The sequence below is a fragment of the Pseudomonas sp. BR20 genome, from assembly GCF_050780135.1.
Classification (GTDB): Bacteria; Pseudomonadota; Gammaproteobacteria; order Pseudomonadales; family Pseudomonadaceae; genus Aquipseudomonas.
This window is the reverse complement of sequence record NZ_CP172012.1, coordinates 2829007-2943608: the sequence shown is the minus strand read 5'-3', so window position 1 is coordinate 2943608 and position 114602 is coordinate 2829007. Positions and strand designations below refer to the sequence as shown.

Annotated in this window: 100 protein-coding genes and 1 pseudogene (1 of these 101 running past the window's edge); 45 read left to right on the top strand and 56 right to left on the bottom strand. The window is 62.4% G+C overall.

Annotated elements, in window-relative coordinates; translation table 11 throughout:
• Positions 1–191: 191 nt before the first annotated feature.
• From ACHPFG_RS13605 to ACHPFG_RS13555, 11 genes are all read left to right on the top strand, one after another.
• Complete coding sequence (locus ACHPFG_RS13605; RefSeq protein WP_044274278.1) at positions 192–473, top strand: peptidylprolyl isomerase; 282 nt, start codon at positions 192–194, stop codon at positions 471–473.
• A gap of 130 nt (positions 474–603) precedes the next feature.
• Positions 604–2463, top strand: coding sequence for an extracellular solute-binding protein (locus ACHPFG_RS13600; protein ID WP_431703037.1), 1860 nt, complete (start codon positions 604–606; stop codon positions 2461–2463).
• A complete protein-coding gene (locus ACHPFG_RS13595) occupies positions 2463–3524 on the top strand; it encodes a microcin C ABC transporter permease YejB (protein ID WP_027608619.1) in 1062 nt (353 codons plus the stop codon). Before ACHPFG_RS13600 ends, ACHPFG_RS13595 begins: the two co-directional genes overlap by 1 nt.
• Positions 3524–4546, top strand: a complete 1023-nt coding sequence (locus ACHPFG_RS13590; protein WP_184742545.1) for an ABC transporter permease — start codon at positions 3524–3526, stop codon at positions 4544–4546. Before ACHPFG_RS13595 ends, ACHPFG_RS13590 begins: the two co-directional genes overlap by 1 nt.
• 10 nt (positions 4547–4556) lie before the next feature.
• Complete coding sequence (locus ACHPFG_RS13585; RefSeq protein ID WP_431703034.1) at positions 4557–6131, top strand: ABC transporter ATP-binding protein; 1575 nt, start codon at positions 4557–4559, stop codon at positions 6129–6131.
• Positions 6128–7519, top strand: a complete 1392-nt coding sequence (locus tag ACHPFG_RS13580; RefSeq protein WP_431703032.1) for a sigma-54 interaction domain-containing protein — start codon at positions 6128–6130, stop codon at positions 7517–7519. Before ACHPFG_RS13585 ends, ACHPFG_RS13580 begins: the two co-directional genes overlap by 4 nt.
• 293 nt (positions 7520–7812) lie before the next feature.
• Positions 7813–9204 carry a GntP family permease gene (locus ACHPFG_RS13575; RefSeq protein WP_131699298.1) on the top strand — a complete coding sequence of 464 codons (1392 nt, stop codon included), beginning with the start codon at positions 7813–7815 and terminating at the stop codon, positions 9202–9204.
• Between the two features lie 7 nt (positions 9205–9211).
• Entirely contained in the window at positions 9212–9985 is a 774-nt protein-coding gene (locus tag ACHPFG_RS13570; protein ID WP_131699297.1) for a 3-hydroxybutyrate dehydrogenase, read from the top strand.
• A gap of 162 nt (positions 9986–10147) precedes the next feature.
• Complete coding sequence (locus ACHPFG_RS13565; protein ID WP_431703030.1) at positions 10148–12100, top strand: acetoacetate--CoA ligase; 1953 nt, start codon at positions 10148–10150, stop codon at positions 12098–12100.
• Positions 12101–12240: 140 nt separating this feature from the next.
• Positions 12241–14748: a PAS domain-containing protein gene (locus ACHPFG_RS13560; RefSeq protein ID WP_431703028.1), complete on the top strand. Its 2508-nt coding sequence runs from the start codon at positions 12241–12243 to the stop codon at positions 14746–14748.
• 31 nt (positions 14749–14779) lie between these two features.
• The gene (locus tag ACHPFG_RS13555) at positions 14780–15055 is read left to right on the top strand and encodes a peptidylprolyl isomerase (RefSeq protein ID WP_010564624.1); all 276 of its coding nucleotides are present in this window, start codon (positions 14780–14782) and stop codon (positions 15053–15055) included.
• A gap of 124 nt (positions 15056–15179) precedes the next feature.
• Here ACHPFG_RS13555 and ACHPFG_RS13550 read toward each other — a convergent pair whose 3' ends face one another.
• The 8 genes from ACHPFG_RS13550 to ACHPFG_RS13515 form a co-directional block, all read right to left on the bottom strand.
• Positions 15180–16091, bottom strand: a complete 912-nt coding sequence (locus tag ACHPFG_RS13550; RefSeq protein WP_431703025.1) for a sugar kinase — start codon at positions 16089–16091, stop codon at positions 15180–15182.
• Between the two features lie 10 nt (positions 16092–16101).
• Positions 16102–17310 (bottom strand): amino acid deaminase, encoded by a 1209-nt coding sequence (locus ACHPFG_RS13545; protein WP_431703023.1) that lies wholly within the window; start codon positions 17308–17310, stop codon positions 16102–16104.
• Between the two features lie 9 nt (positions 17311–17319).
• Positions 17320–18084 carry an IclR family transcriptional regulator gene (locus ACHPFG_RS13540; protein ID WP_053128357.1) on the bottom strand — a complete coding sequence of 255 codons (765 nt, stop codon included), beginning with the start codon at positions 18082–18084 and terminating at the stop codon, positions 17320–17322.
• A 107-nt stretch (positions 18085–18191) separates the two neighbouring features.
• A complete protein-coding gene (locus ACHPFG_RS13535; RefSeq protein WP_010210958.1) occupies positions 18192–18581 on the bottom strand; it encodes a RidA family protein in 390 nt (129 codons plus the stop codon).
• A gap of 16 nt (positions 18582–18597) precedes the next feature.
• On the bottom strand, positions 18598–19380 hold the full coding sequence (locus ACHPFG_RS13530) for an amino acid ABC transporter ATP-binding protein (protein WP_131699291.1): 783 nt from the start codon (positions 19378–19380) through the stop codon (positions 18598–18600).
• On the bottom strand, positions 19377–20039 hold the full coding sequence (locus ACHPFG_RS13525; RefSeq protein ID WP_145337515.1) for an amino acid ABC transporter permease: 663 nt from the start codon (positions 20037–20039) through the stop codon (positions 19377–19379). Before ACHPFG_RS13525 ends, ACHPFG_RS13530 begins: the two co-directional genes overlap by 4 nt.
• A gap of 11 nt (positions 20040–20050) precedes the next feature.
• Positions 20051–20713, bottom strand: a complete 663-nt coding sequence (locus ACHPFG_RS13520; protein ID WP_431703020.1) for an amino acid ABC transporter permease — start codon at positions 20711–20713, stop codon at positions 20051–20053.
• A gap of 52 nt (positions 20714–20765) precedes the next feature.
• The gene (locus tag ACHPFG_RS13515) at positions 20766–21614 is read right to left on the bottom strand and encodes a transporter substrate-binding domain-containing protein (RefSeq protein ID WP_027608633.1); all 849 of its coding nucleotides are present in this window, start codon (positions 21612–21614) and stop codon (positions 20766–20768) included.
• A gap of 332 nt (positions 21615–21946) precedes the next feature.
• Between ACHPFG_RS13515 and ACHPFG_RS13510 the strand changes: the two genes are divergently transcribed.
• Together ACHPFG_RS13510 and ACHPFG_RS13505 are read left to right on the top strand one after the other, a co-directional pair.
• Complete coding sequence (locus ACHPFG_RS13510) at positions 21947–22195, top strand: hypothetical protein (protein ID WP_431703018.1); 249 nt, start codon at positions 21947–21949, stop codon at positions 22193–22195.
• Between the two features lie 75 nt (positions 22196–22270).
• Positions 22271–22546, top strand: a pseudogene (locus ACHPFG_RS13505) (thioredoxin family protein); the annotation flags it as partial.
• A 34-nt stretch (positions 22547–22580) separates the two neighbouring features.
• Here ACHPFG_RS13505 and ACHPFG_RS13500 read toward each other — a convergent pair.
• The 3 genes from ACHPFG_RS13500 to rpiB form a co-directional block, all read right to left on the bottom strand.
• Positions 22581–24149: a TerC family protein gene (locus tag ACHPFG_RS13500; RefSeq protein ID WP_431703016.1), complete on the bottom strand. Its 1569-nt coding sequence runs from the start codon at positions 24147–24149 to the stop codon at positions 22581–22583.
• Between the two features lie 309 nt (positions 24150–24458).
• A complete protein-coding gene (locus ACHPFG_RS13495; RefSeq protein WP_027608636.1) occupies positions 24459–25439 on the bottom strand; it encodes a sugar-binding transcriptional regulator in 981 nt (326 codons plus the stop codon).
• Between the two features lie 63 nt (positions 25440–25502).
• Positions 25503–25964 carry a ribose 5-phosphate isomerase B gene (gene rpiB, locus ACHPFG_RS13490; RefSeq protein WP_431703014.1) on the bottom strand — a complete coding sequence of 154 codons (462 nt, stop codon included), beginning with the start codon at positions 25962–25964 and terminating at the stop codon, positions 25503–25505.
• A 283-nt stretch (positions 25965–26247) separates the two neighbouring features.
• On the opposite strand from rpiB, the gene ACHPFG_RS13485 reads away from it, so the two are divergent.
• From ACHPFG_RS13485 to dhaL, 7 genes are all read left to right on the top strand, one after another.
• The gene (locus ACHPFG_RS13485; RefSeq protein ID WP_431703012.1) at positions 26248–27735 is read left to right on the top strand and encodes a sugar ABC transporter ATP-binding protein; all 1488 of its coding nucleotides are present in this window, start codon (positions 26248–26250) and stop codon (positions 27733–27735) included.
• A complete protein-coding gene (locus tag ACHPFG_RS13480; RefSeq protein WP_431703010.1) occupies positions 27732–28709 on the top strand; it encodes an ABC transporter permease in 978 nt (325 codons plus the stop codon). The genes ACHPFG_RS13485 and ACHPFG_RS13480 overlap by 4 nt, the downstream gene beginning before the upstream one ends.
• Positions 28710–28745: 36 nt before the next feature.
• The gene (locus tag ACHPFG_RS13475) at positions 28746–29753 is read left to right on the top strand and encodes a substrate-binding domain-containing protein (protein ID WP_431703008.1); all 1008 of its coding nucleotides are present in this window, start codon (positions 28746–28748) and stop codon (positions 29751–29753) included.
• 89 nt (positions 29754–29842) lie between these two features.
• Complete coding sequence (locus tag ACHPFG_RS13470; RefSeq protein WP_431703006.1) at positions 29843–30598, top strand: SDR family oxidoreductase; 756 nt, start codon at positions 29843–29845, stop codon at positions 30596–30598.
• Between the two features lie 27 nt (positions 30599–30625).
• Positions 30626–31741, top strand: coding sequence for an MDR/zinc-dependent alcohol dehydrogenase-like family protein (locus ACHPFG_RS13465; RefSeq protein WP_167655803.1), 1116 nt, complete (start codon positions 30626–30628; stop codon positions 31739–31741).
• Between the two features lie 146 nt (positions 31742–31887).
• Positions 31888–32889, top strand: a complete 1002-nt coding sequence (locus ACHPFG_RS13460; RefSeq protein ID WP_431703004.1) for a dihydroxyacetone kinase subunit DhaK — start codon at positions 31888–31890, stop codon at positions 32887–32889.
• Between the two features lie 3 nt (positions 32890–32892).
• The gene (gene dhaL, locus ACHPFG_RS13455) at positions 32893–33540 is read left to right on the top strand and encodes a dihydroxyacetone kinase subunit DhaL (protein ID WP_431703002.1); all 648 of its coding nucleotides are present in this window, start codon (positions 32893–32895) and stop codon (positions 33538–33540) included.
• Here the strand turns inward: dhaL and ACHPFG_RS13450 are convergent.
• The gene (locus ACHPFG_RS13450; RefSeq protein ID WP_339452727.1) at positions 33497–34393 is read right to left on the bottom strand and encodes a LysR family transcriptional regulator; all 897 of its coding nucleotides are present in this window, start codon (positions 34391–34393) and stop codon (positions 33497–33499) included. The two genes, dhaL and ACHPFG_RS13450, sit on opposite strands and share 44 nt — an antisense overlap.
• A 150-nt stretch (positions 34394–34543) precedes the next feature.
• Here ACHPFG_RS13450 and ACHPFG_RS13445 point away from each other — a divergent pair, with 150 nt between their 5' ends.
• Positions 34544–36052 (top strand): MFS transporter, encoded by a 1509-nt coding sequence (locus ACHPFG_RS13445; RefSeq protein ID WP_431703000.1) that lies wholly within the window; start codon positions 34544–34546, stop codon positions 36050–36052.
• Between the two features lie 52 nt (positions 36053–36104).
• On the opposite strand, the gene sohB is transcribed toward ACHPFG_RS13445, so the two are convergent.
• Positions 36105–37130 carry a protease SohB gene (gene sohB / locus ACHPFG_RS13440; protein ID WP_065927176.1) on the bottom strand — a complete coding sequence of 342 codons (1026 nt, stop codon included), beginning with the start codon at positions 37128–37130 and terminating at the stop codon, positions 36105–36107.
• Between the two features lie 195 nt (positions 37131–37325).
• Here sohB and ACHPFG_RS13435 point away from each other — a divergent pair, with 195 nt between their 5' ends.
• Together ACHPFG_RS13435 and ACHPFG_RS13430 are read left to right on the top strand one after the other, a co-directional pair.
• Complete coding sequence (locus ACHPFG_RS13435; RefSeq protein ID WP_431702998.1) at positions 37326–38036, top strand: histidine phosphatase family protein; 711 nt, start codon at positions 37326–37328, stop codon at positions 38034–38036.
• A gap of 56 nt (positions 38037–38092) precedes the next feature.
• Positions 38093–38407, top strand: a complete 315-nt coding sequence (locus ACHPFG_RS13430; RefSeq protein ID WP_005788868.1) for an SCP2 sterol-binding domain-containing protein — start codon at positions 38093–38095, stop codon at positions 38405–38407.
• A 67-nt stretch (positions 38408–38474) separates the two neighbouring features.
• Here the strand turns inward: ACHPFG_RS13430 and ACHPFG_RS13425 are convergent, their stop codons facing one another.
• Together ACHPFG_RS13425 and ACHPFG_RS13420 are read right to left on the bottom strand one after the other, a co-directional pair.
• The gene (locus ACHPFG_RS13425) at positions 38475–41150 is read right to left on the bottom strand and encodes an MGH1-like glycoside hydrolase domain-containing protein (protein ID WP_431702996.1); all 2676 of its coding nucleotides are present in this window, start codon (positions 41148–41150) and stop codon (positions 38475–38477) included.
• A gap of 69 nt (positions 41151–41219) precedes the next feature.
• Positions 41220–42629: an OprD family outer membrane porin gene (locus tag ACHPFG_RS13420; protein WP_145337503.1), complete on the bottom strand. Its 1410-nt coding sequence runs from the start codon at positions 42627–42629 to the stop codon at positions 41220–41222.
• Between the two features lie 298 nt (positions 42630–42927).
• Here ACHPFG_RS13420 and hglS point away from each other — a divergent pair, with 298 nt between their 5' ends.
• Entirely contained in the window at positions 42928–44304 is a 1377-nt protein-coding gene (gene hglS / locus ACHPFG_RS13415; protein ID WP_431702993.1) for a 2-oxoadipate dioxygenase/decarboxylase HglS, read from the top strand.
• 258 nt (positions 44305–44562) lie between these two features.
• Here the strand turns inward: hglS and ACHPFG_RS13410 are convergent, their stop codons facing one another.
• On the bottom strand, positions 44563–44787 hold the full coding sequence (locus ACHPFG_RS13410; protein ID WP_053128262.1) for a DUF465 domain-containing protein: 225 nt from the start codon (positions 44785–44787) through the stop codon (positions 44563–44565).
• 175 nt (positions 44788–44962) lie between these two features.
• On the opposite strand from ACHPFG_RS13410, the gene tkt reads away from it, so the two are divergent.
• Complete coding sequence (tkt, locus tag ACHPFG_RS13405) at positions 44963–47026, top strand: transketolase (RefSeq protein ID WP_431702991.1); 2064 nt, start codon at positions 44963–44965, stop codon at positions 47024–47026.
• A 67-nt stretch (positions 47027–47093) separates the two neighbouring features.
• Here the strand turns inward: tkt and uvrA are convergent, their stop codons facing one another.
• The 7 genes from uvrA to ACHPFG_RS13370 form a co-directional block, all read right to left on the bottom strand.
• Entirely contained in the window at positions 47094–49613 is a 2520-nt protein-coding gene (gene uvrA, locus ACHPFG_RS13400; RefSeq protein ID WP_431702989.1) for an excinuclease ABC subunit UvrA, read from the bottom strand.
• Positions 49610–51322 (bottom strand): ATP-binding protein, encoded by a 1713-nt coding sequence (locus ACHPFG_RS13395; protein WP_431702987.1) that lies wholly within the window; start codon positions 51320–51322, stop codon positions 49610–49612. Before ACHPFG_RS13395 ends, uvrA begins: the two co-directional genes overlap by 4 nt.
• A gap of 109 nt (positions 51323–51431) precedes the next feature.
• Positions 51432–54503, bottom strand: a complete 3072-nt coding sequence (locus ACHPFG_RS13390; RefSeq protein ID WP_431702985.1) for an error-prone DNA polymerase — start codon at positions 54501–54503, stop codon at positions 51432–51434.
• Between the two features lie 43 nt (positions 54504–54546).
• Positions 54547–55962 carry a Y-family DNA polymerase gene (locus ACHPFG_RS13385; protein ID WP_431702983.1) on the bottom strand — a complete coding sequence of 472 codons (1416 nt, stop codon included), beginning with the start codon at positions 55960–55962 and terminating at the stop codon, positions 54547–54549.
• A gap of 7 nt (positions 55963–55969) precedes the next feature.
• A complete protein-coding gene (imuA, locus tag ACHPFG_RS13380) occupies positions 55970–56584 on the bottom strand; it encodes a translesion DNA synthesis-associated protein ImuA (RefSeq protein ID WP_145337499.1) in 615 nt (204 codons plus the stop codon).
• Positions 56584–57201 (bottom strand): transcriptional repressor LexA, encoded by a 618-nt coding sequence (gene lexA / locus ACHPFG_RS13375; protein WP_131699268.1) that lies wholly within the window; start codon positions 57199–57201, stop codon positions 56584–56586. Before lexA ends, imuA begins: the two co-directional genes overlap by 1 nt.
• Positions 57202–57314: 113 nt before the next feature.
• Positions 57315–58223 carry a LysR family transcriptional regulator gene (locus ACHPFG_RS13370; protein ID WP_131699267.1) on the bottom strand — a complete coding sequence of 303 codons (909 nt, stop codon included), beginning with the start codon at positions 58221–58223 and terminating at the stop codon, positions 57315–57317.
• Between the two features lie 204 nt (positions 58224–58427).
• Between ACHPFG_RS13370 and ACHPFG_RS13365 the strand changes: the two genes are divergently transcribed.
• Together ACHPFG_RS13365 and ACHPFG_RS13360 are read left to right on the top strand one after the other, a co-directional pair.
• A complete protein-coding gene (locus ACHPFG_RS13365; RefSeq protein ID WP_090403294.1) occupies positions 58428–58826 on the top strand; it encodes a helix-turn-helix domain-containing protein in 399 nt (132 codons plus the stop codon).
• 58 nt (positions 58827–58884) lie between these two features.
• Positions 58885–61647 (top strand): ATP-binding protein, encoded by a 2763-nt coding sequence (locus ACHPFG_RS13360; RefSeq protein WP_431702979.1) that lies wholly within the window; start codon positions 58885–58887, stop codon positions 61645–61647.
• Here ACHPFG_RS13360 and ACHPFG_RS13355 read toward each other — a convergent pair.
• Both ACHPFG_RS13355 and ACHPFG_RS13350 read right to left on the bottom strand, forming a co-directional pair.
• Positions 61594–63117: a winged helix-turn-helix domain-containing protein gene (locus ACHPFG_RS13355; RefSeq protein WP_431702977.1), complete on the bottom strand. Its 1524-nt coding sequence runs from the start codon at positions 63115–63117 to the stop codon at positions 61594–61596. The two genes, ACHPFG_RS13360 and ACHPFG_RS13355, sit on opposite strands and share 54 nt — an antisense overlap.
• Before the next feature lie 95 nt (positions 63118–63212).
• A complete protein-coding gene (locus ACHPFG_RS13350; RefSeq protein ID WP_431702975.1) occupies positions 63213–64163 on the bottom strand; it encodes a GlxA family transcriptional regulator in 951 nt (316 codons plus the stop codon).
• 181 nt (positions 64164–64344) lie between these two features.
• On the opposite strand from ACHPFG_RS13350, the gene ACHPFG_RS13345 reads away from it, so the two are divergent.
• A complete protein-coding gene (locus ACHPFG_RS13345) occupies positions 64345–65067 on the top strand; it encodes a pirin family protein (RefSeq protein WP_431702973.1) in 723 nt (240 codons plus the stop codon).
• 145 nt (positions 65068–65212) lie between these two features.
• Entirely contained in the window at positions 65213–65716 is a 504-nt protein-coding gene (locus ACHPFG_RS13340) for a phage infection protein (RefSeq protein WP_431702971.1), read from the top strand.
• 62 nt (positions 65717–65778) lie between these two features.
• Here ACHPFG_RS13340 and ACHPFG_RS13335 read toward each other — a convergent pair whose 3' ends face one another.
• Complete coding sequence (locus tag ACHPFG_RS13335) at positions 65779–66783, bottom strand: quinone oxidoreductase family protein (RefSeq protein ID WP_431702969.1); 1005 nt, start codon at positions 66781–66783, stop codon at positions 65779–65781.
• Between the two features lie 100 nt (positions 66784–66883).
• Between ACHPFG_RS13335 and ACHPFG_RS13330 the strand changes: the two genes are divergently transcribed.
• The 5 genes from ACHPFG_RS13330 to ACHPFG_RS13310 all read left to right on the top strand — a co-directional run bounded on the left by ACHPFG_RS13330 (position 66884) and on the right by ACHPFG_RS13310 (position 71804).
• Positions 66884–67747, top strand: coding sequence for a LysR family transcriptional regulator (locus ACHPFG_RS13330; RefSeq protein WP_431702967.1), 864 nt, complete (start codon positions 66884–66886; stop codon positions 67745–67747).
• A gap of 318 nt (positions 67748–68065) precedes the next feature.
• Positions 68066–68797: a winged helix-turn-helix domain-containing protein gene (locus ACHPFG_RS13325; RefSeq protein WP_184742594.1), complete on the top strand. Its 732-nt coding sequence runs from the start codon at positions 68066–68068 to the stop codon at positions 68795–68797.
• Positions 68787–69491, top strand: a complete 705-nt coding sequence (locus tag ACHPFG_RS13320; RefSeq protein ID WP_431702965.1) for a hypothetical protein — start codon at positions 68787–68789, stop codon at positions 69489–69491. Before ACHPFG_RS13325 ends, ACHPFG_RS13320 begins: the two co-directional genes overlap by 11 nt.
• 38 nt (positions 69492–69529) lie before the next feature.
• A complete protein-coding gene (locus tag ACHPFG_RS13315) occupies positions 69530–70177 on the top strand; it encodes a winged helix-turn-helix domain-containing protein (protein ID WP_431702963.1) in 648 nt (215 codons plus the stop codon).
• A gap of 235 nt (positions 70178–70412) precedes the next feature.
• Entirely contained in the window at positions 70413–71804 is a 1392-nt protein-coding gene (locus tag ACHPFG_RS13310; protein ID WP_339543083.1) for an undecaprenyl-phosphate glucose phosphotransferase, read from the top strand.
• Between the two features lie 144 nt (positions 71805–71948).
• Here the strand turns inward: ACHPFG_RS13310 and ACHPFG_RS13305 are convergent, their stop codons facing one another.
• From ACHPFG_RS13305 to ACHPFG_RS13220, 18 genes are all read right to left on the bottom strand, one after another.
• The gene (locus tag ACHPFG_RS13305; RefSeq protein ID WP_431702961.1) at positions 71949–74024 is read right to left on the bottom strand and encodes a YjbH domain-containing protein; all 2076 of its coding nucleotides are present in this window, start codon (positions 74022–74024) and stop codon (positions 71949–71951) included.
• A complete protein-coding gene (locus tag ACHPFG_RS13300; RefSeq protein ID WP_431702959.1) occupies positions 74021–74788 on the bottom strand; it encodes a capsule biosynthesis GfcC family protein in 768 nt (255 codons plus the stop codon). Before ACHPFG_RS13300 ends, ACHPFG_RS13305 begins: the two co-directional genes overlap by 4 nt.
• Positions 74785–75444, bottom strand: a complete 660-nt coding sequence (locus tag ACHPFG_RS13295; RefSeq protein WP_306100597.1) for a YjbF family lipoprotein — start codon at positions 75442–75444, stop codon at positions 74785–74787. Before ACHPFG_RS13295 ends, ACHPFG_RS13300 begins: the two co-directional genes overlap by 4 nt.
• A 12-nt stretch (positions 75445–75456) precedes the next feature.
• Entirely contained in the window at positions 75457–76569 is a 1113-nt protein-coding gene (locus ACHPFG_RS13290) for a polysaccharide biosynthesis/export family protein (protein ID WP_145337487.1), read from the bottom strand.
• Positions 76570–76656: 87 nt separating this feature from the next.
• A complete protein-coding gene (locus tag ACHPFG_RS13285) occupies positions 76657–76896 on the bottom strand; it encodes a hypothetical protein (protein ID WP_184742602.1) in 240 nt (79 codons plus the stop codon).
• Between the two features lie 180 nt (positions 76897–77076).
• Complete coding sequence (locus ACHPFG_RS13280; RefSeq protein ID WP_431702957.1) at positions 77077–78486, bottom strand: mannose-1-phosphate guanylyltransferase/mannose-6-phosphate isomerase; 1410 nt, start codon at positions 78484–78486, stop codon at positions 77077–77079.
• 23 nt (positions 78487–78509) lie between these two features.
• Positions 78510–78968 carry a GDP-mannose mannosyl hydrolase gene (locus ACHPFG_RS13275; RefSeq protein ID WP_431702955.1) on the bottom strand — a complete coding sequence of 153 codons (459 nt, stop codon included), beginning with the start codon at positions 78966–78968 and terminating at the stop codon, positions 78510–78512.
• Between the two features lie 5 nt (positions 78969–78973).
• Positions 78974–80182: a glycosyltransferase WbuB gene (locus tag ACHPFG_RS13270; protein WP_431702953.1), complete on the bottom strand. Its 1209-nt coding sequence runs from the start codon at positions 80180–80182 to the stop codon at positions 78974–78976.
• On the bottom strand, positions 80182–81159 hold the full coding sequence (gene fcl / locus ACHPFG_RS13265) for a GDP-L-fucose synthase (protein ID WP_131699250.1): 978 nt from the start codon (positions 81157–81159) through the stop codon (positions 80182–80184). The genes ACHPFG_RS13270 and fcl overlap by 1 nt, the downstream gene beginning before the upstream one ends.
• 2 nt (positions 81160–81161) lie before the next feature.
• Entirely contained in the window at positions 81162–82283 is a 1122-nt protein-coding gene (gene gmd / locus ACHPFG_RS13260; protein ID WP_431702951.1) for a GDP-mannose 4,6-dehydratase, read from the bottom strand.
• A 69-nt stretch (positions 82284–82352) separates the two neighbouring features.
• Positions 82353–83288, bottom strand: a complete 936-nt coding sequence (locus ACHPFG_RS13255) for a glycosyltransferase family 2 protein (RefSeq protein ID WP_431702949.1) — start codon at positions 83286–83288, stop codon at positions 82353–82355.
• A 1-nt stretch (position 83289) separates the two neighbouring features.
• The gene (locus ACHPFG_RS13250) at positions 83290–84249 is read right to left on the bottom strand and encodes a nitroreductase family protein (protein ID WP_178116772.1); all 960 of its coding nucleotides are present in this window, start codon (positions 84247–84249) and stop codon (positions 83290–83292) included.
• Between the two features lie 14 nt (positions 84250–84263).
• Positions 84264–84815 carry a putative colanic acid biosynthesis acetyltransferase gene (locus tag ACHPFG_RS13245; RefSeq protein WP_145337479.1) on the bottom strand — a complete coding sequence of 184 codons (552 nt, stop codon included), beginning with the start codon at positions 84813–84815 and terminating at the stop codon, positions 84264–84266.
• On the bottom strand, positions 84812–85975 hold the full coding sequence (locus ACHPFG_RS13240; RefSeq protein ID WP_431702946.1) for a polysaccharide pyruvyl transferase family protein: 1164 nt from the start codon (positions 85973–85975) through the stop codon (positions 84812–84814). The genes ACHPFG_RS13245 and ACHPFG_RS13240 overlap by 4 nt, the downstream gene beginning before the upstream one ends.
• Positions 85972–87147: an O-antigen ligase family protein gene (locus ACHPFG_RS13235; protein ID WP_431702944.1), complete on the bottom strand. Its 1176-nt coding sequence runs from the start codon at positions 87145–87147 to the stop codon at positions 85972–85974. The genes ACHPFG_RS13240 and ACHPFG_RS13235 overlap by 4 nt, the downstream gene beginning before the upstream one ends.
• Complete coding sequence (locus ACHPFG_RS13230; RefSeq protein WP_431702942.1) at positions 87144–88457, bottom strand: lipopolysaccharide biosynthesis protein; 1314 nt, start codon at positions 88455–88457, stop codon at positions 87144–87146. The genes ACHPFG_RS13235 and ACHPFG_RS13230 overlap by 4 nt, the downstream gene beginning before the upstream one ends.
• 5 nt (positions 88458–88462) lie before the next feature.
• A complete protein-coding gene (locus tag ACHPFG_RS13225) occupies positions 88463–90682 on the bottom strand; it encodes a polysaccharide biosynthesis tyrosine autokinase (protein WP_431702940.1) in 2220 nt (739 codons plus the stop codon).
• 41 nt (positions 90683–90723) lie between these two features.
• A complete protein-coding gene (locus ACHPFG_RS13220; protein ID WP_339543076.1) occupies positions 90724–91164 on the bottom strand; it encodes a low molecular weight protein-tyrosine-phosphatase in 441 nt (146 codons plus the stop codon).
• 230 nt (positions 91165–91394) lie between these two features.
• Between ACHPFG_RS13220 and ACHPFG_RS13215 the strand changes: the two genes are divergently transcribed.
• The gene (locus ACHPFG_RS13215; protein ID WP_256663551.1) at positions 91395–91703 is read left to right on the top strand and encodes a phosphomannomutase; all 309 of its coding nucleotides are present in this window, start codon (positions 91395–91397) and stop codon (positions 91701–91703) included.
• Positions 91700–92032, top strand: coding sequence for a hypothetical protein (locus ACHPFG_RS13210; RefSeq protein WP_431702938.1), 333 nt, complete (start codon positions 91700–91702; stop codon positions 92030–92032). Before ACHPFG_RS13215 ends, ACHPFG_RS13210 begins: the two co-directional genes overlap by 4 nt.
• Here ACHPFG_RS13210 and ACHPFG_RS13205 read toward each other — a convergent pair.
• Positions 91984–92604 carry a hypothetical protein gene (locus ACHPFG_RS13205; protein WP_431702936.1) on the bottom strand — a complete coding sequence of 207 codons (621 nt, stop codon included), beginning with the start codon at positions 92602–92604 and terminating at the stop codon, positions 91984–91986. The two genes, ACHPFG_RS13210 and ACHPFG_RS13205, sit on opposite strands and share 49 nt — an antisense overlap.
• Before the next feature lie 257 nt (positions 92605–92861).
• On the opposite strand from ACHPFG_RS13205, the gene ACHPFG_RS13200 reads away from it, so the two are divergent.
• Complete coding sequence (locus tag ACHPFG_RS13200) at positions 92862–93938, top strand: LLM class flavin-dependent oxidoreductase (RefSeq protein ID WP_431702934.1); 1077 nt, start codon at positions 92862–92864, stop codon at positions 93936–93938.
• A 72-nt stretch (positions 93939–94010) separates the two neighbouring features.
• Here ACHPFG_RS13200 and ACHPFG_RS13195 read toward each other — a convergent pair whose 3' ends face one another.
• Together ACHPFG_RS13195 and ACHPFG_RS13190 are read right to left on the bottom strand one after the other, a co-directional pair.
• The gene (locus ACHPFG_RS13195) at positions 94011–94805 is read right to left on the bottom strand and encodes a class II aldolase/adducin family protein (RefSeq protein WP_431702932.1); all 795 of its coding nucleotides are present in this window, start codon (positions 94803–94805) and stop codon (positions 94011–94013) included.
• 165 nt (positions 94806–94970) lie between these two features.
• Entirely contained in the window at positions 94971–95876 is a 906-nt protein-coding gene (locus ACHPFG_RS13190) for a LysR family transcriptional regulator (RefSeq protein WP_223016071.1), read from the bottom strand.
• 216 nt (positions 95877–96092) lie between these two features.
• Between ACHPFG_RS13190 and ACHPFG_RS13185 the strand changes: the two genes are divergently transcribed.
• Both ACHPFG_RS13185 and ACHPFG_RS13180 read left to right on the top strand, forming a co-directional pair.
• Complete coding sequence (locus tag ACHPFG_RS13185) at positions 96093–96704, top strand: cysteine dioxygenase (protein WP_431702930.1); 612 nt, start codon at positions 96093–96095, stop codon at positions 96702–96704.
• Positions 96701–98284: a rhodanese homology domain-containing protein gene (locus ACHPFG_RS13180; RefSeq protein WP_431702928.1), complete on the top strand. Its 1584-nt coding sequence runs from the start codon at positions 96701–96703 to the stop codon at positions 98282–98284. Before ACHPFG_RS13185 ends, ACHPFG_RS13180 begins: the two co-directional genes overlap by 4 nt.
• Before the next feature lie 69 nt (positions 98285–98353).
• On the opposite strand, the gene ACHPFG_RS13175 is transcribed toward ACHPFG_RS13180, so the two are convergent.
• Positions 98354–98515, bottom strand: coding sequence for a hypothetical protein (locus ACHPFG_RS13175; protein WP_431702926.1), 162 nt, complete (start codon positions 98513–98515; stop codon positions 98354–98356).
• Between the two features lie 395 nt (positions 98516–98910).
• On the opposite strand from ACHPFG_RS13175, the gene ACHPFG_RS13170 reads away from it, so the two are divergent.
• The 4 genes from ACHPFG_RS13170 (at position 98911) to ACHPFG_RS13155 (ending at position 103498) form a co-directional block, all read left to right on the top strand.
• Complete coding sequence (locus ACHPFG_RS13170) at positions 98911–99885, top strand: ABC transporter substrate-binding protein (RefSeq protein ID WP_431702925.1); 975 nt, start codon at positions 98911–98913, stop codon at positions 99883–99885.
• A gap of 10 nt (positions 99886–99895) precedes the next feature.
• Entirely contained in the window at positions 99896–101251 is a 1356-nt protein-coding gene (locus ACHPFG_RS13165; RefSeq protein ID WP_431702923.1) for an LLM class flavin-dependent oxidoreductase, read from the top strand.
• A gap of 136 nt (positions 101252–101387) precedes the next feature.
• Positions 101388–102557 (top strand): acyl-CoA dehydrogenase family protein, encoded by a 1170-nt coding sequence (locus ACHPFG_RS13160; RefSeq protein WP_431702921.1) that lies wholly within the window; start codon positions 101388–101390, stop codon positions 102555–102557.
• On the top strand, positions 102554–103498 hold the full coding sequence (locus tag ACHPFG_RS13155; RefSeq protein ID WP_431702919.1) for a D-isomer specific 2-hydroxyacid dehydrogenase family protein: 945 nt from the start codon (positions 102554–102556) through the stop codon (positions 103496–103498). The genes ACHPFG_RS13160 and ACHPFG_RS13155 overlap by 4 nt, the downstream gene beginning before the upstream one ends.
• A 155-nt stretch (positions 103499–103653) precedes the next feature.
• Here ACHPFG_RS13155 and ACHPFG_RS13150 read toward each other — a convergent pair whose 3' ends face one another.
• The 5 genes from ACHPFG_RS13150 to ACHPFG_RS13130 form a co-directional block, all read right to left on the bottom strand.
• Complete coding sequence (locus ACHPFG_RS13150; RefSeq protein ID WP_431702917.1) at positions 103654–104427, bottom strand: energy transducer TonB; 774 nt, start codon at positions 104425–104427, stop codon at positions 103654–103656.
• Positions 104424–104870: a protein TolR gene (gene tolR, locus ACHPFG_RS13145; protein ID WP_431702915.1), complete on the bottom strand. Its 447-nt coding sequence runs from the start codon at positions 104868–104870 to the stop codon at positions 104424–104426. The genes ACHPFG_RS13150 and tolR overlap by 4 nt, the downstream gene beginning before the upstream one ends.
• Positions 104871–104884: 14 nt before the next feature.
• Positions 104885–105577 (bottom strand): protein TolQ, encoded by a 693-nt coding sequence (gene tolQ, locus ACHPFG_RS13140; RefSeq protein WP_431702913.1) that lies wholly within the window; start codon positions 105575–105577, stop codon positions 104885–104887.
• A gap of 47 nt (positions 105578–105624) precedes the next feature.
• Complete coding sequence (locus tag ACHPFG_RS13135) at positions 105625–107490, bottom strand: phytase (RefSeq protein WP_431702911.1); 1866 nt, start codon at positions 107488–107490, stop codon at positions 105625–105627.
• A 157-nt stretch (positions 107491–107647) separates the two neighbouring features.
• Entirely contained in the window at positions 107648–110161 is a 2514-nt protein-coding gene (locus tag ACHPFG_RS13130; RefSeq protein ID WP_431702909.1) for a TonB-dependent receptor, read from the bottom strand.
• 382 nt (positions 110162–110543) lie between these two features.
• On the opposite strand from ACHPFG_RS13130, the gene ACHPFG_RS13125 reads away from it, so the two are divergent.
• Both ACHPFG_RS13125 and ACHPFG_RS13120 read left to right on the top strand, forming a co-directional pair.
• A complete protein-coding gene (locus ACHPFG_RS13125) occupies positions 110544–111458 on the top strand; it encodes a GGDEF domain-containing protein (RefSeq protein ID WP_024074876.1) in 915 nt (304 codons plus the stop codon).
• 1 nt (position 111459) lies between these two features.
• Positions 111460–112497, top strand: coding sequence for an AraC family transcriptional regulator (locus tag ACHPFG_RS13120; protein ID WP_184742626.1), 1038 nt, complete (start codon positions 111460–111462; stop codon positions 112495–112497).
• Here the strand turns inward: ACHPFG_RS13120 and ACHPFG_RS13115 are convergent.
• From ACHPFG_RS13115 to ACHPFG_RS13105, 3 genes are all read right to left on the bottom strand, one after another.
• Positions 112484–113365: a LysR family transcriptional regulator gene (locus ACHPFG_RS13115; RefSeq protein WP_184742628.1), complete on the bottom strand. Its 882-nt coding sequence runs from the start codon at positions 113363–113365 to the stop codon at positions 112484–112486. The two genes, ACHPFG_RS13120 and ACHPFG_RS13115, sit on opposite strands and share 14 nt — an antisense overlap.
• A gap of 179 nt (positions 113366–113544) precedes the next feature.
• Complete coding sequence (ycaC, locus tag ACHPFG_RS13110) at positions 113545–114162, bottom strand: isochorismate family cysteine hydrolase YcaC (RefSeq protein ID WP_131699228.1); 618 nt, start codon at positions 114160–114162, stop codon at positions 113545–113547.
• A 25-nt stretch (positions 114163–114187) separates the two neighbouring features.
• Positions 114188–114602, bottom strand: the end of a protein-coding gene (locus ACHPFG_RS13105) for an amidohydrolase (protein WP_131699227.1). The gene runs 1424 nt beyond the window's last position; only the last 415 of its 1839 coding nucleotides appear in the window; its start codon lies beyond the right edge, outside the window; the stop codon is at positions 114188–114190.

The following is a 114602-nucleotide window of genomic DNA, read 5'->3' as shown; positions in this document are numbered from 1 at the left end:
CCCGGTCCAATCCAAAAAAATAAGGGCCCAGAGGCCGCCATTGGGGGCAAGCCCCCCTCCCACACTTGATCTCTATGCATCAGGCCAATATCCAAGCCCATAGCCCCAACCTGACCCCCAGCGGAACTTTGCCAGGAAATAACCGCCTGAATCCGGTACGCTCACCGTTTTTACTCAAGGAGTTAATCCCCATGGCCAAAGCCACCGCCCGTCACATCCTTGTTGCCACTGAAGACAAGTGCAACGAACTCAAGGCCCAAATCGAAGGCGGCGCCGATTTCGCAGAAATCGCCAAAGCCAACTCCAGCTGCCCATCCAGCCGCCAGGGCGGTGACCTGGGTTCGTTCGGTCCAGGCCAGATGGTTAAAGAATTCGACACCGTCGTCTTCAGCGCCCCGGTCAACACCGTGCAAGGCCCGGTGAAAACCCAGTTCGGCTACCACCTGCTGGAAGTCACCAGCCGCCAGGACTGATCCCGTCCGCGCTGCTGCTTGAAACAACGGCCCGCCTTTTGGTGGGCCGTTGTGCATGTGACGACTGGCGACGCTGATGCTGTTAGCGTACAAATCCTTATTCTTCTTCACCCGGCGTTCAAGGCTGACAATGCGATTGGCTTTTTCCAGACTGCTCAGTACCTCCCTGGCCCTGCTGCTGGCCAGCACCGCCGTGATCGCGGCGCCCCAACCGTCAATGACCGTGTACGGCGAGCCCGCCAAGTATCCCGCCGGTTTCAGCCATTTCGACTACGCCAACCCCAACGCCCCCAAGGGTGGCAGCCTGCGGCGCTCGGCGATTGAAATCGGACGTTTCGACCATGTGCTGCCGTATATCGACAAAGGCATCGGCGTCTCCCAGGTCGACGGCTGGCTGTATGCGCCCCTGGCCCTGCGTTCCCTGGACGAACCCTATACGGTGTATGGCCTGGTTGCAGAGAAGATGGACCGCGCGGAAGACGGCCTGTCCCTGCGTTTCTTCCTCAACCCCAAGGCGCGTTTTGCCGATGGCAAGCCGATCACCGCCGAGGATGTGCGCTACAGCTTCAACCTGCTGATGACCCAAGGCAGCCTGCGCTTTCGCACGTTGTTCGCTGACGTCGAGCACGTCGAAGTCGAAGGCCCGCGCCAGGTCCGTTTTGATTTTTCCAGCAACGAAAACCGCACCCTGCCCCTGGATATCGCCACCCTGCCGGTGTTCCCCGAGCACTGGTGGAAGACCCGCGACTTCGCCAACGGCGGTGGCTACGAAGCCCCCCTGGGCAGCGGCCCGTACAAGGTCGGCAAGATCGACTCGGGCAGCACCATCACCTTTACCCGCGACCCCGACTGGTGGGGCAAGGACCTGCCCGTCAGCCGTGGCCTGTACAACTTCGATCACCTGAGCCTGGAGTACTTCGGCGACACCGAAGTGGCCCGCCAGGTATTGCGCGGTGGCGCCTACGACTTCAACCGTGAGTTTTCCGCCACCGGCTATTCCATCGGCTACAACGGCCCGGCCCTGGACGATGGCCGCTTGCAACGCGCGCACTTGGCCAAGGACATGCCGCAACCGGCCCAGGGTTATGTGTTCAATGTGCAAAAACCAATGTTCAAGGACCGTCGCGTGCGCCAGGCCCTGGCGATGCTGTGGGACTTCGAATGGGCCAACCGGCAGATGATGCGCAACGTGTACATCCGCCAGCAAAGCTACTTCTCCAATAGCCCGTTGGCCGCCACCCAGCTGCCCACCCCGGAAGAACTGGCGATTCTCGAACCCTTGCGCGGGCAGATTCCCGACGAAGTGTTCACCCAGGTGTTCAAGGCGCCGGTCACCGATGGCAGCGGCATGATCCGTGACAAGCAGCTGCAAGCCCTGGCGCTGCTGGAAGAAGCTGGCTGGAAGCCAGACGGCGACAAACTGGTCAACGCCGAGGGCGAGCCGCTGGCGTTCACCTTCCTCAATGCCCAGAACGGGCTGGAACGCCTGCTGTTGCCGTACAAACGCAACCTGGCGCAGATCGGCATCACCCTGAATATCCGCCGCATCGATTCTTCGCAATACGTCAACCGCTTGATGGCCCGCGACTACGACATGATCGTCACCGGCTTCCCGGTGACCACGTCGCCCGGCATGGAGCTGTACAACTACTTCGGCTCGACCGCCGCGTTCGATCCGGGCGCCAACAACTACATGGTGCTCAAGGACCCGGCCGTCGACAGCCTGATCAAGGGCCTGGTCAAGGCCGACACCCAGGCACAGATGCTTACCTATGCCCATGCCCTGGACCGGGTGCTGCAATGGAATTACCTGTGGATCCCCAATTACTACCCGCCCGGTACATCCGCCGCCTGGTGGAACCGCTTCGGCCGCCCGGCCATCGAGGCCAGGAATGATGAAGCCTTGGAAACCTGGTGGGAAATCAGCCCTACCCCGCTGACAAATGAACAAATGAATGCCGAATTGAAAAAACGCGCAGGAGCTCGCTGATGTTTGCCTATATCGTGCGGCGCCTGCTGCTGATCATCCCGACGCTGGTGATCATCCTGCTGGTCAACTTCGTGATCGTCCAGGCCGCCCCCGGCGGGCCGGTGGAACAAGCCATCGCTCACTTGCAGGGCATCGGCGGCGGCGCGGTCGGCGGCTCATCCGGCGACGGTGTCAGCAGCGGCTCCCGCGCCAGCCGTGGCCTGGACCCGAAACTGATCAAGGACATCGAAAAACAATACGGCTTCGACAAGCCCGCGCCGGAACGCCTGTGGCTGATGCTCAAGAGCTACGCCCAGCTGGATTTCGGCAACAGCTTCTTTCGCGGCGCCACCGTGATCGACCTGATCCTGGAAAAGATGCCGGTCACCATTTCCCTCGGCCTCTGGGCTACGCTGATCACCTACCTGGTGTCGATCCCCCTGGGCATTCGCAAGGCGGTGCGCCATGGCAGCAGTTTTGATGTGTGGAGCAGCACCGCCATTGTGATTGGCTACGCGATGCCGGCGTTCCTGTTCGCGATGTTCCTGATCGTGGTGTTCGCCGGAGGCACGTCATTGAACTGGTTCCCGGTGCGCGGGCTGGTCTCGGAAAACTTCGCCGAGCTGAGCACCGTGGGCAAGATCGCCGACTACTTCTGGCACCTGGTACTGCCGGTCAGTGCGCTGGTGATCGGCGGGTTCGCCACCCTGACCATCCTGACCAAAAACTCGTTCCTCAATGAAATCACGCGCCAGTACGTCGTGACCGCCCGCGCCAAAGGCTTGAGCGAACGGCGGGTGCTGTACGGCCATGTGTTTCGCAACGCCATGCTGCTGGTGATCTCGGGGATTCCCCAGGCGTTTATCAGCGTGTTCTTTGCCGGCTCGCTGTTGATCGAGGTGATCTTTTCCCTCGATGGCCTCGGCCGCATGAGCTACGAAGCCGCCGTGTCCCGGGATTACCCGGTGGTGTTTGGCTCGCTGTTTATCTTCACGTTGTTCGGCCTGCTGATAAAACTGATCGGCGACCTCTGCTACACCCTGGTGGACCCGCGTATCGACTTCGCCGCGAGGAACGCCTGATGCTTAACCTGTCTCCCGTGGCCCGTCGACGTTTCGAACGGTTCAAGAAAAACCGTCGCGGCTGGTGGTCGCTGTGGCTGTTTATCGGCCTGTTTATCCTGACACTGGGCGGCGAGTTGATCGCCAACGACAAACCCTTGGTGCTCAGCTACAAGCACGAGCTGTATTTCCCGGCGTTCAAGCGCTACACCGAGCAGCAGTTCGGCGGGCAACTGCCGTTCCAGGCCGATTACCGCAGTGACTACGTGCAAAAGCTGATCAAGCAGGACGGCGGCTGGATGCTGTTCCCGCCGATTCCGTTCAGCGACGACACGCCCAACTACGAATTGACCCGCCCGGCCCCCAGCCCGCCCTCGACGGTGAACTGGCTGGGCACCGATGACCAGTCGCGGGATGTGTTGGCGCGGGTGATCTTCGGCGCGCGGGTGTCGATCCTGTTTGCCCTGGCGCTCACCACCATCAGCGCCGCCATCGGCATCGCCGCCGGGGCCTTGCAAGGCTATTACGGCGGCTGGGTGGATCTGCTCGGCCAACGCATCCTTGAAGTGTGGTCCGGGCTGCCGGTGCTGTACCTGCTGATCATCCTGTCGGGGTTTGTCGAGCCGAACTTCTGGTGGTTGCTGGGGATCATGGCGCTGTTTTCCTGGCTGGCCCTGGTGGATGTGGTGCGCGCCGAGTTCCTGCGTGGGCGCAACCTGGAGTACGTCAAGGCCGCACGGGCGCTGGGCCTGGGCGACGGCAAGATCATTCGTCGGCACATCCTGCCCAACGCCATGACCGCCACCTTGAGCTACCTGCCGTTTATCCTCACCGGGGCGATTTCCACCCTGAGCGCCCTGGATTTCCTTGGTTTCGGCATGCCTGCGGGCAGTGCTTCACTGGGCGAGTTGATTGCCCAGGGCAAGCAGAACCTGCAAGCGCCGTGGCTGGGCTTGACGGCGTTTTTTACCTTGGCGCTGATCCTGTCGCTGCTGGTCTTTATCGGCGAGGCATTACGCGATGCCTTCGACCCACGCTCATGAGTGATTGCGTATGAACCTGATCGAAATCCGCGACCTCAGCGTCGCGTTCAGCGGCCAGACCGTGGTGCGCAACCTGAGCCTGGACGTCCGCCCCGGCGAGTGCCTGGCGCTGGTGGGCGAATCCGGCTCCGGCAAGTCGGTGACGGCGCACTCGATCTTGCAACTGCTGCCCGAGGCCGGTACCGACACCCGCGGCTCCGTGAAGTATCGCGGCCAGGAACTGATCGGCGCCTCGGCGTCGACCTTGCAGAAACTGCGCGGCAACCGCATTGCGATGATCTTCCAGGAGCCGATGACCTCCCTCAACCCGCTGCACAGCATCGAAAAACAGATCGGCGAAACCTTGCTGCTGCATAAGGGCATGGGCGGCAAGGCGGCGCAGGCACGCATCCTTGAATTACTCGAACTGGTGGGTATCCAGAAACCCCAGGAACGCCTCAAGGCCTATCCGCACCAACTCTCCGGAGGCCAGCGCCAGCGGGTGATGATCGCCATGGCCCTGGCCTGTGAGCCGGAGCTGTTGATTGCCGACGAGCCCACCACCGCCCTCGACGTGACCGTGCAACGCAAGATCCTGCTGCTGCTCAAATCCCTGCAACACCGCCTCGGCATGTCGCTGCTGCTGATCAGCCATGACCTCAACCTGGTGCGCAGCATTGCCCAGCGCGTGTGCGTGATGCATGCCGGCGAGATCGTCGAGCAGGCCGGCTGCGAGACCTTGTTCACGACACCACAACATCCCTACAGCCGCCTGTTACTGGACGCCGAGCCGTCCGGCGATGTGCTGTGCAGCGACCCACGGGAGACCGTGCTGGAGGTGGACGACCTGAGCGTGCAATTCCCCCTTGGCGGCGGCCTGTTCCGGCGCAAGACCTACCTGCGCGCGGTGGATGGCATCAGCCTCAGCGTGCAGCGCGGCAAGACCCTGGGGATTGTCGGCGAGTCCGGTTCGGGCAAGTCCACTCTCGGCCAGGCGATCCTGCGCCTGCTGGACTCCACCGGCAGCATCCGCTTCCAGGGCGAGGCCCTCGACCCGCTCAACCACAAGCAGATGCGCCCGTGGCGCAAACAGATGCAGGTGGTGTTCCAGGACCCGTATGGCAGCCTCAGCCCGCGCATGTCGGTGCAGCAGATCATCAGCGAAGGCCTGGAGGTGCATGCGCCGTGCAGCCTGGCCGACCGCGATGCGCAAGTGATCCAGGTGCTCAAGGACGTGGGCCTCGACCCCGCCAGCCGCCATCGCTTCCCCCATGAATTCTCCGGCGGCCAGCGCCAACGCATCGCCATCGCCCGCGCGCTGGTACTCAAGCCGGCGTTGATGCTGTTGGACGAACCCACCTCCGCCCTCGACCGCACCGTGCAGAAGCAGGTCGTCGCGTTGCTGCGTGAGTTGCAGGAGAAGTACGGCCTGACCTACCTGTTTATCAGCCATGACCTCGCCGTGGTGCGCGCCATGGCCCATGACATGATCGTGATCAAGGACGGCAAGGTAGTGGAGCGCGGGCCGAGCCATGCAGTTTTCGACGCGCCGCAGCACCCGTATACCAAAGAACTCCTGGCGGCGGCCGGCGGGCTGTCGTCATGAGTACCAGCCTGACGGATTACCAACAGGTTCGCGGCCTGGCGATCCAGTCGCTGTTCGAGATCATTGAGCAGTCCAGCGAAGGCACGGTGATTGTCGACCGCGACGCCAATATCGTCTGGATGAACGAGCGCTACGCCAAGCGCTTCGGCCTCAAGAGTGCCGATGAGGCCATCGGCCAGCCGTGCGAGCGGGTGATTTCCAACAGCCTGTTGCGCCAGGTGGTGCGCACCGACCGGCCGATTCTGCTGGACATCCAGGACACCCCCAAAGGCCCGTTGGTGGTGATGCGCCTGCCGATCCACAACGATGCCGGGGCGGTGATCGGGGCGATTGGTTTTGCCTTGTTCGATGAGCTGCGTAACCTGTCGCCGCTGATCGAACGCTACCTGAGCATGCAGCAGGAACTGGCCTCCACCCGCTCGTTGCTGCGCTCACGCCAGAGCAAGTACAACTTCGCGCATTTTATCGGCACCAGCGCCGCCAGCCTGGAAGTCAAACGCCGTGCACGGCGCAGTGCAAGCGCCGAATCGCCGGTGCTGCTGCTCGGCGAAACCGGCACCGGCAAAGAGCTGTTGGCCCAGGCGATCCACGGCGCCTCACCGCGTGCGCACAAGGCCTTTGTCAGCATCAACAGCGCGGCGATTCCCCATGACCTGCTGGAAGCAGAATTCTTCGGCACCGCGCCGGGCGCCTTTACCGGCGCCGATCGCAAGGGCCGTCCGGGTAAATTCCAGATTGCCCAGGGCGGCACGCTGTTCCTCGATGAAATCGGCGATATGCCGCTGCCGCTGCAAAGCAAACTGCTGCGGGTGTTGCAGGAAAAGGAATTCGAACCGGTGGGTTCCAACGAGATGCTGCACAGCGATGTGCGGGTGATCGCGGCCACCTCCATGGACCTGGAAGCGGCGATCAAGCGCGGCGAGTTTCGTGCGGATTTGTATTACCGCCTGAATGTGCTGCCGATCCAGGTGCCGCCGCTGCGTGAGCGGCTGGAGGATATTCCGGCGTTGAGCGAAGCGATCCTCGAAGACCTGCGCAGCCAGCATGAGCTGGACCGCGAAGCCCTGGCGCTGTTGGCGCAGCATGCGTGGCCGGGGAATATCCGCGAGCTGCGCAACGTGCTGGAGCGCGCGGCGTTGCTGAGCGATGACCTGGTGCTGGACGCCAGGGAAATTCGTGCGGCGATCGGCACGTTCAGCCCGGTGGAACGCGGGGCGGTGGACACGGTTGAGGGTGAGACGTTCGCAGCGGCGCGGGAGCGCTTTGATCGTCAGGTAATTACGGCGGCGCTCGAGGCGTGTGGTGGGAATGTGGTGGAGGCGGCCAGGCGATTGGGGCTGGGGCGGTCGACGCTGTACAAGAAGATGGTGGCACTGGAAATCGCCTGATCTCAAAACAGAGATAAAATTCTCCATACAAAGACACTCCCTGTGGGAGGGGGCTTGCTCCCGATAGCATCAGGTCAGTCAATACATGTGCTGGCTGATGCACCGCTATCGGGGGCAAGCCCCCTCCCACATTTGATTCTCAACTGTCTCCAAATTGAGACAAAGTTCAAAACCCATCAAAAGAAAATCTAAAATATCTATATATTTCAATAACTTGAAAATATGGCACACATCTCGCTATAGCCCTCCCCACCGCTTCACCCACAACAATAACAATCCGATGGAGACACACCATGAGTGTGATCATTGCCCTGGCAGCGCTCGCGTTGCTGATGCTGGCTGCCTACCGTGGCTATAGCGTTATCCTGTTTGCCCCCATCGCCGCCCTCGGCGCCGTGCTGCTCACCGACCCGTCCGCCGTCGCCCCTGCCTTTACCGGGGTGTTCATGGAGAAAATGGTCGGCTTTATCAAACTGTATTTCCCGGTGTTCCTGCTCGGTGCGGTGTTCGGCAAGCTGATCGAGCTGTCGGGCTTCTCGCGCTCTATCGTGGCTGCGGCGATCCGCCTGCTCGGCACCCGCCAGGCGATGCTGGTGATCGTGCTGGTCTGCGCCCTGCTCACCTACGGCGGCGTGTCGCTGTTTGTGGTGGTGTTCGCGGTGTACCCGTTCGCGGCGGAGATGTTCCGCCAGAGCAATATCCCCAAGCGCCTGATCCCGGCGACCATTGCCCTCGGTGCGTTTTCGTTCACCATGGACGCCCTGCCCGGCACGCCGCAGATCCAGAACATCATCCCCAGCACCTTTTTCAACACCACCGCCTGGGCGGCGCCGTGGCTGGGGCTGATCGGCACGATCTTCGTGTTCTGCGCCGGCATGCTTTACCTGGCGCGCCAGCGCAACAAGGCACAACGCGCCGGTGAAGGCTACGGCACCGAACTGCGCAACGAGCCTGAGACCGCCGAGAACATTGCCCTGCCCAACCCCTGGATCGCGCTGTCGCCGCTGATCCTGGTGGGCGTGATGAACCTGCTGTTCACCCACTGGATTCCGCAGTGGTACGGCAAGACCCACAGCCTCAGCCTGCCGGGCATGAGCGCGCCGGTGACCACTGAAATCGCCAAGCTCACCGCGATCTGGGCGGTGCAGGCGGCGTTGCTGGTGGGGATCCTGATGGTGCTGGCATTCGGGTGGTCGGCGATCAAAAGTAAGCTCGCCGAGGGCAGCAAAAGCGCGGTCAGCGGCGCGTTGCTGGCGGCGATGAACACCGCTTCCGAATACGGCTTTGGTGCAGTGATTGCCTCGCTGCCGGGCTTTCTGGTACTGGCGGATTGGCTGAAAGGCATCCCCAACCCGCTGGTCAACGAAGCGATTACCGTGACCCTGCTGGCCGGTATCACCGGCTCTGCGTCCGGTGGCATGAGCATCGCCCTGGCGGCCATGTCCGAGAGCTTTATTTCGGCGGCCCATGCGGCCAATATTCCCCTTGAAGTGCTGCACCGGGTCGCAGCCATGGCCAGCGGCGGCATGGACACCCTGCCCCACAACGGCGCGGTGATCACGCTGCTGGCGGTGACCGGCCTGACCCACCGCGAAGCCTACAAGGACATTTTCGGCATCACGATTATCAAGACCCTCGCGGTGTTCGTGGTGATCGGTACTTTCTACGCCACCGGCATTGTGTGAGGTTTTCATGACGACATTGAACGGCAAGACCGCCCTGGTTACCGGTTCCACCAGCGGCATCGGCCTGGGCATCGCACTGAGCCTGGCCAAGGCCGGCGCCAACCTGATCCTCAACGGCTTCGGCGACGCCAGCGCGGTGGTCGCCCAGGTGCAGGCGTTTGGCGGCAAGGTCGGCCATCACCCGGCCGACGTCAGCGACCCGGCGCAGATTGCCGACATGCTCGCGTACGCCGAGCGTGAGTTCGGCGGTGTCGACATCCTGGTCAACAACGCCGGCATCCAGCATGTGGCGGCGGTGGAGGACTTCCCGGTGGAGCGCTGGGACGCGATCATCGCGATCAACCTGTCGTCGGTGTTCCACAGCACACGCTTGAGCTTGCCAGGCATGAAAGCCAAGGGGTGGGGGCGTATCGTCAACATCGCCTCGGTGCACGGCCAGGTCGGCTCGGTGGGCAAGGCCGCGTATGTGGCAGCCAAGCACGGCGTGATCGGCTTGACCAAGGTGGTGGGCCTGGAGACCGCCACCAGCAACGTGACCTGCAATGCAATCTGCCCCGGCTGGGTGTTGACGCCGCTGGTGCAGAAGCAGATTGATGATCGCGTGGCCAATGGCGTCGACCCGCAACAGGCGCAGCATGATCTGCTGGCGGAGAAACAGCCGTCCCTGGAGTTTGTGACACCGTCGCAGTTGGGTGAGCTGGTGTTGTTTTTGTGCAGCGAGGCCGGTGCGCAGGTACGTGGCGCGGCGTGGAACATTGATGGCGGCTGGCTGGCCCAATAAAACCAGACACTGGAGTTCTAAATTATGGGAGGGGACTTGCTCCCGATGGCGGTGGGTCAGTACCACACGGGCTAGCTGATACTCCGCTATCGGGAGCAAGCCCCCTCCCACAGTAGAATTCTATTGTTTTGAAGACCTGCATAAAAACAAGAGACCGTGCTGATGTCCGAAATCCTCTGGCAACCCTCCCTGGAACGCATCCGCACCACGCGGATGGACCAGTTCCGACGCTTTATCAATGATCGCCACGGCGTGCAGCTAAACGACTACCCGGCCCTGCACCAGTGGAGCATCGACCAGCGCCCGGACTTCTGGCAGGCAATCGTCACGTTTTTCGAGGTGCAGTTTCGCAGCCCGCCCAGCACGGTGTTGATCGAAGACGCCGAGATGCCCAGCGCCCAGTGGTTTCCGGGCGCGAGCCTCAATTTTGCCGAACACCTGCTGCGTCGACGCGACGATCACCCGGCCGTAGTCGCGATCAGTGAAGACGGCCAACGCGAACAACTCACCTATGCCGAACTGGCCGCCCACGTCGCCGGCCTGCAAGACAGTCTGCGGGCGGCCGGTGTCGGCAGCGGTGACCGGGTGGCCGCGTGCATGCCCAACACCTGGCAAACCCTGGTCGGCATGCTCGCCACCACCAGCCTGGGCGCGATCTGGTCGTGCTCCTCGCCAGACTTCGGCACCCAAGGCGTGATCGACCGCTTCGGCCAGATCGAGCCCAAGGTGCTGATCACCTGCGCCGGCTACCGCTATGCCGGCAAAACCATCGACCAAAGCGCCAAGCTCAATGAAATCCTCGAACGCCTGCCGTCCCTGGAACAATTGATCATCGTCCCGTATGCGCGACCCCAGGCCTGCGTCGAGGACTATCAGACCCAGGCCCGCGTCGCGCTGTGGAGCGACTTCTACCAACCCGGCGGCGAGCCTGAGTTCGTCGCGGTGCCGTTCGATCACCCGCTGTATATCCTCTATTCCAGCGGCACCACCGGCGTGCCCAAATGCATCATCCACGGCACCGGCGGCGTGCTGCTTACCCACCTCAAGGAACACGGCCTGCACGCGGACATATCCCGCGAGGACTGCCTGTTCTACTACACCACCTGCGGCTGGATGATGTGGAACTGGCTGGTCTCGGTGCTGGCGATCGGGGCCACGGCGGTGCTGTATGACGGCTCGCCATTTCATCCCGGCCCGGAACGCTTGATCGACCTGATCGACGCGGAAAAGATCAGTGTGTTCGGCACCAGCCCCAAGTTCCTCGCCACCCTGGAAAAGGCCGGGCTGCAACCGCGCCTGAGCCACGACCTGGGCAGCCTCAAGGGCCTGATTTCGACCGGCTCGCCCTTGTCGCCCCAGAGCTACGACTACGTCTACCGCGAGATCAAGGCCGAGCTGTGCCTGTCCTCAATGTCCGGCGGCACCGATATCGTCTCCTGCTTTGTGATCGGCAACCCGGTGTTGCCGGTACGGCGCGGTGAAATGCAATGCAAGAGCCTGGCGATGGCCATCGAGGTGTGGGACGACCAGGGCCAACCGCTGCTCGAGGAAAAAGGCGAACTGGTGTGCACCCGGCACTTTCCGGCGATGCCCATCGGCTTGTGGAACGACCCGGACCAGAAGAAGCTGCGCGCCTCGTATTTCAGTCAGTTCCCCGGCGTATGGGCCCAGGGCGACTACGCCGAACAACGCGCCAACGGCAGCCTGCTGATTCACGGCCGCTCCGACGCGGTGCTCAACCCGGGCGGCGTGCGCATCGGCACTGCGGAGATTTATCGCCAGGTGGAAAAAGTCCCGCAGGTGCTGGAAAGCCTGGCCATCGGTCAGCGCTGGCAGGACGATGTGCGCGTGGTGCTGTTTGTGCGCCTCGATGACGGGATCGAACTGGATGAGGCCCTGGAGCAGCAGATCCGCCAGGTAATACGCGCCAACACCACGCCGCGCCATGTGCCGGCGAAGATCCTCGCCGTCAGCGATATTCCCCGCACCATCAGCGGCAAGATCGTCGAACTCGCAGTGCGCAACGTGGTGCACGGCGAGCCGGTGAAAAACACCGACGCCCTGGCCAATCCGGAGGCCCTGGCGCAGTTTCGCGACCGCCCTGAGCTGGCGTAAAGGTGAAAGGTTTCAGCCTTAAAGCACTCATTTGAAGACAAACCCTCAATGCATGCTATTTTTCGAGGGTAGTCACCCATAGGTTTCCCACGGGATAATGGGTGTTGTCATTTTTCAAAGCGTTACGCTCAGGGCTTTTTATGAAGGGAACAACCACCGGTAGCGAAGCCGCTGCATTGATTGCGCGGCTGGACTGGGCACACAGCCCCCTCGGTGAGGCCAATGATTGGCCGCAAAGCCTGCGCACAGCCGTGGACATCGTCATCCACTCACCGATGCCGATGCTCCTGCTGTGGGGCAGCGAACTCACCCAACTCTACAACGACGGCTTCGCCCTGCTGGCGGGCAACAAGCACCCCGACGCCATGGGCCAGCCGGCGCACCAGACCTGGCCGGAACTCGAAAGCTTCACCGCACCGATCTACGACGCCGTACTGACCGGCCAGGTGCGTACCTTCAGCGAGCAGCGGTTCGTCCTGCAACGCAACAATCGCGACACCGAAATCTGGCTGGACCTGACCTACAGCCCGGTCCGCGATGAAAGCGCCAGCGTGGCCGGCATCCTGGTCACGGCCATCGAAACCAACGAACGTCGCAGGGCCCAGCACAACACCGAGCAGCGCCTGCAACTGGCCCTCGCCGCCACCGACGCAGTGGGCACCTGGGATTGGGACATTGGCGAAGACCGCTTTATCGCCGATGCCCACTTCGCCTACCTGCACGGGGTGGACCCGAGCAACGCCAGCCTGTTGCCCATCAGCGACTACCTGCACGGCGTACACCCCGAAGACCGGGGCACCGTGACGCGCAGCATCAAGCACTGCATCACCCACGGCACCGAATACGCCGAGGAATACCGCCTGCAACAAGCCGACGGCCAGGTGCGCTGGGTGTTTGCCCGCGGGCGTTGCTACAAGGATCACCAGGGCCGCCCCGCGCGCTTCCTCGGCGCGGCACTCGACCTCACCGAGCGCAAGCACACCGAGCAGGCCCTGCGCCAGAGCCAGACCGAGCTGCAGTTGATCATCAACGCCATGCCGGTGCTGATCGGCTACGTCGACCACGAGCAGCGCTTTCGCCTGAACAACAGCGCCTACCTCGAGTGGTACGGCATGACGCCCCAGGAGCTGTACGGCAAGACCATCCGCGAGGTGCTCGGCGACGAGGTGTACGCCGGGCGCGAAGACAAGATCGCCGCTGCGCTCAAGGGCAAGGCCTGCAGTTTCATGACCATCACCCCCCATCGCGATGGCCGCCCGCGTCATGCGTTGATGAAATACCTGCCGCGCTTCAGCAATGACGGTTCGGTGAACGGTTTCTACATCTTTGTGATCGACGAAACCGAACGCAAACTCACCGAAGAAGCCCTGCGCCACCTCAACGAGAACCTCGAGGAACGTGTGGCCCAGCGTACCCAGGCGCTGGCCGAAGCCAACGAACGCCTGAAAACCGAGATGTTCGAGCGTGAGCGCGCCGAAGACGCCCTGCGCCATGCGCAGAAGATGGAAGCGGTGGGCCAGCTCACCGGCGGTATCGCCCACGACTTCAACAATATGCTCACCGGTATCATCGGCAGCCTGGACCTGATGCAGCGCTACATCGCCGCCGGGCGCAGCGAGGAAATCGGCCGCTTTACCGAAACCGCCGTATCCTCGGCCCATCGCGCGGCCGCCCTCACCCATCGCCTGCTGGCTTTCTCGCGACGCCAGTCGCTGGACCTTCGCCCACTGGACCCCAACCAGTTGGTGGCGTCCCTGGAGGAGCTGTTCCAGCGCACCAAGGGCGCCCATATCACGCTCAAGGTGCAATTGGGCCGCGATATCTGGCCGGTCAACACCGACGCCAGCCAACTGGAAAATGCCCTGCTCAACCTGGTGATCAACGCGCGCGACGCCATGCCCGACGGCGGCGAACTGCTGATCGAAACCGCCAACAGTTACCTCGACGGCACCGATATCACCACCCTCGAACCGGTCAGGGCCGGCGACTATGTGATGCTTGGCGTGTGCGACAACGGCAGCGGCATGGCACCGAAGATTCTCGCCAAGGCGTTCGACCCGTTCTTCACCACCAAACCCATCGGCCAGGGCACCGGCCTGGGGCTGTCGATGATCTACGGGTTTGCCCAGCAGTCCGGTGGTCACGTGACCATCCAGAGCGAACCGGGCCAGGGCACCTGCGTGCGCTTGTACCTGCCGCGCCTGCACGGCACCTCCCTGGAAAGCAGCCTGCCCGCTCATTTGGGCGAAGTCCCGGTAGCCCTTGCCGGCGAAGCGGTGGTGGTGGTCGAGGATGACCCGGCGGTGCGCATGCTGGTGGTCAATGTACTCGACGAGTTGGGCTATACCGCGCACCAGGCGGCGGATGCGCGTGCGGCGCTGCCGTTGCTGGAGTCGGACCTGCGCGTGGACCTGCTGGTGACCGATGTCGGCCTGCCCGGCATGAACGGCCGCCAACTGGCGGAGATCGCCCGCCAGCATCGGCCGGGCCTCAAGGTGCTGTTCATGACCGGCTACGCGGAGAAAGCCGCCGAGCGCCAGGGCTTCCTGGAGGACGGCATGGACATGGTCGCCAAGCCTTTTTCCATCGACCTGCTGGCGACCAAAATCCGCAGCATGATCAGCGTCGATGATTCAGTTCAGGCATAATCGCGCGCCGTCGCACACCTGGTAGAGATCAATGAAAGCCCAAGCCCGCCATATCCTGGTGAAAACCAGCGAAGAAGCCGAACAACTCAAGCAGCGCATTGCCAAGGGCGAAGCCTTCGATGTGCTGGCCAAGAAGTACTCCACTTGCCCCTCCGGCAAGCGCGGCGGCGATTTGGGTGAAGTGCGGCCTGGGCAGATGGTCGGGGTGATTGATGCGGTGATCTTCAAGAAGCCGGTGAAGGTGGTTCACGGGCCGATCAAGAGCAAGTTCGGGTATCACCTGGTGCAGGTGTTTTACCGCGATTGAGGCGTTGACTTAAGGCCGCTATCGGGGGCAAGCCCCCTCCCACACTTGACCGCATTTCATCTGGACGAATGCGGTCAACTGTGGGAGGGGGCTTGCTCCCGATCCGCCGCAGGCGGCCATTCACCTACTCCCTGGGGATCAGCGCACCAGACACCTGAATGACACGGCTCGCCAACCGATGTCCAGCCAACGCCGCCTCCTGCGGCGAACCACCCTTGAGCCGACTGGCCAGGTACGCAGCACTGAACGAATCCCCCGCCGCCGTGGTGTCCACCACCTTCTCCACCTTCAATGCCGGCACACCAAAGCGCTCGCCGTCGCAACGAATAAAGCACGTATCCGCACCGCGCTTGAGCACCACCTCCGCAATCGCCGGGTACGCCGCGAACACTTGTTCGCTGTCGGCATAACCAAACAGCGCGCGCTCGTCATCTTCAGTCAGCAAGGCGATATCCACCTCGGCCAGTACGGTGCGATAAGCCTCACGGGCAACGTCCACCGTGGCCCACAGCCGTGGCCGGTAGTTGTTGTCGAATACCACTTTGCCGCCACGTCGGCGGGTTTCGATCAGGACTTCGAGCAAGCGCTGCCGCCCGACTTCACCCAGCACCGCCAGGGTAATGCCGCTGAAATACACCACGTCGTACCCCGGCAATACCGCCAGGATCGGTTCGGCGGCGGGCGTGGTAAAGCAGTCGCGCACCGCCGCTTCGTTGCGCCAGTAGAGGAATTTGCGCTCGCCGGCGGCATCGGTCTGGATGCAGTACAAGCCGGGCAAACGTCCAGGCAAGCGCTGGACCCTCTCCAGCCCAAGCCCCTCTTCCTGCCATTGCCGGCACATGGCATCGCTGAAGCTGTCATCGCCCAGGGCGGTGACGTAGTCGACACTGCCGACATCGCCCAGCTCACGGCGCAGGTACACCGCCGCGTTCAGGGTGTCGCCGCCGAAGCTCTGTTGCAGGCTGCCGTCGGCGCGGTGTTGCAGTTCGATCATGCATTCGCCGATCAGGGCAATGCGTGGAGAGGCGGTGGTCATGGTTTTACACTCAGAAACGGGTTTCCAGGGACTCGATCACCTGCAACTGCTCATCCACCAGGCAACCGACCTGCCACTTGTCGAAGGTCAGGCAAGGGTGCGAGGTGCCGAAGGAAATAATGTCGCCGATGCGCAGCTCGACACCTGCCGCCACGGTCATGAAGGCGTGCTGGTCCATCACGGCGGTGACGGTGCAGGCGCCCACATCATCGCCTTCAGCCGGGAGAATCCCGGCCCGATAGCGTTTGAGCGGCACCGGCAAACCGGCGTCGTAGGCCACGTCGCGCTTGCCCAGGGCGATCACCGCAAACCCCGGCTCAGGCAACGATTGCACATGGGCCCAGACTTCGAGGGCCGGGCGCAGGCCTTCATGAAGGTCGCTGCGGCGGTCGAGCACGCAGCACTGCGCCGCTTTGTAGATACCGTGGTCGTGGGCCACATAACTGCCGGGGCGCAGCACACTGAGGAAACGGCCGGCGGCGTTTTGCGCTTCGAAGGACTCGGCGATCAGGTCATACCAGGCCGAACCCGACGCCGTGATAATGGGCTTGGGCAGGTCGAAGGAACCGTTGTTTTGCAGGTCCACGGCCAGGCGCACCAGGCTCGCGGCGAAGTCGCGGATGCCACTGATGGCGTGCTCGCCGTGGATCACCCCTTCATAGCCTTCGATACCGGTGAGGGCCAGGGCCGGTTGGGCCTTGATCGCCTTGGCCAGGTCGCGCACTTCCTGCTCGCTGCGGCAACCGCAACGGCCGCCGACCACGCCGTATTCGATCATCACGTTCAAGCGCAGGCCACGGGCGGCGAAGAACAGGCCCAGGTCGGCGACGTTGTCCGGGTGATCGACCATGCAGTGAAAGTCGAAATCCGGATCAGCCAGCAAGTCGGCGATCAACGCCATGTTCGGCGCGCCCACCAACTGGTTGGCCATCAGCACACGGCGCACACCGCCGGCATAGGCGGCGCGGGTCTGCACGGCGTTGGCCAGGGTGATGCCCCAGGCGCCTTGGGCGATCTGGCGCTGGAACAACGCGGGCATCATGCTGGTTTTGCCATGGGGCGCGAGTTCGGCGCCGCTGTTGCTGACGAAATCCTGCATCCAGCGAATGTTGTGTTCCAGGGCGTCGCGGTGCAGCACCAGGGCGGGCAGGCTGACGTCACGGACCAAATGGGCACCGACGGCGGCGGCACCCTTTTCAACGGCGTTGATGGCAGACATGGAAAACTCCTATTCGTTGATGCGACGGGCCAGGTTGTTGGCGCTGTCGATCAACACCCGGCGATAGTCGTTGTAGTTTTTGCTCGCATCGGCGCGAGGGGCGACGATGCACAGGGTCGCAATGCTGACGCCCTGCGCGTCCCGGACCGGGGCGGCAAAGCAGTGGGTAAAGGTGTCGGCCACGCTGTCGAAGGAAAAGAACCCATCGAGGGTGGCCTGGCGGATTTGCGCGAGGAAGGTCTCCAGCGGCAGGCGCTGGCCATCCGGCAGGATAAAGTCGTCGTGGTCGATCAGGTCGATGATCTGCTGGTCGCTCAAGTGCCCCAGCAACAGGCGCCCGGAGGCCGTCCACGGGATCGGCGCGTTTTCACCGATGTCCGAGGAAATGCGGAAATGCCGCTCGCCTTCGCGCATCAGCGCCACCGTGTATTTGCGCCCGTTGAGCAGGCACATCTGTGCGGTTTCGTGGGTTTGGCTGACAATCTCCTGCAAGGCGTGGTCGGCCTCGCGGGTCAGGTCGAAATGACGCAGGTGCGCCTGCCCGAGGAAGTACAGCTGGCGGCCGAGATAGACGTGACCGTCCTTGCCCACGGTTTCGAGGATGCGCCGCTCCAACAAGGAGGCGACCAGCTCGTAGACCGTGGATTTGGGGCTGCCGATGCCGCTGGCAATATCATTCGGGCGCAGGGGCTGGCCGATCTCCTTGAGAAAATCGAGGATATCGAATGCACGGTCCAGGCCTTTGGCGCGGCGTTTGATGGTGTCTTCGGTCATGGCAATTTCGGTCCGGTCGAAATGGTAGGGCTGGCGCAGGTCCACTGTGGGAGGGGGCAAGCCTCCTCCCACATTTGATCTCTGGTGGGCTTAAGAGTGGGGGCAATTTAGCCCTTTTTCTTGTAGGCCACGCAATCAATCTCGACTTTGCAGTCCACCATCATGTTGGCCTGCACACAGGCCCGCGCCGGGGCGTGTTCCGGGGTGAAGTACTCGCCGAAGACCTTGTTGAAACTCCAGAAGTCCCGTGGGTCTTCCAGCCACACACCCACCCGCACCACGTCTTTTAACTCGTAGCCGGCTTCTTCGAGGATCGCCACCACGTTGCGCATGGTCTGTCGGGTTTGCTCGATGATCCCGCCAGTGATGATTTCGCCATCCACCGCAGGCACTTGGCCCGAGACGTACAGCCAACCGTCCGCTTCCACCGCGCGGGCGAAGGGACGAGGCTGGCCACCGCCGGCAGTGCTGCCGGCTCCGTAACGAGTGATGCTCATAAAACGATGCTCCTGATTAAAAACGAATGTTCTTGAGAAATTCCGCAAGGCGCGGCGATTGCGGCCGCTCGAAGATATCCTTCGACGAGCCCTGCTCTTCAATCCGGCCCTGGTTCATGAAGACGATCTTGTCCGAGACTTCATAGGCAAAGCGCATTTCGTGGGTGACCAGCAACATGGTCATGCCCTCTTCCGCCAGCCCCTTGATCACACTGAGCACCTCGCCCACCAGTTCCGGGTCAAGGGCCGAGGTAACTTCGTCGAACAGCATCAGGCTCGGGTTCATGGCAATGGCGCGGGCAATCGCCACACGCTGTTGCTGCCCCCCGGACAACTGGCCCGGGAAGTGATTGCGGCGCTCCAAAAGTCCTACACGGTCCAACCATTTTTCCGCGAGTGCCACCGCCTCGTCCTTAGGCATTTTCTTAACTTTCAACAGGCCGAGGGTGACGTTCTGCAACGCGGTCAGATGGGGAAACAGGTTGAACTGCTGGAATGCCATGCCGGTCATCGCCCGGTGCTGGGCGATCACGCGCTCGGGGTGACGCACGCGCTTGCCGCCGATGTCGCTGTAGCCGATGGACTCGCCATCCAGGGTGATCTGCCCGCCCTGGAATTCTTCCAGCAAGTTGACACAACGCAGCAACGTGGTCTTGCCCGAGCCGCTGGAGCCGATCAACGTCACCACGTTGCCGCGCTGCATGGACAGGTCGACGCCCTTGAGCACTTCGACCTCGCCGTATTGTTTACGCAGGCCGCAGATATTCAGCAGCGGTTGGTTGGTTTGAGGTTGGTTCATGGCAAGGCCACCCGCTTTTCAATGTAGCGCCCGAATAACTCGATGGCGTAGTTGATGACAAAGAACAGAAACCCGGCGAACAGATAAAACTCCAGGGTCATGAAGGTACGTGCGATCACCTGCTGGGTACTCAGCAGCAATTCAGCGACGCCGATCACCGAGAGCAACGTCGAGGCCTTGACGATTTCCGTCGAGGAATTGACCCAGGTCGGCAGGATCTGCCGCAGCGCCTGGGGCAACAGCACGTAGGCCAGGGACTGCCGGAACGTCAGGCCTATCGCCTTGCCGGCTTCCAGTTGACCACGGGGAATGGCTTGCAGCGCACCTCGCACGATTTCCGCGACGTGGGAGCCGCAGAACAGCGTGAGCCCGACGGCGCCGGCCTGGAACGCGCTGATTTTCCAGCCGAGCGCCGGCAGCATGTAGAAACACGCCAGCACCAGCACAAACACCGGAGTGCCACGGATCAGGTCGACATACAGGCGAAACGGTGCGCGCATCCAGAATCTGCCGTAGGTCAACACCAGCCCGGCGAATATGCCAATCAGGGTGCCAAAGATAATCGCCAGCGCCGAGCAATAAATGCTGGTTTGAAACCCCGCCCAGAGGGTATCCCGGGCGATCCACAACTCATGCAGCCAACTGGGGGACTCGTACATGGAAACCCTCCTTAACGACGGATCGCCAGACGCTGTTCCAGGTAACGGAGCAGCATGGCGATGAGATAACAGGCCGCCACGTAGAGCGCGGTCGTGACCAGCCAGGTTTCAATCACCCGGTAGCTTTCGACGTTGATCTTGCGCGCGTAATAGGTCAGCTCGGGCACCGCGATGGCGGCGGCCAGGGAGGTGTCCTTGAACAGCGAGATAAAGTTGTTCGACAGCGCAGGCAGTACGTTGCGCAGCATCACCGGCACGGTGATATACGCGCGGATCCGCCATTCGCCGAGGCCGATGGCCAAGCCGGCTTCGCGCAAGCCCTTGGGAATATTCAACAGCCCGGCGCGGAACACTTCGGTCAGGTAGGCGCCGGCGTACAACGACAAGGTGATGATGAACGAGGGGATCTTGTCCAGGCGGATGCCGATGCTGGGCAACGCAAAGTAGATCAACAGGATCAGCACCAGGATCGGCGTATTGCGGATCACCGTCACATACACCGAGGCCAGGATGCGCAACGCGCGGTGTTTGGACAGCATGGCAAACGCCATCAACAGGCCGATCACGCAACCGATGGCGATCGACAGCAATGCCAGTTGCAGGCCCAGGCCGAGCCCCGCCAGCAAGGTGTCGAAATCACGCCATACGGCGGCAAAGTTCAACTGATAGTTCATGGTCAGCAGTACCTGATGGGGGCGCCGTTGGCGGCGCCCCGGTTTTCACGAATCACTTGAACTCGACGGGGAAACCAATCGCAGGTTCCGGCAGGTCCACACCGAACCACTGCTTGAACGACGCCTTGTAGGTGGGGAACTCCACACCGGTCATGGCTTCATGCAGTGCGGTGTTGACGAAGTTCAGCCAGTCCTGGTCGCCACGCTTGACCGCACACGCGTAGGTCTGCGGGCTCCAGGCATAGGCCGGGCTGCGGTAGCGGCCGGGGTTCTGCACCATCAGGTACTTGACCGAGGACTGGTCGGTGGCGGCGGCATCGGCGCGACCGGAGTTCACGGCCTGGTACATCAAGTCGACGCTGTCGTACTGGTCGACCTTGGCCTTGGGCAGTGCCTGGTGCACCAGTTCTTCGGCATACACGTTCTGCAGCACGGCCACGGTGACGCCATCGCCCGCCGCCTGCAGGTCTTCGATTTCCTTGTATTTGCTGTTATTCGGCAGCAGCAGGCCCACGCCTTCGCGGTAGTACGGCAGCGTGAACGCCACTTGCTGCGCACGGCTGGCGGTGACGGTGATGAACTGGCAGCTCATGTCGACCTTGTCGGTCAGCAGGTTGGGAATGCGGGCGTCGGAGGACTGCACCACAAACTCGACCTTGCTCGGGTCGTTGAACAAGCCCTTGGCCACAATGCGGCCGATGTCGATATCAAACCCCTGCAACTTGCCATCCGCTCCCTGGAAGTGCCACGGCGCATTGGTACTGCCTGTACCCACGATCAGGTGCCCACGCTTGAGCACATCATCGAGCTTGCTGTCCGCCGCCTGCACGATGCCTGCGAGGGAAGCCGATGCGGCGAAGAGAAAAACACACGCTTTAAACACGGAAGGTCGGTGATGCATGACAAGCACTCCAGGAGTTGTGTATTCCGCTATACCGGAACTTAGTATGTAACAACGGAATAGACAGCAGAAAGTGTGCCACACGCACTCACAGAAAAACATGCCAGGAATAAAGGCTTGTTAAATCAGTTAGATAAATCCCTCTGCGAGACAAGGCGTTAAGCCAGCATCTGCAATCACATTGCTACCCAGGGCCTCATATGGCGGTGACAGGTCCGATTGGACGCACTGCAACAGCGTTACCGCGCACCGTTGCAGTGCGCGCGCAGCGTGGAAGAATCCCCACGCTGAACTAGCCTTGGCACATCCCTGCCGACAAGGACCCTGCCCTGATGAAGTCATGTCTTACCCTGGTTGTGCTCACCTTGCTGGCAGCCGGCAACGCCTCGGCCAGCAACGAGCGTCGCGAATGCAAGGAGGAACTGCAGAAGCTCAAGGAAGCCTTCGACACCAACTACACCAGCCAGAACCACCACGACTATCGCCGGGCCAAGGCCTCCCGGGACAATGAGGAATACCGCAAGTGCGCGAACCAGGCGCGCAAGGCCCGGGAACGTGCGGAGCGTGAGGCAGACCTGTGAAGGTTGACAGTAGACGAAGGTGATCCTCCGGCTTAGCGTTGGCAAAAAGCCGCAGCGTCCAGGAGGAATATTGTCATGGGGTATGCCACCGCAACCATCGCCAACGCCGAGGAGTATCGACGCGTGCTGAGCACATCACGCCCGGTATTCCTGCTGTTTGTCTCGCAGCATTGCGCCGCCTGTGCAAGCTCGGCACCCTTGTTTGAACTGATAGCGGGCAAATACCCCGCAGTGACAAGCCTGGTACTGGATTGTGCCCATACGCCAAGGCACCCGGAGGTCACGGGCACCCCAACGCTGTTGATCTACCTCAACGGCAACCTGGTCGAGAAACTCAAAGGTTTCGGCCCCGAGGATCAACAAACACAACGGGTAGAAGCGTTATTCAAGCGCTATGCGCTTCTTCAGGATGCAGCAGCACCTGCGTCACCCGCCGCTCCTCCACCGCTGCCACCGTCAGGCGCCAGCCCTCATGCTCCAGGCTATCGCCCACCACCGGCAGGCGGTCGAGCAGACTCATTACCAGACCGGCCAGGGTCTGGTAATCCTCGGTCGCGACAGCCTTGAAGCCGGTGCGCTGACGAATCTGGGTGAGGTTCAAGCCGCCATTGGCACGGAAGCCGGCGCCTTCCTCGACAATATCCGGCCCTTCGATCTCACTGGCATCCGGCAATTCACCGGCGATGGATTCAAGAATGTCGGTCATGCTCAATACCCCCATGAAGTCACCGAACTCGTTGATCACGAAGGCGATATGGGTCGATTCCTGGCGCATCTGCTCCAGGGCATTGAGGATCGAAAAGCTCTCCAGCAGGTTGATCGCTCGACGCGCGAGGTGCTCCAGGTTCGGCTCGTTGCCGGCCAGGTATTCCTTGAGCAGTTCTTTCTTGTGCACAAAGCCCAGCGGCTCATCCACCGCGCCATTGCGGATCAACGGCAGGCGCGAATAGGACGAATGCATCAGCTTCAGGCGAATCGTGTCAGGATCGTCAGCCAGGTCGATAAAGTCGACGTTGGCCCGCGGCGTCATCAAGGTGCGAATCGGCCGCTCGGCCAGTTGCAGCACACCGCTGATCATCACCCGTTCACGTCGGTCGAATAGCGGCCCTTGCGCAGCATCCGTCTCGCCCAACAGGTCAGCCACGTCTTCGCCCACCTCTTCCACCGCCAGGCTGCGGCCGCCGAGCAGGCGCATCACCGCATGGGCCGTCCGCTCACGTACCGGCAACACCCCCTGCGCAGATTTCTTGCGACGCGCGCGGGCAATCTGGTTGAACACTTCAATCAGGATCGAGAAACCAATCGCCGCGTACAGGTAGCCCTTCGGAATATGGAAACCCAGGCCCTCGGCGGTCAGGGCAAAACCGATCATCATCAGGAAGCCCAGGCACAGCATGATCACCGTCGGGTGGGCGTTAACGAAGCGCGTAAGCGGCTTGCTCGCCACGATCATCAGACCGATGGAAATGATCACGGCGATCATCATCACCGCCAACTCATCGACCATGCCCACGGCAGTGATCACCGCATCCAGGGAGAACACCGCGTCGAGCACCACGATCTGCGCCACGATCGGCCAGAACATGGCGTACGCCACATTGCCGGTGCGCTGGGCCACATGACCTTCCAGGCGTTCGTGCAGTTCCATGGTGGCCTTGAACAACAGGAATACACCGCCGAACAGCATGATCAGGTCACGCCCGGAGAAGCTCTTGTCGAACACCTCGAACAGCGGCTGAGTGAGGGTCACCAACCAGGAAATACTCGCCAGCAGGCCCAGGCGCATCAGCAGCGCCAGGGACAAACCGATCAACCGCGCACGGTCACGCTGCTCCGGCGGCAGCTTGTCCGCCAGGATCGCAATAAACACCAGGTTGTCGATGCCCAGCACCAGTTCCAGCACAATCAAGGTCAACAGGCCGAGCCAGGCCGTTGGATCCGCTAACCATTCCATTTATATAAGTCTCTTTACAGGTTTCAGAATGCCGGGCACGGCAACGCACGATCGGTGGACCGGGACAAGGCTGGCAGTCGGAATACGGGATGTTTCAGCGGGAACAGCGGCAGCAAATGTCTTGGGGAAAGACGACCGGGAGGCTCCGAGAGGATGTTCATGCACGTCCTGAAATAACAAAAGGACTTGAATCGTACAGGCGAAATACAAATCTCCTACAATGCAAAACTATTACAAAACCTGTCTTCGAACCCCACACACAATCATGTGGGAGGGGGCTTGCCCCTCCCACACTTGAGCACTGGCGTGTCAGGTTTTACGGGTTGCATCATCCAACGCCAGGATGGTGTGGGCATTAGTGACGGTGGTTGCGAGGGTATTGATCACCCCCGACCGCAACGCCCCCAACGTCGCTGCCGCCTTGGTGTTCTCACTGGCAATCGCCACCACGTCCGGGATGCGAAACAACTCCTGCACCGTCAACCCGATCACCCGCCCCTGAATCGCGTTGACCGCCGGCTGGCCGTGAATATCGATGAAGTCATAGCCCATCATGTCGCCCACGGTGCCGGACAGGCGCGCTTGGGCAATCTCCTGGGGCGAGAACCAGCCCATGCGCACCATGTTGCTGTTTTCGCTCATGTCACCGATGCCGATCAGCGCCATGTCTGCCCGCCGCGCGCGGTCGAGGGTGGAGCGCACCGTGTCGTTATTGATCAACACCCCGCGCAGCTCCGGGTTGGCCACCAGGGCCGGGGCGTACAGGCTTTCACTCTCGCCGCCAAAACGCAGGGCCAGGCGCCGGCAGATGTGATCGGGGTTCATGTATTCGCCGGCCTTGAGCGAACCGCCAATGGCGCAGACAAATGTGCAGTTGCGCGTCACCGGCAGGAACACGTTATCGGCCACGGCACCGACGTTGCGGCCCATGCCGACGGCGACGATCATGCCGTCGCTCAAGGTCTTGTTCAGGTAGTTGGCCACCAGGCTGGCGACGGCCGAGCGCTGGGTATCGGGATCACTGTGATCGACTGCGATCAACGCGCGATCCAGCTTGAAGCGCGCCACCAGCGCCTGTTCCAGCTCGTTATTCATCGCCGGATGCTGCAAAACGCGCACCTCGACAATGCCTTCATCCCGCGCGCGCTTGAGCAATCGGCTGACTTTTGCCCGCGACAGGTCGAAGCGCTTGGCGATGGCTTCCTGAGTGACGTTCTCGAGGTAATAGAGCATCGCCACTTCAGTCATCTGATCAATATCGCTGGCCATGCGCTGGGTACTGTCACTCATGGGGACGGGCTTCCGTTTCGGCGTCAAAGGCGCATTCTCCCGACTCTTGCCCTGCTACGTCCACTATTGATGCCCATCGCGCTCGATCGCATTGATGCGCTCGACCTTGGCCCCGGAACGGGCCGCCTCGAACTCCGACTCCAGGAACGACTTGACGATGCTTTTCGCCAGTTCGGCGCCGATCACCCGCGCGCCGATCGACAGGATCTGCGCATCGTTACTCTTGCGCGCCCGCTCTGCCGAGTAAGTGTCATGGGCCTGGGCCGCACGGATCCCCAGCACCTTGTTGGCCGAAATCGCCATGCCAATCCCCGTGCCGCACACCAGCACGCCCAGGCGCTGCTGCCCGGCATTGATGGCGGTGGACACGGCCAGGGCGATGTCCGGGTACAACACCGGCGCGGTGGAATGGGTGCCGAAGTCGGTCACCGGATAGCCCAGCGCCTCGATATGGCGCTTTAACAGCTCCTTGAGCTCAAAACCCGCTTCATCGCATCCGATAGCCACCGGGAAAGGTGTGTTCATGGCGTCTGGCTCCGTTGCCGTGGTGGTGCTTACGACTGATCAATTGATCAATCAATGAAATTTCTCTCATTCATTTCACGGACTTTCCCCCCTTCATGTCAAGCATGATTTAACTGACCTGCCAGTCAAAGCCGTCTAAAAAAGGCTAATTGGCGTAAAAGATCAGAATCACGCCATTTACATCAAAGAGATTGACTGATCAGAATTTCATTTGATACACATATGATCACAGCGAAACATGACTGTGCGACCTAATAAGAATTCACAGCACGAGGACACGCCGATGGCCACGCCATTACTGCTCCAGGCTGAACACGTCGCCAAGGCTTACGCCGGGATCCCTGCCCTGCGTGACGGGCGTCTCTCTCTGCGGGCCGGCAGCGTCCACGCCCTGTGCGGCGGCAATGGCGCAGGCAAGTCGACTTTTCTGAGCATCCTGATGGGCATTACCCCGCGTGATGCCGGCAGCATTCTGCTCAACGGCGCCCCCGTACAGTTCAACCGTCCCAGCGAAGCCCTCGCGGCGGGGATCGCGATGATCACCCAGGAACTGGAACCGATCCCCTACATGACCGTCGCCGAAAACATCTGGCTGGGCCGCGAACCGCGCCGCGCCGGCTGCATCGTCGACAACAAGGCCTTGAACCGACGCACCCGCGAGCTGCTGGAAAGCCTGGAATTCGAGGTCGACGCCAGCAGCCCCATGCACCGCCTGAGCGTGGCGCAGATCCAATTGGTGGAAATCGCCAAGGCGTTCAGCCATGACTGCCAGGTGATGATCATGGACGAGCCCACCTCGGCCATTGGCGAGCGCGAAGCCGAAACCCTGTTCAAGGCGATCCGCCGTCTCACCGCGCGCGGCGCCGGCATCGTGTATGTGTCGCACCGCTTGAGCGAACTGGCGCAGATCGCCGACGACTACAGCATCTTCCGCGACGGTGCCTTTGTGGAAAGCGGACGCATGGCCGATATCGACCGTGACCATCTGGTGCGCGGCATCGTCGGCCAGGAACTGACCCGTATCGACCACAAGGTCGGCCGTGAATGCGCCGCCGACACCTGCCTGCAAGTCGACAGCCTCAGCCGCGCCGGCGAGTTCCACGACATCAGCCTGCAACTGCGCCAGGGTGAAATCCTCGGTATTTACGGCCTGATGGGCTCGGGCCGCAGTGAATTCCTCAACTGCCTCTATGGCCTGACCGTGGCGGACTCCGGCAGCGTCACCCTGCAAGGCAAGCCCATGCCCATCGGCCTGCCCAAGGCGAGCATCAATGCCGGCATGTCACTGGTCACCGAAGACCGTAAGGACAGCGGCCTGGTGCTGACCGGCAGCATTCTTTCCAACATTGCGCTGTCGGCCTACAAGCGCCTGTCGAGCTGGTCATTGATCAATGCGCGCAAGGAAACCCAGCTGGCCCAGGACATGGTCAAGCGCCTGCAGATCAAAACCACCTCACTGGAACTGCCGGTGGCGTCCATGAGCGGCGGCAACCAACAGAAAGTGGTGCTCGCCAAATGCCTGTCGACCGAACCGGTGTGCCTGCTCTGCGATGAGCCGACCCGGGGGATCGATGAGGGCGCCAAGCAGGAGATCTACCACCTGCTGGATCAATTCGTGCGCGCCGGTGGCGCGGCCATCGTGGTGTCATCCGAAGCCCCGGAACTGTTGCACCTGAGTGATCGCATCGCCGTATTCAAGGGCGGCCGCCTGGTGACCATCAGCACCGACACCGCCCTTTCCCAGGAAGCCTTGTTGAGTCTTGCCTCATGAATGCCAAAACCATTGCCGCCCCTATCACAACAGCGCCACGCAACCGCCTGCGCCTGTCCCTCGACCGTTTCGGCCTGCCGCTGGTGTTTATCCTGCTGTGCCTGGTGATGGCGTTTTCCAGCGAGTACTTCATGACCTGGCGCAACTGGATGGACATCCTGCGCCAGACCTCCATCAACGGCATCCTCGCGGTGGGCATGACCTACGTGATCCTGACCAAGGGCATCGACCTCTCCGTCGGCTCGATCCTGGCCTTTGCCGGGTTGTGCAGCGCCATGGTCGCGACCCAGGGCTACGGGCTGCTGGCGGCGGTGAGTGCGGGGATGTTTGCCGGGGCGATGCTCGGCGTGGTCAACGGCTTTATGGTCGCCAACCTGTCGATCCCACCGTTCGTGGCCACCCTTGGCATGCTCAGCATTGCGCGCGGCATGACCTTCATCCTCAACGACGGCAGCCCGATCACCGACCTGCCCGACGCCTACCTGGCCCTGGGCATCGGCAAGATCGGCCCGATTGGCGTGCCGATCATCATCTTCGCCGTGGTCGCGCTGATCTTCTGGATGGTGCTGCGCTACACCACCTACGGTCGCTACGTGTACGCGGTGGGCGGCAATGAAAAAAGCGCGCGCACCTCCGGGATCGGCGTGCGCAAGGTGATGTTTTCGGTGTACGTGGTGTCCGGCCTGCTCGCCGGGCTGGCGGGCGTGGTGTTGTCGGCACGCACCACCTCCGCCCTGCCTCAGGCCGGGGTGTCCTATGAGCTGGACGCGATTGCCGCCGTGGTCATCGGCGGCACCAGCCTGTCGGGAGGCACCGGCAGCATTGTCGGCACGCTGTTCGGCGCGCTGTTGATCGGCGTGATCAACAACGGCCTGAACCTGCTCGGCGTGTCCTCCTATTACCAGCAGGTCGCCAAGGGCCTGATCATCGTGTTTGCAGTACTGATCGACGTGTGGCGCAAGAAAAAACGCTAGAGAACGACCACTACAACAATAACCGGAGTTCCCCCCATGAAACTTGGTACCACCCTGGCCGCCGCGGCGGCTCTCTCCCTGCTCGCCGGCAGTATCGCAATGGCAGCCGATGGCAAGACCTACAAAGTCGGCGCGGCCGTCTACGGCCTCAAGGGCCAGTTCATGCAGAACTGGGTCCGCGAACTCAAGGAACACCCGGCGGTCAAGGACGGCACCGTGCAGTTGACGGTGTTCGATGGCAACTACGACGCCCTGACCCAGAACAACCAGATCGAAAACATGGTGACCCAGCACTACGACGCGATCCTGTTCGTGCCGATCGATACCAAGGCCGGCGTCGGCACGGTCAAGCAAGCCATGAGCAACGACGTGGTGGTTATCGCCTCCAACACCAAAGTCGCCGACGCCTCGGTGCCCTACGTCGGTAACGATGACGTCGAAGGCGGCCGCCTGCAGGCCCAGGCCATGGTCGACAAGCTCAACGGCAAGGGCAATGTGGTGATCATCCAGGGCCCGATTGGCCAGTCGGCGCAGATCGACCGCGAAAAAGGCGAGCTGGAAGTGCTGGGCAAGCACCCGGACATCAAGATCATCGAGAAGAAGACCGCCAACTGGGACCGCGCCCAGGCCCTGGCGCTGACCGAAGACTGGCTGAACGCCCACCCCAAAGGCATCAACGGCGTGATCGCACAGAACGACGACATGGCCCTCGGCGCCGTGCAGGCCCTCAAATCCCACGGCCTGACGTCCAAGGATGTGCCTGTCACTTCCATTGACGGCATGCCGGACGCGATCCAGGCGGCGAAAAAAGACGAAGTCACCACCTTCCTCCAGGACGCCCAGGCTCAGTCCCAAGGTGCGCTGGACGTGGCCCTTCGCGCACTGGCCGGCAAGGACTACACGCCGCAGTCGGTGATCTGGGAGCGCTATGCCAAGAACGTGAAATGGGGTGATGGCACGGCCAAGACCTACATCCTGCCGTGGGTGCCCGTGACTAACGCCAACGCCGATGCGCTGTACAAACAGGTCAGTGGCGGTAAGTAATCATTGGCTTGAAATACAGGCAAGTGTGGGAGGGGGCAAGCCCCCTCCCACATGAGATCTTCACTGTTTTCGAAAATGGAGTCATGTAAATGTCTGGATTCTGGAACCAAGCCTTCGACCTCAGCGGCCGTTGCGCGGTGATCACCGGTGGTGCCGCCGGTATCGGCCTGGCCTGCGCCAGCCTGCTGGTGCAGCGCGGCGCCCGCGTGGCCTTGCTCGACCGCGACCCGGCGGTGGTTGAAGTGGCAGCAAGCCTGGGTGCCGGGCATCTGGGCATTGCCGTCGACCTCAGCCAGATCAACCAGGTGCAACACACCATCGATCAGGTATTGGAACACTTCCAACGCCTGGACTACCTGATCAACAGCGCCGGCGTGGCCCTGCTGGACAAGGCCGTCGATGTCAGCGAAAGCGCCTGGGACACCACACTGGACATCAACCTCAAGGCCAGCTTTTTCGTGGCCCAGGCCTGCGCGCGGCACATGCTGGCCCAGGGCAGCGGGCGCATAGTCAACCTCGCCTCCCAGGCCGCGGTGATCGGCCTCGACCGCCACGTCGCCTACTGCGCGAGCAAGGCGGCCATCGTCGGCATGACCAAGGTGCTGGCCATGGAATGGGCGCCGCACATCAACGTCAATGCCATCTCCCCCACCATCGTCGAGACCGCGCTGGGCAAGAACGCCTGGGCCGGTGAAGTCGGCGAGCGGGCCAAATTGCAGATCCCGGCTGGCCGCTTTGCGCAGCCGGAGGAAATCGCCGGGCTGGCGCTGTACCTGCTCAGCGATGCCGCGCAGATGATCACCGGCGCCAACATGGTGATCGACGGCGGCTACAGCATTCAGTAATTCATTTATCTGTCGTGAGGTTTTGTCATGTCCACCGTCACCGAACGCACACCCGAACAACTCTTCCCGGTTATCCCGAAAACCATGCAGGCCGTGGTCTGCCACGGCCCGGAAGACTATCGCCTGGAAACCGTCGACGTGCCCACGCCCGGCCCCGATGAAATCCTCACCAAGGTCGAGTTGTGCGGCATTTGCATGGGCGACATCAAGACCTATCGCGGCGCACCGTCGTTCTGGGGCGATGCCGAGCAACCGCGCTACGTCAAGCCGCCGATGATCCCCGGCCATGAGTTCGTCTGTCGTGTGGTTGCCCTGGGGCCAGGCGCGGAAAAGCGCGGCGTGAAGGTCGGTGACCGGGTGATCTCGGAGCAGATCGTGCCGTGCTGGGGCTGCCGCTTCTGCAACCACGGCCAGTACTGGATGTGCCAGAAACACGACCTGTATGGCTTCCAGAACAATGTGCAGGGCGCCATGGCCCAGTACATGATCTTCACCAAGGAAGGCATCATTCACACAGTGCCGGAATCCATCGCCCCCGACGAAGCGATCCTGATCGAACCCCTGGCCTGCTCACTGCATGCAGCGGAGCGCGCCAACGTCGACCATGACGACGTCGTGGTGGTCGCCGGCGCCGGCACCCTGGGCCTGGGCATCATCGGTGCCGTGCGTTTGCGCAACCCGAAAAAACTCATCGTGCTCGACATGAAACCCGAACGCGCCGCCCTCGCCCTGCGCATGGGCGCCGACGAAGTGTGGAACCCGGCCGAAGTGGACGTCATGGCCAACATCCGCGCGATCACCGACGGCTACGGCTGCGACATCTATATCGAAGCCACGGGGCACCACAAGGCGGTGAACCAGGGCCTGGCGATGCTGCGAAAGCTGGGGCGCTTCGTGGAGTTCAGCGTATTCAACGACGAGGCGACGGTGGACTGGTCGATCATCGGCGACCGCAAGGAACTGGACATCCTCGGCTCGCACCTGGGGCCCTACATGTACCCGAGGGCCATCGACTTTATCGGCAACCGCAAGATTGATATGCGCGATGTGGTGACTCACAAGTTCGCCCTGGCGGACTTCAAGGAAGCGTTTGCGGTGATGGAACGTGGCGACAAGTCGCTCAAGGTCGTACTCGAACCCTAGGAACACACACAACCGCTTTTACTGTAGGAGCCGAGCTTGCTCGCGAAGGTCGACAACGATAACGCGGGGCTTCTGAGTAAACGCGGTGTCTTCACGTTTTTCGCGAGCAAGCTCGCGCCTACAAAAAGAACACAGGAACCCGCGTTATGAATCGAGTCATCAACGATCCGGACCAAGTGGTCGAGGACATGCTGCGCGGCATCCTGGTCGCGCACCCCGAACTGCGCCAGTACGAAAGCAACCCACGGGTGATCGTCAAGACCAGGCCTTCCGGGCCAGGCCGAGTCGGCATTGTCACGGGCGGAGGTTCCGGCCATGAGCCGGCGTTTCTCGGCTATGTCGGCCCCGGCCTGGTCGATGCCGTGGCCGTCGGCGAAGTGTTTTCCTCGCCCACCGCCAAGAGCTTTTTCGACGCCTTCCGCGCCGTCGACCATGGCGCCGGCGTGGCCTGCCTGTACGGCAACTATGCCGGCGACAATATGAATGTAAAGCTGGCGATGAAAATGGCCGCCAGCAAAGACATGCGTATCCGCACCGTGGTCGCCAACGACGACGTGGCTTCCGCTCCCAAGGCCGAGATCGCCAAGCGCCGTGGCGTGGCCGGGGAAATCTTCATGTGGAAGATCGGCGGTGCCGCGGCCGCCCAGCACTACGACCTGGACGGCGTGATTCGCGTCGCGCAGAAAACCGTCGACCACTGCCGCTCGATTGGCATCGGCCTCACGCCCTGCACTATTGCCGCCGTGGGCAAGCCGAACTTCCAGATCGCCGACGGCCAGATGGAATTGGGCATCGGCCATCACGGCGAACCGGGCATTGAGGTTGTCCCGATCGAATCCGCCGCCGCCATGGCCGAGCGCATGCTCGCGCCGATCCTCGCCGACCGCGACTTCAGCCAGGACGACAGCGTGGTGGTGCTGGTCTCCGGTCTCGGCGCCACGCCGGTGATGGAGCTGTATATTTTCTACGCCGAGGTGGAACGCCAACTCAACGCCAAGGGCTTGAAGATTCACCGTTGCTACGTTGGCAACTACTTCACCTCTCTGGAAATGATGGGCGTGACCCTGACCCTGCTCGGCCTCGACGCGGAGCTCAAATCCCTGATCGACCAACCCTGCCGCTCCATCGGCATGACCCAGGCGGACTGAACCATGAGCCAACATTTTTCCAGCCACGACGGCAGCGCCATCATCACCGACCTGGTCAGCGTGATCGTGGCCAACCGTGAATACCTCAGCGAAGTCGACGGCGCGATTGGCGACGGCGACCATGGCATCAACATGGCCAAGGGCTTTGCCCATTGCGGGCGCACTATCGAAGGCCGCCAACTGACCCTCGCCGAGGCCCTGGATGAACTGACCCTGAGCCTGATGGAAGGCATCGGCGGCTCCATGGGGCCGCTGTATGGCAGTCTGTTTATCGGCATGGCCGACGAAGTGCGCGGCCGTGACGACATCGACGCGGCCACCTTCGCCCATCTGCTTCGGGGCGGCTTGACCTCGTTGCAGGACATCACCGAAGCGGGCGTGGGCGACAAGTGCCTGATGGATACGTTGATCCCGGCGGTGGAAGCGTTTGAACGCGCGCACGCCTCAGGGGCGTCGTTCAACGATGCACTGGACGCGATGAAAACCGCCGCCTCCCAGGGACGCGACTCCACCAAGGACCTGGTGGCGAAGATCGGCCGCGCCAGTCGCCTGGGCGAGCGCTCACTGGGCGTGCTGGATGCTGGGGCGGTGTCGTGCTGCCTGATCCTTACGCGCCTGGCGGATTCGGTGCAGCCACGCCTGAGTGCTTGACCTGCTGGATATACCGCGCCACCGCCGGCGCTTTCTCGAAGCGCCGGTGAATCAGCGACAACCACGACGATGCATCGCTGCCCTGAATGCTGCGGTACACCACGCCCGGCAACTGCACATGCCCGACCATTGACGCGGGCACTACCGCCACGCCCTGCCCCATCGACACCAGCGCCACCACCGCGACCAGCCCGCCCGGCTGTGGCCCCAGGCGCGGGGCATAACCGCCTTGCGCGGCGACATGCAGGGTGCCGCTGATTTGCTCCGGCAAAATAAATGTCTCGTTTTGCAGGTGTTCGCAGCCAATGGCCGCGAGCCCCAACAACCAGGAATCCTGGGGCAGCGCCAAGACAAAACCTTCGCTGTCCAGACGCACCGCCTCCAGGCCCTCGGGCAAGGTCATCGGCGAGCGGATGTAGCCGATGTCGTAGCGTCCATCCGCCACCGCGCTCGGCAACGTGGCCATGGCGCATTCGCGCACAGTCACGCTCACGTCAGGAAACGCCTGGCTGAACCCCTGCATCTGCCGTTGCAACAGCCCGGAGTACACCGCCGAGGCCACATAACCCAATTCGATATGGCCGATCTCGCCACGCCCGGCACGCTGGGCATGGCGTTGCGCGAATTCGAACTGGCGCACGGTAGCTTCGGCTTCGATCAGCAAGGCCGCGCCGGCTTCGGTGAGGCTGACTTCGCGTTGCCGGCGGATAAACAGGCGAGTGCCCAGGCTGGTTTCCATGTCCTGGATCTGCCGGCTCAGGGTCGGCGGCGCGATCCCCAACTGCTCGGCGGCGCGGGTGAAGTTGCGCTGCCGGGCCACTGCAAGGAAGTAGCGAAAATGGCGGATGTCCATAACAGGATTAGCTCAAAGGTAATGAAGTGCTCCACACGGGCTAACAATCTCAGCAGCAGCCGGGGATAAGCTCGAAGCACTTCAACACTAGAGAGCCTTTACGATGTCCGTCAACCGTATTCCTCCTATTGCCTGCAAGGTAATCCAATCATGAGTCGGGTCAGCCCACGCCTGACGTTGCTGACCGCGTCCGGCGTTTGCTCGCTGATCGTGCTCGACACCAATATCGTCGCCGTGACGCTGCCTAGCATCGCTCGCGACCTGGGGGCTAACTTTGCCGATATCGAATGGGTGGTCAGCGCCTATATGCTGGCGTTTGCCGCCTTGTTGCTGCCGGCCGGGAGCGTTGCCGACCGGTTCGGGCGCAAGAAATCCCTGGTCTGGGGCCTGAGTATTTTTATCCTCGCCTCCCTCGGCTGCGGGGCGGCGCCGAGTGCGTTGTGGCTGGATATCGCCCGCGCGGTAAAGGGCGTCGGCGCAGCGCTATTGCTCACGTCAGCCCTGGCCTCCATTGGCCACACCTTCCACGATGAGGTGGAGCGGGCCAAGGCCTGGGCGTTCTGGGGTGCCTGCATGGGCGTGGCGATGACGGCCGCGCCGACCCTGGGCGGGTTGATCACCGAGTATCTGGGTTGGCGCTGGATTTTCTACCTCAACCTGCCCGTGGGCCTGGCGCTGATGGCCTTGGTACTGCGCGCGATTCCGGAATCCCGCGATACCCAATCCGCCCGCCTCGACCCGTGGGGCAGCCTGGCCTTCAGCGCGAGCCTGTTGTGCTTGATCTGGGGCCTGATCGAGGCCAACCGCATCGGTTGGGATAACCCGCTGACCTATGTGCGCCTGATCGGCGGTGCGGTGTTGCTGGCTGTATTCATAGGGGTCGAACGTGTGCAGCAACGGCCCATGGTGGACCTGCAACTGTTTCGCCACCCGCGCTTTATCGGCGCCTTGCTCGGGATGTTTGCCTATGCCGGCTGCGCCCAAGTGATGATGACGTTGCTGCCGTTCTATCTGCAGAACGGCCTGGGCTTCTCCGCGATTATCTCGGGCCTGGGCATGCTGCCGTTCGCGTTGACCATGCTGGTATGCCCACGAATCGGCGCACGCCTGTCGGCTCGCTTCGCGCCGGCAACGATGATGGCAACCGGCTTGGCCCTCGTAGGCGGCGGCAACCTTTTGAGCGCCTGGGCCGTGAATATCGGTGGTTACCTGCCCTTTGCATTGGCTATTGCGGTCACCGGGGCCGGTGCGGGTTTACTCAACGGCGATACGCAGAAAAACATCATGGCCTGCGTGCCACGGGACCGTGCAGGGATGGCCTCGGGCATGAGCACCACCATGCGGTTCAGCGCGATCATGCTGGCGATTGGTGTGTATGGGGCACTGCTGAGCAGCCACAGCGAGCAATTGTTGCGCGCAAGTATCGACCCGCAATGGCAGGCGCAGGTGGCGGGCATTGCCTCACGGGTGGTGGCCGGGGATATGCCGGCGGCAATGGGCTTGTTGCCGGAACCCGCACGGGCTGTGGTGCAACCGCTGGCGCAGCAGGCGTTTGTGGATGGGTTCAGCAGGGTGTTGTGGGTGGCAGGGTTATTGGGATTGCTCGGAGCGCTGGTGGTGGGGAGGCTGATGCGCAAGCCGATACCCACACCGAACTAATGTGGGAGGGGCTTGCCCCCTCCCACAGGTATTACCTATACCCCATGGAGGCTTACCAGAACCGTTGCTGGGTCAGGCGGCTCCACCAGGTCAGCAGCACCCGGTCTACAGAGCCGCTGGCCGCCAGGCCCACCCGCTCCTGCAGGCTTTTACGCTCGGCATAGTGCAGGTGGAAGACCTCGGCGGTCTTGGCCTTGGTGGCCAGGTATTCGTCACTGGTTTGCAGTTCGTCGACCAGTTGCTTATCCAGCGCGGCAACACCCAGCCACACTTCTCCGGTCGCTACGTCGTCAATCGCCAGCTGTGGGCGATAACGCGAGACGAAGTTCTTGAACAGCTGATGGGTAATGTCCAGGTCTTCCTGGAACTTCTCGCGGCCCTTTTCGGTGTTTTCGCCAAAGACCGTGAGGGTGCGTTTGTACTCGCCGGCGGTCAGCACTTCAAAGTCGATGTCGTGCTTTTTCAGCAGGCGGTTGACGTTGGGCAACTGCGCCACCACGCCTATGGAGCCGAGGATGGCAAACGGTGCGCTGATGATCTTCTCGCCGATGCACGCCATCATGTAGCCGCCGCTGGCCGCGACCTTGTCGATGCACACGGTCAGCGGTACGCCCGCTTGGCGGATACGCGCCAGTTGCGACGATGCCAGGCCGTAGCTGTGCACCATGCCACCGCCGCTTTCCAGGCGCAGCACCACTTCATCCTTGGGCGTGGCCAGGCTCAGCAGTGCGGTGATTTCATGGCGCAGGCTCTCGGTGGCCGAGGCCTTGATGTCGCCGTCGAAATCCAGCACGAACACCCGTGGCTTGACCTCGGGTTTCTTCTTGCCGTTCTTCTTTTCGGCTTTGCTTTCGGACTTGCGCAGGGCCTTGAGTTGCTCCTTGTCGAGCAAGCTCGACTCAAGACGCTCGCGCAGGCCTTTATAGAAGTCATTGAGCTTGCTGACCTGCAGTTGGCCGGCGGCTTTGCGGCGACCTTTACTGCGCAGTGCCGCGAAGCTGATCAAGACCACCAGAATAGCGACCACCAGGGTGACGGTCTTCGCCAGAAAGCTCGCGTATTCAGCCAAAAAATCCATGTGTCTCCTTAAAAATGCACGGCGCCAGGCGCGGATTGGCCAAGCATACCGACGGGATCGCCGGGCGACCAGTGCTCAAACCGCCAGCAGGTGCGCGCTCTAACGAGGTTTTAAAACAAGCGTATGTTTTTTCATTGACAGCTCCCTGGCATCCTCATAACCTCGCCAGACTTTCAACGTACCGGGAAAACGGACGTGGGCAGCATCTATTTGATTCGACATGGCCAGGCCTCCTTCGGTGCAGACGACTATGACGTGCTGTCGCCCGTCGGCGTGGAACAAGCGCAAGTGCTCGGCCGCCACCTGGCGGATATGGGCCTGGTGTTCGACCGCTGCATAGCCGGCGACCTGCGCCGCCAGCAACACACGGCCACTGCCGCCTTCGATCAATACAACACCCTCGGCCTGCCTGTTCCTGCATTGGAAACCGACAGCGCGTTCAACGAATTCGACGCCGACGCGATCATCCGCGCCCTGCTCCCCGACCTGCTCACCACCGAGCCCGAAGCCCTGGACATCCTGCGCAACGCCGCGCAAAACCGCAGCGAGTTCCAACGCATCTTCGCTCTGATCATCGAGCGCTGGCTGGCCGGCACCTATGACACGCCAGGGCTGGAAAGCTGGCTGGGCTTCGTGGAGCGCGTCCAGGGTGGCCTGCAACGCATTCTTGACGCGGCAGACAACACGCAGAAGATCGCCGTGTTCACCTCCGGCGGCACCATCACTGCCCTGCTCCACCTGATTACCCGGATGCCTGCCGCCCAGGCCTTCGAACTGAACTGGCAAATTGTTAACACCTCGCTCAACCAGCTGAAATTCCGCGGTCGCGAGGTGGCACTGGCTTCCTTCAACAGTCACACCCACTTGCAACTGTTGAAGGCGCCGCAACTCATCACCTTCCGATGAAGTGCGGCCAACCGTGACCCCAAGGTCACTGGACTCACCATAAAAGGATCGAAACCATGACTGACGTAGCCAAAGCTGTAGAAGCAATGAAAGCCAAATTCAACCCAAGCGCTGCTGAAGGCTTGGACCTGGTGTTCGGTTTCCGTATCGACGACACCAAGAACTTTTCCCTGGTGGTCAAAGACAAGACCTGCGAACTGCAAGAAGGCGAAAACCCGGACGCCCAGGTAACTCTGGTCATGGACAGCGAGACCCTGGAAGGCATCGTCGACGGCTCCACTGACGGCATGCAGGCCTTCATGGGCGGCAAGCTGCGCACCGAAGGTGACATGATGCTGGCCATGAAGCTGAGCGAACTGTTCCCTTCCTGATTCACGGGCAACCCTGAATCTCTGTGGGAGGGGGCTTGCCCCCGATGGCGGTTTGTCAGTCGCGTCATCAGTTGACTGGCCCACCGCTATCGGGGGCAAGCCCCCTCCCACATTTGGGCTGTAGCAGCAACGCCACCAACGCACTCCACCCTGTCTGGTGTGATGCCCCCAACCCCCGCCCCGTCTCGCCATGAAAATACTCATGGAACAACACCAAATCCCGACTGGCCGGGTCCGCCTCCAACTGCGCATACCCCGCCATCGACGGTCGTGAACCGTTTTCATCCCGCAGAAACAAGCGGGTCAACCGCTGGCTGAGGCTGTCGGCCACGTCCTCCAGCGATGCCAGATACCCGCTGCCCGTCGGGTATTCCACCGAGAAGTTGTCCGCGTAATAGCGGTGAAATTCCCGCAGCGATTCAATCAGCATGTAGTTCACCGGCATCCACAACGGCCCGCGCCAGTTGGAGTTGCCGCCGTACAAGCGCGAGTCGGATTCCCCCGGCTGGTAACGGGCGCACAGGGTGTCGCCATTCATCTTCAGCGCCAGGGGCTGCTCGGCGAACGCCTTGGACAGGGAACGCACGCCAAAGGCCGAGAGAAACTCGTCATCATCGAGCATGCGCCGCAGCAGATCCTTGGTGCGCTCGCCACGCAACAGCGCGAGTAACAGGCGATTGCCCTGCCCCGGTTCGTTCCAGCGCGACACCAGCTTGGCCAGGTCCGGCCGGTGATGCATGAAACCCAACAGCCGTTCACGCAACCCCGCCAGCCCTTCGTGTTCGCGCTGTTCCAGCACCAGCACGGCAAACAACGGCATCAGGCCGACGATGGAGCGCAGGCGCACCGGCTCGTTCTGGCCGTCGGGACGGTGCAGTACGTCATAGAAGAACAGGTCCTGCTCGTCCCACAGGCCTTCGGCGCTGTCGTCGACACGGTTGATGGCGCCGGCGATGTACAGGAAGTGCTCGAAAAACTTCACCGCAATATCGACGTACACGGCATTGCGCTTGGCCAGCTCCAGGCCGATGCGCATCAAGTCCAGCGCATACGCCGCCACCCAGGCGGTGCCGTCGGCCTGATCGAGCTGATAACCCGGCGGCAAGGCGGCCGAACGGTCGAACAAGGCGATATTGTCCAGCCCCAGGAAACCGCCCTGGAACAGGTTGCGGCCTTCAGCGTCCTTGCGGTTGACCCACCAGGAAAAATTCAGCAGCAGCTTATGGAAGATCCGCTCAAGGAAATCCAGATCGCCCACACCGGTCAGCGCCTTGTCCTGCTGATACACGCGCCAGGTTGCCCAGGCATGCACCGGTGGGTTGGCGTCGTCGAAACGCCACTCGTAGGCCGGCAGTTGGCCGTTGGGGTGCATGAAGCGGTCCTTCACCAGCAACAACAACTGTTGCTTGGCATACCCAGGATCCATCAGTGCAAACGCCACCGCCTGGAAACCCTGGTCCCAGGAGGCGTACCACGGGTATTCCCAGGTGTCGGGCATGGAGAGGATGTCGAAGTTGGACAGGTGTCGCCAGTGGGTATTGCGGATATGCAGGCGCTCGGGCGGTGGCGCGGGCTGGGCCGGGTCGCCGTCGAGCCACTGGTTCACATCGAAATAATACAACTGCTTGGACCACAGCAAGCCGGCCAGGGCCTGGCGCTGCACATTGCGCGCGTCGTCATCGGCGAGGCCTTGCTGCAAGGCGGCGTAGAAGTCATCGGTTTCCTGGCGACGCTGTTCAAACAGTTTGCGCGCACTGACCTCGGGCGCATCAACGGGCGCAAAGCGCAGGTAAAGGCTTTTGCTTTGCAGCCCCGCCAGCTCAAGGATAAAGCGCGCGGCCACCTTGGTACCGGTGTCGCGACGAATCGCAGCGTCCAGCCCTTCGACCACGTAATCGTTGATCCCGTCCTTGAACGGCCCCGCCGCCGGTTGCCCGTCGAGCAACGGGAAGTTGCTTTCGTTCTCACAGAACAGCCATTCCAGGCCCTCCTGGCCCCAGGCGCTGAGCTGCCGATCGGGCAGTTCATGATGACGGGCCAGCACGTGTTCGCCCTCCAGCCTCAACTGCGGCTTGGGCGCAGCAAAGGTCCAGCTCCAGTCATTGCGCGCCCACAGCTGCGGCAACACCTGCAGGCGCGTCGGCTGCTGCGAACGGTTGTGCACGGTGACGCGCATGAAAATATCGTCAGGCTGGTGCTTGGCGTATTCGACGCTGATATCGCAGTAGCGGTTGTCTTCGAATACGCCGGTATCGAGGATCTCGTACTCGGCATCGCCCAGCCCGCGACGGGCGTTCTCGGCGATCAGGTCGGCGTAGGGAAAGGCGGCATGGGGGTATTTGTAGAGCATGCGCATGTAGGCATGGCTGGGCACACCGTCGACGAAAAAGTACAGTTCCTTGACGTCTTCACCGTGGTTGCCCTCGGCGTTATTCAGGCCGAACAGGCGCTCCTTGAGGATCGCGTCGCGCTCGTTCCACAGGGCCAGGCCCAGGCACCAGCGTTGCGCTTTGTCGCTGAAACCGGCCAGGCCATCCTCGCCCCATCGATAGGCGCGGCTGCGCGCATGCTCATGGGGGAAGTAAGCCCAGGCGTCGCCGTCGGCGCTGTAGTCTTCGCGCACCGTGCCCCATTGGCGTTCGCTCAGGTAGGGGCCCCACTCGCGCCAACGCTCGGCATCCTGCGTCGCCAGGCGTTGGCCTTCAATCGTGTCCAGTATTCGGGTGTCGGGGGTGGCCGTCATCGGGTCCTCCATCGCCTACCAGGTGAGGAGCAGTGTAGAGCCCAATGACGCCCGGGTGCACATGAAGACTTAGAAGATGGCATACGTGTAGTTGAAGATCAGGCGGGTCTGGTCCTGGTCGGCGGTGCCGGTGTTTTTGCCGTGATAGGTACCGGTACGCAAGGTGGTACCGAAGCCTTTCAGAGGACCGGCCTGGACCACGTAGTCGAGGCGGAAGTCGGTTTCGTTTTCTTTCTGGTCAGGGCCACCGGCGACCTTCGACTTGATATCCGAACCGTCCAGGTACGCCACGGACGCTTTCAAACCCGGCACGTAGGCCTTGAAGTCATACGAGTACTGCCCGAAGTTGACCTGCTCGCCCGCCCGGGAGAATTGGCCCACCACCGCGTCGGTGAACAGGTAGAAATCGCTGCCGCCGGCACCTTGGGCGTGCGGATCGGCAAGGCTGCCCTGGTTGACCCAGACAAAGCCGCCATCGTCACCCACGCCAATGTGGCCGAGCATCAAGCTGCTGCCGCCCAGTTGGTAGGTGAACGCGGCACTGTAGGTTTTGTTGTCCACTTCGTTCGCGTGCTTGGCGTAGCCGCCGTTGTTGTTGAACTGGTAGCCACTCTCGCCATTCTTGCCGTCGCTGCTGCTGTCGAAGTAACGCAGGTCGGTCTTGAACGACTGGTCATTGCCCAGCGGCAGCACGTGGACCAGGCCGAAGTAGTTCTGTTTGTAGAAGTCCTGCAACTGAGCGTAGTAGTACTGCAACGTCAGGTTTTTCGCGATGGCGTTGTCGGACGAACCAAACGGCTTATAGTCCACCCCACCGAACTTGAAACTGTCGCTGTCGCGCGTACCGCCGGCCACGCTCAAGCCCGTGGAGTTGCTGGAGGCACGGCCTTCGACGCGGTTCAGCTCGCCGCCGGTGAAGGTGACGTTGGGAATATCGCTGGAGGTAAGGATGCCGCCATCAAAGGTTTGCGGCGCCACGCGGCTGTCGTTGGAGACCAGGATCGGCAGCACCGGCGCCAAACCACCCCCGACATGCAACTCGGTCTGGGAAATACGGAACTTCACGTTGCCGGCCGCGCGACCGAAGGCATCCGCCGGCTCGGTGCCGTTGTTCCTGGTCGGGAAGAAGCTGTTGCCATTACCCGCCAGGCCAGGGCCTGCGGCGTGACCATCGCCACCGTCCAGGCGCAGGGCGCCGAAGGCCATGACGTCGAAACCCAGGCCAACGGTGCCTTGGGTGAAACCGGATTTGTAGTCGAAACGCAGCGCGGTTGCCGCTTCGCGCAAGTCGTTGTTGGTCCCCGAGCGGTTATCCGCGCTGTAGTACATGGTCCGCGAACTGACGGACGCATGGCTGTCTTCGAGAAAGCCGCTGTGGCCATTGCCCGTGCCCAGCGAGCCGAGCCCGAAGTCATCAGCGTAAGCCTGTTGCGCAAGAACGGCGGCCGTGATCGACAACGCCAGTGTAGAAATTTTCATTAACTGCGGCCCCTGAATGTTTTTTTATCGTGCTTGGCGTGCAAACCCATTGTGGGCTCTGCAAACGTGACGATTCTTTCATGCCGGCCTGGGCGGACCTCGTGAAGCTTTCTTTAGAAAAGTGCCTGGAAAATGAAATTTCCCTGCCGCCGTTTTTTGTCATATTCACGTCATTTCATTCATTTGCAGAATGAAGTCCAGAGGATTCTTCGTTTGCACGCCCGCCCACAGCCCAACAAAATCCAGGCATAGGCCACGCCCATCTCCACCCATCTCCATCGCCATCAGGAATTTTTCTATGCACACCACCGCACATGTCAGCCCCGACGAGATCCGCAAGGGTTTTTCCAAGGCCATGTCCGACATGTACCGAGATGAAGTTCCCCTGTATGGCGCGCTGATGGAGCTGGTCGCCGAGACCAACACCCATGTACTCGACACCGAACCGGGCCTGGCGCACCAGCTGCAGCGCACCGGCGAGATCCAGCGCCTGGACATGGAACGCCATGGCGCCATCCGCCTGGGCACTGCGGCGGAACTGGCGACCATCAGCCGCCTGTTCGCGGTGATGGGCATGCAGCCGGTGGGCTACTACGACCTGACCCCCGCCGGCGTACCGGTGCACTCCACCGCCTTCCGCGCCGTGCATGAAAGCGCGCTGCAAACCAGCCCGTTTCGCGTGTTCACCTCGCTGCTGCGCCTGGAGCTGATCGAAAATCCCGAGCTGCGTGCGTTTGCCGAAACCGCCCTGGCCAAGCGTTCGATCTTCACCCCCCGCGCCCTGGCGCTGATCGAGCAATCGGAGAAAGACGGCGGCCTCACTGCTGAGGATGCCGATGAGTTTGTGCGCCAGGCCCTGGAAACCTTCCGCTGGCACCACACCGCGACCGTGACCGCCGCGCAGTACCAGCAACTCAGCGACCAGCACCGCCTGATCGCCGACGTGGTGGCCTTCAAGGGCCCGCACATCAACCATCTGACCCCGCGCACCCTGGACATCGATCAGGTCCAGGCCGCCATGCCCGGCAAGGGCATCACCCCCAAGGCCGTGATCGAAGGCCCACCCCGCCGCCAGTGCCCGATCCTGTTGCGCCAGACCAGCTTCAAGGCCCTCGACGAACCCATCGCCTTCACCGATGCCCAGGGCAGCCATAGCGCGCGCTTCGGTGAAATCGAACAGCGTGGCGTGGCGCTGACGCCCAAAGGCCGCGCGCTGTACGACCACCTGCTGAATGCTGCGCGGGACGAACTGGGCGCGTTCCCCAACGAGGGCAATGCCGCGCGTTACATGCAATTGATGGAGCAGCACTTCCAGGCCTTCCCGGATAACCACGCGCAGATGCGTGAACAGGGCCTCGCCTACTTCCGCTACTTCGCCACGGAAAAAGGCCTGGCAGCACGCGGCCAGGCCGATCAACCGCGCACGCTGGAGGCACTGGTCGCCGCCGGCCATGTGGATGTCGAACCGTTGGTGTATGAAGATTTCCTGCCGGTGAGTGCGGCGGGGATTTTCCAGTCGAACCTGGGGGACGCAGCGCAGAGTCACTACGCGGCCAATGCGAACCAGGCCGAATTCGAGAAGGCCCTGGGGCGTCAGACGATTGATGAATTGAAGTTGTATGGCGAGACGCAGCAGCGTTCGATGGATGAATGCACCCGGACACTGCTGGCGTAAAAACAGCAGGTGCCCACCCGGCTCACCGGCGCAATCCTTGCGCCGCAACAGTCCCCTGAGCCGGGTGGGCGAGCGGCATCATAGACAGTGGCGTGAATGATGCCCCTAAGACAATTCTGAATAAATACGCTGTGCTTTTTGTAGGAGCGAGCTTGCTCGCGAAAAACTTGAGAACGCCGCGTTAAATCAGAAGAGCTGCGTAATCGTTGACGTTCTTCGCGAGCAAGCTCGCTCCTACCGGTGGGTCAAGATTTTCATTTAACCCAATCGCCCCACGATCTCGTCTTTGACCAACAGCCGTTTCTTCTTCAGCTTCTCCACATCCTCATCGCTGGCTTTGGCCGATTCCGCCTTCAGCACCTCCCCGTCAGCAGCGTCGTATTGAGTGAGCAGCGAGTCCAGGCGTTTGTCGCTCGCCCTGCGTTCGTGAACGGCTTCCTTGCTCAACCCCAAATCCTGATACAGGTCGTGTTTCACTGGCATGGCGTACCTCCGCAAGTTGATCAATGGCCTACACCCTTGAAGCTAGCCCATTCCAACCGGTCTTGTCATGTTTAGGCTCAATCCATCCCCGTTCGTCGCGGCGCAGGCAATGGGATCAAACCTTTGCCACACCCTGCCCTCAACTGTAGATCGCCACCCGAGGGAGAACGGTTTCATGACTCACGCTGCCACTGCTGTCGACACCCAATGCATCAACACCCTGCGCACCCTGGCCATGGACGCCGTGCAGAAGGCCAACTCCGGCCACCCCGGCACGCCTATGGGCCTGGCGCCGGTGGGCTATACGCTGTGGAGTCGCTTCCTGCGTTACCACCCCGAGCATCCCGATTGGCCCAACCGTGATCGCTTTGTGTTGTCGGTGGGGCATGCGTCAATGCTGTTGTATTCGCTGTTGCACCTGGCCGGCGTGGTCGAGATCGATGCCCATGGCAAACGTTCGGGGCAACCGGCGATCAGCCTGGACGACATCAAGCAGTTCCGGCAGATGAGTTCCAAGACCCCCGGGCACCCCGAGTACCGCATGACCACCGGCGTAGAAACCACCACCGGGCCGCTCGGCCAGGGCTGCGCCAATAGCGTCGGCATGGCCATGGCCGAGCGTTGGCTGGGCAAGCGCTTCAACCGCGACGGCCGGGTGCTGTTCGACTACAACGTCTACACCCTGTGCGGTGACGGCGACATGATGGAGGGCATCAGCAGCGAAGCGGCGTCGATGGCCGGGCACTTGAAGCTGGATAACCTGTGCTGGATCTACGACAACAACACCATCAGCATCGAAGGCCACACCGAGTTGGCCTTCAGCGAGGACGTGATCAAGCGCTTCCAGGCCTATGGCTGGCACACCTTGCACGTCACCGATGCCAATGATCTGCAGGCCTTGAGCGAGGCGCTGAACACCTTCAAGCGCAACACCGGCGCGCCGACCCTGATCGTGGTTGACAGCGTGATCGGCTATGGCTCGCCGCACAAACACAACACCGCCGCCGCCCATGGCGAGCCGTTGGGCGACGATGAAATTCGCCTGACCAAGACCGCATATGGCTGGCCCGAAGACTCCAGTTTCCTGGTACCGGACGAAGCCCGCAGTGTGTTGCGTGATGCGCTGCTGGAGCGCAGCCGGCCGCTCTATGAAGCATGGAACCAGCACCTGGCGCAGCTTGAGCAAGCCGAGCCGACATTGGCCGACGAGTTGCGCCGCATGCGCGCAGGCGAAATGCCGGAGCACTGGCAGGATGACCTGCCCCGCTTCGACACCGACGCCAAGGGCGTCGCCAGCCGCGCCGCCGGTGGCGAAGTGCTGAATGCGTTTGCCCAGCACATCCCCTGGTTGCTCGGCGGCTCGGCGGATTTGTCGCCGTCGACCAAGACCAACCTCACCTTCGACGATGCCGGGCGCTTCAGTGCCGACGACTACAGCGGGCGCAACCTGCACTTCGGTATCCGCGAACACGCCATGGGCGCGATTGCCAATGGCATGGCGCTGTCCTACCTGCGGCCGTACACCTCGACGTTCCTGGTGTTCAGCGACTACATGAAGCCGCCGATCCGCCTGGCCGCAATCATGGAGTTGCCGGTGGTGTTCGTGTTCACCCATGACTCGATTGGCGTGGGCGAAGATGGGCCAACCCACCAGCCCATCGAACACCTGACCCAACTGCGGGCCACGCCGGGGTTGCTGACCCTGCGCCCCGGCGACGCGAATGAAACCCTGGAACTGTGGAAGGTTGCGCTGGCGCAAACCCACCGGCCAAGTTGCGTGGTGCTGTCCCGCCAGCCGCTGCCGACGCTGGATCGTACGCAGTATGCGGCGGCGTCGGGTGCGGCCAAGGGCGCGTATGTGTTGGCGGGGGCTGATGATCCTAAGGTGATTCTGTTGGCGACGGGCAGTGAAGTCAGCCTGGCGGTTGCAGCTTATGAGCAGTTGAAAAGCGAAGGGATTGCCGCGCAGGTGGTCTCAATGCCCAGCTGGGAACTGTTCGAAGACCAGGACCAGGCCTACCGCGAAAGCGTCTTGCCGCCGGCAGTGACGGCACGGGTGGTGGTGGAACAGGCCGGGCCACTGGGCTGGGACCGCTACGTCGGCCAGACCGGTGCCAAGGTGGTGATGAACAGCTTCGGCGCGTCGGCGCCGCTGGCGAAGTTGCAGGAGAAGTTCGGGTTTACGGTTGAGAACGTGGTGAAGCAGGCCAAGGCACAGATCCAACTGACCCAACGCTGAGCAAAATGTGGGAGGGGCGGTGCGACGATTCGACTTGCCCCCTCCCACATTTGGACTACATCGCTTGTTAGAGCAGCTCTCGAGCCAGGAACGGTGCGGTACGGCTGGTTTTGTTTTTGGCCACCTTCTGCGGCGTCCCACTGGCAACCACCTTGCCGCCCAAATCCCCTGCCCCCGGCCCGATGTCGATCACCCAGTCGCTCTGGGCCACCACGCGCATTTCATGCTCCACCACGACCACCGTATGCCCCGCCTCCACCAGATGATTGAGCTGGCTGAGCAAGCGGTCGACATCCCGTGGGTGCAGCCCGGTGGTGGGTTCGTCCAATACGTACAACGTCGCGCCGCGGGCGTTGCGTTGCAGCTCGGTGGCCAGTTTGATCCGCTGCGCTTCGCCGCCGGACAGTTCCGTCGCCGGCTGCCCCAGGCGCAGGTAACCCAGGCCGATATCCCGCAGTACTTGCAGCGAGCGCAGTACCCCCGGCTGCTCGGCAAACACCTCCACCGCTTGTTCCACGGTCAGCCCCAGCACCTGGGCGATGTTCAAGCCTTGCCATTTGACGGCCAGGGTTTCGGGGTTGTAGCGCGCGCCGTGGCAGGTCGGGCACGGGGCGTACACGCTGGGCATGAACAGCAATTCGACGCTGACAAAACCCTCGCCCTCGCAGTTCGGGCAACGGCCCTTGGCGACGTTAAAGGAGAACTGCCCGGCGTCGTAATCGCGCTTCTTCGCCGCAGGCGTCGCGGCGAACAACTTGCGCACGTTGTCGAACAAACCGGTGTAGGTCGCCAGGTTGGAACGCGGGGTGCGGCCGATGGGTTTCTGGTCCACCTGCACCAGGCGACGGATATGCTCCAAGCCGGCGCCGATGCGTCCGCCGCTGGTTTGCGGGGCGTCGTCTTCCAGGCTCGGTTCTTCGTCGCTGTCCACCCGGCTGCCGAGGCCGCTGCCGACCAACTCCAGCAGCGCCTGGCTGACCAGGCTGGACTTGCCCGAGCCGGAAATACCGGTGACCGCCGTAAAGCAGCCCAACGGAAAATCCACGCTCAGGTCCTTGAGATTATTGCGCGTGACGCCTTCCAGGCTCAGCCAGCCGGTGGGTTCACGGCGCGCCTGATTCGCAGGGCGCTTGTCGGCAAACAGATATTCCCGGGTCTGCGAGGCTTCGACGTCCGCCAGGCCGGCAGGCGGCCCGCTATAGAGCACTTGCCCGCCATGTTCACCCGCGGCCGGGCCCACATCGATCAGCCAGTCGGCGCGGCGCATGGTTTCCAGATCATGTTCGACCACAAACAACGAATTGCCCGCCGCTTTCAAGCGTTCGAGCGCGGTGAACAACGCTTCGCCATCCGCCGGGTGCAGACCTGCCGAGGGCTCATCCAGCACATAGATCACCCCGAACAACTGCGAGCCCAATTGCGTGGCCAGCCGCAAGCGCTGCAACTCCCCGGACGACAGGGTCGGCGTGCTGCGCTCCAGGGACAGATAGCCCAACCCCAACTCGATCAAGGTACTGACCCGCTCCAGCAGATCCTCGGCGATGCGCTGGGCCGCGAGGCGTTTTTCCACCGACAGTTTCATCTTGTCCTGCCCCGCCGCCACCGGTCGCAACAACGCGGCCAGTTGCGTCAATGACAGTTGCGACAACTCACCAATGTCCACCCCGGCAAACTTCACCGACAGCGCCGCCTTGGTCAACCGCTTGCCCTCGCACAACGGGCAGGCGCTGCCTTGCATGAACTGCGAGACACGCTTCTTCATCAAGGCGCTTTGAGTGTGGCTGAAGGTGTGCAGGATGTAGCGCCGCGCACCGCTGAAGGTGCCCTGGTAGCTCGGCTCCAGTTTGCGTTTCAACGCTTCGCGGGTCTGCTCGGGGGTGAAGCCGGCATACACAGGCACGGTCGGGGTTTCTTCGGTGAACAGGATCCAGTCGCGCTGCTTTTTCGGCAGGTCGCGCCATGGAACATCCACGTCATAGCCCAGGGTCACGAGGATGTCGCGCAGGTTCTGGCCCTGCCAGGCCAAGGGCCAGGACGCCACTGCGCGCTGGCGGATGGTCAGGGACGGATCGGGCACCATCAGCGCCTCGGTCACTTCATACACGCGCCCCAGGCCATGGCACTGCGGGCACGCGCCTTGGGGCAGGTTCGGCGAAAAGTCCTCGGCGTACAGCATCGCCTGTCCCGGCGGGTAGCTGCCGGCACGCGAATACAACATGCGGATCAGGCTCGACAAGGTGGTGACACTGCCCACCGAGGAACGCGCACTCGGCGTACCGCGCTGCTGTTGCAAAGCCACGGCGGGGGGCAGTCCTTCGATACTGTCCACATCGGGCACGCCCACCTGATCGATCAGCCGCCGTGCATAGGGCGCCACCGATTCGAAATAGCGGCGCTGGGCTTCGGCATACACCGTGGAGAACGCCAGGGACGACTTGCCCGAGCCCGAGACGCCGGTAAACACCACCAGGGCATCCCTGGGAATATCCACGTCGACGTTCTTCAGGTTGTGTTCGCGGGCGCCGCGCACCCGTACAAATCCAAGGTGCTGGGCGGTAATCGGAGGGAGGGTGCGCTGTGAAGTCATGAACAACCTTGTCTGGCGGTGAGCACGCTGCGCAGCCGTTGCGTCAGGGCCTCGGGGCTGTAGGGTTTGCTCAGCAGGTGAATGTCAGCGCTGAGCAGGTGATTGCTGGAGAGAATGTCCCGCGTGTGCCCGGAGGTGAACAGCACCGCCACCGGTGGCGACTGGGCGCGGGCCCAGTCGGCCAGGTCGGTGCTTTTGACCCGGCCGGGCATCACCACGTCGGTGAAGATCAGGTCGGGCCGCGCCCCGTCCTGCAAGGCTTGCATCGCGCGGTCGCCGTCCTCGGCGGTCAGCACGGTGTAGCCCGCCTGTTCGAGCAGATCCACCACGATCACCCGTACGTCCTCGTTGTCCTCGACCACCAGGATGGTCTCCTGGCCCACGTCGTGCGGCATGGGTTCAGGGTGAGTCTCCTGGACTTCTTCGCCCAGGCTGCGCGGGAAGTACATTTGCACCACGGTGCCCTTGCCCTCCTCACTCCACACGTCCACATGCCCACCGCTTTGGCGGACAAAGCCAAACACCATGCTCAAGCCAAGACCGGTGCCGTGGCCGTTGCGCTTGGTGGTGAAAAACGGCTCGAACACCCGCGCCAGGATCGTCGCCGGCATGCCCACGCCAATGTCCGTGACGGCCAGGCGCACATACTCGCCCGGCTTGATGCTTTTGCCGATGCAATCCCTGGGGTTGAGGATGATGTTTTCGCCGGTGATGCGAATCACGCCCTCGCCTTTCATGGCATCGCGGGCATTGATCGCCAGGTTGAGCAGCGCATTTTCCAGTTGGTTGCGGTCGACGTTGATGCACCAGGAGTCCTGCGGCAACTGCACATCGATATGAATGGTTTCGCCGAGTGCGCGTTGCAGCAACTCGCCCAGCCCGGCATAGATGCGCTGCGGGTTATACACGGCCGGTGACAACGGTTGGCGACGGGCAAAGGCCAACAGTTGCGACGACAGTTTGGCGCCACGCTCCACCGCCGCGATGGCCGCCGTGACGCGCCGCTGTACCTGGGCATTCTCTGGTTCATGGCGGGCCAGTAAATGCAGGTTGCCGGCGATCACTTGCAGCAGGTTATTGAAGTCATGGGCCACGCCACCGGTCAGGCCGCCGATGGCCTCGAGCTTTTGCGCCTGGCGCAGTTGGTCTTCGGCGGCGGAACGCGCCTGGACTTCAGCGGCCACCCGCTGCTCCAGGTTATGGGTCAGCTCCCGGCGCAAGCGTTCGGAATGCACATGGGCGGTGGTCTCCACCACAATCGCCAGCACACCGGCCGGTTGCTGGTCGTCGCCAGGGACGGGACTGTAGTAGAGATCCAGCCACACCGTTTCCGGCTGGCCGTTGCGCAGCAGCACCAAGTCCTTGTTGTTGAACGACAAGGTGCCGCCGGCCAGGCAGGTGTCCACCACATGGCGGTTGAAGTCGGCCACTTCCGGCCAACCCAGCTCCACCGGCGAGCCGAGCAAATACGGATGGCGGCCACCGGCGAACACCGAATAGCTGTCGTTGTAGATCATGTACCCGGCCCGGCCCCACAGCATCACCATGGGCACGGGGGACGCCAGCATCATCTGCACGGTACAGGCGAGGCTGGTGGACCAGCGGTCAAGCGGTCCCAGGTCGGTGGTTGACCAGTCAAATGCGCGAATTCGCTGGGCCATTTCGCCGGCCCAACCTTCACAGCCGTGGGGATTGGATAAGAATTGCATCGTTCGGCTCTGCGCAGAGAAAGGACAGTCGCAATTTTTTGAGCGCATCAAGGGTCGATGGTTTCATTTTGTATAAATTAGGGGTTAATCACCGCAAGCGCTACCGGCCTCAGTGAAAATCCCGGCTGCGCACCGTGATGCCTTCCAGCAGCGGCGTCAGGTCGGTCAGGCGCCCGGCGATCAGGTGCCGCACCTCGCCCACCGCCTCCCAGCGCCCGTCCACCTTGAGCAGGCGCGAACCCACCAAGGCCTGGCGTTGACGTTCGGCCAGGTCGCGCCAGACCACCACGTTGAGGTTGCCGAATTCATCTTCGAGGGTGACAAAGGTCACGCCACTGGCAGTGCCGGGACGCTGGCGTCCGGTCACCAGCCCGGCAACGCTGACAGTGCGACCATGTTCCACCGCCATCAGTTCGTTCGAGCTGCGGCAGCGCCGTTTACGCAGCTCGGCGCGCAACAGCGCCAACGGATGCGGGCCAAGGGTGGTGCCGAGCAGGGCGTAATCGGCATGCAGGTCCTCGCCCTCCGTCGGTATTGGCAGTTCCACCCGTGCTTCATCGGGGCTGGGAAGGCCAGCAAATAACCCTAGCTGCTTATGCACCCCAGCCACGGCCCAGCGCGCCGTATGCCGATTGCCGGCCAGCGCGCGCAAAGCCCCGGCATCCGCCAGCAACGCCTGGGCACGCGCCTCCAGGTCGGCGCGCTGGTCCAGGTCGGCAATGTCGCTGAACGCCCGGCGCTGACGTGCGGCTTCGATACGCCGCCCATCCTCTTCGCGAAACCCCGAGATCATGCGCAAGCCCATGCGAATCGCCGGTTGCTGGCCGTCGATGGGTTCCAGGCTGCAATCCCAGTCGCTGGCCTGCACATCCACCGGACGGATCTGCAAACCATGGCGCCGCGCATCCTGCAGGATCTGGTCCGGGCTATAGAAACCCATGGGCCAGCTGTTGATCAGCGCACAGGCGAAGGCCGCCGGCTCATGGCACTTGAGCCAGCAACTGGCGTAGGTCAGCAAGGCGAAACTGGCGGCGTGGGACTCGGGGAAACCATAGCTGCCAAAGCCCTTGATCTGTTCGAAGATCTGCGCGGCAAAAGCCTCGGTGTAGCCGTTTTTCAACATGCCGGTGCGCAGGCGTGCTTGATGCGGTTCCAGGCCACCATGGCGTTTCCAGGCGGCCATGGAACGGCGCAACTGGTCGGCCTCGCCGGGGCTGTAATCGGCGGCGACCATGGCGATCTGCATCACCTGCTCCTGGAACAGCGGGATGCCCAGGGTGCGCTTGAGCACCGCCTCGAGCTCCGGCGACGGATAGGTGGTGGGCTCCTCTTCGTTACGTCGGCGCAGGTACGGATGCACCATGCCGCCCTGGATCGGCCCGGGGCGCACGATGGCCACCTCGATCACCAGGTCGTAGAATTTTTGCGGCCGTAACCTGGGCAACATCGACATCTGCGCCCGCGACTCGATCTGGAACACGCCGATGGTGTCGGCCTTGCTGATCATCGCGTAGGTGGCCGGGTCTTCCTTGGGCACCGTCGCCAACGACAGATCACGGCCACGATGGCGACGCAGCAGATCGAAACAGCGGCGGATCGCGCTGAGCATGCCGAGGGCGAGGATATCCACCTTGAGCAGGCCGACCGCATCGAGGTCATCCTTGTCCCACTGGATGATGGTGCGCTCGGCCATGGCGGCGTTTTCCACCGGCACCAGGGTGTCCAGCGGGTACTCGGAAATCACGAAGCCACCGGGGTGCTGGGACAGGTGCCGGGGAAAACCGATCAGTTGCTGGGTGAGCGTCAGTACGCGGCGCAGGATCGGGCTGTCCGGGTCGAAGCCGCCTTCGCGCAAGCGTTCCAGGGGCGGCGCATCGTCACTCCAGCGTCCGCAGCATTCGGCCAGCGCGTTGATCTGGTCCGGCGGCAAGCCCAGGGCCTTGGCCACATCGCGCACCGCACCGGCTGCGTGGTAACTGCTGACCACCGCCGTCAGCGCCGCGCGCGTGCGGCCATAGCGCTGGAACACGTACTGCAGCACTTCTTCGCGGCGTTCGTGTTCGAAGTCGACGTCGATGTCCGGCGGCTCGTTGCGCTCGCGCGACAGGAAACGCTCGAACAGCATGTTCATCAGGCTCGGGTTGATCTCGGTGATCCCCAAGGCAAAACACACCGCCGAGTTGGCCGCCGAGCCGCGCCCCTGGCACAGGATCGAACGGCTGCGCGCGAAGCGCACGATGTCGTGCACGGTGAGAAAGTAGCTTTCGTAGCCCAGCTCGCTGATCAGTTCCAGTTCGTTGTTGATCTGCTGCAAGGTCTTGGCGTCGACCCCTTGCGGCCAGCGCTGGGCGATGCCTTCTTCGGTGACGGCGCGCAGCCAGGATTTGGCGTCATGGCCCTCGGGCACCAGCTCGCGCGGGTAGTGATAGCGCAACTGGCCAAGGTCGAAGGTGCAACGGCGCGCGATGTTAAGGGTCTCGTCGAGCAAGGCTTGCGGGTACAGCGCGTCCAGCGCCTCGATGCTGCGCAGGTGGCGCTCGCCATTGGGGTGCAGGCGCGTGCCGGCTTCGGCCACCGGCACGTGATGGCGGATCGCGGTCATGGTGTCTTGCAGGGCGCGGCGGCCGCGCGCATGCATATGCACATCGCCGCAGGCCACCGCCGGGATATGCAGGCTGGCGGCCAGTTGCAGGCGTTGCTCCAGATGCCGCGCATCGTCCTGGCCGCAGTGCAGGTGCACCGCCAGCCACAGGCGTTCGGCGAAGGTACGGCACAACCACTGGATGGAGGCCTGGGTGTCGCTGTCTTCGGCAATCCATAGCGCCAAAAGGCCGTTGAGAGGTCGGTCGAAGTCTTCTTGCAGCAGGCGATAACGGCCCTTTTCAGCGCGGCGGCGGGCCAGGGTAATCAGGCGGCACAGGGACTGGTAGCCGCTGAGGTCCTGCACCAGCAGCACCAGTTTCGGGCCGTTCTCGATGCGCACTTCGCTGCCGATAACCAGCGGCAAGCCCACCGCCTTCGATGCCTGCCAGGCCCGCACAATGCCCGACAAAGTGCATTCATCGGTGATCGCCAGGGCGCTGTAGCCCTGGCGTTTGGCCCGTTCGAACAACTCCAGCGCGCTGGAGGCACCGCGTTGGAAGCTGAAATTGGACAGGCAATGCAGCTCGGCGTAACTCATGGCCACCGCCTCCTACAGAAGGCCGGTTGCAGCCTATGGGGACTCATGCAAACCAGCCTTGCAGCCACAGCCCATCGCTTTGCCCCACGCTGCGATAGGCCCAGCCTTGCTGGCCGGCGCGGGTACGGATCAGGTAGTAGTCGCGGCGAATATCGGCGCCGTCCCACCAGCCGGATTCGATGCGCTCCGGCCCCATGAGGATCTGCACGCCCTGCTCGGCCAGCAAGGTCGGTTCGTTAAGCAGCCAGCCGGGACGCTGGACCTTGTTCAAGGTGACGCACGGGCTTTTATCCGCCGCCATTTGCCAGGCGCATTCGGGGCGATGGTCGGCATGGAAGCGCAGGCCTTGCACCGCCTCATCCCCCAAGCGGGCCCGCAGGCGTTCGCGCAGTTGCTCCCACGGCAAGGTCTGTTGCGGGCGATCGTCGAACAGGTCCTGGCGTTGCGGCACGAACACCGGCAGGTCCTGGGCCACCAGGCGAAAGCCGCGCACCGGTGAAGTGACCTGTACCTGCTCCAGGCGCCCACGGGCCAGTTCGAACAGCATCGCCGGTTCGCGCTCGGCGCTGAGCAGGCCGACCGTGATCACGCTGTCCGGCGCCTGGGCATGTTCCAGATGCAGGTCGAAGCGTTGCACGCCACTGTCGCGACCGCAGAGGAAGGCCGAGAGGTCGCCGGTCAAACGGCGCAGGGGGAATAACAAGGCCTGGTGGGATTGCACATCGAAATTCAACTCGATGCGCACATCGAACTGGTCCGGCGGCTGATAGAACGCCAGAGCCAATGGTCGTTGTCCGGTCAACGCATCCAAGTGCTTGAGCAGGCCGGCGTCAAAGCGCCGCGCCAGGGTGTGCCGGGGCAACGCCTGTACCTGGGCCAGGGTACGCAGGCCCATGCGCGACAACGCGGTGGCCGCTTGCGGGTCGAAGCCGGCGCGGTCGATGGGCAATGGCGCCAGGGCCTGGAGCAACCCATCCTCATCGGCCACGGCCAAGCCATCGTAGAGATTGGCCAGCACCCGCGCCGCCGCCGGGTTGGGCGCGGCGACGATACGGTGACGAAAGCCCAGCTCGGTCAGTTCCTGGCGCAAGCGTGCCTCGAACCGAGGCCAGGGCCCGAACAGGCCCAGGCTCGATTCGATCTCGAACAGCAAGGCGCGCGGGTAATACACACTGACCTGGGAGCTGAAGCGGTAGGCCCAGGCCGCCAGGAACTGCTGCCAGCGTTCGATTTGCGCGGGGTCGTATTCGGCGCTGGCAAAGGTCTTGGCCAGGGCATGGGCGGCCGTCAGCGATTGACCGGGACGCAGGCCCACTGCGCGGGCGGCGTCATTGACGGTTTGCAGCACGCGCCGCTGCGGCGTGCCGGCCAGCAGCGCCAGGGGTTGGTCGGGCTCGGGATGCAGGCGCTGCACCCCGTCCAGCGTCAATTGCGGGAAAACAATACACACCCAGCGCATGGCAACCTCAGTGCCCCGCCAGTGCAATCGGCGCCGGGTGAGCCAAACCGCCCCGGCATTTGAGCACCCGCACCTGGGCAGGTTTTGCCTCGACGGCCAGGCGCAGGGCGGCGGGTGAAGCGTTGATCGCTTCACTCAAGGCGCGCCAGGCAAACGCCAGGGTCTGCCCGGTTTCCGCGGCCACCTGCAAGCGACGCAAGGCGCGGTCATCCGCCTTGCGTGGCCAGCACAGCACCGCGCCGCAACTGCCGGAGCGCAGGCACTGCTCCACCGCCCACAACACATCACGCGCCTCGGCCTGGACCACCGACAACTGGCGCAAATCCACCCCGGCGTTCTGCCAGGCGTGGGGGTACGGGGTGTAAGGCGGCGCCACCAGCACAATGCGCTCCCCCGCCGCCGATAATCGCGCGAGGGTCGGCAGCACCAGTTGCAGTTCGCCCACGCCTTCCTTGGCCATGAGGATTTCGCTCAAGGCCGACTCCGGCCAGCCGCCCGTGGGCAGCACCGCATCCAGCGCCGCCAGCCCCGTGGGGTGTACGCTGGCCGGGGGCGCGGCAGGCCGGCCTTTCCAGACGCGACCGCCATTGAACAGCGTGTCCAGTGCAATCACGGCGCCCATCAGCCTTGCCTCACCAGGCCGCAGAACACCCCTTCGATGGCCAGGTCCTGGTCGGGGCCTACCACGATAGGTTCGTACGCGGGGTTACGCGGCAGCAGGCGCACACGCTCGCCACTGCGTTCGAAACGCTTGATGGTGACTTCGCCGTCCAGGCGCGCCACCACAATCTGCCCGTTCACGGCTTCGGCACTGCGGCGGACGCCCACCAGGTCGCCGTCGAGGATGCCGTCTTCGATCATCGAATCGCCTTGCACCCGCAACAGGTAATCCGGGGTTTTCGCGAAAGTAGCGGGGTCGAGTTGCAGGCGGCTGTGCACTTCGGCATCCGCGCCGATGGGCAGGCCTGCTGCCACTCGGCCGAGCACCGGGACATCCAGCCACTCCGGGCGCATGGGCTGGTTGAGCAAACGGATACCACGCGCCTGGTTGGGGTTGACCTCGATGAAGCCGGCCTCGGTCAGGGCCACTACGTGTTTACGCGCGACGCTGCGGGAGGCAAAGCCGAACGCCTCGGCGATCTCGGCGAGGCTGGGGGGTTGGCCTTGCTGCGCGATACGGTCGCGGATGAAGGTCAGGATGGCGGTGCGGCGGGGGGTCAGGGTTGTCATGGAGTACATTTGTACTCTTTTGGGTAATTTCTTACAAGGACCGGTAGTCGGGGTTGGGGGTTATGCACATTTAACCGAGTACACCAGGCTCACAACTCCGGTCGGCCCAAAGGCCGCCAAGCTCACCCCCCTCCCGCCATATGCTGCGCAATCCTGCCCCTCAACCACCGCTCCGCCGGGTCATTGTCATGCACCCCACTCCACACCATCGACAACTCCGCCGCATCAATCGCAAACGGCGGATCCTCCGCCCGCAGCGCCGTGCCCTCGGTCAACGCACACGCCGCATAGTCCGGCACCGTCGCAATAATCTGTGTACCGGCCAGCAACGCCCGCAAGCCACTGAATTGCGGCACCGCCAGCACCACCCGGCGGGCACGGCCGATACGCGCCAGGTCCAGGTCGATATTGCCACTCAAGTCTCCCGAGAACGACACCATCGCATGGGGCCGCGCGCAATAGTCGTCGAGGGTCAGCGGTTCAACGCCGTCATCACCGCGCAGCACCTTGCAGGGAATGTCCCGCAGTTTCTTGCGCTTGGCATTCGCCGGCAGTTCGGTGGTGTAGCTCACGCCTACCGAGATCTCGCCACTGGCCAGTAATGCGGACATCAGCAGGTAATTGGCGCGGCGTACCACCACGATGATGCCCGGGGCTTCTTCACGCAGTTGGCTGAGCAACGGCGGGAACAGGCCGAACTCGGCGTCGTCGGACAGGCCGATGCGGAACACCGCACAGCTGGTGGAGGGGTCGAAGTCCTTGGCGCGGCTGACTGCGCCTGAAATGGTGTCCATGGCCGGTTGCAGCTCCTTGAGTATCGCCACGGCGCGTGGCGTGGGCTCCATGCCCCGGCCGTTGCGCAGCAGCAACGGGTCGTCGAACAAATCTCGCAGCCGACCCAAGGCCGCGCTCACCGCCGGTTGGCCCATGAAGAGCTTTTCGGCGACCCGGGTCAGGTTCTTCTCGAACATCAGCGCTTCGAAAATCACCAACAGGTTCATATCGACGCGGCGCAGGTCGTTGCGGTTCATGGCGGTATCCAAACGGTTAGCAGGCTGCCAGCTAAGCAGGCAAAACACTGCCTGGATTGCATGCCTGTGCTGTCTTTTTCGTGACCGAACCTGGCGAAATTAACAACGATTAACTCGCCAGCCAGACGGTGCGGCGCCAAAAATGAGCCGGTCTACACTGCATCCATTCACCGGGAAAGCTCCCATCGACTGCGGATATTCGTCATGGCCCGTCCTGCGTACTGTGCTCCTCGCTTATCCGCTACCGGCGGCCTGTGCCCCCGGCGCGAGCGGATCGCCAAGCAATTGATCCTCGCCAACCTCGGCGAAAGCCTGGCGATTGCCGACCTGGCCCAAGCCTGCGCCCTGTCGCGCAGCCATTTTTCCCGCGCATTCAAGTGCACCACCGGGCTGTCGCCCCAGGAATGGATACGCCAGCAGCGCATCCAGCGGGCCAAGGAACTGATCACCGGTTCCTCCTTGAGCCTCACGCAAATCAGCCTGGAGTGCGGGTTTTGCGACCAGGCGCATTTCTGCCATATGTTCACGCGCAGCGAGGGCGTCAACCCGATGACCTGGCGAAATCACCAACTGCGTCACAAGCCTCAAGAGATCGCTGCCTAGTGGTCTGCATGCACCTGGAATATGCTGGCCGCTTACTTTTCCCGGAGCATGGCCACCCATGAGTGCCCCACGCGACCAGGCCGTGCATTTCGGCCCTTACCGTATCCACCCGCACCAGCGCCTGGTGCTGGAGGCCGGTCGCCCGTTGCGCTTGGGCCGGCGGGCAATGGAGATCCTGCTGATCCTGTTGGAGCAGGCCGGCACTGTGGTGAGCAAGCAGGAACTGATCGCCCGGGTCTGGCCCAAAAGCGTGGTGGAAGACGGCAACCTGCGGGTGCATATGGCAGCGCTGCGCAAGGCCCTGGGCGATGGCCAGGCCGGGCAGCGCTATATCGTCACGGTGGCCCAGCGGGGCTACAGTTTTGTAGCACCACTGAGCATCGAGCCGATGAGCCTACCGACCGAAGGCGCGCCCCCACGCCCGGGCCACAACCTGCCGTTGCGACGCACGCGCATGCTCGGCCGCCAGGCCCTGATCGACAGCCTGGTGCAGCAGCTGCCCGAGCAACGCTTTATCACCCTGACCGGCGCCGGCGGCATCGGCAAGACCACCGTCGCCTTGCGCGTGGCGGAATTGTTGATCGGACATTACCGCGACGGTATTCGCCTGTTGGACCTGGCGCCTCTCAGTGCACCGTCGATGATCCTGCCCAATCTCGCCGCGCTGCTCGACCTCACCCACACTGAGCACGAACCGCTGGCTGTGTTTGCCCGCCGTCTGCAGGAGCACCAATTGCTGCTGGTGATCGACAACTGCGAACACCTGCTGGACGACATCGCGCTGATCAGCGAGACCCTGCTGCGCCACGCGCCCAAATTGCACATCCTCACCACCAGCCGCGAGGCATTGCGCGCCGAGGGCGAGTCGGTGCAACGCCTGGAGCCCCTGGCCTGCCCGCCCGCCACCGGCAACCGCGCCCAGGCCCTGGGCTATCCGGCCCTGCAACTGCTGATCGAGCGGGCCATGTCCCATCAGGACAGCTTCGAACTGAGCGAAGCCGAACTGCCCCTGGCTATCGACATCTGCCAACGCCTGGACGGCATCCCCCTGGCAATCGAGTTGGTGGCCGCGCAGATCGAGCGCTTCGGCCTACCCGGCCTGCTGGTGCAAATGGAAGACAACTTCCGCCTGCTCACCCGTGGCCGGCGCAGCGCCCTGCCCCGCCATCAAACCTTGCGCGCCACCCTGGACTGGAGCTTTGAACTGCTCACCGGCTGCGAGCAAATCTGCCTGCGTCGCCTCGCGGTGTTCCGGGGTGGCTTCAGCCTGGCCAGTGCCGCAGCGGTGATCGCAGGGCAACAGGTTGCGCCGGCCGCGGTACTGGGTTCGATCACCCAACTGGTGGCGAAATCCTTGCTCAATGTGGAGGCTGGGGATGACGAGGTGATCTATCGCCTGCTGGACATCACCCGCACCTACGCCCTGGAAAAACTCAGCGTCGCCAATGAACTCGACGCCACGCGTGAACGCCACGCCAACCGTTGCCTGGTCCTGATGAACCAGGCGCAGGACGATTGGGAACAGACGGCCACCCAAACCTGGATCGACCGCTATGCCCCGCTGCGCGAAGACATTCGTGCCGCCCTCGACTGGGGCCTGGGCGACCAGGGCGTCCACCTGCTGGGCATTCGTCTCACCGTCAGCGCCATGCCGTTGTGGCAGGAGCTATCGCTGCTGCGCGAACACGGCCTGTACGTGAGCAAGGCCCTGGCGCGGCTGGGGCAATCGAGCACGCCGAGCCCGCACTTGAACATGGCCCTGCAGTTGGCCTTCGGCAGTTTTTCCTATCACACCCTGGGCGGTACGCCGCAGACCATCGAAGCCTTTGCCCATGCACGGCGCCTGGCCGAAGCCGACAGCAACCTGGTCGGTCAACTGCGCGCGGTGTCGGGGCAAATGACGGTCAGCCTGTGCGGTGGCAACTACCGCGAGGCCCTGGAGCAAAGCCTGCATTTCGACCGGTTGGGGCCTCAGGCCGAGCCGTTGCTGGCCCTCAGCGCCCAACGCCTGAGGGTGCTGGCGCAGCACTTCGCCGGCCACCAGGCGTTGGCGCAGCAGAATGCCGAACAGGTGATCCAGCGCATGGCCCAGAGCGGCCATCTCAACCGGTTTACCCACGGCTTTGGCGTGCAATACGACCAGAGCGTGGCCTCGTTGACCATCCTCGCACGCATCCTGTGGCTGCGCGGTTTTCCCGAACGCGCGTGGCGCACCGCAAGCCAGGCACTGGCGCTGGCATTGCAGATCAATCACGGCACGTCGATTTGCTACACCCTGGCCCTGGCCGGGGTGGTCATCGCCCAGTACAACGGTGACTCCGTCGCAGCCCGCGACCAGTTGGACCTGCTGCTGCAGCAGGCGCAAAAGCATTCGGTGCAGTTGTTCCACACCTGGGCGCAGTGCTACGAAGGCACGGCGCAGATCGACGATATGCAGGGATTGGGGCTGGTCGAAGACATCCTGGTGACCTTCAACGCCCGGGCAGTGGATGACGCCTTGTTCGAACGCGCCCGGTGCGGTGCGGCCGGCTGGTGCAGCGCGGAAATCCTGCGCGTGCGCGCCGAGTCCATGCCCGACATCCACGGGGCTGAGGCGCTGCTGCTCGAAGCCCTGGGCCTGGCACACCAGCAAGGCGCGCTGGCCTGGGAGCTGCGCTGTGCAGACTCCTTGGCGCGGCTGTGGCAAAAGCAGGGTCGCGTGCAGGCCGCACGCGACCTGCTGGGTTCGGTCTACGCGCGATTTACCGAAGGCTTCGCCACCCAGGACCTAGTCCGCGTACGCTGCCTGCTCGACGAGTTGCAGGACAAACGGCCGGCCTGAAAACGTCCCCAGGTAATGCCCATAACCCTGCTGCAAACGCGCAACCTGCTGCGGGTTGCGCAGGAGTGCCAGGCCATAGCTGCGCACGCTATTGAGCAGGCGATAGCGTGGATAACCCGGACCGGGTTCGAGGCTCAACAGCGAGGTGCCGACCAGGCGCGTGAGCAGGTACGACAAGTCGGCGTGTTCCAGCTCTGTGCCGGCGACCAGCTGACTCAGGGTGGGCGCGGTCACGGCCATCTTGAACAGGCTCAATTGCAGGAACAGCCAGCGCTCCGGCAGGCTCAGACGCTCGTAGGTCCAGTCCAGGGCGGCGGCCAGGGATTGGTGGCGCTCCACCGCCGTGCGGCGGCCCCGGGTCAGTACCTGCAATCCACTGTGCAACTGCGCCTGTAAACCACGTACGCCCAGCGCATCCACCTGGGCGGCCGCCAGTTCAAGGGCCAGGGGAATACCGTCGAGGCGCCGGCAGATGTCCCGCAACGGCGCCAGGTCCTGTTGGCGCAACACAAAGCCCTGTTGACCGGCACACGCCCGTGCGACGAACAGTTGCACCGCGGGGAACGCCATCGCCTGTTCAATACTGCCCACCGCCGACGGCGCCGGCACGGCCAATGGGGGCACGCGCAGCACCCATTCGCCTGGGGCCTGCAACGCTTCGCGACTGCTGACCAGCACGCTGACCTGGGGCGCGTTCTCGCGCAGCACCCGCAAAAGATGTCGACAGGCACCGAGCAACAGGTCGGCGCCGTCGAGTACCAGCAGCAATTGCCGGGACACCAGCTGGCGGCACAACTCAGTGACACTGCCGCTGGGTTCCAGATGCAGGATCGTGGCCAGGTGGCGCAGCATCATCAGCGGCGCCTCCACCGTGGCCAGGTCGACCCACCACACACCGTCGCGGTAACGTGGCAACACGCGCTCGGCCAGGGCCTGGGCCAAGGTGCTCTTGCCCACGCCGGCGCAACCGGTCAGTGTCATCAGGCGCTGCCCGGACACACGCCGAACCAGCACCCCCAGCAGTTCATCGCGACCGATCACCGGGCTGAGCCGGGTGCCGAGGTTATGCCGGGGCAACACCGTGGCGGCCGCAACCTCCACGGGTGCAACAAAACAGTAACCGCGCTGGGGGTCATTGAGGATAAGGCGTTGTCCGTCGAGGGCACGGCGCAGTGCGGCGATGTGCACCCGCAGGTTGTTCTCCTCCACCACGCTGCACGGCCAGACCCGCTCGATCAAGGTAGCCTTGCTGATGAATTGCCCTGGCGACTCCAGCAGCACCGCAAGGACATCCAACGCCCGACCGCCCAACGGCACCGGCCAACCCGCCTTGCTCACCAACCGCTGCTGCCGGTGAAACGCATAGGTGCCGAAGCGCACCGTGCCATCCGCGTCAATCGCCTGAGGCTCATTCATGTCTGCAATCGCGCTGAAACGCCCGGTCTTGGGCATCCGCGCATCCTTTTCCATGGGCTCGACGTTATCTTGCCAGCTACCTGTAACAGGGCAATGCTGGCACAGGGAGCGATACGGACAATCGGGTGCGCGAGACGGACATCCCGTCGTTAACTGAACTGTTGGCGGTATTGGGTAGGGTTCAAGCCGAGTTTTTCACTGAATAGAAAGCGCATGTGCCGCACGCTGCCGAAGCCTGCATGGAACGCCACGGTCTTGAGCGGCAGGTCGGTGGTTTCCAGCAGTTGCCGGGCGCGGTCGATGCGCGCGCCCTGCAGGAAGGCCATGGGCGTCATCTGCACGTCCTTGGCGAACAACCGGGCAAAGTGGCGTGGGCTCATGCCAGCCAGTTCGGCCATGGACTCGATGGTGAAGGGCTGGTCCAGATGGGCGAGCACATGGTTCTGCACGCGGGTGATCGCGGTTTCCTGGGGCGCCACGGACGCCGTCATCGGACTGAACTGGGCCTGGCCGCCCTGGCGTTTCATCACCACCAGCAGCACCTTGGCCACATCCACCGCCACTTGCTTGCCATGGTCCTGGGCGATGATCGACAGCGCCAGGTCGATACCGGCGGTGACCCCGCCCGAGGTAATCAACCGCCCATCCTGCAGGTAGATGCGATCCGTCTCGACGATGGCCTTGGGGAAGGCCTTGATCAGGCGCTCGGTGTAGTGCCAGTGGGTGGTCACGCGGCGTTCGTCGAGCAGCCCGGCGTGGCCCAGCACAAAGGCTCCGGTGCAGATCGAGCCGAAGCGCCGCGCCCGTGGCGCCGCCGCCTTGAGCCAGGGAAGCAGCGACGGGTGGCATTCGTTGTAGGCACCCGGGCCGCCGGGCACCAGCAGCAGGTCATAAGCCGCCTGGGCCTGGTCCAGCAGCAGGTCAGTCTGGACCATCACGCCATTGGAGGCGCGCAACGGACCGGGCTCGGTACCCAGGGTGAGAATCTGGTAATGCTCCGCCGCCGGCAGGTAGCGGTTGGCAATGGAAAACACTTCGAGCGGCCCGGCCATGTCCAGCAGGAGGAAGTCCGGGAACAGCGCCATGGCCACGGTTTTCATACGGGAAGAATCCATCGAGGGAAGAAAGCGGTAGATATTATGACACGCCTTTTTATTGTCAACATATAGGAGACAGTTATTCAGATTACAGCTTCTTAATGAATATCTCAGTTACCAGTAATCTTCTTCTCAACGCAAGCGCCCTGCATCTCGCAGCCCGCGCTCACTTGAGGACAAGACCATGCTGACCCTTCGCAAAGCTTCCGAACGCGGCGCCGCCAATCACGGTTGGTTGAAGTCGTTCCACACCTTCTCGTTCGCCAACTATTGGAACCCCAATGAACAGGGTTTTTCCGACCTGCTGGTGATCAACGACGACCGCGTCGCGGCCGGCAAAGGCTTCGGCCAGCACCCGCACCGCGACATGGAGATTTTCTCCTATGTGCTTGAAGGCGCCCTGGAACACAAGGACACCCTGGGCACCGGCTCGGTGATCCGCCCCGGCGATGTGCAACTGATGAGCGCCGGCAGCGGCGTGGCCCACAGCGAGTTCAACCACAGCCAGACCCGCGGCGTGCACTTCCTGCAAATCTGGATCGTACCCGCCGTGGCCGGTGCCGAGCCGCGCTATCAACAGGAGCACTTCAGCGCGGCGCAGAAACAAGGGCGCCTGCAACTGATCATCTCGCCGGACGGCACCGACGGTTCCCTGACCGTGCGCCAGGACGCCAGGGTGTACGCCGGGCTGTTCAACGGCGACGAAGCCGCGACCCTCGACCTGCCGCCGGATCGCCACGTGTACATCCATGTAGCTCGGGGCAGCGTGGACATCAACGACCAGCGCTTGCAGGAAGGCGACGGTGCCCGAGTGCGCGATGAGCGGCAAATCCGCCTGAGCCAGGGCCAGGATGCCGAGGTGCTGGTGTTCGACCTGCGTCCCCAGGAATTGCCGCAGATGCCGTGACGAGCACGGCGATGGCCCTTTGAAACGGGCCATCGCTGGCATCGATAGTCACCATCAGCCCAATGAAGTTCTCTTAAAAAATGCAACGCGTAACATCAAACCCATACCAGGCAACACCCAACTAAAACACTCGGAGCACACCATCATGAAACGCCAAATCTTGCTTAGCCTCGCTTTCTCGGTACTCGCTGCAAACGCATTTGCCCACCCTGTTGTTGCTGAAGGCGGCGCGGATCGCCTGATCGAAAATCGTGTTGCTGAAGGTGGCTCGGATCGCCTGCTGGAACGTCGTGTTGCCGAAGGTGGCTCGGATCGCTTGCTGGAGCGTCGTGTTGCCGAAGGTGGCTCGGATCGCTTGCTGGAGCGTCGTGTTGCCGAAGGTGGTGCTGATCGCTTGCAGCAACGCGGTATTGCCGAAGGTGGCGCTGATCGCCTGCAAGGCAACCGCGTTGCCGAAGGTGGCGCCGACCGCCTGCAAGGCAACCGCGTTGCCGAAGATGGTGCCGACCGCCTGCAAGGCAACCGCGTTGCCGAAGATGGCGCCGACCGCCTGCAAGGCAACCGCGTTGCCGAAGGTGGCGCTGATCGCTTGCAGGAACGTGGCCTGGCCGAAGGCGGTGCCGACCGCCTGCTGGACAACCACGCTTAATCCCGCACTGTTCGCGGGGCACCCCAAACCGGCCTGATCAGCCGGTTTTTTTTCGCCTTCGATTAATGCAGGTCGCGGTCCACCCACACCACAGCCTTGCCGATCTGTTGCCGCGCTTCGATGCGCTCATGCACCTGCTGCAGCGTTTCCAAGGTGTAATGCCCTTCGATAGCCACCGTCAACGTACCTTCGAGCATCGCCGCAAACACCGCGTTGGCACGCCGTTGTACGGTCGCGCCGTCGGCCATATGGTCGGCCAACCGGGGGCGCGTCAAAAACAGCGAACCCGCTTCCCCCAGCTCCATCGGGTCGAGGTCGGTCGGCGAGCCCGAGACATTGCCATAGTTCACGATCAGGCCGCGTGTGCGGCAGGCGCGGAAGCTGTCACGCAGGGTGCTTTTGCCGAGCGAATCGAAGACCACATCCACGCCCTGCCCGCCCGTGGCTTCCAACACCCGCTCGGCAAATCGGCCGCCGTCATAGACCCAGGCCTGGTGGGCACCGCGCTCGTGGGCAATGGCGCATCGTTCAGCGGTGCTGCCGGTGGCGAACACCGTGGCCCCTGATTGCCTGGCCATCTGCACCAACAGCTGGCCGATGCTGCCGCACGCGGCGTGGACCAGGCAGGAGCTGCCGGCCTGCAACCGGGCGACATCCTCAATCAAGTAGTGGGCGGTACAGCCTTGAAACATCGCCGCAGCCGCCTGATCGAAGGTGATGGCAGCGGGAATCTGCGCCACCTTGGCGGCGGGCACCAGGGCGTACTCGGCAAAGGCGCCCCAGGCGATGCACCACGCCACCCGGTCGCCAACGGCCAAATGGCTGACGCCGGCGCCGACTTCCACGACTGCGCCGGCCCCCTCCATACCCAAGGTGCAGGGCACGCGCACCGGATAGGTCGACGACTGCGCATATTTGCCCTGGCGGGTATGAATATCCATGAAGTTGATCCCGGCGCACGCCACCTTGACCAGCACATGCCCGGCCAACACCTGGGGTTTGGGGATGTCATGGCGCAATTGGGCAACTTCAGGGCCGCCGTAGGTTTGCAAGGTAATGGCTTTCATCGGGACAACTCCGTGTGCACAGGGAAGCGGCCATGGTAAAAGGAAGCTTTCAGTAGGAAAATTCCCCAAACTCTTCCAACCTCTGTGCGGAAATAACCCGATGTTCGATTGGCAGGACCTGTATTACTTCACGGTGCTAGCACGTAGCCAGTCGTTGTCGGCGGCCGCCCGCGAGCTGCAGGTGGAGCACGCCACCGTCGGACGCCGCGTCGATGCGCTGGAAAAAGCCCTCGGCGTCAAGCTGGTGGACCGCCTGCCGCGCAGCCGCCCGCTGACCGCGCAAGGCCTGGCATTGGCGGAGTTGGCGGCGGGCATGGATGAAATGGCCACGCAGGTGATGCGCCTGTCGCGGGTCGCGTCCATCGAAATGGCCGGCACGGTGCGGGTCAGTTGCCCGCCGTCCATCGCCCACTATTGCATCGCACCCCATATAGCGCGCCTGCGCACCCAATACCCGCAGTTGAACCTGGTGCTGATGCCGTCGACCCAACTGGCTGCGCTGGACAAGGGTGAAGCGGATATTGCCCTGCGCACGGTGCGTCCCGATGAGGAGGCCCTGGTGCGCAGGAAGGTCGGCGTAGTGCGCTTCGGGCTATATGGCCCGCCGACGTTCCAGCAATTGCCGGGGGCGCAGTGGACCTTCATCGCTTACGACAGCAGCCGTGATCACCTGCCCCAGCAAGCCTGGATGCACCAACTGCGCGGCGGCCGTGAGATCGCGTTTGCCGCAAGCGACCTGGCCACCCAGCAAATGGCGGCCAGGGCCCAGGTGGGCGCGGTGGTGCTGCCGACCCTGGTGGGCGATCACGACCCGTTGCTGGTCAGGCTACCCACTGCCGTCGAGGGTCCTGTGCGTGATATTTGGCTCACGGTGTACCCCGACATGCGCCGTTCGCCGTCGGTAAAGGTGGTCATGGAGTTTCTGGTGGCGTGCATCGAGGCCGAGGTGCAATTGCGCCGCTGAGTCAAGCCGAGGCGCATCCGCCAACCTTCGGGTCGCCCTGCCGGGCGTTTTTCCGGCCTGAGCAGGCAACGCTTAAACCTGCGCCCGTCAAAAAAATCGTTGGAACAAAAATACTTATCGAGCATTAAGAGTTTGCACTAGCATATGTGTAAGTCCGTACGAGCTCTGTGCAACATCCCCCTACTCCCCCCTGCGAACGTAAAAAACAAGTGGCAAATGTTAAAATTTGTCACGTTTTAGCGTAATCAATTCGATTAGTATCTAAACGCTAGCAGTGATTGAACTGACGGCCTTGCATGCCGGAAAAGGGAGTAGGTTATGCATTTTTCCAACGTCCTCGCTATTGCACGGACTCAATCGAAATCGGAGGACTTTCGGGAGCTTTTAGTTCGCACTGTAGCGAATAATTTAAAAGTCGATACACGTTGCTACGGGCAACTAATTGACCCCCAGGAAAGCCACGTACATTACCGTGCCATCATTATAGAAATTGATACACCCTCCGCCAGCAATCTAAGCCTGGACATAATAAGAAAAGCGCGAACTGAAAACCCTGACTGCACGATATTCGTCGTCGTCACCTTTGCGTCGACCCTCAGCAAAACAAAATACTACCTGGCCGGCGCCGACTACTGCATCAAGGTGGTCGAAACTTCCCCCGAAAAAAAATTGAATCTGTTTGATGCCTTTCTCAGTGAAAGCGCTCGACTCAATCAGTGCGACCTGGTGCTCGACCAAGATCGCATGTGCCTGTATGGCGATGGAAAAAAGTTGGAAATATCCTTCGTCGAAATGAAAGTACTGGAAGCACTTATTCAGAACCGACTGCTCAGCCATAATGAGATCGCCGGTGTCATGGGGCTTAATACCAAGTACTACGACTCCCGCGCACTGGAAAAGTCCATCAGCCGTTTGCGCAGTAAGATCAAGGCGCACTATGGTGAAAACATCATCCAAAACATTCGCGGTTATGGTTACAAACTCAGTCGGGGCCTTATTTGCGCCAGCCATTTCCACCCCACTCAGGAGGGGTTGAGCCGTGAAGAGTGAAAAAGCGCCTTCCCTACATACCCCGCCTGTCAAGATCATCAGGCAAGCTGTCGTTGACCGCAGTCATGCCTGGTGGGGCAGTGAAATCAGCGTAGCGGGTGGCGTGGACCTAGAACAACTTGAAAGTGCCTGCACTGAGGCCTTGCGCTATATCCACCCAGCGCGCACAACGCTTAAGGCGGTCAGTCCGGCGACGGGTCATACGCTTTTGCGCATGGGGCAATCGGCCCTGATGAACGACGACGTTCTCAAGGCGATCATTCAGGTCACGCGGGCATTGGAATACCACAAACAACCTTTCACCCTCAGTCTCGACAACCCCCTGGATGCCCTGCCCGGTCCGGTGGAACGCCGGGCGATGGTGCGCCAGTTGTATAAGTTGAAAGACCAGAGCGGTATCACGTTGGCCTATAACAATTACAGACTCGATACAAAGCCGGCGGACCTGCTGATCGGCCTTGAGCTTTACGACTATATAAAGATGCCGTTTCCGGATTCCGCCCTGCGGCTCAGCCTCAATACCCGCTCGGACCTGTTCGACCGGCTCTACGACCGCATGCTGGAGCTGATGAGTGCAAGCAGAGTGCGCTTTATCGCCGACCAGGTGGAATTTTCCGACAGCGCCACGCTGGCTAAAAACTTGCCGTTCGAATACTTTCAGGGCGGCTATTACTCCCCTGCTGACTGCCTTTAACAACTAACAACTGCATCTTCCTGATATGGGTGGCCCCTATGAGCTCTTTCAAGAAACACACTTTCGCTCCAACACTTGCGTCTATCGCACTGCAGGACTTCACGCCCAACGCAGAGTTCTTCCATTACGACTTAAACGCCCCGGAGGCGACGGACCCCGCCGATACAAACCTGGCGTTTTCTCAAACACGGATCACCTCGCGCTTTAATACCTACATTATTACCCACACCCTCAGCTTGCCCTCGCAATCGTTTAACGCCAAGCGGCAAGAATCCAGAATGCCAACCACCAAGAATCCTGACAGCGCGCCGAATAACCCTACGCGTACTCAGGAGACCAGCGCCGGACGAGCGCCACTGTATCCACAGGATTTCTGGCTGCTCACTCAACATGACCGAGCACTGGTCAAAGGTGGTCTGCGCATTTCATTAACCACTATTGAATCGGCGCTGATTAAAAAGATGCTGCACCATGAAGAACGCGTGGTCAGCAAAGAAGAGTTGATCCGTAATATAGGTCGTGAACCCGATTTATACCGCGGACTGGAAATGTGCCTGAGTCGCCTGCAGGAAAAGTTCAAGCGGGTCAATGACGGTGAACGTCTGTTTCGTGCGGTAAGAAACCGTGGTTATTGCCTGACGCAAAAAATCAAAAAGCCGCTCGAGCTTAGTCAGCCACGCCGTTAAACAATAAAAACAGTCCAGAACTTAGCACGCACCCTGCCTATTACCACACGCTTCTACCTGCCCTTTTATAACATACAATTCGCCTGCCCCCTTCTGACCTTGTTATAAGTCGTCAGCCACTGCCCCATGCCGTTCATTACTATCAACAGGCACGCGCTTGCGCGTGCCTGTTGTTTATAACAGTTAATCCTAAACACCTGCCACCACGTGCGCGCTCATCACCGGGAGCAGAACTATGCTTAATAACACTAGAATGCATCGCAACCTCACCCCCAGGGGGTTGACGTTCTGGGGGCAATGGACACTCGCATCGAGCTTAGTTGTTGCGCTGTTATTCACGCTGGTCATCTTAAAGACTGGCCAACTGGAGTATTACTACCGCGTCCTGGCCGCCTTTACGATATTAGCCTCTCTCCCGGCGTATACCTTGTGCGGTGTCTACAGCAAGAAAGATGATTATGCCGTAGGCCTTGGACGCTTGTTCATGGGCTGGCTGTTAACCATGGGCATATTGTTTGCCGTGGGTGTAGCGTGTAATGCCAACGCCCTGTTCCCTGTAGAAATTTTATTACTTTGGGCGGCGGTCAGTTACCCGTTATTGGCACTGTGTTACATACCGCTGCACAGCCTGTCCCGGTATTACCACCGCCAACTTCACGAGCGCCAAAAGTCATTGATCGTGGGCACCGGCAAGCTTGCCGTGGACCTGGCCAGAACCCTCTCGCGGCAAAAACGCTCGCCCCTGGTAGGTCTGGTCGGCGGCCGTGCCGAGGCGGCCGAGGATGCGCAAGCGCAGATACTCGGCGAGCTGCAGCAATTACCCCAATTGATCCGGCAACACGGCATCCGCCGGCTCTACATCACCCATTCATTGCAGGACGCCACCCACATTGAGGCGTTGTACCTCAACCTGCTGGAGATCAACGTGGATGTGATCTGGGTGCCCGACCTCAATAACATGCTGCTGCTCAACCATTGCGTGGCCGAAGTGGATGGGCTGCCGGCGATCTACCTCAACGAAAGTCCGCTGACCAGCCGCCCCACCGCTGCGCTGAGCAAGTCGCTGCTGGACAAGAGCCTGGCGCTGCTGGCTATCATCGCGCTGAGCCCCCTGCTGTTGCTGGTCGCCCTGCTGATCAAGCTCACCTCCCCCGGCCCGGTGATCTTCAAACAGGACCGCCACGGCTGGAATGGTGAGGTGATCAAGGTGTGGAAATTCCGCTCCATGCGTGTGCATGACGACCATGAGGTACGCCAGGCCAGTCGCAACGATTCGCGCATTACGCCGGTGGGCCGGTTTATCCGGCGTACCTCCATCGATGAATTGCCGCAGCTGTTCAATGTGCTGCAAGGGCACATGGCACTGGTCGGCCCGCGCCCCCATGCGATTGCGCACAACGACTACTACTCGGGAAAAATCCGCGCCTACATGGCGCGCCATCGGATCAAACCCGGCATCACCGGCCTGGCTCAGGTCAATGGCTGCCGGGGCGAGACCGAGACCCTGGAGAAGATGCAACAGCGCGTCGACATCGACCTGCGCTACATCAACACCTGGTCGCTGTGGCTGGACATCAAGATCCTGTTGAAGACGCCATTTACGCTGCTGTCCAAGGACATCTACTGATCCCCTACGGGTAGCAGCTGCCGAGCGCAAGCGAAGCTGCGTCAGCGGTGTGCCTGGCAGGCCGCAAACGCAGCCTCGCCGGGGGCTCGAAAGCTGCTACGGATTTGCGCGGTGTTGGATAAGACAGTATCTACAGGGGTGCATCTATTCGGTGATCTTGTCGATGTTCTTGTAGAACAGCTCACTGTCGCGCCCATCGGTCATCGAATGCAGTGAGTAGGCGCGGTTCAAGCGTGCGCCGCCGTCGCGGGTCAGCGGCGCCCATACCAGGTTGGCGCGGCGCATGGTCGACAGGCTCATCAATTCATCGAAGGGAATGGACAGGTAGAGGCCCTTGTCGAAGCTGCCTTCGCCATATTGCTCTGTCGACGCGGTGGTCCGGGTGACCCATGCCCCTATGCGCACGCCATTGGTGAATTGGCGCGACAGGTCCAGGGTCGCGCCCCAGTCCCTGGCCAGGTAGCGGCCGACACTCAAGGCGCCCTGGATATTGAACGGTAAATCAGTGTAGCCGGTGACATGCCCGGTGACGGTTCGATAATCACGCAGACTGAAGTCCTGCTCGAAATCGCGCTGACGCACGTAGTTGAGGTCGGCCCCCAATGCCCAGCGCTGCCCCATCGGGCGGTACAGCACCTCACTGCCGACACCGGCGTACATCGACTCCAGTAAGCCACCATAGACCATGCCGTAAAGGTCCTGGTCCAACTGCATCGCATGGTTGAGCTGGAAAGTCGGCAGCGTCACATCGGCGCTGGTCATGTACTGACGCAAGTCGGTGCGTACCCGGGGCAGGCCACTGGGCGCATCGTAGGTAAAACCGTCGTAGTTATTCAGCAGGTTGACGCTCAGCAGGCCACTCCACCAGGTATTGCGGGTGAAGCGGTATTCGGCGTCGAGGTCGGCGGAAATCTGGTAGAGCAAGCCATCCGGCCCGCCGACGTTCTGTTTGTAGCCAAGGCCCACACCGTAGCTGAAGGGTTTGGGGGGCTGAGTGTAGAGTACCGTCTGGGTGTTGATGTTGGCGCGATTGACTTCAGCCTGTCGGTGCAGGTTTTGCAGGGATTCGCGGTTGTTGACCACCTCGCGGAAGGTCTTGCGCGGCACACTGGTTTCCTCGATCGGCATGGCGTAGCGCTCGCTCACCAGCGTAAACCAATCGATCTGGTCATTGACGCTGTTATCCAGGATACGACTGGCGCGACCCACCGCCTTGGCGCTGTAGAAATAGCGTTGCTGCTCGCCATACACCAACAGCTCCGGCCCGCGCTGGGCGATGCGCTGCACGTTGTAGCCGGCATTGTCGTGCAGGCGCTGGGATACGGCGGCCCAGTCCACCTGATCCATCGGCGTGGTGGGTGCCTTGGTGGGCAGTTTCGGCGCCGGTGGGTCGTAGGTCTTCGCCGGCGCCTTGCGACTGACGAAATTGGTGTGCAGGGTGATACCGAACATGGCGGTGTTGCCACGCTCCCAGGCGGCACTCACGTCGATGGCGTCGGCCACCTTGTAGACCAGGCCCAGGTTGATCGGCGAGTCCTGGCGAAAGCTGTTGTCCCGAGGCTCGTTCTTGTAGTCGTTACCTTCCACCTCGAGCTTGAGGCTCAGTGGCGCCCAGGGTGTCTGGTAGGCGACACCGCCGAACAAGGAAGGCCGGCCGCGAAAATAACCGTTGGAAAAATTGCCGGAGCCCTCGGCGCTGGGTCGCTCCTTGAAGCGATCATCCAGCGCGCCCAGCGGGTTGTCCAAATCACCGCGACTGCCCAGGTAGCCCCAGGCGATGCCGGCACTGAAATCCAGATCGCCATAGCGTTTGTTAGCCACCAGGTACTCACTGGAAAACAGCCCGGTGCCGCCCAGGTCCATGAACCCCAGCGCCACCTCCGGCAGCCAATGGCTTTCCTGATACAGGCGCACCTTGGCATCGACCGCCTTGTCCTTGTAACTCTGGCCGCCGCTGAACGACTCGGCGCCATACGGGCGGTTGGTAATCGCGGTGTAGCGAAAGGTGCCTTCGAGCCAGTCCAGGGGCTGCGCGGAAAAACTATATCGACTGTAAGGTTCGGTGCGATTGGCATTCACGCTGAGTTCGCCAGTGGGCGCCATGCGCGCGGTAGGGGTTTGCAGCAGCCCGACGCCGCCAAAATCGCTTTGGGTGTAACGGGGATCGCCGTGCGCGACGCCACAGGGCACCAGCAGCACAGCTGCAATACATAATTTCAAGGCGTGACCTCGGCCAGGGGTTGAGTGGCAAGAAACTCGGCCAATTGCGGGTTCAGGTCGGGGGTGGGCGGGTCCAGATCATCACTGCGGATAGGCACCAGCAATGTGCTGCCCGGCGCCGGCGGATCACCCTCCTCGCGGTTCCAGGCGGCAATGCCCAGGCGCGTGATGCGGCCGTCGGGCTGAATCAGCCACAGGTAATCGGCATCCGCCTGCGCCGATGACGGGCAGCTGCGCAGGTAATCGCGGGCCGGCTGTAGTGGCTGGAACGCCAGAGTGCAGACGCCGGCGACGGCGCCGAACACACGCACGCTGTCAGGCCGCGGCGGATAAACCAGGCGGTCGCCGTCGCTGACCAGCGGGTTCGGCGCAAACCCCACCTCCACCGCCACCGGGTCCAGCACCGCCACCTGGCGGCCGGTCACCGGCAACGCCTGCACCTGCTCATACAAGCGCACCGCCACCTGGGCCCGGCTTTCGCGCCCGCCCGCCAATGCCGCACGACGCAACGTGTCCAGGTCAAACAGCACACCGGCCTTGAGCCGTGCCTGGCGCTCCAGCAACGGCTGGTGCAGCCACGCCGCGCCCAGCCAATAGCCCTGGGCATCCGGTTGCGCCGCACCGATCACATCCAACAAGCGGGTCTCGGGGTGCAGCGTGATCGCGCCGGGATTGCGCACCTGGCCGCTGACCGTCATTGCGGCGTGGCACGCACTGGCGCATCCCCACAACAACAGCAGCGCGCCTAATCGTCGGCCAGTCATCGGGCGTCCTTGCGGGTGGGTTGCAGTTGGGTAATGGTCAGGGTCAGGGCGGGCGTGAGGTGCTGCTCGCTCTGCACGACAAAGCCGTTTTCGGGATCGACCCAGTAACGGTTGCGTGCCTGAAAGCCCAGCGCCTCGGACTCGATGTCTTCGTCTACGCGCAGCAAGGCATAGGGTTTATCGAGAATCTCGACGGTCTCGATGCCTTTGCGCCTCATGTGACTGGTGACCACCACGCCCAGGCGATAGCCACCGACCAAGTCGATCTGGCGCGTGCTGCGATAGCCATCCGGCACGTGATGCAGCCCTTGCTGGAACGGCGACTGGCCCTGCCAGCGCGTGCCATCCAGGTCGGCACCCAGACCGACCGTGCGCACCACCAGGCCATCGCGCACCAGCAACACCTGCTTGCCGGAGGCCACCCAGAATTGCAAGTCGCCGCGCTGGCGAATCAGCGCCATCACCCCTTCACTGGACACCGTGGTGACCTTGATCTGGGGAAACGGCACCGCATCCACCTGGGCTTGGCTCAACTGCAACGGTGCAGGCCCGCCCACGGCTGCCTTGAAGGTATCGAGTGAGGCCGTCATCAGCGGATTACAGCCAGCCAACAGCCACGCCAACCCCGCGTACGTACCGATTTTCAGACTGTTCACGCAGGTACCACCCTATCGGCTGCTGGCTTCGCTCAGGTTGTTCTGGGTGGATGCGCCAATGCCGATGATCGACGCGGACGGCACCAGTTGGCTGATAAAGCGGTTCCAGCGCGTGATATTCGCGGGGCCGACAAACACCACATCCTGGGGTTGCACATCAAAGCGCGTGGCCAGGGCCATGGCCGACGGGGATCCGGCTTCCAGCTGGAACACCTTGGCCGGCTCCACATCGATGTTCTGCGCACCACGAATCACATAGATGGCATCGGCGTTGGAAGTGTTCTGGTTGACCCCGCCCACCGAACCCAGCACGTCGGAGAGGTTCATGCTGCGGGTCTTGAAACTCAGTGCGCGCGGCTGCATCACCTCGCCCATCACGTAGATGCGCTTGCGGTCGTTGTAGGCCAGGTACAGCTGGTCGCCGTCTTTGAGGTAGATGTCGTTCAACCGCGATGGCTCGAGGTTGAGCGTATCGAGGTCGAGGGTGTAGCGCTTGTCGCCACGGGTGAGCGTGAGGTTCGACAGGTCGGCATTAATGGGATCGATTCCGGCGGCACCGAGCGCCTCGGTCAGGTTCATTGCGATGGTGGTGATCGGCACAGGCCCGGCCTTGATCACTGCACCGGTGATCACCACTTTCTGGCTGGCGAAACGCAACACGCTGATATCCACCTGGGGGCTATCGATGTACTGACGCAGCTTGTCGGTGATTTCACTGCGCAACGCTTCAATGGATCGGCCCTTGGCAACCACTTCGCCCACATAGGGGTAGAACAGATTGCCTTCGGGGCTGACCAATCGACCGTTGGCATCGATCTGCTGCTGCGGACCCGAGGGTGCGGTTAGTTCAGGATGGTCCCATACGGTGATATACAGCGCATCATTAGCGCCAATCAGGTACGGGCCGGGTTTATAACTCAAGAGTTCCGCCGGTATGGAATAAGGCACGCGAGTCGCTGCGTCCATGGCCAATAACTTCGGGGTGATGGGAATTAAATCCACCCGACTGTTTTGCGCATCGCCCTCCTGGGTCATGGCCGCCGTGTCCATATATTGACCCGGGGAAAACATGCAGCCTTGCAACAATGCAGCGGCCACAGCCGCCATAGAAAAAATACGCATCATAGTGCTAGGACACTCGCGATAAACGACAAGAAAAAAAGACCACTTGGGCGGGGATTCCAAGCGGTCTTAAAAGCGGAAGATTGACAACTAGTTGCCGGTACCGGTGGTACCGGTTGTACCGGTGGTACCCGTGGTGGTGCCGCCATTGGAGCTGCCGCCACTGCTGGAAACAGCGGCAACACCGGCGATAAGGGCGCTGCCGACCAGCAGGGTTTGCCCTACCGTCACAGTCCCCGCCACCGTTGTATCCAGCCCCAAGGGCAACTCGACGGCCGATGCAGCAGTACTCAATACACTGAGTACCATAACAGCCAGTGCTTTTCTCATATCAGACTCCTTATCTTCAGTGAGCAGGCAAACCGATAGTGCCACTCAACTAAACAGCACACCAGACGGACAACTTCCAAGCGGACCAATTGAAAATAACGTTTTTCCGATGAAGTGCCCGGCGTTCAATGCATCAGGGCTATCGACGTTATTTTAAATGTTATTAATTGTCGGAAAACCTCAGACCCTGCCGTACTTATCTTCAAAGCGCACAATATCGTCCTCGCCCAAATAAGAGCCCGACTGCACCTCGATCAACTCCAACGGAATCACCCCCGGGTTTTCCAGAGCGTGCACCTGGCCGATGGGGATATAGGTCGACTGGTTTTCCGACACCAGGTAAGTCTGTTCGCCATTGGTGACCCGCGCCGTACCGCTGACCACGATCCAGTGCTCGGCGCGGTGGTGGTGCATCTGCACCGACAACTTGGCCCCCGGCTTCACCGTGATGCGCTTGACCTGATAGCGCTGGCCGTTGTCCACCGAGTCGTACATGCCCCATGGCCGATACACCTCGCGGTGGTTGAGATGCTCATGGCGCCCGGCCTGTTTGAGCAGGTCGACGATGCCCTTGACCTGCTGCACCTGGTCCTTGTGGGCCACCAGCACCGCGTCCTTGGTCTCGACAATGATCAGGTCCTGCACCCCCACTGTGGCCACCAGCCGACTGTCGGCGTGAACGTACGTGTCACGGGTGTCCAGGCTCAGCCCATCGCCGCGTATCACATTGCCGCTGGCATCTTTTTCGCTGGCCTCCCACAACGCCGACCACGAGCCGATATCACTCCAGCCGGCCTGCAACGGCACCATCACCGCGTCATGAGTGTTTTCCATCACCGCGTAATCGATGGAATCGTCCGGGCAAGCGGCAAAGGTCGCGGCATGCACGCGGGTGAAGGGTTGATCCTGGCTGCCCCCTTCCAGGGCCACGCGACAGGCCTCGAGGATGGCCGGCTGGAAGCGTTCCAGTTCCTCCAGGTAACGGCTGGCGCGGAACATGAACATGCCGCTGTTCCAGTAATACGCACCGCTGGCCACATACGCCGCAGCGGTGGCGGCGTCGGGTTTCTCGACAAAGCGCTTGACCCGATAACCGCCCTCGCCCGCCGCCGTGCCTTGTTCGATATAGCCGTAGCCGGTATGGGCGCTGGTGGGCGCGATACCGAAAGTCACCAGCTTGCCGTCGCGGGCAAGCGGCAACGCCACTTCCAGGCTGGCATGAAACGCGGGGATGTCTTCGATCAAATGGTCCGCCGCCAGCACCAGCAGGATCGGATCCTGGGCCTCGGCCAGCGCTTTGCACGCTGCCAGCGCGATGGCCGGCGCCGTGTTGCGCCCCACCGGCTCCAACAGGATGCTGGCCTCTTCCATGCCCAACTGGCGCAACTGCTCGGCCACCAGGAAGCGGTGCTGTTCATTGCAGATCAACTGCGGCAGCGCGACGTTGGCGCCTTCCAGCCGCGTGATGGTCTGCTGCAGCATCGACAGGTGCGCGTCGGTCAAGCGCAGGAACTGCTTGGGGTTCAGTTGCCGCGAAAGCGGCCACAGGCGCGACCCCGAACCGCCTGCCATGATCACGGGTAATAACATGAGAGCGTCCTCGGGAGAGAGAGTCAGAAATAGGCGCGAGTGTGTTCATGCACCCGCAGGCTGATGCGCAGTTCATCCTCGGACCACCAGCGGTAATGCTGGTGTTGCTCCGTGGGCGGCTGCAGGGTCTGGCCTTGCGCCAGGTCCAGGCAATAGCTGAGCACCACATAATGGGTGTCCGGCCCGGCCCCGGCGTTGGCGAACACGCTGTCGTCGTAGAAGTGCTCGAACACCCCCCGCAGCCGCGCCTCGGCGCGCTCGAAGGTGTGCCCCAGTTCGTCGCGGGTGATGCGCCGGAATGCACTGTCGAGGTTTTCGTTTTTCTGGATACGCCCTCCGGGCACGAACCAGAAGCCGTAGGCCGGCCGATTGACGCGCAAGCCCAGCAGGACCTCGCCACGGGTATTTCTCACCACCAGGTCGATCGCCACCAGCGGCGTCGACGCCACGACCGTATTGAAGGTCGGTAAATCAAGCCACATACCCATCAGACCTGTGCCAGAAAGCGTTGCAGAATGCGTTCCTTGTCGAGGAACTCCTTGGCGTAGTTCAGCGCCACCTCGTTGCGCGCGGGCAATGCCAGTGCCCGCTCGATCCCTGTGTTCAACGCCGCGACGGATTCCGGTTCAGTCAACACCGCAATGCCGGGGTGTTCCTCGCACAGGCGCCCGAGGGTGGTGTCGGGGTCGGCGGTGATGATGGCGTGGCCGCCCACCGCCAGGATATTGGTCAACTTGGAAGGCAGCACCGCGTCCGCCACCCCGCGCTTCTGGATCACCAGGTGCACATCGGCCGAGGCCAGCAGCGCCGGCAAGTCCTCGTAGGGCTGCAACGGCGCAAACAGCACATTGTGCAGGCCATCGCGCTGTACACGCTCGAGCAAGCGTGCCTTGCCGGTGCCCTGGCCGACGATCAGGAACACCAGCTCCGGGCGATCGGCATAGGCCTGGGCCGCGTCGAGGATCAGTTCCAGGCCCTGCTTCTCACCGATATTGCCGGAGTACAACAGCACCTTTTGGCCCGGCGCCACACCCAGGCGTTGCAGCAGCCCGCGGCTGCGGGGCACCTGGCGAAAGCGGGCGGTTTCCGACCAATTGGGAAAGAACAGCAGGCGCTTGCTGCTCACGCCTTTGCCCCGAGCCTTGTCGAGCATGCCGCTGGAAATCGTCGAGACCCGGTCAAAGCGCCGCAACAGCCAGCGTTCAAGCCCAAACGCCAGGCGACGCATAAGGGAGCCGCCACCAATGCCGAGGCCGAACATCGCGTCCACCTCGTAGTCCTGGATGTGCAGCACCGAGCGCGCGCCACTGAGCTTGGCCAGCAACAGTGCCTGGGGCGCACAAAACAGGGTGGGCACTACCAGGATCACCAGGTCCGGTTTCCAGCGCAACTGCCCCATGACCGCCAGAAACGAACTGGCGGAAAAGCTCATCAGGTGCAGCAAGCGCGTCAACGCCGTGGGCTGGCGTGGCACATACAGCGGGCAGCGAATCACCGTCACACCCTCATCCTGCTCGGTGCGAAAGCGCCATGGCGAATACCCATCGCCCACCTGCCACTGCGGGTAATACGGCGGCGCCGTCACCACCCGCACGTCATGCCCCTGGCCCGCCAGCCAGCGTGCCTGTTCACCGCTGTACTTGCCGATGCCGGTGAGCTCCGGGCTGTAGTTGATGCCGTACAGGAGGATCTTCATCAGTGGCCCCGAGGCTGTTCAAGGGCCGCGAGGTAGGCGTTGTAGGCGTCGCGCAGGCCCTCCTCCAGCGGCACATAGGCTTCCCAGCCGAGGGCGTTGATCCGGCTCACATCCAGCAGCTTGCGCGGCGCGCCGTCGGGCTTGCTGGCGTCAAAGCGCAACTGCCCCTTGAAGCCGGTGACCCGCACCAGCGCCTGGGCCAGTTCGGCGATGGTGCAATCCACCCCGGTGCCGACGTTCAAATGCGATCGCATCGGCAGGGTCTGCTCGCGGTAGCGTTCCTGACTGAGTTCCATCACATGCACACTGGCTGCCGCCATGTCATCCACATGCAGGAACTCGCGCCGCGGCTTGCCACTGCCCCAGATCACTACTTCCTCATCGCCGCGCTGGGTCGCTTCATGGAAGCGCCGCAGCAAGGCGGCGATCACATGGCTGTTCTGCGGATGGTAGTTGTCGCCCGGCCCGTACAGGTTGGTCGGCATCACGCTGCGGTAATCGCGGCCATGCTGGCGGTTGTAGCTTTCGCACAACTTGATCCCGGCGATCTTGGCCACCGCGTAGGGTTCGTTGGTGGGTTCCAGCGCGCCGTCCAGCAACACCGCTTCGATCATCGGTTGCGGTGCATGCACCGGGTAGATGCATGACGAGCCCAGGAACAGCAGTTTCTCCACGCCATGGCTGTGGGCGGCGTGGATCACGTTGGCCTGGATCATCAGGTTCTGGTAGATGAAATCGGCCGGGTACGTCGCGTTGGCGTGAATCCCGCCGACCTTGGCGGCCGCCAGGTACACCTGGTCCACACGGTGCCTGGCGAAGTACGCCTGCACCGCCGCCGGGTCGAGCAGGTCCAACTCGTCACGGCCGGCAGTGAGCAACTGCGTGTAGCCCAAGGCCCACAGGCGCCGCACGATGGCCGAGCCGACCATGCCGCGATGGCCGGCCACAAAAATCCGTGCATCAAAGTCACGAGCCATGTTCAGTTCTCCACGGCAATCGGTGCATCGTGACCATGGGAGCGCAACAAGGCGTGGCGCTGGGCGATCTTGAGGTCTTCGCGGACCATCTCGGCGCACATTTCCTGGGCGCTGATTTCCGGCACCCAGCCGAGCAGGCGCTTGGCCTTGGCCGGGTCGCCCAACAGCGTCTCGACTTCCGCCGGACGGAAATAACGCGGGTCGACGCGCACAATCACATCGCCCACCAGGATGCCCGGCGCCAGGTCGCCGTCGATCTGCTCGACCACCGCCACCTCTTCCACGCCCTCGCCGACAAAGCGCAAATGCAGGCCCAGTTCCGCCGCCGACCAGCGAATAAAGTCGCGCACCGAATACTGCACACCAGTGGCGATCACAAAATCCTCGGGGTGTTCCTGCTGCAGCATCATCCACTGCATGCGCACGTAGTCCTTGGCGTGGCCCCAGTCGCGCAGTGCATCCATGTTGCCCATGTACAGGCACTGTTCCAGGCCCAGGGCGATGTTGCTCAGGGCGCGGGTGATCTTGCGCGTCACGAAGGTTTCACCGCGACGCGGCGACTCGTGGTTGAACAGGATGCCGTTGCACGCATACAGCCCATAGGCTTCGCGGAAGTTCACGGTGATCCAGTAGGCGTATAGCTTGGCCACCGCATAGGGCGAACGCGGGTAGAACGGCGTGGTTTCCTTCTGCGGGGTTTCCTGCACCAGCCCGTACAGCTCGGAGGTCGAGGCCTGGTAGAAACGGGTCTTCTTTTCCAGGCCCAGCAGGCGGATCGCTTCAAGGATGCGCAAGGTGCCGAGGGCATCCACATCGGCGGTGTATTCCGGCGAATCGAAGCTCACCGCCACGTGGGATTGGGCGCCGAGGTTGTAGATTTCGTCGGGCTGGATCTGCTGGATGATGCGGGTCAGGTTCGACGAGTCCGCCAGGTCGCCATAGTGCAGGATCAGGTTTTTATGCAGGGCCTGCGGGTCCTGGTAAATATGATCGATGCGCTGGGTATTGAACGACGAAGAACGTCGCTTGAGGCCGTGCACGGTATAGCCTTTTTCCAGCAGCAGCTCTGCCAGGTACGAGCCATCCTGACCGGTGATCCCGGTAATAAGCGCGACTTTATTCATGTCTGTCTCCCAATTGATAGGCGAGCGAAGGCCGACACCCAAACTTGGGTGTTTGTTAAAAACGCTCAGTTACTTCGGTGTGGGCAGGTTCAAGTTATGTCCGGTCAACTTTGAGAGTTCCCGGACAATGGCTTCCTTATCGTTTAAGTGCGCAATCGCGGTTTCCAGTTCGAGCACTTTGGCGCCCACCAGAAAGCGGTACCAATAGCCCTGAAGCAGGTGATAGACCAGGCCACTGCGGCCATCGAGAAACCCCAGCTGGATGATGTAGCGCCACAGGAAATACGCGGTGGAACTGAGGGTGAACGGCACGCGGTTGTACACGCGGTTCTTGACCAGGCGCTTGGCCTTGGCCTGGAACGAACTCTGCCCGGCATGCAGTTCATCGCGTATCGCAAACAGCCCCAGCCGCGCGTTAAGCACTTCAATCGCTTCGCGGGTGGCGTACTGGTTGTGCTTGTGGGTGAAGAAGGTCAAGTCATGCAGGTTATGGTCGGCAAACCCGCCGTCGAGGGTGATGGTGCGGCCCTCGGCGACCGAGATGTGCTCGTCCATCCAACGGTCCTCAACGCGCCCCTGCCCGGTGCGCCACAGCCGCAGCATTTTCAACGGATAGCGGCCGCCATGGCGCACCCAACGGCCCATGAAGATATGCTTGCGCTTGAAGTTGATGCCGGTGATGTCGCGGGCCAGGGTCGGCAGTCGGGTATTGATCGCGGCGGCGAGGTCGGCCTCGATGATTTCGTCGGCATCCAGGCGCATCGTCCAGTTGCCGGTAATCGGCAGGTGATCCAGCGCCCACTGGAACTGCTTGGCCTGGTTGACGAATACATGCTGCACCACCAGCGCGCCATGGCGCCGGGCGATGTCGCAGGTGTCGTCGGTGGAAAACGAATCGACCACCAGCACTTCGTCGCTGAAGGCCCGTACCGACTCGATGGCTCGGGCGATATGCAGGCTTTCGTTGTAGGTAAGGATGATCACACTGACGGTTTCGCGCTTCATATCAGCCACCGTGCATCTGCAGGACTTCGGTGGTGAGCCGGCGCGGTGAACGCGCGGCCCGGAAGTGGCTTTCCAGGGGCAGTCCCACGGCGATCATCATGATCAACCGCTCGCTGGCCGGGATGGCGCCGATGCCACGGATCTTCTTTTCCACCGAATTGAGGATCGCCAGGTTCAGCGGGCACGCGCCCAGGCCATTGGCGTGGCAGGCCAGCAGCAGGCCCATGGAAAACAACGCACCGTCGACGTATAGCTGGTTGCGCTGCCCCGCGCCGCCCCAGGCGGTGACTTCGGACGTGACCACAAACAGGTTGTCCACCGACTGCGCAAACCCGCGCGAGCCGCCTTGCAGTTCAAGCAACTGCGCGATCACCGCGCGGTCCTGATACACATGCACCCGCGATGACTGGCGGTTGCATTGCGAGGGTGACGACTGCGCCAATTCCACCAGGGACGTCAGCAGGCCACTGTCGATCTTGCCGGCCTGGAACATGCGGCAGCTGGAGCGCGATTGCAGGAACGCCTTGGCATCCAGCCCGCCGTTGCCCAGCCACGTCGCCGCGCGCTTGATGCCGCCGCTGCCAGCGGTACCGTCGCGCTTGAGGTGCTCTACATAGGCATCCAGGTAAAACACAAAATCGTCGCTGATACCGAGGGTGCGGTGCAGGTCGAGGTAGCCCTGGAAGGCGCCAAGAGCCATCTCCACCGGCAACGCCGAATACGTGCGGTCGTAGTCGTTGAGCATATGGATGATGCCGTTAATCTTGTCCTTGCCGAACAGCGGCTTGGGTTCCTTGAGGGACAGGCCTTTTTCCACGGTGTGGGTTTCGATGAGGATTTTGTAGAACAGCTTCTTGTTGCGGCTTTCCAGCGGCGAGTAACCGTTGTGGCGAATAAACGTGAGCATGTCGCGAAAAAACTCGCTGACGAAATACATCAACTTCCATGCCTTATCCATCATGCGTTTCACCTGCTTCATAGTGCGATGTCTCTCGTTTTGAGGGGCCGGCACGGCGCACCGACGCAAATCATCCAGGCGGGCAGGCTTGCCGTGACCACCGAGCGCGCGCCGACCACGCAGCCCTCCTCCAGCACACAACCGGGGTGGATAAAGGCCTCGGCGGCGACCCACACGTGGTCCTTGATCACGATCTCGCGGGTCACCAGGGGCCGCAGCAGACTGCGGGTGTCGTGGCTGCCGGTGCACAGAAAGCTGCGCTGGCTGATGGTGACTTTGGAGCCCAACGTGATTTTGGCCATGGCGTACACATCGACCCCATCGCCGATGGCGGTGTAGTCGCCGATCTCCAGGTTCCACGGCGCCCAGATGCTGCACGTGGGCGCGATGCGGCAGCCCACGCCGACCTTGGCGCCAAAGCAGCGCAACAACCAACGCCGCCAGTTGTGCAGCATCCAGCGCGGCGTGGGGCGAAACAGCAGCTGGTAGACGATGCCCCACAACAGGCGCCGCGCCTTGTTGCTGCGCGGCAACGTATCGACGTACTTGAGTTGCGCGAAGTCGCTCATGGCCGGATCGCCGCCAGTTGTTCCAACAGGTAGCGCTCGCCCACCTGTTGCAGGGCCTGGCGCCGGGCCCGCACCGCCACCCAGTCGATGGGCGCCGCGATCAAGGCCTGCACCCGGTCGGCATTGTCTGCCGGCAGGAAGCGTTGCGACAGTTCCAGCTTCTCCAGCAGGTTGCGCACACGGGCATTCAGCGAGGCCTTGTTGCCCGGCAACCCCACGGCGATAAACGGCTTCTCGAAAATGATCGCGAACACCGTGGCGTGGAAGGAGTTGGTCACCACGTAGGCGCTCTCCTTGAGCAACTTGAGCCAATCCTGTGGGCCCATCTGCACGGTCTCGCCGATCTGCCGCCAGCGCCGGTGAGCGTTGTACGGCGAGACAATCGGCCCGGCCACCTGCCGCGACAGCGCCTGGGCCACTTCGCGCACGCCCACGCCGGTGCGCAGCGCATAGCAGAACACGTGGCCGGTGCGGGTCTGGGTGGACGTGGCGAGCAGCGCCGAATAGTCGCGGTGTAACAGCGTCGGGTCCGGCACACACTGGGCAGCCAGCCCCGAGACCTGTTGCACGATGCTGACTCCGCTCTCCTCGCGCACGCTGATCGCCGACAGTTGCTTGAGCAGGCCCTCGGCTTCGGCGTGGTACTGCGGCTCCAGGTACTCCTTGCCGAAACTCGCGGCATAGGAAATGCGCCGGATCGCCTTGTCGCAATCAAAGGCCAGGAAGTACGCCGGATCGAGGCCGGTCTGGCCCGAAGGGTTCCAGATCTGGTCACTGCCGGCCACCAGCAACTGCTGGCCGGCCACCGCCTGGTTGAGCTGGTCGGCATGGACATAGCGCGACGCCTGGATATTCAGGAAGCGCGTCTTGAACGCCTGGAACTGGCGCGACTGGGCATTGGGCCCCAGCACCCGGGTTTTCAACGCCAGGGCCTTAAGGTACAGGGCCTTGAGGTTGGCCTTGAGCTGGCGTGGGTTGAACAGCTGGCGGACCTCGCTGCCATCCTCCACGTAGGCCGGGTGGTAGTTGATCAAGCTCACCTGCAAGCCCTGTTGCTGCAGCCAGCGCTGCAAGGCATAGGCTTGCAGCACCGCGCCGAAGTTTTCGCTGAAGTGGTACGTCAGTATCCCGGCCCTGATAGGGCTTGCAGGTGCGTTCATGATCCAGCCTGTTTCAGTAAGTAATTTGGGTAAACAGCCTGGCGTGCAGGCGCAGCCTTGTTGAGCAGGCCGATAAACATCGACCACACCAGCAAGTAGCTGCCATCGAAGGTGGTGAAGAACTGGTAGCTGGTCTTGAACGAGAAAATCAGCAGGATCGCCACCACGGCCAGCGATACCGGGTTGCGCGGCAGTCTGCTGAACAGCAGGCAAAACAGCGCCACGCCGACCACACCCAGTTTGGCGGTCACGCCCCAGTAGCCGTTCTCGATATCGAACTTGGAGTTCTCGAACCAGCGCTCGTCATTGGTGGGCACGCCGGGAGTCAATTGCTTGGCCAGGCCATTGCCCAGGAACACCGTGGCGGGGTTGTCGAGAAACGATTCCTTGGCATGGGCGATCTCGAACGCTCGGGTCACGTCCTCGCCCTTCTCCTCAAACAGGTAAGTGGCAAAGCGCGACACCGCCAAGGGGCTGGCATAGAACGTCAGCGTGCCCAGCGCAGCGATGGCCACCACCAGCACCGCCAATGACTTGAGCTTGCGCTGGGTAATCGCCGACAACAGGATCATCACCGCCATCGCCGCAAGGATGGTCTTGGAGCCGGCGGCCAGCAGCGTGACCGCGAGGATCAGCATCAAGCCGATCCTGCGATGGCAACAGGCATAGAAAAACAGCAGCACCGCCGAGCTGGTGGGGAACAACATGATCCGTCCGACTTCGTCGCTGGACTTGGACGCGGCGTTGGTCAGGTCGATACCCACGCCGTACAGGCTGACCTGCAGTAACTGGCCAAGGGCGAAGATATAGATGATGCGTTCGAGGATGCGCCGGTAGTTGACGCTATGGGCCAGCGCGATTTTTTCCACATTGGCCAACACATAGCTGTACCCGGCCAACAGCAGCACAAAATAGAAAAACGGAATACCGGAACGCAGGAACTGGTACAGCGAGATCTTCGCCCCACTGCTCAGCAATACCTGCAACACGCTGGACGCGACCACCAGCGCCAGCAATGGCAGCGCCCGGGTAAAACCACGCGCCGCATACACCACGAAGGGCACCAACAGCAGCATCGCCAAGGGTTGCGAGAGGTTGTTGCTCAGCGCCAGGGGCAAGGCGAAGAACGTCAGTGGCAAGTAGAGGGTCAGGCGCGCCTGGGACAGCATCATGGGCCCACCTCCCCCACGCGAATCACCCGCAGGTACACCAACACCACCAGTTCCGGCAGCGACAACAACAGCGACGCGCCCAGCAGCGGATCGATACGTTCCTTGCACGCCAGCCACAGCAGCAAGGCCGCGACGCTGCTCAAGGCGTAGATCACCGAAGTGCGGGTGTGGCGGTTGGTGGAGATCAGCATCGCCGCGAGGATGAACCAGGCCACATTCAAAATCGTATGGGAGCCGATCAGCGCCAATGACAGGCGATCGACCTGCACCAGGCCATGGCTCCACAGCAGGATGATCTGCGGCCCGGCCCAGATCCCGGCGGCATACACCAGCACGCACAGGCCCAGCACCAGGGAACTGGCGCGCTGGGTAAAGCGTCGCGCCTGCTCGAACTCGCCGCGCCCGGCCAGGCGCGAGATCTCCGGGGTCAGGGCGTTGCTGCAGGTAATGCCTAACTGGATGATCAGGCGCATCAAGGTGCGCGCCATGGTGTAACCCACCACCACCGCCGGGCCAGCGATCTGGTTGAGCACTTGCAGGCCGCCTTGCAGGGTGATCGCCTGTGCCAGCGGGATCGCCGCGCTGCCCAGCGCCGGTTTCCAGATACCGCGAAACTCGGCCCAGGACGCCGACGCCAGCCCCAGCAAAGGCCAGGGTGAAATCCGCCGCACAAACAGGGTCACCAGCACCAGGAACAGCACCTGGCTTAGGAACATGCCCTGGGCCAATTGCAGTTCGGAGCCGCCGAGCAGCAGCACGACGATGGACAGCACAATGTCCAGAGTCCTGCGGTTGGCCATGATGAAGACGCCGCCGACCGTTCTGTCGATGGTGCGAAACCAGGCGTCGATCGGCCCACCCAGCAAGCGCGTGCACAGGTAGCCGGACATGAACAGCACCACCAGGCTGGCCTGCTCGGGTGTCAGTGTCTTGAGCCCGAGCAGTGACACCCAGTCGAGCCACTGGCCCAGGGTCAGGGCGAATACCAGCACCAGCGCAACCACCGCCAGGGTAAAGGCCAGCGCGGTCTGCACACTGCGCCGCGCCCCCGGCACATCGCCCTGGCTGGCGCGCAACGTGGCGCTGGTGGCCGACGCCTGGGCCACCCCCAGGTCCAGCAGGCTGAGCATCGACGGGATACCGGTGAGCACCAGCCAATCGGCATAGCGCCCGGTGCCCCAGGCGTGCAGGAAGAACGGCACCAGCACCAGTTGCGCCGCCAGCGTCACCAGTTGGGTGTAGCCGTAGCTCAGCACGTTGAGGCGAAACCGTCGCGACAACGAACGCGGCATTTCAAGCACTTTGCTCATGGTCATCAGGCCTTGTCGGACTGATAGGCGTAGCTGTAGTAGCCGTAGTCGCCATAGCCATAGCTGGCGGACCGGCGTTTTTCCACACCATTGAAGATCGCGCCTTTGAGCTCGATGCCGTTCTGACGGAAGCGGCGCAGGGTCAACTCGATTTCCTTCGCCGAGTTCACCCCAAAACGCGTAACCATCAGGCTGGTGCCGGCCTGGCGCCCGACAATCGCGGCGTCGGTCACCGCCAGCAACGGCGGCGTGTCGATGATCACCAGGTCATAGCGCTCGCTGACTTCGGCCAGCAACGCAGCAAAGTTGGGGTGCATCAACAGTTCCGACGGGTTGGGCGGGATCTGCCCACGGCCAATGAAGTCGAAACGCTCCACTGCCGTGGGGTGAATCGCTTCCTGCAGATCACAGCGCTTGGCGAGCAGGTCGGACAACCCCGCCTCCACCGCCTTGCCAAGCATCTTGTGCAAGTAGCCCTTGCGCATGTCGGCATCGATCAGCAGCACGCGCTGGCCCGACTGCGCGACAATCGCCGCCAGGTTGGCCGAGACAAACGTCTTGCCCACCTCGGGGCTCGGGCCGGTGATCATCAGGCGGTTGTTCTTGGCTTCGAGCATGGCGAAGTGCAGGCTGGTGCGCAGGCTGCGCATGGCTTCCATCACCAGGTCATGGGGATGGTTGAGCGCCAGCAGCGACGGCGCGGCGGAGCGGCCCTTGGCGGCGTTGGTTTCCTCGGCCTTTTGCAAGAGGCTGAAGGGGATCGAGGCGTACACCGGCAGGCCGAGTTTCTCGATGTCATCCGGGCTTTCCAGGCCACGGTTGAGCAGGCTGCGCACCAGCACGATGCCCACCGAAAGCATGCCGCCGAGCAGCATCGCCAGCAGCACCACGATGACCTTGCGCGGCTCCACTGGCTTGGCCAGGTTGACATCGGCACTGTCGATCAGGCGCACGTTGCCCACAGTGCCGGCGCGCATCACGTCCAGCTCCTGGGAGCGGTTGAGCAACTGGGTGTAGATCTCGGTGCCCACTTGCACGTCGCGGGTCAGGCTGAGCAATTCCTGCTGGGTCGTGGGCAAGCCTTCGACGCGCTTGGTCATCTGCGCCTGCTTGGCGTTGAGCTCTGCCAGTTTGGCGATCAAGGCACGATAAGCCGGGTGCTGGGGGGTGAACTTGCGGTCCATCTCGGCCTGTTGCAGCTTGAGCTCGGAGATGCCGGTGTCCAGGGCCACCACCTGGTCGAGCATGGCCTTGGCTTCGAGGCTTATGTCGATGGATTTGCTGCGGGTCTGAAAGCGGTTCAAGGCGTTCTCGGCCTTCTCCAGGTCGCGACGCACCTGGGGCAACTGGTCATTGAGGAACGACAGGCTCTGTGCCGCCTCGGCCGAGGTGCGGTCGACGTTCTGCTTCACATACAGGTTGGAGATTTCATTCAGCGTCCGCACCGCCAGGGCCGGGCGCGTGCTCTCCAGGGACAGGCTGATGATCCCCGACTCCTTGCCGCGCTCGATCACGGTGAGCAGGTCCTGGTAGTCGGCCACCGTATCCAGGCGTGGCTTGCGCACGATCTTGAAATGCGCGCCCGGATTAGCCCGCAGCTCCTTGACCAGCACCTCGACACCTGCGGCGGCAAACGGCACGCCGACGCGCCCCGCAGCGATCTCGACGCCGTCCTCATCAAATAATGTGTAGGCCTGGGCCTCGCCGGCCACCAGCACCAGGGTGGTTCCGAGCAACGCCGTCGGCAGGTTCAAGCTGCTCAGCACCAGGGACTCTCCACCCGCCGAGTAGCGGCTGAAACCGAACAGCGGTGGCGCAATATCGCCCTTGTGTTCAGGCGCATAACGCCGCGCGAGGAAGCCGCCGATCAACGGAAAATGCTGGGGCGTGATGGTGATATCCAGCGCCAGGGTATCGACGGTCTTGCCAATGATGGTGCGCGATTTGATCAGCTCGATCTCGGTCACCGCCGGCGATTCCTTGCCCAGCAGGCTGCTGACGTCGGAGAAACCGAGCATGTCGTTCTTCTTCGGTTCCACCTGGATCAACGCATTCGCCTGGTACACCGGCGCCGCCAGAATCGCGTAGGCGGCGCCAATCACCATGCAGGTGCCGGTGATCCCTGCGATCAGCCATTTGTGATCGATCAGGGTGCCAAGCATGCCGAGCACATCGATCTCGTCACGGTGAGAGCTTTCAGGGGAAGCGTTCTGGGGTGAATGCATAAATCGCGTCTTCGTCCTTGCAATCGTTTAAAGAGGGAGCGTCAGCGCGCCAGGCGCTGGGCCCAGGCCTGTGCGGCCTGTTCGATCAAGGCATAGGCCTGCACAAAGGCGGGCTTGCCCTGGCGATAGGGGTCGGTGATCTCGCGATCGTGCTGCCACTTGCCCAACAGGAACACCTTGCCCCGCGCCTCGGGGGCGAGGTTGAGCACGCCGTCGATATGCCGTTGTTCCATCACCAGGATCAGGTCGGCCTCACTCACCGCTTCAACGCTGAGTTGCCGCGCCTTGTGCGCCCGGGGAACGTGCCCATGCTCCTGCAGCACTTGCCCGGCCGTCGGCTCCAGCGGATGGTCACGCAACGCCGCCAAGCCGGCGGAACTCACCGTGATCTCGGAGGACGTAAGCGCGGCACCCAGCAAGTGTTCCGCCGTAGGGCTGCGGCAGATGTTGCCGATGCACACAATCAATATCTTTTTGAACAAGGCAACCTCCCACGCACCGCACACTTATTCTTCGGCAAAAGGGACGACCTTATTTAATAACCGGCAACTAACGACCGAGTAATTATGACCACAGCCTACAAACAGAGACCATCTATCGCGCAAGACAAAAAATAACAACTACCGCATTACCCGACTAAAAATAACATTCCGGTATTTTTTCATCGCCCCATAATAAAGTGCCATTTGAATGCACCAGATAGGAGACGGCCATGAACACGTCAAAGTTATTGGTAGAACGTATTGGCCTATTTCCTTCTTCGGGAAATATTCACGTGGAAGTGCATGACTCAACCCATGTCATCGAGCGCATCCAGGTGCTGTATGCCGATAACTCACTGGACAGCGATGCCTCCGGCGCCGGGTTTTCCATGGTCTTCGCCGACTGGCGTTTCAAGTTGCAGGTCAGTGATCCGCTGTCCGTGTGCCTGTGCGTGGAAAGTCGCGGCGACAGCCAGTTCATGCAGGTCAAGACCGCTGAACTGCTGGCCAATATCTGCGGCACCGAGGAGCGGCCATGAGCCTGTGGGCGGGATTGAAACGCCACTATGCACTGCGCAGACTGACGGGGATGTTCGAGGGGTTTGCCGAACCGGTGCAGCGCGCGCAGTACCAGCGCAACACCCGGGCCATCGGCCGCTGGCTGGACCAACTGCGAGGCAGCTCCCCCCAGCAGATTACCCATGCGTTGTTCCAGCAGATGAAACGCGCGCGGCGCCGTGGCAATGCGCAACGCTTCAACGCGCAGACGACCTTGCTCGCGCTGATGGTGGAAAGCAACCTGGCGCTGGACCTGGCGACTTACTCGGCCTTCCTGTGCGCCGTTTCCAGTCGCCAGGCAGGCTCTTGATGGGCCTGGTCGGCACCTGACAGGATCACCGCGACGCGGTTGAGCAGCAACTCCGCGTTGTACTTGGGCACCAGCGCACAGACCAGCAAAAACACCAGCCCGCCGCCGATGAACGCGGGGGATACCTTGATGGGCGCGGCATCAACACGCCACAGAAACACAATGGCGGCTGTCGCACCCAATGCGGCACCAGCCAGGGCTTCATTCAGCGGATGTATATAAGGCGCGACACAATAAGCACTGAACCCGATACTTATCACTGATCCCGCCAACGCCGCCGGCCAACGCCAGGCCAAGTTGAACTGGCGGGCCAGCACACTCGTTGCCACCGTGACCATCAAACAGGTGTTCATGGCATGGCCACTTATTACAGCAATATCCAAGTGTTGGAAGGATAAGCCCCAACCTTTAAACAGCAACTTGCTGGCCGCCACGATCGAATAAGTAATACCCAGCGTTATTATCCAGGCCCGCAATGCCCAGGGCGTGGAATACCTTAACCAGACAGCAATCACCAGTGCGACCGGAATCATGACGGTAATGCCGCCATATTGCGCAAGTTCTGCCCGCATCACTGCCTAACCTTCGAGGTGCCGTTTTCGGCGCTCATCAGACATCAGGCCCGAAAAAAACACAACGTTATCTAGCGTCAGCAACGCCTTCAAAATGCAATTTACTGATCACTACATACAGACATGATTCTATATTTTAATAATTAGGTTAGAACCAAACGGCATTTTACACAGGCTGTCGCGGCCCCTACCGTGGACGAGCATGACCGACCCCCTGCCCGGCGGAGGTACTCACCCCTACTCGACAAGGACAGACCATGAGCATTGAATTCATCGGCTATATCGGCGGTCACCACGCTTCCGAGATCCACCCGCGCAGCGGCCCTACCCTGCAACCGGACTACGTGGAAACCGTGGCCCGCGCCCACGAAGAAGCCGGTTTCGACCGTGCGCTGGTGGCGTTCCATTCCAACAGCCCGGACAGCACGCTGATCGCCTCCCATGCCGCCAGCGTGACGAAAAAACTGCAGTTCCTGATCGCCCACCGTCCGGGCTTCACCCAACCCACCCTGGCCGCCCGCCAGTTCGCCACCCTCGATGTGTTCAACGGCGGGCGCACCGCCGTGCATATCATCACCGGCGGCGACGATCGCGAACTGCGCGCCGATGGCAGCCATATCGGCAAGGACGAACGCTACGCACGCACCGATGAATACCTGAGCGTGGTACGCCAGGAATGGACCCGTGAACAGCCCTTCGACTTTGCCGGCACCTACTACCAGGTCGAAGGTGCACACTCCGCGGTGAAGTCGCCGCAGCAGCCGCATATCCCGCTGTACTTTGGTGGCTCCTCCAAGGCCGCCATTGAAGTGGCAGGCAAGCATGCCGATGTGTACGCGCTGTGGGGCGAAACCTATGAGCAGGTACGGGAGATCGTGACCCAGGTGCGCGCCGAAGCGGCCAGGCACGGGCGCACGATTCGCTTCAGCCTGTCGTTGCGACCGATCCTCGCCGAGACCGAAGAACTGGCGTGGGCGCGTGCCGACAGCATCCTGCAACAGGCCACCGAGTTGGCGCAGAAGAATGGCTTTGTGCGGCGTGAACCGCCGAATGAAGGCTCGCGCCGGTTGCTGGCGGCGGCGGCGCAGGGCTCGCGGCTGGACAAGCGTTTGTGGACGGGGATTGCGGGGTTGCTGGGGGCGCAGGGGAATTCCACCTCGTTGGTGGGTACCGCCGAGCAAGTGGCAGAGGCGCTGGTCGACTATTACGACCTCGGCATCACCACTTTCCTGATTCGTGGGTTTGATCCGCTCAATGATGCGATCGACTATGGCAAGCGGTTGATCCCCTTCACCCGACAGCTGATTGCTGAACGCGAGCAGAAAGTCGCCTGACCAAACACCACAAAATCCATGTGGGAGGGGGCATGCCCTCCTCCCACATTTTGATCTTCAACTGGCTGGGGATCAGTTCTTGTAGTCGGTATCAGTGCGCTCCAACTGTCGAATCAGCGCATTCCAATGCCGCGCCACCCCCGGTCCTTCGCCACTGGCAAACACCTTGGCCTGTTGCTCGACTTTCTTCACCACTTCGGCCGGCGGGAAGATCAACTCCGCATTCCCCGCTGCCTGCGCCGCCACCTGGATATTGCACGCGCGCTCCAACTGTTGCAGTTGCACAAACGCATGTTCAACGCTGACACCGGCGGTCAACAAGCCATGGTTACGCAGGATCATCACGCTTTTGTCGCCCAGGTCCGCCACCAGCCGCTCGCGTTCGTCCAGGTCGAGGGCCACGCCTTCATACCCGTGGTACGCCACGCGCCCGGAAAAACCAATGGAATGCTGGGAGATCGGCAGCAGGCCGTCCTTCTGCGCCGACACCGCAATGCCGTCGCGGGTGTGGGTGTGCAGCACCGCTTGCAGGTCATGGCGTGCGCCGTGGATCGCGCTGTGGATCACGTAGCCGGCGTGGTTGATGCCCAGGCCGGTAGGGTCGTCGACAAGGGTGCCGTCGAGGTCGACCTTGACCAGGTTGGACGCGCTGATTTCATCGAACAACAACCCGAAGGCGTTAATCAGGAAATGCTTCTCCGGCCCCGGTACGCGGGCGGAGAAGTGGGTGTAGATGTGGTCGGTCCACTTGTACAAGGCGGCCAGGCGATAAGCGGCGGCCAGTTTGACGCGCACCTCCCACTCTTCCGGGGTAACGCGCTGGCGAACATTGTTGGAGACGCTGGTTATCGAGGTGACGCTGCTCATGGCAAAACTTCCTGGATGGCCTTAAGGACTTCCAGGCAAGCCTAGGGGATGGCAAAAAATAATAAAAAGCACATTTTAATCTAAGCTAATTATTATTTTTTTTCATAACACCCTCACCAACAACACACGGCAAATGTGGGAGGAGGCTTGCCCCTCCCACATGGATCAGGCAGCGTTGCGGACTTTGTGCAGGGACGCCGCCACCCGCTTGCCAAACGCATCCACCGGCCCTTGCAGGTTGCCCAGGAAGTGCGGATAGATCAGCCACAGATCCATCACCGGCTTGAAATCCTTGAGGGGCATCACCGCCAGTTGCTCGCGGTGCGCACTGCGTTCCAGCAACGGCCGTGGCACCAGGCCCAAGCCCAGGCCGTCGGCCACCAGGCCCAGTTGCAGTTCGGTGCCGAAGGTCTCCAGGTTGACCCGCAGGGCCAGGCCCTGATCGGACAAGGTGCGCTGCAACCCGGCGCGGAAACCGCAGCCGTCCGGGTTGAGGACCCAGCCGTTCTGGTACACATCGGCCAGTTTGCACGGCTTTTTCGGCAACTGGGCCTTGGCGCAGACCACCACCAATTCCATCTTGCCGATGGACTCGCCGACGATGTTGTCCGGGAAGATCTTGCCCGCCGGGAACAGCGCCGCCGCCGCGTCCAGTTCGCCGCGTTCGATCTTGCCCACCAACTGGCTGCCCCAGCCGGTGGCGACCTGGGCACGCAAGTCAGGGTATTCGCTGCGCAGGTGCTTGAGCGCGTCCAGCAGCACCACGTCGCCGATGGTCTGCGGCACCCCCAGGCGCAGCAGGCCGGTGGGCGGTGCGTCGGTGGCCACCAGTTCGCGCAGGGCATCCATCTCGCGCAGGATCAACCGGCACTGCTCATAGACGCGGGTGCCGATCAACGTCGGTTTGAGGGGTTTGGTGTTGCGGTCGAACAGCTCCACGCCCAGCGCCTGCTCGAAGTTCTGCACGCGGCGGGTAATGGCCGGCTGGGTCAATTGCAACGACTCGGCGGCGTGGCTGATGGACTGGCAACGAATCACTTCGACAAAGGCATCGATATCGTCAATTTTCATTTGGGCCGCACATAGAGAACAGTCATTAAGATGTGTGTGAAGCATAGTTGCAGGAACGTGGCGTGAATAGCCCGTGCTGTAATCGATAACGTCTAACGCTATTCAGACCGGTTCTAAATTACCTTCAGCTATAAGCTAATCATTAAAAAATAGCATATTAACTATAAACATTATGCTTAGATAAACCCATCCCTGCGACCACACGATGGAAGTGCCATGACCCAGGCCCGACACCCCGAGAGACTCAGAGCCTTCATAGGCGCCCTGGCGGAATTGATCGACGGCAACCCGCGCGAAGGCGACCTGTTGCACCGTGGCGGCAAGCTGCTGGCGCAACTGGTGAGCCATGACGACTGGCTCCCCGATGAGTTTGCCCAACCCGACCCCGAGCGCTACCAGCAGTTCTTGCTGCATGCCGATTCGCGCCAGCGTTTCAGCATCGTCAGCTTTGTCTGGGGGCCGGGGCAACGCACGCCGATCCATGACCATCGGGTCTGGGGTCTGATCGGCATGTTGCGCGGTGCAGAGTTTTCCCAAGGCTTCGCACGCGCGCCCGACGGCAGCCTGGTCGCCGAAGGCCAGCCGATTCAACTGGTGCCGGGTCAGGTCGAGGCGGTGTCGCCCAAGGTCGGCGACATCCACCAGGTGAGCAATGCCCACAGCGACCAGGTGTCGATCAGCATTCATGTGTACGGCGCCAATATCGGCGCGGTGCGCCGTGCGGTGTACCAGCCCGACGGCAGCGAGAGACTGTTTATCTCCGGTTATTCCAACGCCTTCCTCCCGAATATCTGGGATTTGTCCAAAGAAAAGAGCCCTGCCCTATGACCACCGTATCGACCCGTAGCTTCGCCCGGATTCGCCAGGCCCTGTTGGACCGTGAAGAAATCGCCCTGGTCGACGTGCGCGAAGAAGCGCCGTTTGCCGAATCCCACCCGTTATTTGCGGCGAATATCCCGCTGTCCAAGCTGGAGCTGGAGGTGTATTCGCGCATTCCACGCCGCGATACCCAGGTCACTATCTACGACAACGGTGAAGGTCTGGCTGCCCGCGCCGCCGAGCGCCTGGTTGCGCTGGGCTACACCCAGGTCAGCCTGCTGGAAGATGGCCTGGACGGTTGGCGCCGGGCCGGTGGCGAGCTGTTTATCGATGTGAACGTGCCGAGCAAGGCCTTTGGCGAACTGGTGGAGAGCGAACGCCACACGCCGTCCCTCGCCGCCGAAGACGTGCAGGCGTTGCTCGACAGCCAGGCCGATGTGGTGGTGCTCGACGCCCGCCGTTTCGACGAATACCAGACCATGAGCATCCCCACCGGCATCAGCGTGCCCGGTGCCGAGCTGGTGCTGCGTGCGCGTGAACTGGCGCCCGACCCGGCCACCCGCATCATCGTCAACTGCGCCGGGCGTACCCGCAGCATTATCGGCACCCAGTCGCTGATCAATGCTGGCGTGGCCAACCCGGTGTCTGCACTGCGCAATGGCACCATCGGCTGGACCCTGGCCGGGCAGAAACTCGCCCACGGCCAGTCGCGGCGCTTTGCCCCGACTTCGGAAGAGCATCGCCGGATCGCCGCCGTCGATGCACGCCGCGTCGCCGACAAGGCCCGCGTCGGCCGCGCCACCCTCACCGACCTGCACGCCTGGCAGCAGGACACCACCCGCACCACCTACCTGTTCGATGTGCGCACCCCGGAAGAATTCGAAGCCGGCCACCTGCCCGGCGCACGTTCCACCCCGGGCGGCCAGCTGGTACAGGAAACCGACCATGTCGCCAGCGTGCGCGGGGCACGCCTGGTACTGGCGGATGACGATGGCGTGCGGGCGAACATGTCCGCGTCCTGGCTGGCCCAACTGGGCTGGGAGGTGCATGTGCTGGATGACCTGCAAGCGGCGCACTTCAGCGAAAAAGGCGCCTGGGTCGCTCCAGTCCCGGCGCCGCCCCAGGCCGAACTGATCAGCCCGCACACCCTCGCCGAATGGCTCGCCCATGGCGACACCGTGGTGCTGGATTTCACCGCCAGCGCCAACTACGTCAAACGCCACATCCCCGGTGCCTGGTGGGTGTTGCGTGCGCAACTGCCCCAGGCCCTGGCCAAGGTACCCGCCGCCCAGCGTTATGTACTGACCTGCGGCAGCAGCCAACTGGCGCGCCTGGCGGTGGCTGAGGTCGAAGCGATCACCGGCAAGCAAGTGTTCCTGCTGCAAGACGGCACCGCCGCCTGGATCAACGCGCAACTGCCACTGGAAGAAGGCGAAACCCACCTGGCCTCGCCGCGCATCGACCGCTACCGCCGGCCGTACGAAGGCACCGACAACCCCAAGGAAGCCATGCAGGCTTATCTGGATTGGGAGTTCGGTTTGGTCGAGCAACTGGCCCGCGATGGGACCCATGGGTTTTACGTCATTTGACCCCAGGCACGCCTGCCCCCATTGCGGGAGCAGGCGCTGCCCCAGGCTGATGGGGCGGGGGGTACTGCGTTACTTTCTTTCTTCTGTGTCGGTGCAAGAAACCGTCTCCGAGCTACCGCTCAACTGAGACTGCATGGCGTGGACACCCGCCTCTATTTGCGAGGCCGCGCTGAACTGGGCGCCAAGCAGCAGGCTGAACATGACGCATGTGGTTCCCAATAATTTGAACATGACGAATCCTCACTGGTTGCCGAGAGGGTAAAAATACACCCATCGTTTATTCGCAGCTGACTTGGCTGCGTGCTGCCATTTTCTGCCCGGCGCAACGCCTGAACACCTGTGAAGAATGACAGTGGCCTAGACCACTTCGCTCTATGCAAACCTGCGCTGAGAGCGATTGACGCCGCCCCCTTGGACACCCAGGCATCCCCAGCCGCAATTACACACCAGAAAATACATAAAATGCATATTAGATAACAAACTATCTTAATGTTTTTAATAATTACCATATAACCAAAAAGACCTTCACAGCAGGTTTTTATGGGCATAACGTGAACTCCTCACCGACCCCTTCTCCAGGCGGAGGTAGCCGAACCCTTTATCGATCTGCCTGGAGCCTGCATCCCATGGTCTTTTCCACTCCCTTCAAACGCCTGCTCCTGGGCACCGCCCTGGCTCTTGGCCTCGCCACCGGCGCCCACGCCGCCGACCTGCAACCGCTGCGGGTGGCCAACCAGAAATCGACGATCAAGACGCTGCTGGAAGTCTCCGGCGAAACGAAAAACGTGCCCTATGAAATCCAGTGGTCGGAATTCCCGTCCGCCTCGCCCCTGGGCGAAGCCTTGAATGCCGGGGCCGTGGATATCGGTGCCCTGGGCGATGCGCCCTACGTATTTGCCCTCGGCGCCGGCGCCTCGCTCAAGGTGGTCAGCATCATCCACGCAGAAGGGCGTAACACCACCGCCCTGCTGGTGCCCAAGGATTCGCCGATCAAGACGGTGGCCGACCTCAAGGGCAAGAAAATCGCCACCGGGCGCGGGTCCATCGGCCACTACCTGGCGATCAAGGCCCTGGCCACCGCCGGCCTGACCACCCAGGATGTGCAGTTCATTTTCCTGCTGCCCAGCGAATCACGGCTGGTGCTGGATAACGGCACTGTCGACGCCTGGTCGACCTGGGACCCCTACACCACCGTGGTCACCTCACAAAGCCAGGCGCGGATCGTGGCCAGCGGCAACACGCTGTTGAGCAACCACCTGTACCTCGCCGCCACCCGCCAGGCCATCGCCGACAAGCGCACGCAGCTGGACGACTTTGTCGCCCGCGTCGACCGCGCCTACGCCTGGGCCAATACCCACCCCGACGAGTACGCCGCCGCCCAGGCCAAAATCACCGGGCTGCCGCTGGCCGTGCATGTGGCCGTGGCCAGGGAGACCCGCCTGAGCCCGGTACTGATTGACGACAGTGTGATCAGTGGCCTGCAAACCACCGCCGACACCTACCAGCAAGAAGGCCTGCTGCCCCGGCACATCGACGTGTCCCAGGGCTTCGACAAGAGCTTTAACGCCAAGCGTGCCCCCAACAATCAAGCCTCGCGCTAAGGAGCAGAACATGAGCAAGCCACGTCAATTGAAACCCCGCCATTTGAAATTGGGCGCCATGGTCCATGGAGTCGGACACGGCTGGGGCGAATGGCGCCATCCGCAGGCGCAACCCGACGCCAGCACGAATTTCGGCTTCTACAAGCAACAGACCGAACTCGCCGAAGCGGCCAAGTTCGACTTCGTGTTCATCGCCGACAGCCTGCACATCCACGCCAAATCCAGCCCGCACTACCTCAACCGCTTCGAGCCGCTGACCATCCTCTCGGCCCTGGCCGCGCTGACCACCCATATCGGCCTGGTGGCCACCGTGACCGTCAGCTACACCGAGCCCTACCAGGTGGCACGCCAGTTCGCGTCCCTGGACCATATCAGCGGCGGGCGCGCTGGCTGGAACGTGGTGACCTCGTGGCTCAGCGGCACCGCCGACAACTTCGGTAAAGCCGAACACCCACCCCACGCCGTGCGCTACCGCATCGCCAAGGAGCACCTGAACACGGTCAAGGGCCTGTGGGACTCCTGGGAAGACGACGCCTTTGCCTACAACAAGCAAAGCGGCGAATTCTTCACCCCGGGCAAGCTGCATGCGCTGAACCACAAGGGCGAGTTTTTCTCGGTCAAGGGCCCGCTGAACATTGCGCGCTCGCGCCAGGGCCAACCGGTGATTTTCCAGGCGGGCACCTCCGAAGACGGACGTAACTTTGCAGCGCAGAACGCCGACGCCATCTTCGTGCATGTGGAAAGCATCGAAGAAGGCCTGGCCTACACCCAGGACCTCAAACGCCGCGCCAAAGGCTTTGGCCGCGACGCCGACAGCCTGTCGATCCTGCCGGGCATCCGCCCGATTGTCGGCCGCGACGAGGCCGAAGTGGAAAGCCGCTACCAGCAAGCGGTGGAGCTGGTCACCGTGGAAGACGCCATCGTCGCCCTCGGCCGCCCGTTCAAAGACCATGACTTCAGCCAATACCCGCTGGACGCGCCCTTCCCGGAACTCGGCGACCTGGGCGCCAACAGCCAGAAAGGCGGCTCCGACCGTATCAAGCAACTGGCCAGGGACGAAGGCCTGACCCTGCGCGAAGTGGCGCTGCGCTTCTCGCGGCCCAAGCGTGATTTTGTTGGCACCCCGGAGCAAGTCGCCGACGCGATCCAGACCTGGTTCGAGCGCGGCGCCAGCGATGGTTTCATCATCAACTCGGTGCTGCCGGACGGCTTGCAGTACTTCACCGAACTGGTGGTGCCGGTGCTGCAACAGCGTGGCCTGTTCCGTAGCGAATACACGGGGCTCACCCTGCGCGATAACCTCGGCCTGGACGTGCCGGCCAACCGTTACAGCGTGATCGAAGCCCGCGAAAAGGCCCTGGCCTGAACACTATCCTCTGTGGGAGGGGGCTTGCTCCCGATTGCGGTAGGCCTGTCACAGATGGATTGGCTGACACACCGCTATCGGGAGCAAGTCGAATCGTCGCACCGCCCCTCCCACATTTTTGACCGAGCACATACTGATGACTCAATCGTCTCTACGCACTGTGAACGTTGTCGATTTCGACGCCCTGCTCGAATACTTGAGCACCGAGCTGGCCGGCACTGCGCACCTGTATGACGAGAGCGGCGCCTTTCCCCATGCCAACTTTCAGCGGCTGCATGACCACGGCCTGGTCGCCCTCACCGTGCCCAAGGCCCTCGGTGGCGGCGGTGCCAGCCTGCCCCAGGCGCGCAAGGCGATCAGTGCGATTGCCAAGGGCGAACCGTCCACCGCACTGATCCTGGTGATGCAGTACCTGCAACACACGCGCCTGCAAGACAGCAAGACCTGGCCGCCCCACCTGCGTACACAAGTAGCCGAGGACGCGGTGCGCAACGGTGCATTGATCAACGCCCTGCGCGTCGAACCCGACCTCGGCACCCCGGCCCGTGGCGGGCTGCCGGCGACCACCGCCGTGCGCAGCGCTGAGGGTTGGCGCATCAGCGGGCGCAAGATCTACTCCACGGGCAGCCATGGCCTGAGCTGGTTCAGCGTGTGGGCGCGCAGCGATGACGCCGACCCGCTGGTGGGCGCCTGGCTGGTGCCCAAGGACAGCCCCGGCGTGAGCATCATCGACACCTGGGACCACCTCGGCATGCGCGCCACCTGCAGCCATGAAGTGGTACTCGACAATGTACTGGTGCCGCTGGACCACGCCGTCAGCGTCAGCCCCTGGAGCGCGCCGCAACCGGAACTGGATGCCGACGGGTTCCTGTGGATGTCAGTGTTGCTGTCCTCGGTGTATGACGCCGTGGCCCAGGCCGCGCGGGACTGGCTGGTGAACTGGCTGGAAGAACGCACGCCGTCCAACCTCGGTGCGGCGTTGTCGACCTTGCCGCGATTCCAGGAAACCGTCGGGCATATCGACACCCTGCTGTTCGCCAACCGCAGCCTGCTCGACGCCGCCGCCGACGGCCACACCCCGGCCACCAACGTCGCACAGTTGAAGTACCTGGTCACCCACAACGCCATCCGCGCCGTGGAGCTGGCCATCGAGGCTTCCGGCAACCCTGGCCTGTCGCGCCATAGCCCGCTGCAACGCCACTACCGCGATGTACTGTGCAGTCGCGTACATACCCCGCAGAACGACGCCATATTGCAAGGTGTCGGTAAAGCCGTGTTCGCCCAACGCCAGAGGGAACGCACATGAGCCAGGTGATTATTGCCAGCCAGTTGGACGAAGACTACAACGACGTGATCCGCGCGCGCCTGACTGCGATCCACCCCGAAGCCCAGGTGATCGGCGTGCCGGCAGGCGTGCCAAGCGACCTGCCGCCCCAGGCAAATATCCTGCTGCTGCGCCCGATCAACGTGCGCGGCTACACCGCCCCGGACACCCCACCACCAGGCTGGCCCTACGGCGCGCAATGGGTGCATTTGGTATCGTCCGGCATCGACTTCTACCCGCAATGGCTGTTCAACGGCCCCCCGGTGACCACCTCTCGGGGCAGCGCCGCCGACAACCTCGCCGAGTTCGCCCTGGCGGCGATCTTTGCCGCGGCCAAGCATTTGCCGGACATCTGGGTGAAGGACTCGCAATGGAATTTCACCGCCCTGCGCCCACTCAAGGGCACCACCCTGGGCATCCTCGGCTTTGGCGCGATTGGTGAAAGCCTGGCGCAAAAGGCCCTGGGCCTGGGCATCAAGGTGGTCGCACTGCGTCAGAGCCAGGCACCGTTCGGCTTAGGAGTGCAAGCCGCCAAGGACATCCACGACCTGTTCGCCCACGCCGACCACCTGGTGGTGGCCGCACCACTGACCGACGCCACGCGGCATATCATCAACCGCGATGTACTGGGCAGCGCCAAGCCGGGACTGCACCTGATCAACATCGCGCGGGGCGGTTTGCTCGATCAGGAGGCGTTGCTGGAGGCGCTGGATAACGGCCAGATCGGCCTGGCATCGCTCGACGTGACCGAACCGGAGCCATTGCCGGATGGGCACCCGTTGTACAGCCACCCACGGGTGCGGTTGTCGCCGCATACGTCGGCGATTTCGACCAATAGCCGCAACGAGATTGCCGATACGTTTTTGGCGAATCTGGAGCGCTACGTTTCAGGGATCGCACTGGCGAATCTGGCTAACGCCTGACGCGAAAGTGATTCACTGCAGGAGCGAGCTTGCTCGCGAAAAACGCCCAGCCAACGCGTTCATTCTCGATAAACGTGGCGGCCCTGAGTTCTTCGCCAGCAAGCTCGCTCCTATAAAATGCCTTAACTGACTGGCATTGGGTCGACGGGGAAATATCATTTGATGCGGTAGTGGAAGGTGTTGCGCACTGCCGGTACGGCCACGGCCTTGCCATCAACGATCCTTGGCTGGTAGCGAAAAGTGTTCGCCGCCGCCAGTGAAGGCCGGATAAACAATGGGTGGCAGCCGTCCAGCACCTTGGGGTTTTCCACGCGGCCTTGGGTGTTGACGCTGTACTCCAAGGTGCAGTCGCCTTCGATGTTCTTGTCCAGGGCGCGCTCGGGATAGTCCGGTGCCTCCTTGCTCAGGGGTTGGTATTGGCGGCTGTCGAAGGCGGGTGCCGGGGCTGGCGCGGGTGTGGCAACCCGGGCTTTTTCAGCGGCCAGGCGTTGCTGATTGAGGCGTTGTCGTTCCAGCTCGCGGTTGCGTTGTTCGCTGGCCAGGCGTTCCTGCTGCTGCTCGATTTTCTTGTCTTCGACGCGTTTACGCGCCAGGGCGGCTTTCTCGAGTTTTTGCGCCTGGACCTGCGGGTCGACCGTGGGTTTTGTCGGCACCGGCACCGGCACCGGCATCACCACCGGCTCCGGCGGTGCGGGTGCAGCCACCACCGGTTCAGGCGCTGGCGCCGGTGGCAGCATGACCAACTGCGTGTGCATCACCCGAGGGGCATCCACCACCGGCTTCTGCGTCGACCAGCCCAGCATCAACGCGGCCAGCACGCCGACGTGCAGCGCCACCGCCAGGCTGGCGGCGAGGCTGTTTCTCCAAATCCCGGAAGCATCCCGGGGCGCCATCGTCAGGGAGGGACTGTGCATGATCATCGCCGTCATTGCGGGGCCTCGGTCACCAGCCCCAGGTTGCTGACTCCACCCTTCTGTAACACCGCCATGGCCGCGACCACACGGCCGTAACCGGCGTTGTCGTCGGCGCGGATATAGACCTGGGTGTCGCTGCGCGCCGCCACCACCTGCATGACCTTGACGCCCATTTCATCCAGGCTCACGGCGCTGTCGGTCTGGTGTTGGGTATCGAGTTCGCCGCCAAGGTTCCAGTAGTAGCCACCGTCGGCCTTTACCGACAGCGTGAGGATCTGCTGGCGGGTGTCGGTAGCCAACGCCTCGGCGGCGACCTTGGGCAGGTCGATCTTCACGCCCTGGGTCAGCATCGGCGCGGTGACCATGAAGATCACCAGCAGCACCAGCATCACGTCGATATACGGCACCACGTTCATCTCGGCCTTGGGCCCGTGCTTGCGTTGCGGCCTGACTAACATGGGAGTTGCTCCTTTCAGGCGGCGGCGGCCAGGTTGATCGACGTACCGCGCAGGGTGCGGTGCAGGCGCACTTGCAGCTCGTTGCCGAAGGCGTAGTAACGGGTGAGCAGAGTCTGGCCGCGCGCCGCGAAGCGGTTATAGGCGATCACCGCCGGGATCGCCGCAAACAGGCCGATGGCCGTGGCGATCAAGGCTTCGGCGATGCCCGGCGCTACGGTGGACAACGTCGCCTGTTGCACCTGGGAAAGACCGATAAAGGAATTCATGATGCCCCACACCGTGCCGAACAGGCCGATATAAGGGCTGACCGAACCCACGGTCGCCAGAAATTGCAGGCCCTTTTCCAGCTCGATTTCCTGCTCGGTAATCGCCACCTGCAAGGCCCGCTCCACGCCTTCAAGCACCGCCGGGTCATGGCTGTACAGGTGCTGGTATTCCTGGACCCCGGCGATAAAGATCGGCGCAATGCCGCCCTCGCCCGCCTGCTGGATCTCACGGGACAGCGCCTGCAAATCCGGCGCGGCGCGAAAGCGCTGCACAAACGTATTCAACTGCCGTTCCAGGCGGCGCAACACACTGCCGCGCTGGATAATCAGGTACCAGCTGAGCAAGGACGCCAACAGCAAGGTGACCATGACAGCCTTGACCAACAGGCTGGCGTCGCTGATCAAACCCCAGATCGTCATATGTTCCATCGTCGCGTGCATAGTGAATCTCCCATTCGATTAAAAAGTGATGACCGGTTGATGACGGTTCACGGCAATTTCAATGCGCGGGTGACCTCGGCCCAGGGCACGAACTTGAAGTTCTGGGTTTGCTCGGGCATGCGCTTGCGCCCGTCCTGCACCACCAGCATGCCTTGGCTCCATGGCCCGCCGAGGTTGATGGCGGTGACTTCCAGGCCATCGGTTTCCGACGCGCCGTCGATACCGGCGGCGGCGTTCAAGCCGACACGGAAGCCGCCGTGCACGGCAAACGGCGGTTCGGCATCCACCACCAGGTAGCTGTCATTGCCTTGGCTTGAGATCACCAGGTAGTCATGTTTATCGCTCTGGTACAGTGCCAGACCCTCGACATCCGCATGCAATTGCGGGCCGACCTTGATCACGCTGGTCAGCGTCGCCGGTTGATCGGCGCGCGCATCCACCGCCCATACGCCGACGTCCTCCTCACCGATAAACAGGCGCTGGCGCTGGTCGTCGGCCACACAGCCTTCGGGTTGGCTATCGACCTTGAACTGGCGCACCAGCTCGCCGTGCACACGGCCGTCCGGCGCGCTGAGGCGGTATTGCAGGAAGGTGCCGTCCTTGCCGTTGGCAATCGCGTAGATCTCGCCGCTGGCGGGCTGGAACAGGCAGATACCGTAGATTTCCTTGAGCGGCGTGGGCACTTCACCGGCCTCACGCAGCTCGCCGCTACGGCGGTCGATGCTGAACAGGCTCAGGCTGTTGTGATCGCGATTGCTCGCCACCGCCAGATCGACCGTTTGCGCGCCGAGCTTGAAGTTGGGGCGTACGTCCACATTGTTCAGGCGGCCCACCGCCAGCTCCTGCAACAGCTTGCCGTCGAGGTCGTAGGCGAGCAGGCCCTGTTTCTTGTTGGTGCCGAGCACACGGCTGTTGGCCGGTGTTTCCGGGTGAATCCAGATCGCCGGGTCATCCGCCGCGTCGCCCTGGCGGCCGACCGGGTCGCTCTGGCGCAAGGCCGCGACTTCCGGCAGCACCGCAGCCGCCGCGACGGGCGTGGCCTGCCAGTCGAGCCTGGCCTGGTAGAGCGTGCCGCTGTCGTCATCGCGTACCAGCAACTGGCGGCCATTGATCGCCAATTGCTCCGGTTCTTTCAGGCCCGGCAGGCCCAGGCTCGATTGCTCCACCCAGCGCTCGCCGGTGTGCTGGAACAGGTGTAACCGGGCGGTCTTCGGGTCCAGCGCAACCACGCCACCGGGTACCAACGCCATAGCCCCGGCTTCGCGCTTGGGAGTGTCGAACAGCGCCACCGGCGTGCGTTTCACCTCGGCTTCCGGGTGCGCCGGGTAGGCCCACCAGCCGACATTCTCTTCATTCACCAGCAACTGCTGGGTGGCATCGTCCACCTGGCAGAACTGCGCCGACGGCGGCAGCGGCAAACCACGTACGCGCTGGGGATCGGTGAGCAGCGTCGAGCCGTTGCCTACCAGCCATTGCTCGCCCTTGCCCTCTTCGCCCACCAGGAACACAAACAGGTTGGCCGCGGCGTCGCGGTACAGGCACAGGCCGTTCACCGGGTAGTCGCGGGTCGGCAGGTACAGCGGTTTGCCCCAGTTTTTGCTGGCGCTGTCCAGGCTGATCAGCAGCGCCTGTTGGCGGTCGTTGTCGAGGCTGGCGACCAGCACCTGGGCACCTGCGGCGCGGGTGTCGAGGCTGCTGAAATTACCTTTGAAGCGCGCCAGCTCGGCGCCCTTGCTGTCGAGCAGTTGCAGGCCGTCGCGGGTGCTGGCGGCCAGGCGCTCGGTGGCGTTGGGCAGGAAGGCCACGGCTTCGGCCTTCAGGCTGGGTGCCCACGGGGTCAGCGCCAGGTCGGCGGCGAACGCATTGCCGCTGGTGACCAGGGCAATCAGCAGGTACAGCTTGGAAATTCTCATGAACAAGCAAATCCTTCGGAAGCAATAGAGATCCAATGTGGAAGGGGCGGCGCGACGACTCGACTTGCTCCCGATAGCGGTGTACCAGTCAATAAATTTGTATCTGACCTACCGCCATCGGGAGCAAGCCCCCTCCCACATTTGGCATGTGTTGAATTCAAAAATGAGTGAAGGTCAGGCCCACTTTGTAGGTGGGGCCGTACTCTTCGTATTGGCCGTTGTAGCTGCGGTGGCCGGTGTAGACGAAGTACGACTCATCGGTGAGGTTCTGGGCCTCGAAGCTGACTTGCAGGTTCTTGGTCAGTGAGTAGCGCGCGCTGAAGTCGACGAAGGTCTGCGCGTCGACGTGCAGGTCGTGGGCCTTGTCGTTGATCGAGGCCAGTTCATACAGGTAGGCCGACTTGTAGTTGGCCGACAGGCGCAGGCTGAGTTTGTCGTCCTCCCAGCCGAGCATCAGGTTGCCGACGGTGTCCGACTGGTTGGGCAGGCTGATGTTGCGCTTGCGATTCGTGCCGCTGGCGGCGTCGAAGCCTTCGATATCGGCGCTGGAGCGGCTGAAGGTGCTGTTGGCGCCGATCAGCAAACCGTTCCACGGCGCCGGCAGCCAGTCGAACTTCTGTGAGTAGGCCAGTTCCAGGCCGTAGAGCTTGGCGCTGTCGCCGTTGGCGTAGGTGTGAGCCTCGGAGAAATTGGTCCAGGCGCCGGTGCCGGCGAGGTCGGTGTTGTAGACGAAGTTCTTGATGTCCTTGTAGAACACGAATGCCGATACGGTGCCGGCACGGCCCATGAAGTGCTCGATGCCCAGGTCCAGGTTGCTCGATTCCAAGGGCTTGAGGTCCGGGTTGCCGAAGGTGGCTTCGTCATCGTCGATCACGAAACCCGGCGCCAGCTGGCCGAATGTCGGGCGCACCACCGACTTGGTCCAGGCCGCGCGCACCTGGGTGTTCTTGTCGATCTTGTAGCGCGCATGCAGGCCCGGCAGCCAATGGTGATAGCGGCGCTGGGTCTCGGTGGGGGTGAACACGCCATCGGTGGCGCCGGTGCCCTTGGCTTCGAACTCGGTACCTTCGTAGCGCAGCCCGGCGATAAAGCGCCAGTCATCGATGTCGAGGGTGTTCATCAGATAGCCGGCGTTGATGTCCTCGCGGATGGTGAAGTCGTTGACCCGCGATTCGGTCTGGTCATAGAAGTCCGCCGGGTTGAGGCTACCGATCAGCTGCTTGATGGCGCCGGGGCTGATGCCGGGGCCGTAGTTGCCCAGGCGATAGTCGACGCTGCCCTTCTGGAACCGGGTGAGGTTGAGTTGGTCGGCGCTGAAACCGAGGGTGTCGAAGTCTTCGTAGACCCAGGCTTCCAGGTCGTTGTCCTTGTTGCGACGGCTGACCTTGCCACCGAACTTGACCTGGGACGCATAGCCGCTCAGGTCATAGTCGCGGGCCAGGTCCAGGCGCAGGTTTTTCTCGGTGTCCTGGGTGTTTTGTTTTTCCCAGTCGACCTTGTCGAGGCTGAAGTTGCTGGCGTCGTAGAAGCCGCTGCCGATGATCGGGCGGGGTTTGTCCTTGTCGTAGAAACCGCTGTTGGCAAAGTCACCGCCGTCGAAGGTGGCGCCGGCGATATGCGCCGGGCTGTCTTCGCTGGACTGGCTGTAGCCGGCCTGGCCGCTTAAGGTCCACAGGCCGAGCATGCGTTCGCCGCCGAACACATAGGATTGAATTTCCTGGGTTTCCTCACGGTTTTTCAGCTTGCGCTTGCCCTCGGCATCGCCCAGTTGGCCCGGGGCCTGGGGGTCGGCAAACTCGATGCTGGTGGAGTTGCGGGTTTCGGTGTCGGTGTAGCGGCTGTAGAGGGTGCGCAGGTAGTAGCTGCTGAGGTCGTCGGGCTTGTAGTCGAAGTTCAGGCCACCGCCGGCGCGCTCGCGGCTGATGTCGTAGTCGCGTTGTTCGAACTCGTTGAGCCGCGCGCCGTCGGTAAAGTCCCAGGCGCCGCCGGTTTCGACGTTGTCCGAGCCGAAGTCGCGCTTTTGCCAGCTCAGCGCTGCGGCGACGCCAAAGTTGTCGATGCCGTCGCCGAGGCTGAAACGGTTACTGGCGGCGCCGGAGAATTTCGGGCTGGTCTGGCGGGTGTTCTTGTCGTAGCTGGCTTCGCTGCTGCCGGTATAGAACAGGCCTTTATGGTCAAAGGCCGAGAGGCTTTGCACATCGACGGTACCGCCGAGGGAGTTGGCGTCCATGTCCGGGGTGAGGGTCTTGATCACCGACAGCGACTGCACCAGCTCCGAGGGCAGCACATCGAGGGCCACGGCGCGGCGCGCGCTTTCCGGGGCGGGCACCAGGGTGCCGTTGATGGTCACGCTGTTGAGGTCCGGGCCCAGGCCGCGCACGCTGACAAAACGCCCTTCGCCCTGGTCGCGCTCGACACTGATGCCCGGCAGGCGCTGCGCCGCTTCGGCGACGTTCTGATCCGGCAACTGGGCCACGCCGTCGGCATGCACCACGCTCTTGATGCTGTCGGCGCTGCGTTGCTCCTTGAGCGCCTGGTCGATGGCGGCGGCCTGGCCGACCACCTCGACGTGCTCGGTGGCGCTCGCTTCGGCGGCGCTCAACCGTTCACTGGCCATCGCCAGGGCCAAGGCGGTAAGCGTAAAGCTGACGAGCCCGGTGCGCTTGTACATGCAATCCTCCCCAAGAATCCGTTGGCGCCAGGCAAGGGGCCCGGCAACTGGGAGGGCAAGCTAGGGGTGGGGGATGACGGTTCTGTGACAGAAGGTCTGTGGCAGGCCCATAAACCGAGGGGTTTAGCCGATTTCCGGTTTGAAATGAGCTGAAATGACCTCAGCAGATCGAATGTGGGAGGGGGCTTGCTCCCGATAGGGGTGGGTCAGTCACCTGTTTCTCTACTGATCCACCGCTATCGGGAGCAAGCCCCCTCCCACATTTTTTGATCTCCAGTGTGTTTGAACTGAGCTGATTCGACCCTCCCCCACCGTCATCCAACGGTCACATCCATCTGCTGTGCTGGCGCCCATCGCTCATTTTCCCCAAGGACCCGCGGCCATGTTTTCCGTGCTCAAGCCCCACCGCTGGAAACTCTCGTTGCTGCTGATCGCCGCCAACCTCGGGCTGATCCTGCACCTGGCCTGTGGCGAGTTGAAAAGCGTCAGCGAGTGGGTGTGGCTGGATATTTTCGGAGAAGGCGGCTCCGCCCTGCTCGCCCTGGTGTGGCTGGGCCTGGTACTCAAAAGCCGCCCCGCCGGGCGCGTCACCAATTACCTGGCGCTGGGCCTGTCGTGTATCTTTTTCTCCTGGTGGATCGACAGCCTCGACGAATTTATCCGCCTGCCCGACAGCATCACCTGGGACCATTGGCTCGAGTCCGGGCCGATGCCGGTGGGCATGATCCTGCTGACCATCGGCATCTACCACTGGCACCGCGAACAACTGGCGATCAGCGCGCAGATGGAAAAGCGCGAGCGCTTGTTCCGTGAACATCGACTGTTCGACAAACTCACACCGCTGGCCGGCGCCGACTACCTCAAGCGCCAGTTGGCCGACAGCCTGCAGGACAGCCGCGAGCAGCAACAACCGCTGTCGCTGCTGGCCCTGGACCTGGACAACTTCGCCGCCATCAACCAGGCCTACGGGCATGCCGAGGGCGACGCCGTGTTGCAGGCGCTCAGCCATTTACTGCTGCTCAACCTGCGCCGCCAGGACCTGCTGTGCCGCCTGGCCGGCGACCGCTTTGTGGTGCTGCTGCCCAATACCGGCGAACGCCAGGCCAAGGAGCTGGCGCTGGAGTTGCAGCAAGCGGTGCGCGGCCTGGCCCACAAGACCCGGCAACAAGGCGAACGCCTGCAACTGGCCGCGACCACCGCCGTGGTCATGGCCCTTGAAGAACCGCCTCAGGACTTGCTCAAGCGCCTGAACCTGGCATTGGCCAGGGCCAAGCAACCGCTTGCGAAAAGTGCCTGAGATGGCCGTGAAAACCAGCTGGTATGAAGCCGACAGCCGCTTTATCCCAGGGCATTACCAACCCGCCACGCTGATCGACCTGGCCTTGTCCCGCGACATCGACAGCCATCGCCTGCTGCGCGGCACCGGGCTGTTTCACGAGGACATCCTGGCCGGCACCGCGCACCTGAGCCCGCAGCAGTTTTTCGGCTTGATCGGCAACAGCCGCAAGTTACTGGACGCCGACGACAGCAGCTTCCTGTTTGGCCAGCGCCTGCTACCGGGCTATTACGGTGCCGCCAGCCACGCCCTTGGCCATGCGCAGAACCTGCACCAGGCCCTGGAGATCCTGATCCAGCAACAGGTGCTGCTCAGCCCGTTGGCCACCCTGCAACTGGAGCTGGATGAGCACCACGCCTACCTGTACTGGCTGGACAGTTGCGGCGCCGGCGAGCACTGGCGTTTCCTGCTGGAAGCCAGCATGACCTCGCTGGTTGCCATGAGCCAATGGCTCAGCGGCGAGCGCCTGCCGTGGACGTGCAGTTTCAGCCATGCCGAACCGCGTTATATCGAGCAGTACTGGGTGCACCTGGGCGAGAGCACGCGCTTCGAGCGCCCGCTGGACATGATGAGCATCCCGCGCGAATACCTCACCCGCACCTGGCCGGGCGCCTCGGCCACGGCCGGCCAGGTTGCGCGCCGCCAAGCCCGCGAGCAGATCGAGCAGTTGGGCTTTGCCGGCAGTTTTCTCGACTGCCTCTACGAGTACCTGCGCGACCAGGTGCGCCAGCCGCCCAGCCTGGAACAGGCGGCACAGGCCTTCGCCATGAGCCCGGCGACCCTCAAGCGCAAGTTGCACAAGCACGACACCGGTTTTCAACAGCAGGTGGACCGGGTGCGCAAGCAGGTGGCGTTGCACTTGTACCAGGTCAAGGGTTACAGCAATGATGAGGTGGCGGCGTACCTGAACTTCAACGATGCGGCGAACTTCCGGCGCTCATTCAAGCGCTGGACCGGCAGCACCCCGAACCTGATTCGCCAGCTGTTCAACAGCCGCTAGCCAGGCGTTCGCGCAAAAACTCCACCAGCGCCTGCACCGGCCGTGAGCTTTGCCGATGCTGGGGATACACCGCCGACAGGGTCAGGGCTTCGGGGGCAAAGTCATCGAGGACGGTGACCAGGCGCCCGTCCTTCAAGGCGTCGCCGACGATAAAGGTCGGCAAGTAGGTCACGCCCAGCCCCGCGATGGCGGTGTCGCGCAACAGGTCGCCGTTGTTTACACGCATGCGGCCGCTGACCGGCAGCGCCTGCAACTTGCCCTTGAAGCGCCATTGCACCTGGCGGCCATGGCCGTAGGGCAGGCAGTCGTGCTCGGCAAGGTCCTCGGGTTTTTGCGGGGTACCGCGCAGGGCCAGGTAGTCGGGACTGGCGCAATACACGCGCGGGATGCTGGCGATACGGCGGGCGATCAGGGTGGAGTCTTCCAGGGTGCCGATCCGCAGCACCAGGTCGTAGCCTTCGCCGATCAGGTCCACGGGACGGTCGCTGAGGTCGACCTCCACAGAGACCAGCGGATGGCGCTGCAAAAACAGCGGCAACAGGCAACCCAGATGGGCCATGGCAAACGACAACGGCGCGCTGAGACGCAGGGTGCCGCGCGGTTCGCTGTTCTGGCCGGCGATGCCCTGCTCCACTTGCTCGACTTCACCGAGCAGGCGCAAGGCGGATTCGTAGTAACTCTGGCCCAGGGGCGTGATATCCAAGCGGCGCGTGGAGCGGTTGAGCAGGCGCACGCCGAGGCGGTCTTCCAGCTGGATCAGGCGGCGGCTGACAAATTGCTTGGACAAGCCCAGCTGTTCGGCGGCGGCGGTGAAGCTGCCGGATTCCATGACCTGGCAGAACAGGCGCATGTCTTCGAAGGGGTTCATTGTCGCTTCTCGGTGGACAGTTTGGAGATTTATAACTGGATGGTCGCAACACCACAAATCAAATGTGGGAGGGGACTTGCCCCCGATTGCGGTGTGTCAGTCTCAATAGCTTTGACTGATACACCGCTATCGGGGGCAAGCCCCCTCCCACATTGATCACCTAAAGGCTTGAAAACCGGTTACTTGGCAGTGAACGCCGAGTAGCTGTTCATCAGGTTGCGGTAGTTGGGAATGCGCGGCGACAGCAGGTTGGCCAGGCCTTCCATGTCGTTGCGCCAGTCCACTTGCAGCTCGCAGGCCACGGCGAACCAGTTCACCAGTTGCGCACCGGCGGCGGTCATACGGGCCCAGGCGGCCTGCTGTACGGTTTCGTTAAAGGTGCCGGAGGCGTCGGTGACCACGAACACCTCGAAGCCTTCGTCGAGGGCGCACAGGGTCGGGAACGCTACGCACACATCCGTCACCACACCGGCAATGATGATCTGCTTACGACCGGTAGCCTTGACCGCCTTGACGAAATCTTCGTTGTCCCAGGCGTTGATCTGGCCAGGGCGGGCGATGTACGGCGCGTCCGGGAACAGCTCCTTGAGTTCCGGCACCAGAGGGCCGTTAGGACCGCCTTCAAAACTGGTGGTCAGGATGGTCGGCAGGTTGAAGAACTTCGCCACGTCGGCCAGGGCCAGTACGTTGTTCTTGAATTCGTTAGGGGAGAAATCCTGCACCAGTGAGATCAGGCCGGTCTGGTGATCGACCAACAGGACAACGGCGTCATCTTTGTTCAAGCGCGAGTAAGTCATTGGGTAACTCCTTTGGGTAGTGAAATCAGAAGGCAAAGCACGAGCAGCCAAACGCGCCCCAGAAACCCTGGAAGTCGCTGACCGGCACGCTGGAAAGGCGCGCTTTTTCGTGGCTGTGGGAATGCACGCCGCACGGGCCGCTGCATTGGTGTACTTGAGCTTGCAAAGGTGAACTCGGGCGCCAGTGCCCCGGCACCTTGACCACCGGCGACCAGTCCGGCAGCACCGGCACGCGTGGCGGTGCGAAGTCTTCAAAGTCGCCGGCGCCGTAGACCACCTTGCCGCCCACCACAGTGAGCACGGATTCGATCCACTTGATGGCTTCTTCATCGACGCTGAAAAAGTCCGCCGACAGCGCCGCCACGTCCGCCAATTGGCCGACCTTGATCTGGCCTTTCTTGCCCTGCTCGGACGAGAACCAGGCGCTGCCATGGGTGAAC

Excerpts from the sequence above, each read along its gene's own strand:
- ACHPFG_RS13605 (WP_044274278.1), top strand. The coding sequence starts at position 192 with ATGGCCAAAGCCACCGCCCGTCACATCCTTGTTGCCACTGAAGACAAG.
- ACHPFG_RS13600 (WP_431703037.1), top strand. The coding sequence starts at position 604 with ATGCGATTGGCTTTTTCCAGACTGCTCAGTACCTCCCTGGCCCTGCTG.
- ACHPFG_RS13595 (WP_027608619.1), top strand. The coding sequence starts at position 2,463 with ATGTTTGCCTATATCGTGCGGCGCCTGCTGCTGATCATCCCGACGCTG.
- ACHPFG_RS13590 (WP_184742545.1), top strand. The coding sequence starts at position 3,524 with ATGCTTAACCTGTCTCCCGTGGCCCGTCGACGTTTCGAACGGTTCAAG.
- ACHPFG_RS13585 (WP_431703034.1), top strand. The coding sequence starts at position 4,557 with ATGAACCTGATCGAAATCCGCGACCTCAGCGTCGCGTTCAGCGGCCAG.
- ACHPFG_RS13580 (WP_431703032.1), top strand. The coding sequence starts at position 6,128 with ATGAGTACCAGCCTGACGGATTACCAACAGGTTCGCGGCCTGGCGATC.
- ACHPFG_RS13575 (WP_131699298.1), top strand. The coding sequence starts at position 7,813 with ATGAGTGTGATCATTGCCCTGGCAGCGCTCGCGTTGCTGATGCTGGCT.
- ACHPFG_RS13570 (WP_131699297.1), top strand. The coding sequence starts at position 9,212 with ATGACGACATTGAACGGCAAGACCGCCCTGGTTACCGGTTCCACCAGC.
- ACHPFG_RS13565 (WP_431703030.1), top strand. The coding sequence starts at position 10,148 with ATGTCCGAAATCCTCTGGCAACCCTCCCTGGAACGCATCCGCACCACG.
- ACHPFG_RS13560 (WP_431703028.1), top strand. The coding sequence starts at position 12,241 with ATGAAGGGAACAACCACCGGTAGCGAAGCCGCTGCATTGATTGCGCGG.
- ACHPFG_RS13555 (WP_010564624.1), top strand. The coding sequence starts at position 14,780 with ATGAAAGCCCAAGCCCGCCATATCCTGGTGAAAACCAGCGAAGAAGCC.
- ACHPFG_RS13550 (WP_431703025.1), bottom strand. The coding sequence starts at position 16,091 with ATGACCACCGCCTCTCCACGCATTGCCCTGATCGGCGAATGCATGATC.
- ACHPFG_RS13545 (WP_431703023.1), bottom strand. The coding sequence starts at position 17,310 with ATGTCTGCCATCAACGCCGTTGAAAAGGGTGCCGCCGCCGTCGGTGCC.
- ACHPFG_RS13540 (WP_053128357.1), bottom strand. The coding sequence starts at position 18,084 with ATGACCGAAGACACCATCAAACGCCGCGCCAAAGGCCTGGACCGTGCA.
- ACHPFG_RS13535 (WP_010210958.1), bottom strand. The coding sequence starts at position 18,581 with ATGAGCATCACTCGTTACGGAGCCGGCAGCACTGCCGGCGGTGGCCAG.
- ACHPFG_RS13530 (WP_131699291.1), bottom strand. The coding sequence starts at position 19,380 with ATGAACCAACCTCAAACCAACCAACCGCTGCTGAATATCTGCGGCCTG.
- ACHPFG_RS13525 (WP_145337515.1), bottom strand. The coding sequence starts at position 20,039 with ATGTACGAGTCCCCCAGTTGGCTGCATGAGTTGTGGATCGCCCGGGAT.
- ACHPFG_RS13520 (WP_431703020.1), bottom strand. The coding sequence starts at position 20,713 with ATGAACTATCAGTTGAACTTTGCCGCCGTATGGCGTGATTTCGACACC.
- ACHPFG_RS13515 (WP_027608633.1), bottom strand. The coding sequence starts at position 21,614 with ATGCATCACCGACCTTCCGTGTTTAAAGCGTGTGTTTTTCTCTTCGCC.
- ACHPFG_RS13510 (WP_431703018.1), top strand. The coding sequence starts at position 21,947 with ATGAAGTCATGTCTTACCCTGGTTGTGCTCACCTTGCTGGCAGCCGGC.
- ACHPFG_RS13500 (WP_431703016.1), bottom strand. The coding sequence starts at position 24,149 with ATGGAATGGTTAGCGGATCCAACGGCCTGGCTCGGCCTGTTGACCTTG.
- ACHPFG_RS13495 (WP_027608636.1), bottom strand. The coding sequence starts at position 25,439 with ATGAGTGACAGTACCCAGCGCATGGCCAGCGATATTGATCAGATGACT.
- rpiB (WP_431703014.1), bottom strand. The coding sequence starts at position 25,964 with ATGAACACACCTTTCCCGGTGGCTATCGGATGCGATGAAGCGGGTTTT.
- ACHPFG_RS13485 (WP_431703012.1), top strand. The coding sequence starts at position 26,248 with ATGGCCACGCCATTACTGCTCCAGGCTGAACACGTCGCCAAGGCTTAC.
- ACHPFG_RS13480 (WP_431703010.1), top strand. The coding sequence starts at position 27,732 with ATGAATGCCAAAACCATTGCCGCCCCTATCACAACAGCGCCACGCAAC.
- ACHPFG_RS13475 (WP_431703008.1), top strand. The coding sequence starts at position 28,746 with ATGAAACTTGGTACCACCCTGGCCGCCGCGGCGGCTCTCTCCCTGCTC.
- ACHPFG_RS13470 (WP_431703006.1), top strand. The coding sequence starts at position 29,843 with ATGTCTGGATTCTGGAACCAAGCCTTCGACCTCAGCGGCCGTTGCGCG.
- ACHPFG_RS13465 (WP_167655803.1), top strand. The coding sequence starts at position 30,626 with ATGTCCACCGTCACCGAACGCACACCCGAACAACTCTTCCCGGTTATC.
- ACHPFG_RS13460 (WP_431703004.1), top strand. The coding sequence starts at position 31,888 with ATGAATCGAGTCATCAACGATCCGGACCAAGTGGTCGAGGACATGCTG.
- dhaL (WP_431703002.1), top strand. The coding sequence starts at position 32,893 with ATGAGCCAACATTTTTCCAGCCACGACGGCAGCGCCATCATCACCGAC.
- ACHPFG_RS13450 (WP_339452727.1), bottom strand. The coding sequence starts at position 34,393 with ATGGACATCCGCCATTTTCGCTACTTCCTTGCAGTGGCCCGGCAGCGC.
- ACHPFG_RS13445 (WP_431703000.1), top strand. The coding sequence starts at position 34,544 with ATGAGTCGGGTCAGCCCACGCCTGACGTTGCTGACCGCGTCCGGCGTT.
- sohB (WP_065927176.1), bottom strand. The coding sequence starts at position 37,130 with ATGGATTTTTTGGCTGAATACGCGAGCTTTCTGGCGAAGACCGTCACC.
- ACHPFG_RS13430 (WP_005788868.1), top strand. The coding sequence starts at position 38,093 with ATGACTGACGTAGCCAAAGCTGTAGAAGCAATGAAAGCCAAATTCAAC.
- ACHPFG_RS13425 (WP_431702996.1), bottom strand. The coding sequence starts at position 41,150 with ATGACGGCCACCCCCGACACCCGAATACTGGACACGATTGAAGGCCAA.
- ACHPFG_RS13420 (WP_145337503.1), bottom strand. The coding sequence starts at position 42,629 with ATGAAAATTTCTACACTGGCGTTGTCGATCACGGCCGCCGTTCTTGCG.
- hglS (WP_431702993.1), top strand. The coding sequence starts at position 42,928 with ATGCACACCACCGCACATGTCAGCCCCGACGAGATCCGCAAGGGTTTT.
- ACHPFG_RS13410 (WP_053128262.1), bottom strand. The coding sequence starts at position 44,787 with ATGCCAGTGAAACACGACCTGTATCAGGATTTGGGGTTGAGCAAGGAA.
- tkt (WP_431702991.1), top strand. The coding sequence starts at position 44,963 with ATGACTCACGCTGCCACTGCTGTCGACACCCAATGCATCAACACCCTG.
- uvrA (WP_431702989.1), bottom strand. The coding sequence starts at position 49,613 with ATGACTTCACAGCGCACCCTCCCTCCGATTACCGCCCAGCACCTTGGA.
- ACHPFG_RS13395 (WP_431702987.1), bottom strand. The coding sequence starts at position 51,322 with ATGCAATTCTTATCCAATCCCCACGGCTGTGAAGGTTGGGCCGGCGAA.
- ACHPFG_RS13390 (WP_431702985.1), bottom strand. The coding sequence starts at position 54,503 with ATGAGTTACGCCGAGCTGCATTGCCTGTCCAATTTCAGCTTCCAACGC.
- ACHPFG_RS13385 (WP_431702983.1), bottom strand. The coding sequence starts at position 55,962 with ATGCGCTGGGTGTGTATTGTTTTCCCGCAATTGACGCTGGACGGGGTG.
- imuA (WP_145337499.1), bottom strand. The coding sequence starts at position 56,584 with ATGGGCGCCGTGATTGCACTGGACACGCTGTTCAATGGCGGTCGCGTC.
- lexA (WP_131699268.1), bottom strand. The coding sequence starts at position 57,201 with ATGTACTCCATGACAACCCTGACCCCCCGCCGCACCGCCATCCTGACC.
- ACHPFG_RS13370 (WP_131699267.1), bottom strand. The coding sequence starts at position 58,223 with ATGAACCGCAACGACCTGCGCCGCGTCGATATGAACCTGTTGGTGATT.
- ACHPFG_RS13365 (WP_090403294.1), top strand. The coding sequence starts at position 58,428 with ATGGCCCGTCCTGCGTACTGTGCTCCTCGCTTATCCGCTACCGGCGGC.
- ACHPFG_RS13360 (WP_431702979.1), top strand. The coding sequence starts at position 58,885 with ATGAGTGCCCCACGCGACCAGGCCGTGCATTTCGGCCCTTACCGTATC.
- ACHPFG_RS13355 (WP_431702977.1), bottom strand. The coding sequence starts at position 63,117 with ATGGAAAAGGATGCGCGGATGCCCAAGACCGGGCGTTTCAGCGCGATT.
- ACHPFG_RS13350 (WP_431702975.1), bottom strand. The coding sequence starts at position 64,163 with ATGAAAACCGTGGCCATGGCGCTGTTCCCGGACTTCCTCCTGCTGGAC.
- ACHPFG_RS13345 (WP_431702973.1), top strand. The coding sequence starts at position 64,345 with ATGCTGACCCTTCGCAAAGCTTCCGAACGCGGCGCCGCCAATCACGGT.
- ACHPFG_RS13340 (WP_431702971.1), top strand. The coding sequence starts at position 65,213 with ATGAAACGCCAAATCTTGCTTAGCCTCGCTTTCTCGGTACTCGCTGCA.
- ACHPFG_RS13335 (WP_431702969.1), bottom strand. The coding sequence starts at position 66,783 with ATGAAAGCCATTACCTTGCAAACCTACGGCGGCCCTGAAGTTGCCCAA.
- ACHPFG_RS13330 (WP_431702967.1), top strand. The coding sequence starts at position 66,884 with ATGTTCGATTGGCAGGACCTGTATTACTTCACGGTGCTAGCACGTAGC.
- ACHPFG_RS13325 (WP_184742594.1), top strand. The coding sequence starts at position 68,066 with ATGCATTTTTCCAACGTCCTCGCTATTGCACGGACTCAATCGAAATCG.
- ACHPFG_RS13315 (WP_431702963.1), top strand. The coding sequence starts at position 69,530 with ATGAGCTCTTTCAAGAAACACACTTTCGCTCCAACACTTGCGTCTATC.
- ACHPFG_RS13310 (WP_339543083.1), top strand. The coding sequence starts at position 70,413 with ATGCTTAATAACACTAGAATGCATCGCAACCTCACCCCCAGGGGGTTG.
- ACHPFG_RS13300 (WP_431702959.1), bottom strand. The coding sequence starts at position 74,788 with ATGACTGGCCGACGATTAGGCGCGCTGCTGTTGTTGTGGGGATGCGCC.
- ACHPFG_RS13290 (WP_145337487.1), bottom strand. The coding sequence starts at position 76,569 with ATGATGCGTATTTTTTCTATGGCGGCTGTGGCCGCTGCATTGTTGCAA.
- ACHPFG_RS13285 (WP_184742602.1), bottom strand. The coding sequence starts at position 76,896 with ATGAGAAAAGCACTGGCTGTTATGGTACTCAGTGTATTGAGTACTGCT.
- ACHPFG_RS13280 (WP_431702957.1), bottom strand. The coding sequence starts at position 78,486 with ATGTTATTACCCGTGATCATGGCAGGCGGTTCGGGGTCGCGCCTGTGG.
- ACHPFG_RS13275 (WP_431702955.1), bottom strand. The coding sequence starts at position 78,968 with ATGTGGCTTGATTTACCGACCTTCAATACGGTCGTGGCGTCGACGCCG.
- ACHPFG_RS13270 (WP_431702953.1), bottom strand. The coding sequence starts at position 80,182 with ATGAAGATCCTCCTGTACGGCATCAACTACAGCCCGGAGCTCACCGGC.
- fcl (WP_131699250.1), bottom strand. The coding sequence starts at position 81,159 with ATGGCTCGTGACTTTGATGCACGGATTTTTGTGGCCGGCCATCGCGGC.
- gmd (WP_431702951.1), bottom strand. The coding sequence starts at position 82,283 with ATGAATAAAGTCGCGCTTATTACCGGGATCACCGGTCAGGATGGCTCG.
- ACHPFG_RS13255 (WP_431702949.1), bottom strand. The coding sequence starts at position 83,288 with ATGAAGCGCGAAACCGTCAGTGTGATCATCCTTACCTACAACGAAAGC.
- ACHPFG_RS13250 (WP_178116772.1), bottom strand. The coding sequence starts at position 84,249 with ATGATGGATAAGGCATGGAAGTTGATGTATTTCGTCAGCGAGTTTTTT.
- ACHPFG_RS13245 (WP_145337479.1), bottom strand. The coding sequence starts at position 84,815 with ATGAGCGACTTCGCGCAACTCAAGTACGTCGATACGTTGCCGCGCAGC.
- ACHPFG_RS13240 (WP_431702946.1), bottom strand. The coding sequence starts at position 85,975 with ATGAACGCACCTGCAAGCCCTATCAGGGCCGGGATACTGACGTACCAC.
- ACHPFG_RS13235 (WP_431702944.1), bottom strand. The coding sequence starts at position 87,147 with ATGATGCTGTCCCAGGCGCGCCTGACCCTCTACTTGCCACTGACGTTC.
- ACHPFG_RS13230 (WP_431702942.1), bottom strand. The coding sequence starts at position 88,457 with ATGAGCAAAGTGCTTGAAATGCCGCGTTCGTTGTCGCGACGGTTTCGC.
- ACHPFG_RS13225 (WP_431702940.1), bottom strand. The coding sequence starts at position 90,682 with ATGCATTCACCCCAGAACGCTTCCCCTGAAAGCTCTCACCGTGACGAG.
- ACHPFG_RS13215 (WP_256663551.1), top strand. The coding sequence starts at position 91,395 with ATGAACACGTCAAAGTTATTGGTAGAACGTATTGGCCTATTTCCTTCT.
- ACHPFG_RS13210 (WP_431702938.1), top strand. The coding sequence starts at position 91,700 with ATGAGCCTGTGGGCGGGATTGAAACGCCACTATGCACTGCGCAGACTG.
- ACHPFG_RS13205 (WP_431702936.1), bottom strand. The coding sequence starts at position 92,604 with ATGCGGGCAGAACTTGCGCAATATGGCGGCATTACCGTCATGATTCCG.
- ACHPFG_RS13200 (WP_431702934.1), top strand. The coding sequence starts at position 92,862 with ATGAGCATTGAATTCATCGGCTATATCGGCGGTCACCACGCTTCCGAG.
- ACHPFG_RS13195 (WP_431702932.1), bottom strand. The coding sequence starts at position 94,805 with ATGAGCAGCGTCACCTCGATAACCAGCGTCTCCAACAATGTTCGCCAG.
- ACHPFG_RS13190 (WP_223016071.1), bottom strand. The coding sequence starts at position 95,876 with ATGAAAATTGACGATATCGATGCCTTTGTCGAAGTGATTCGTTGCCAG.
- ACHPFG_RS13185 (WP_431702930.1), top strand. The coding sequence starts at position 96,093 with ATGACCCAGGCCCGACACCCCGAGAGACTCAGAGCCTTCATAGGCGCC.
- ACHPFG_RS13180 (WP_431702928.1), top strand. The coding sequence starts at position 96,701 with ATGACCACCGTATCGACCCGTAGCTTCGCCCGGATTCGCCAGGCCCTG.
- ACHPFG_RS13175 (WP_431702926.1), bottom strand. The coding sequence starts at position 98,515 with ATGTTCAAATTATTGGGAACCACATGCGTCATGTTCAGCCTGCTGCTT.
- ACHPFG_RS13170 (WP_431702925.1), top strand. The coding sequence starts at position 98,911 with ATGGTCTTTTCCACTCCCTTCAAACGCCTGCTCCTGGGCACCGCCCTG.
- ACHPFG_RS13165 (WP_431702923.1), top strand. The coding sequence starts at position 99,896 with ATGAGCAAGCCACGTCAATTGAAACCCCGCCATTTGAAATTGGGCGCC.
- ACHPFG_RS13160 (WP_431702921.1), top strand. The coding sequence starts at position 101,388 with ATGACTCAATCGTCTCTACGCACTGTGAACGTTGTCGATTTCGACGCC.
- ACHPFG_RS13155 (WP_431702919.1), top strand. The coding sequence starts at position 102,554 with ATGAGCCAGGTGATTATTGCCAGCCAGTTGGACGAAGACTACAACGAC.
- ACHPFG_RS13150 (WP_431702917.1), bottom strand. The coding sequence starts at position 104,427 with ATGACGGCGATGATCATGCACAGTCCCTCCCTGACGATGGCGCCCCGG.
- tolR (WP_431702915.1), bottom strand. The coding sequence starts at position 104,870 with ATGTTAGTCAGGCCGCAACGCAAGCACGGGCCCAAGGCCGAGATGAAC.
- tolQ (WP_431702913.1), bottom strand. The coding sequence starts at position 105,577 with ATGCACGCGACGATGGAACATATGACGATCTGGGGTTTGATCAGCGAC.
- ACHPFG_RS13135 (WP_431702911.1), bottom strand. The coding sequence starts at position 107,490 with ATGAGAATTTCCAAGCTGTACCTGCTGATTGCCCTGGTCACCAGCGGC.
- ACHPFG_RS13130 (WP_431702909.1), bottom strand. The coding sequence starts at position 110,161 with ATGTACAAGCGCACCGGGCTCGTCAGCTTTACGCTTACCGCCTTGGCC.
- ACHPFG_RS13125 (WP_024074876.1), top strand. The coding sequence starts at position 110,544 with ATGTTTTCCGTGCTCAAGCCCCACCGCTGGAAACTCTCGTTGCTGCTG.
- ACHPFG_RS13120 (WP_184742626.1), top strand. The coding sequence starts at position 111,460 with ATGGCCGTGAAAACCAGCTGGTATGAAGCCGACAGCCGCTTTATCCCA.
- ACHPFG_RS13115 (WP_184742628.1), bottom strand. The coding sequence starts at position 113,365 with ATGAACCCCTTCGAAGACATGCGCCTGTTCTGCCAGGTCATGGAATCC.
- ycaC (WP_131699228.1), bottom strand. The coding sequence starts at position 114,162 with ATGACTTACTCGCGCTTGAACAAAGATGACGCCGTTGTCCTGTTGGTC.